This window comes from Bacteroides intestinalis (genome assembly GCF_003464595.1).
GTDB classification, from domain to species: Bacteria; Bacteroidota; Bacteroidia; order Bacteroidales; family Bacteroidaceae; genus Bacteroides; species Bacteroides intestinalis_A.
In genome coordinates this window covers 115344-230686 of record NZ_QRZF01000005.1, presented here as the reverse complement: position 1 = coordinate 230686, position 115343 = coordinate 115344, and the positions used below count along the sequence as shown (strand labels likewise).

Sequence of the window (115343 nt, the reverse complement as noted above, 5' to 3'; positions counted from 1 at the left end):
CATAGTCAAAGCCCTGTCTACTCCGTATTAGCTCCATGTCTATACACTTGGACTTGGTACGGACTTGGTATGGACTTGACACGGAGTTGGTATGGTGAAGAAGAGTAGTATCGGAAAGTATGGGTATAAAAAAAGGAGTACCGCTGTACTCCAACCTTTGTTAACCTTAAATCTAATACTATGAAAAAAATCACATTGCAAATATAAGTGCTCACCCTGTTTCCTCCAAATATTTGCTTCCGTTTGATATTCCTTTTATAATTCTTTCACGGATATTCACTGTTCTCGCACACGAACTGTCTTTTTGAGACAATATAGTGGATGATAGTGGCTAAATGATTATCAAATAGCATGAGACCTCTTTTATGTTGCAAAGTTGCAAATCTGTTTCATTCGTTTCACAGAAGCTTCCACCCCCTGAAAAGAGTCATAATAATTGTATTTCTTTCAATTTTTTAAATATACATTTGTCAAATACAAAGCAAAGTTATGAAGGTTCGCGTAGGTTTATATATATTCTTAATACTCTCTTTTTTGATATTAGGAAAAGCAGAGATGCGAGCTGAAAGATTAGCAGCGAACAAGGATATTTGCAACCCGACGGACCGAATGTTACAACCGGAAACCTGGAGCAAAATATACCAATGGGTAATGAATGATCCGCAGGTGCCGGATAAAGAAGAAGTGCTGGCGTTGATCCGGCGACACTTCGGGAACTTTGAAAAACTGATAAAGCTGTTGCGCTATTTGGATGGTGGAAAACCTTACGCTTATTTGTCGGAACATCAATTCCGGAAGGTAGAACGGATAGGGGAGATGAAAGTCAGTTTGCCGATAGCTGCATTAGCATTGCCTGTAGATGCTTTACCGGAGGGAAAAATAGAACTAATGACTTTTTCTCCGTATGTTGAGGCAGAAAGCAAGAGGGAAACCCCGCGTAGAACGGTGATTGCGTTGAAGAACAATATACTTTATGATTTAGCTTTGGCTCCGAATGTGGAGGTAGAATTGCCCGTAGGGCAGCGGTGGTCTTTGAATATGGAATATAAATGTCCTTGGTGGTCGAACAACAAGCGCGGCTTCTGTTACCAGCTTCTTTCGGGAGGTGCTGAGGTACGTTACTGGCTTGGAAATCGTAAGAATCGTGAACGGCTGACAGGACATTTTCTGGGAATATATGCTGAAGGGGGAGTGTACGACTTCCAGTTTGATAAGGATAAAGGATATCGGGGAAACTATTATGCAGCTTCTGGACTGACTTATGGTTACAGTCATCGACTGGCCCGGCACCTGGCTCTTGAATTCAGTCTGGGGATTGGCTATCTGGAAACAGAATACCGAAAATATACTACCTACGAAAGTGATTTGATATGGACAAGTAGCGGACGCTATCATTTTATAGGGCCTACGAAAGCCAAGGTTTCTTTGGTATGGCTCATTCAGGGAAGGAGGCGGTAGCTATGCGGTGTACAAAATGTGTGTTTCTTTTGCTTCTATTGGGGCTATCGGTACTTTTAGCGGGATGTGAGTTTAGAGATATACTGGACGATTATCCTGTCAGCGGAGTACAGATTAAGCTTAATTGGAAGGGGGTGACGGAGCAGTTACCCGAAGGAATGAGGGTGATCTTCTACCCGAAAAGCGAAGAAGGAAGAAAGGTGGAGAGCTATCTCTCGGTTGAGGGGGGAGTGGTGAAAGTACCACCGGGATATTATGACATGGTGATTTACAATTATAATACGGAGAGTGTGTTGATTCGTGGTGATGGGGCGTTTGAGACGATTGAGGCTTACACCGGACCGTGTACAGGGCTTAGTACCAGTGAAGCGATGGTGTGGTCACCGGACCCTTTGTATGTAGTAAGTGTGAAAGATATGAGAATAGAAAAGAGTGAGAAGATGCTTTTGATGGAGTTTCAGCCGAAACTGGTGGTCAAGAACTATTCTTTTGAAATAAAGGTGAAAGGATTGAAGAATGTGGCAAGCATTATCTGTAATGTAGACGGGATGAATGGTTCTTATTACATCAGTAATGGCTCATGTACAGCAAGTGTTGCCCCAATTTATGTAGAGGCCCGAAAAGGAGGTGATGTAATACGTGGTAGCTTTTCTGCTTTTTTTACGTCAGAATCAGCAGGTACACGTTCAGGCAGCGAGGTAACGATGAAATTACTACTTGTGAAAGTCGATAATACGGTTCAGGAAGTAAAGGTTGACATAACAGCTGCTGTAACTACTCCATCTCCTCCGCCTGCTCCTCCTGAAGAGGGAGGGGGAGATCCGGCAACGGATATTGAAATACCGATTGATGAAGAAATAGAAGTGGATGATGTGGAAGTTCCTCCCGATGGAGGCGGTGGTATGGGTGGTGATGTAGGAGATTGGGATGATGAGACGGATGTGGAATTACCTGTAAATTGAAAGTAAATAAATTAAAATATTAACTTATAAAACAAACGATTATGAAGAAGATTTTATTAACAGCAGTTGCTGCGTTGGCAATCGTAGGTTGCTCACAGAATGAAGAGATTGAGAAGGCTGGTGAAAAGGCGGAGATTAACTTTAGTAGTATAGTTGGGAAAAGTACAAGGGCAACAGAGGTAACCTTGGATAAATTAAAAACAAACGGATTTTATGTCTATGCCTATAATACAGGAGAGTTGGCTTTGGGTGCAGGAACTCTTGACAAATCTCTGATGGAGAATGAGAAAGTTTCATGGGATACCGGTAACTCTGTTTGGAAAAGTGCTACTTATTATTGGCCAAGTACTGGTAATGTTCAATTTTTTGCTTATGCCTCTACTAAGGCTTCAGCTGCGTTGACTGTTACTCCTACAGATAATTATCCTACTATAGCTAACTATACAGTTTCTGCTAAAGCAAGTGAACAAGAAGATTTACTGGTGGCTAAAGTTACAGGTACAAAGTCTACTAAAACTGTGACATTTGTCTTTTCTCATATTTTAACGCAAGTGAATTTTTCAATAAAAGCAGGTGATGCCACAGATAAATTGAATTATATAGTAACAGAACTCTCACTTCAAAATATTGGGAGTGTAGCTACATATAGTTATGATGAAACTTGGGGAAGTGCAACAAATCCGCTTACATATGCTTGTGCTTTAGATGAAACAGAAGCAAATAATACTGTTACTGGTAGTGATTCTGCTCCTCTAGGTACTGAAGCTCTAATGTTACTGCCTCAAACCTTAGGGAGTGATGCTAAAATAGTAGTTAAGTATAAAATTGTCGATGCAAAAGGTGTCGAGTATTATTCGACTCCTGAAGGGGGAAAGGAAATTTCATTATCTGGCATTGTGTGGAATGCCAATAATAGAATACGCTATACATTAACTCTAACCAATGGTGCAACTCCTATTGGATGGGATGTTGAAAAGATTAATGGATGGGATACAGAAGGTAATACAGATAAAAATACTCCTGCTGGCTAAATGTTAAATTGTATTTATGAACACTATTCATAAGATTGTATAAATAAAAAACTACGGGATTCTTCTCGTAGTTTTTTATTTATATGTCTTCTTTTTGAATGCAGGAACTAAGTATCCATATTTCTAAATAAAGTAATAAAAGAATTAGCCGGATAAGAGAGCTCAAAAACAGCATAAACAGCTTGGAATGCACAAAGAATGTACTACTTTTGTCTAAACTTATAATTTATCAAAGTTATAGAATGCATTAACGAAATGAAAAAGAATCTACTATTGTTATTACTATGCCTGTTTTGTTCAGTTAATCTCTGCAATGCAAAAGCAAAAAGTGCATTTACAGTTTTTCAATTAAACCTGTGGCATGGAGGTGCTAAAGTGCCTAATGGAGATCAAGGAATTATTGATGTATTGGATCAGATGGATGCAGATGTAGTTTTCCTATGTGAAGTCAGAGATGGAAAGCGGTTTATACCACACGTGATAGAGGAATTGAAGAAAAGGGGAAAGCATTATTATGGAGAGACTTTCGATCTGGCAATTGGTATTTTAAGTAAGTTCAAACCGGATAGCATGACTAAATGCTGCATTGTACCGGGTGATGAAAGTCGTGCTATGGTGAAAATGACAACCACAATCGAAGGGCAGCCGGTTTCTTTTTATTCCTGCCATTTAGATTATCGGAATTATGAATGTTATATGCCACGTGGATATAGTGGCACGAGCTGGAAAAAGATAGATAATCCTATAACAGATGAGTCCGAGGTCCTGAAAGCCAATCGTTTGTCATTCAGAGATGAGTCTATCCGTGCTTTCGTGGAAGAAGTGCAAACCGATATTAAACAAGGACGTCCGGTTATTATGGGAGGAGATTTCAACGAGCCTTCCCATTTGGACTGGCAGGCGGACACAAAAAATCTATGGGATCACAATGGGGCTGTCATTCATTGGGATTGTTCTATGATGCTTCATGAAGCTGGATTCAAGGATAGTTATCGTGAAAAATATCCTAATCCTGTTCGATATCCCGGCTTCACATTTCCCGCAGGAAATAAGCTTGCAGAAGAAGCTAAACTGGAAAAATTAGCTTGGGCACCCGAAGCCGATGAACGTGACCGGATTGATTTTATTTATTATTATCCGATGAACTCGATTCTTTCATTGAAAAATTGCATATTGGTAGGACCTTCCGAAACAGTTGTGAGAGGCATAATAACAGAAAATGATTCCAAAGATAAGTTCCTGACCCCCTCCTGTGTTTGGCCTACAGATCACAAAGGGAACCTTGCAACTTTCAAGATTCAGAAGGCTTCTTCGAAGTCGTTATAAGAGACTGCGCTTGCCATAGCATTATTGGATGATAGATTGAAGAATTATCCCCGAAGACTTTCCCTTTTGTAAAGTCTTTGGGGATTTTTTTGTTTCTTCCCATAATATTCTTATTTTTGCCGCACAATAACAAACAAAAAACATTCAATCTACAATGCAAACTTACTCTGCATGTGGTGCGGTCATATCGTGTCAGCAGTGCCCTAAGGCTGTGGCTAATGCTATCATTTATGCCTCTCATTCAAGAGGCTTCCACCTTCCTGCCCAAAAATGCGAAGAGAATATCATGATTTTTCTGTTAGAAGGAGAAGCTCTTGTCAACAGTCAGGAGTATGCAGGTACTGTGCTGCATGCCGGTGAGTTTATTCTTCAGGCTATCGGTTCAAAGTATGAGATTCTTGCTCTGACGGATGTGGAATGTGTTTGTTACCGCTTCAATCAGCCTGAATTGTTTTGCGAGGAACGCTATAAATATATAATGAAAAGTGTAACTCCTCCCCTCATATTCACGCCTTTGAAAATTACTAATGAATTGAATTTCTTTCTGAGTGCTTCAAAAGCTTATTTGGTAGAAGAGAAGATTTGCCGGGAATTGCTTTCTCTTAAACGGAAAGAACTTGCTTTTATTCTGGGACAATATTATTCTGATTATGATCTCTCTATGTTGGTGCATTCACTGTCCAGATATACGTCCAGCTTTGAGTATTTTGTTTTACAAAACCATATGAAGGTGAAGACTGTGGAAGAATTAGCCCAATTAGGTGGTTACACTACTACCACCTTCCGGCGCATTTTCAACTCTGTGTTCCATAAACCTGTTTATGAGTGGATGATGGAGAAACGCAGAGAGAGCATAGCTTATGAACTTCGGTATACGGATGCCACTATCTCCGAAATCTGCTATAAATATGGTTTCGAATCTTTACCTCATTTCTCTAACTACTGTAAGAAGTATTTTGGTTCTTCCCCTCGCGGGCTTCGTTCGGTGCAATCTGTTGCTACTGAGGAGACGCAGACTTTTTGCGGAGAGGCTGGTTAAAACGGTATTTCACAGAGACGATGAAGTAACTGCCTATCTGTTGCGTATGGCTCTCGTAAAAGCCATCTGCCATAGTGCTGCGGTAATAACTCTTTTGTTGGCTGAGTATATCCACCCAGTTGGCTGATACTTCGGCTTGCTTCTTTTTCAGGAAACGCCATGTGATACTTGCGTTCCATACAAATTGGTCGTCTTCCCCCTTCTTTATGTTCGTACCGTTTCGGAAAGAATAATTCGCATCGGTTCTCAGCTGTATACTTTTTGGTAAATCGGCAAAGGCGTTTATTCCGAAAGCATAATTACGGGTGTAAGTATCTGTTTCCAGAAGCGAGTTGGCAGAATGTTGAAAATTCCATCTTCCGTTCAGGTCGAAGTTTCCCCATTTAGGCTGATAGGATAGGCGGAGATCAGTGTTTATCCCGGTGTTGTGAGTGGTGCTACGCTCCGGTTGTTCGGTCTGGTTTTCGTTGATGAGGCTGACATCTTGCGCAAAAGAGCCTCCGGCATTGGCATTCAGGCTAAAACTTTTGATGCGCTTCTGATATCGAAGTACACCGTTCATGTTCCAGTTACCGTTGATATTGACCGGATAGGTTTCACGCCCGCCTGTCTGCTGGTTGTAGGTCACTGCGCGGGTCTGGCTGTTGATTCTGTTGTTCCAGTTCAGTGTGGCAAAGATGCCTTGCTTCGTATTCTGTGCTTCCAGTCGGACGGATTGATTGTAAGTAGGCTTCAGATTGGGATTGCTTCGCGTAATGTTGAGCGGGTCGCTGATGTTGGTGGGGGCGATCAGATCGTATAATGACGGTTGCGAGGTATTTCCATAATAGTGCAGGATGACCCTGTTTTTCTTTTTCTGCCATGAGACGAACAACATAGGCTGGAAACCGACAGAGCGAAGGGTGGTATCTGCTTTATGTAAACCTGTTTTTTGGTTCAGGCTACGGCGTTCGGGTTTTACGGACATCCCGGCATTGACATTCCAGGTGGTGTCGGAGTAGTTAAGAAACAGATTGATTCCGTGTTGCAGGGTACTGCTATGGCTTCGGTTACTCAGACTGTCGATGTAACTCGTCTCATATCCTTCGGGCAGATAGCCGGGCTGCACCTCCGCTTCTTCCATAAAGCCGGACAGGTCGTATGTATTGCGGTCATTTTTCTGCTTGCTATAATTGAAATTATATGAGATCTGTGAGCGTAGTTTCTTGGTGAAAGGATGGGTGAACATTACCCCGATGCCTTGTGAACGGTTGGGCGACAGGTTCGATGAGTACTGGTTGCGGTAGAGTATGGAGTCGTTTCCGGCACTGTTTTTCAGTTGATAATAGGTCGTTGACGATACGGAGAAGTTGTTATTGTCATTTTTACTATCATTGTATTGAGCTGTCAGTCCAACGGAAGTTCCTTTTTTATTGATCCGGCGCATGATATTTGCGTGGAAGGAAGACCGGTGTTGATTGCCTCTCGTCAGCGACCCCATAGAAATATCATTGATTTTTTGATCATCGGGTACTTCACTGATGGTACTGAAAGGGTCCAGGATATCCAGATGAGGGTTTTCATTGAATGTACCCTGGCGGTTATTATTGGCACTATTATTACGGGTGAGATTGAAATTACCGTAGATATTAACAAAGGTCATGCTATCTACCTGCCAGTTTAAGCCCAATGTCGCATTCATATTACGGCTGCCGTTCGTATTGTCGCCGGCAGAGTATTGGTATTTGTTTCCGCTTGTCAGGTATTGTTCATTGTAGGATGTGGATACGTTGCCTTGGTTATTGTGGTGATAGGACATATTCCCGTTGAGAGTCAGTTTTTTATTGTACTTTTGGGTAAAGTTCAATGCAACGTTCTCCTGTATGTTGTCTTTATAGCTGGTTCTCATGTTGAGATTACCGGAATTGGCAATGACGGAGAGGTTGTTTCCGTTATTCTTGAAGTAGTTACCTTGCAGGTTGAAGTCCTTTTTGTTGTTATTGCCATATCCGGCTTGTCCAGATAAAAGAAGGGTTCCGTTGAATTCTGCTTTGGTCTGCAAGTCGAGTACATAGTTTTCCTTTCCGGTACTGACGCCTGTCAGCTTTTCCAGTTTGCTCTTCTTATCGTATACTTTTATCTTGCTGATTAACTCTACAGGGAGGTTCTCCAGTGCCATTTTGTTGTCGCCCGCAAAGAAGGCTTCACCGTTTACGTTGATTTCATTGATAGGCAGTCCATTGTACTTCAGGGTTTTGGTTTCACTGTCATATTCCATTCCGGGAATACGTTTCACCAGAGCCTCCAGATAGGAGCCTTCCGGTGTTTTATAAGCTGCTGCATTGATGACGGTGGTATCTCCCACCTGGTCTATTTCGCGTATTGGAGCTTTAACAGTCACTTCTCCCAATTCGATGCCTTCCTCCAGCAGGATGCTGCCCAGATTAATGGTTGAAGCATTGCCATCCAGTTTTCGGAAGACAGATTGCATGCCCGTATAAGAAGCTTTGAGTAGATATTGTGTTCCTTTCTGAGTAGTAAACTGAAGGTTGAAGTGTCCGTCCGTATCGCTTGCAGCTCCTTTTATGAAAGTGGAATCTTTTCCTCCCAAAATAACAATGCTTGCGTAAGGTAAGGGTTCTTCCCCTTTTTGGGTATCTGACGCCGTGCACACTTTTCCCTTGACTGTTCTTGTTTTTTGAGCGAATAGAATAGTCGGGATTAGTAAGAATAGCAATAATATCCAGGTTTTGTGCACGTTCATCTTAAGTCTTTTATAGCAGTCACAAAATTAGGGAGTTTTCGTTTGTATACAATACTTTGATAAAGAAAATTTAAAATATCGCTTTTGTCTTTGTTAGCTAACGTGCGGAAATGATATGTACATAATGTCTAATGAATGCTTATTACAGTGAGAACTGTTTCTCGCTTAATTGAGAAAACTTTCTCACTATGTTGAGAGCTATTGCTCAACAAAGAGAGAAAAAGTTCTCACCCTATTGAGAATAAACAGAAAGTGTAGTTCCCTGATAATGGTTGCATAATAGGAGAGGCTTTCAGCCTTATAAAGTCCGCGTTCGTCCGTCTTCATCCGCGTCGTCCGCGTACCCATATTATTATTTATCAACCCACTTCTTTTCCACACGTTACAGAAAATAAAAAAAAGATTGAATATTTTTTGAATAAAACCTCTCCTTTTTTATAGATTATATTACTTTTGCTAGCATATTAGTCTTGCAATGAAAACCGACAAACTAAAATATGCTTTCGCCTTCATTCTCTTGCTATGTGCTTTTTTATGTGGGATCAATTTTAAACGATGGTATACTGCCAACCATCGGATAGAAAGAATAATTTCTCTTATGTATTCTTCCTCTCCTTATTATGATTGCTATGGAAATTTTGAAGAGCTTCTGAGGCAGGAGTTCAGAAAGCAGGGAATAGAGCCGATATTTGATAAATTTTATCTGGATTTCAACACAGTAGCCCCGGAAGAAGGGATAAAAAACATGGAGGCGTATCTTGAGATTATTAAAGATAAGCCGGTGGCACTGATTCTTACTGTGGGCGACCAGGCTGCATCTGCCTTATTTACCACCCGTCACCGCCTGCTTTCCTCTGTCCCTGTAGTAGCTTGCAATGTACATTTTCCCGATGAAAAACTTATAAAGGAATATGAGCGCAGGAAAGTTTATGTGTTGCGTGATGCACCGGACTTTCAACGTAATATCGATTTTATAAAATCTTTACGGCCACAGGTCGGGATAGATGTTATTTATAATATTGATCTGACTCCTCTTGGGCGCAAATCGTTTGATCTGTTAACCCGGTTTGCCGATAGAAAGGAAATGCGGCTATTGGGTTGTGGGTCTGCTTTCTCTGCAGAGCCTGAATATAAGGAATTACAGGAAATGGTTGAACATTATAATTTGATGCCTGCAAGAGCGGGTAGCCATGTTGGTAAAGATGAGATAACCATAAGCCTTTGTCCTTTCCGTTATACCAAAGGAACCTCTTTGCTTGTCGACATGGAGAAATCAAAGAGTGGGCAGGAGAAAGAGGTTTTCCTGCTGGATAAATTTGATCAGATGTCGCTCCCGATAACTAAAGCTTTGAATATTCCCTCTTTCAGTTGTATCCGTCAGGGATTTGGGGAGGATGCCAAAATTGTGGGTGGTTATATGGCTACTGATGAGATTTCTGCACGTACTGCGGCCGATTTTTCTGTTCGCCTGATGAATAAAGAGAAGATCGGTATGCCGAAAATCAGGGATATGGAAAAGGAATATGTACTGGATTGGACTTACTTTTCAGCCTATGCAGACTTTGATGTGGAAAATGTACCTGAAGATGTGCGTATTATCAATTACTCATTTTATGATCGGTATCGGAATGAGCTTTATTTTCTGACTGGATTGTTTATCCTTGCTTTTATTCTGGTATTGGTCAGTTGGTTGCGCATCCGTCGACGTTCGCGTGAGGAACGAAAGAACCTGGAGATGCTTGAGGAAATTCATAAGCGGTTGACGCTTTCCATGGATGGAGGACGAGTTGCCCTTTGGGATATTCAGGGGGATAATATTGAATTTGATGAGAATTATACTCGTTTGGTGGGAATGGAACAGAGGACGTTTGTGCGAACCGATTTCTTGAAATATGCATATCCTGATGATGTATCTCTACTGAATTCATTGTACGAAACATTGCATCAATCTACGGACATGCATGTTCGGCGTGTACGCTTCTCTTTCAGTGAAGAAAATTATCGCTGGTATGAACTACGGTGTCGCAGCCTGAAAGATGCCAAGGGGAGGATAATGCTGGCAGGTGTTATGCAGGATATTCAGCTACAGGTGGAGCGTGAAGAACAACTCATTCAGGCTAAGCAGATGGCCGAAAATGCTGAATTGAAGCAATCTTTTCTGAATAATATGAGCCATGAAATCCGTACTCCGCTGAATGCTATTGTCGGATTTACTAATTTATTGGTAGGCGAAGGTGGCGATGAGATTGAACCGGAAGAGAAGAAAGCTATGCTTGAGATTATCAACCGTAATAATGAACTGCTTTTGAAACTAGTCAATGACGTAGTGGAAATATCGCGTCTGGATTCCGGTAATCTGGATCTCGAAATAAAAGAATGGAATATGACGACGGTTGTGAAAGAGATTTATATGGCTTATCAGGCACTAATCAAACCCTCGTTGCAGTTTCATCTTGTTCTGGATGAAAGTCTTTCCTTGCCCGTCAGGATAGATCGTATGCGTTTTATTCAGGTTATTTCCAATTTCCTGAATAATGCGGATAAGTTTACCCGTAGTGGTTCGGTGACATTGGGATGTAGTGTGGATAAGGAGCATCGGAAAGTTAGTGTCTATGTGCAGGATACGGGAAAAGGAATTGATGAGAAGGAACTTATGATGATCTTTGACCGTTTTTATAAAACCGATGAGTTTGAACAGGGAAGCGGACTTGGACTTTCTATTTGTAAAGTCATTATTGAACGGCTGTGCGGGCATATAGAGGTGCAATCTGAAGTAGGAAAGGGGAGCCGCTTTACAGTTATCCTATCGTTAATGGATATCATTTGAAATCTCTGAAAGTATTTATTGTTAGATGATATAAAAACTCCTCTGTCGGTTTCCCGGCAGAGGAGTTCTGGTGATATTAATCAAATGTAGAAAGGGCTGATTAGTCTTTCAGTTTTGCGATGATAAAGTCGCGGTTCAAACGAGCGATGTTGCTGATAGAAATGTTCTTCGGACATTCAGCTTCGCAAGCGCGAGTGTTGGTACAGTTACCGAATCCGAGTTCGTCCATCTTGCTCAACATAGCTTTTGCACGGCGCAATGCCTCCGGTTTACCTTGCGGCAGCAAGTTCAACTGGCTAACTTTTGCGGAAACGAACAACATAGCAGAACCATTCTTACATGCAGCTACACAAGCACCGCAACCGATACAAGCAGCAGCATCCATAGCTTCGTCAGCAATCTGCTTCGGAATCAGGATAGCGTTGGCATCCTGAGGAGAACCTGTACGCACACTTACATAACCACCTGCTTGCATGATCTTGTCATAAGCTGTGCGGTCTACCATCAAGTCCTTGATAACCGGGAAACCGGCAGAACGCCAAGGTTCAACAGTGATAGTGTCGCCATCATTGAAACGGCGCATGTAAATCTGGCAGGTAGTAGCACCCGTTGCAGGACCGTGGGGATGTCCGTTGATGTAGAGCGAACACATACCGCAGATACCTTCGCGGCAGTCATGATCGAATACAACCGGTTCATTACCTTCAGAAATCAGTTGCTCATTCAAGATATCCAGCATTTCAAGGAATGAAGTGTCACCGGGGATATCTTTCATTTGGTATGTTTCAAAAGCGCCTTTTGCCTTTGGGCCTTTCTGACGCCATACTTTCAGTGTGAAACTTATATTTTTATCCATTTTCTTTGATTTTTAAGTTGACGAGTTGACAAGGCTTCAGTTAACAAGGGAGAATGTTCCGCTTATTAATAAGTGATGACAACATACGTATGATTTCATTGTTTAAGCTGTTAAGTTCTTCAAAGCTTTGAGTAGATAAGTAATGTATGTCATTACAAATAATGAGTTGGGTCTCTAACTCAGAAGCTGAACCTAAAGATATATATAAAAACTGAATAAGCTCTTTATCATGCCCTCTTCCATATCCTTCTGCTATATTTGAAGGTATAGAAACAGCAGCTCTGCGCATTTGCGAAGTAATGCCGTAGATTTCCTCTTTAGGAAATACTTGAGTTATTTGATATAAGTCCTTTACAAGTTTCATACTCTTTTGCCAAACAATTAAATCTTTATGATTTCTCATGCCTTGTTCCCTTGTTAACTCGTCCCCTGGTTAACTAATTATGATTTATAGTTACGAGTTTGTACCTTGATTGCTTCGTAAACCAACGGTTCTTTCAGCAACTCAGGAGCTTTTTCGTCGGAGCCTTGATATTCCCAGCAAGCAACGTAGAAGAAGTTTTCATCATCACGTTTTGCTTCGCCTTCCTCAGTCTGGTATTCTTCACGGAAGTGACCACCGCAGCTTTCGTTACGGTTTAGAGCATCGTATGCAACCAATTCACCCATGATAATGAAGTCGTACAAGCGGATAGCCTTATCCAACTCTACATTCATGCCTTCCTTATCTCCCGGAATGAAGAGGTCTTTTTCGAATTCCTTGCGGATTTCTTTCAGTTTGGCAATACCGGTCTTCAGACCTTCTGCTGTACGGCCCATACCTACATATTCCCACATTACGTGGCCCAGTTCCTTGTGGATAGAGTCTACAGACTTCTTACCCTTGATGTTCATCATCCAGTTGATTTTATCCTGGATTGCTTTCTCTGCTACTGCAAATTCAGGCAGGTCGGTAGAGAAGCGGGGAACTGTGATCTGGTCAGCCAGATAGTTCTGAATAGTGTAAGGCAATACATAGTAACCGTCAGCCAGACCCTGCATCAATGCGGAAGCACCGAGGCGGTTTGCACCGTGGTCAGAGAAGTTACATTCGCCGATAGCGAACAGACCCTTGATAGAAGTCATCAGTTCGTAGTCAACCCAGATACCACCCATTGTATAGTGGATAGCCGGATAAATCATCATCGGATTATAATATTTCACACCGGCAATTTCTTTTGCCAGTTCGCCCGGATTCACGTCAGTGATTTCTTCGTACATATCGAAGAGGTTACCATAACGTTGAAGAACGATATCAAGACCCAAACGGCTGATAGCCTCAGAGAAGTCGAGGAATACTGCCAAGCCTGTATTGTTCACACCGAAACCTGCATCGCAACGCTCTTTTGCAGCACGGCTGGCAACGTCACGCGGAACCAAGTTTCCGAATGCCGGATAGCGGCGTTCCAAGTAATAGTCACGGTCTTCTTCAGGGATATCGCTTCCCTTGATTTCACCCTTCTGAAGTTTCACTGCATCTTCTTTCTTCTTCGGAACCCAGATGCGGCCGTCATTACGCAGAGACTCTGACATCAAAGTCAACTTAGACTGCTTGTCGCCGTGAACAGGAATACAAGTGGGGTGAATCTGTACCATAGCCGGATTAGCCATCCAAGCACCCTTACGGTAGCAAGAAACAGCAGCTGTACAGTTACAAGTCATTGCATTGGTAGACAGGAAGTATGCGTTTCCGTAACCACCGGTAGCGATTACTACTGCGTGTGCAGCGAAACGTTCCAGTTTACCGGTAACGAGGTTCTTAGCAATGATACCGCGGGCACGTCCGTCGATAAGAACAACGTCCTGCATTTCATAGCGGGTATACAGTTTTACAGTACCTACGTTTACCTGGCGGCTCAATGCTGAATAAGCACCCAGCAATAACTGCTGTCCGGTTTGACCGCGGGCATAGAACGTACGTGATACCTGAGCACCACCGAAAGAACGGTTATCCAGCAGACCGCCGTATTCGCGGGCGAAAGGAACACCTTGTGCCACACACTGGTCGATAATGCTATTGGAAACCTCAGCCAAACGGTAAACGTTAGCTTCGCGGGCACGGTAGTCACCGCCCTTTACTGTATCGTAGAACAAACGGTAAACTGAGTCACCGTCGTTTTGGTAATTCTTTGCAGCGTTGATACCACCCTGTGCAGCGATGGAGTGTGCACGTCGGGGAGAGTCTTGAATACAGAAGTTGAATACTCTGAAACCCATTTCACCGAGTGAAGCGGCAGCAGAAGCACCTGCTAAACCTGTACCTACTACGATGATATCCAAGCGACGCTTGTTAGCTGGGTTCACTAATTTCTGGTGAGCTTTATAGTTGGTCCATTTCTCTGCTACTGGTCCTTCCGGAATTTTTGAATCTATCTTAGTCATAATGCTATTACATTTTAATCGTTTACAATTTACAAATTAGCAAGCACCGCCGCACAATGATTTTGCGAAGAATACGACAACTACCAAGGCGAAACATACAACGACGATAGTAGAGTAGATGTTGGAGATACATTTCCAACGGTTAATCCATACCTTGTTGTTCCAGCCCAGAGACTGCATAGAGCTCCAGAAACCGTGAGTCAGGTGGAACCACAGTGCGCCCAGCCAAATGAGGTAAAGCACTACGTATACCGGATTGCCAAATGTGTTTTCAATGTGATGAACACCATTGGCTGCATATGCCAGTGTGGCAGCATCGGTTTGCATACCCATGTTGTGCATCAACTCGGGAAGTTGCATTTTTGCCCAGAAGTTTACCAGGTGCAGGCCCAGACCTACGATTACAATAAGACCCAGTACGAGCATGTTCTGAGAAGCCCATTCTACTGTTTTGGGTTTATCAACTACGGCATAACGTTCTGTACCGCGCGCTTTGCGGTTCTGCATTGTCAGCCAGAAAGCGTAGATGATGTGAATGATGAAAAGGGCAGCCAGACCTACCGTAGCCACCAAGGCATACCAGTTTGCTCCCAGGAACTCACAAACCATGTTGTATCCCTCTGCCGAGATTAATGCAACCAGGTTCATCGCCATGTGAAACGTCAGAAACAGGACAAGGGCGATACCGGTAACGCTCATCACCACTTTCCTTCCTACAGATGAATTACTTAACCACATAAATGATTGAATTTAAATTATTTAATAGTTAGAAAATTTGCTTTTTACTTAGGGTCTTACTCTAATTTCCCGCAAAAATAGAAGAAAAACATTGATTAAACAAGGAATTAAAGAAATAATTCCGTAATTAGGAGAATAGACAGAAGTTGACAAGTCAGTCAGGGAACAAGGTGACGAGAAAAGGGTTACCCTTCCTCGTCACCTTGTTCCCTTGCTGAGTCGTCACTTTTTTCTTTTATAATAGTGATTTTCTCTCCACTGGCAGCGCGTTTCCGTAGTGAACGGGGGGTATCCCCAAAGGAGTCCTTACAGAAATGAGCGAAGTGTGATAGGGAATCAAAACCATAGCGTGCGCTAATTACAGAGATACGTTGCTTGGTGAATTGCAGATCGTTCAGAATACCTTCACGCTTCTTGTCCAGTATCCATTCGTACACCGGAACATTATACATATTTTTAAACAAACGACGAAAGGTAGTGGTGGTATATCCTCCTAAATGGGCAAATTCTTCCACATTCTTCACTTTGTCGTAGTTTTGCATAATGAAATAATGGAAACTTTCCGTATAAGTACTGATAGGATAGAAAAAAGTACTTATCTGGCGTAGTGGATAATAACAGGTTAGAATGTAAACCAGTTCCTGGCGCTTGATATCGAGATATTTCCCACAAGCGGAAGGTTGTTCTTTAAAATAGTCGGCGATATCATGTAGCAGTCGTTCCAGTTTTGCGTTAGCCAGCAACGGCGTGTAAATCAGTGGAGCTTCGGAACGTTCCAGGATCTCTTTATAGCGGTCTTCGCATAAAAGTGGAAGTTCCGTGAACCAATAGGCGATGTATTCCACTTCAGTCAGTGCCAATAACTCCATTTTTGAGCCGATGGCTTGTAATACACACTGTCTGCTTAGGAGCGTAGTGCCCGGATATTCGTTACTATTAATCAGCAATTCACCCTTTAACATAAAGATCATGCAGTTCTGGGTGCACTTCTCCGCTGAGAAATGCTGCCCCTGGGGATGTTGGCGAAGTACCAATGTCCCATCAGAAATTTTCGGGCATAGAGTGCAATCTACCTGCCGTGTGCAAAGAGTGTCTTTTGTCATGAAATATAGGACGAATTACTAAAATTATGGCAACAAAGATAGAATTTTTTTGTGAATACTCTAACAAAATCACCTATCTTTGCTGCAAACTATAAGAAAGACTGCATGAAGAGAACTATTTTTTTTGTATTTTTTGCATCATTAGTTGTACTCAGTATTTCTGCACAAAATTGGGACATCAATACCTTGCATAAAATAAACAGTTGGGATGGTAAGTTTATTCGCAATTATAATAAAATAATTTCTCGTACTGAACCTTATATTGCCGTTGGAGTTCCTGTGGCGATGGCACTGGCTGCATGGGTGAAAAAAGACCGTGAATTATTAAAGGATGCTGTGTATGTAGGTACCAGTGTTGCCGGTGCTTTTGTGGTGACCTACGGCTTGAAATATCTTATAGACCGTGAACGTCCGTTCGATCGTTATCCCGACCGGGTTCATGCTTATAGTCATGAGACCAGTCCTTCTTTCCCATCCGGACATACGGCAACAGCCTTTGCATTGGCAACTTCGCTTTGCGTGAAGTATCCGAAATGGTATGTGATAGGTCCTTCGGCTTTATGGGCTTGTTCTGTCGGGATGTCCCGTATGAATGAGGGCGTGCACTATCCGTCCGATGTACTGGCAGGTGCAGTCATCGGAGCGGGATGTGCGGTAGTAAATATCTATGTGAACCGCTGGTTGAATAAGTGGTTATTCGGTAATTAAAGCGGTAGTTTCTTCTCGTAAATCTTTTCGTTCAGTACTTTTAGTGCCTGTTGAACACTGTTGTTCGTGGTGTTTATCACCTGGAAGTATTCGTTCATATCCCAGAGGTCACGGGCAATCAGAGCCTTCAACTGTGTTTTTATCAGCGGAAGCGATTTATTGTATTGTTCTTCATTGAACTCGATCTTCTCTTTATCGGCAGCAGCGCGTATGTCTGCAAGCATCTGCTCGTCTATCTCAAACTTATTGTTGAAAGTATCGAACTTCTTGTACTGTTCCTGTAATTCTTTCCGGTGGCTTTCGATGTATTTCGTGGTTGCTTTGATAACAACGCCTTTGGCAACCAAATTCCGGTGATAATCGGTGTATTGAGTGGTATCAATGGGTACGAAATAGTCGGGCATGATACCACCGCCACCATAAACGGTACGTTTCAGTTTCTTTGTAGAATTCTTCAGTGAATCGGGGAAATGGATGCTGTCAGCATGCATCATCTCTCCACGGTTGAAGCGCTCTATCAGATCCATATTGTATTTCTCCTGGGTATCCTCGCCTTGAAGTCTGGGATTGTCCAGATTAGCTGTATGGTCATACGGTTTTTGAATGCAACGTCCGGAAGGGGTATAGTAACGGGCGATAGTCAGGCGTATCATGGAACCGTCGGGCAGGTCGATGGGGCGCTGTACCAAGCCTTTACCGAAAGTACGGCGGCCCACAACAACTCCTCTGTCCCAGTCCTGTATGGCACCGGTAACGATTTCACTGGCAGAAGCAGAGTATTCATCTACCAATACAACGAGGCGACCGTTTTTGAAGTTACCTGTACCTTTGGCATAGAAGTTACTGCGCTGGGCGGCTCTTCCTTCGGTATATACAATCAATTCTTTCTGTTGCAAGAACTCATTGGCAAGATCGATGGCAGCGTTCAAGTATCCGCCTCCATTACCTTGCAGGTCGAGTATCAAGTCCTTCATTCCCTGTTTCTGTAACTCTTTAAGAGCTGCCGTAAACTCTTCGGCGGTAGTGGCTCCGAAGCGGTTGATGCGTATATAGCCTGTCTTGGGTTGTATCATGTAAGATGCATCCAGGCTGAGAATAGGAATTTTATCCCGTTTTACGGTGAAATATAAAGGATCATCTACTCCGCGGCGGACGATGGTGAGTTTAACTTCCGAGTCTTTGGGACCGCGTAAGCGCGTCATGATATCTTCTGTGGACATCTTAACACCTGCAATGGCACTGTCGTTTACAGCTACAATACGGTCTCCTGCCAGTATGCCTACTTTTTCAGACGGTCCGTTGCTCACGGGCTGTATAATCAGCAAAGTATCTTCTATCATCTGAAATTGAACACCAATACCTTCGAAATTACCTTGCAGAGGCTCGTTCATTTTCTTCACTTCCTCGGCATTGTTGTATGTGGAGTGCGGATCGAGCTGTGCCAACATACGGATAATGGCTTCTTCCACCAGTTTGTTTTCGTCTACCGAGTCTACATACAGGTTGGCTATAGCAAATTCTGCCATTTGTAACTTGCGGATTGTTGCCGCATTACCCGTATTTTGTGCCTGCATGGAAGCCATGCTACCACATATACATATTATAAAGATAAGGAGTTTCTTCATTATTCTTTTTACTAATCACTAATCATTAAATTCACTAATCACTAAATCTCCATTCCTTCGGGAATGAACTGGCTGATGTCCTTGCCGAATTGTAACAACTCACGGACAGTGGTCGAACTGATACACGTCAGCTCGGGCTCGGTAAAGAGCAGGATCGTTTCAATACCTGCCAGTTTGCGGTTGATATCTGCAATGGTTTCTTCGTATTCAAAGTCTTTCACGGTGCGGATGCCGCGGATGATAAACTGTGCATCTACCTGTTGTGCAAAATCAATCGTCAGGCAATCATAAGAGTATACTTTGATGCGGGGTTCGTTCCGGTAGAAGTTCTGTATCATTGCCACGCGTTTCTCGATAGGGAAATAGGTATTCTTATTTTCATTAATACCAATTCCAATGATGACTTCATCCATAAAAGTCAGTGCGCGGGTCACTATCGAGGAATGCCCGATAGTGAAAGGGTCGAATGTTCCCGGAAAGATTGCTCTTCTCATGATGCCAAATCTTCTTCTATAACCAGATTATTAATAATAAAGTTTTGTCGTTCCATGGTATTTTTACCCATATAGAACTCCAACAGTTCCTTTACCAGGTCCGTCTTACGCAGGCTTACCTGCTCCAAACGCATATCTTTGCCAATGAAGTGCTGGAATTCATCGGGTGAGATTTCTCCTAAACCTTTAAACCGGGTGATTTCAGGATTCGGTCCCAGCTCTGCAACTGCTTTCTGACGTTCTTCTTCCGTATAACAGTAAAGGGTTTTCTTCTTATTACGTACACGGAACAGCGGAGTCTGCAAGATATATACATGGCCCTTCTTTATCAGATCAGGGAAGAATTGCAGGAAGAAGGTTATAAGTAGCAGACGGATGTGCATGCCATCCACATCGGCATCGGTAGCAGCAATCACCTTGTTGTAGCGTAATCCCTCGATGCCATCTTCTATATTCAAGGCAGCCTGTAGCAGGTTGAACTCTTCGTTTTCATATACCACCTTTTTAGTCAACCCGTAAGAGTTCAACGGCTTACCACGCAAGCTAAATACTGCTTGTGTGTTTACGTCACGGCTTTTCGTGATAGAACCACTTGCTGAGTCACCCTCGGTAATGAAAATGCATGATTCGGTCTCCTGGTCTTTTCCCTTGCCGTCGTTGAGGTGATAGCGGCAGTCGCGCAACTTACGGTTGTGCAGGTTGGCCTTCTTGGCACGTTCACGAGCCAGCTTGGTAACACCGGCAATCGCTTTGCGTTCCTTTTCAGAGTCCTGTATCTTTTGCAGCATGACTTCTGCAACCAACGGGTTTTTGTGGAGATAATTATCCACTTCCGTCTTGATGAAGTCTCCTACATATTTATTTACGCTCACACCACCCGGAGACATGGAAGGCGAACCGAGTTTGGTTTTTGTCTGTCCCTCGAATTGAGGTTCTTCCACGTTAATGGCAATGGCGGCAACGATACCGTTACGGATATCGGCGTACTCCTGGTTTTTGTTATAAAATTCCTTGATGGTGCGGGCAATATGTTCTTTGAGCGCACTTTGGTGTGTACCACCTTGCGTTGTATGCTGTCCATTGACGAAAGAGTAATATTCTTCGCCGTATTGGTTGGTATGTGTGAAGGCTATTTCAATATCTTCCCCTTTCAGGTGGATGATGTTGTATAACCCCTGTGCGGTCATGTTGTCGTTCAGCAAATCTTCCAGACCGTGGCGTGAAATGATGCGCTGGCCATTGTAAATAATTGAAAGTCCTGTATTCAGATACGTATAATTACGCAATAGCATTTCCACAAAATTAGCCTGGAAGGAATAGTTCAGGAATAATGTACTATCCGGTTCGAAGAAGATATAAGTTCCGCTTTCTTCGTTGCAGGCTTCTGTGACATCGCTCTGAAGAATACCTTTTTCGAAAATGGCGATGCGGACTTTGCCTTCACGATAACTGCGTACCTCGAAACGGTTGCTAAGTGCATTTACGGCCTTGATACCTACACCGTTCAGTCCGACGCTCTTTTTAAAAGCCTTGCTGTCGTACTTACCACCGGTATTGAGTTTGCTTACTGCCTCAATCAGCTTTCCTTGCGGAATCCCCCGACCGTAGTCGCGTACGCTGACACGCAGATTCTCCTCAATGTTTATCTCGATCCGTTTACCCGCACCCATTTTGAATTCATCGATGCTGTTGTCCATTACCTCTTTTAGCAATACATAAATACCGTCGTCGTTTTGCGTACCGTCGCCCAAACGACCGATATACATACCCGAACGGACACGGATGTGCTCCATATCGTCAAGATGACGAATGTTGTCTTCCGTATATTCTACATTGCCTTCGGGCATCAGTCCGTTGATTTCTTCCATAAACTCTTATTTAGTTGACGAGGTCTGCAGTTGACAAGTTGACGAGGGAAAGAGTCTGCTTTATAATGGTGCAAATATAGTGCAACCCCTTGTTTCCTTGTTAACTTGTCTCCTTGTCCCCTTTTTATTTAATTTCCTTAATATACGCCCTGCGCCGTTTATGCTGCTCTGTTTTAAAGTACTCCCATTGGGCTTGTACCTTGCCGTTCATCTCCAGCTCAGGGTTGCTCTCTGCAAATATAAAACCTAATTTTTGATAAACCGGAATTAAATCGGAAAATAACAATGCGTTAACACCCTTGTTCTGGTACTCCGGCTTCACTGCAACGAGCAATAAATCCAACATTTTGGCACGGCGTTTCATGAAGAGAGCCTTCAGCAGATAATACCATCCGAAGGGCAATAACCGTCCGTGTGCTTTTTGCAAAGCTTCGGACAAGGATGGCATGGAAATACCTACGCAAATCAGTTGGTCGTCGGCATCCGTGATAAGTGTCACCATACGCAGGTCTACAATAGGAAGGTACATCTTCACGTATTGGTCGATCTGTCGTTGTGACAAGGCGGAATATCCGAACAGGGGTTTATAAGCTTCGTTCATCAGTTCAAAGATGGCCTGACCGTAATCTTGGGCAATCTTTTTCGCAGATGTATATTTTTTGATTTTGAGATTATACTTACGTTGAATGAGGTCGGAGATACGTTTGTGTTTGTCCGGTATGGCATCCGGAATATAAATTTTAAATTCTACCCAGTCGGCATCTTTTTCAAAGCCCATGCGCTCCATGTGTTGCGGGTAGTAAGGGTAGTTATAGATGGTAGCCATTGTGCTGAGTTGATCGAAACCTTCGACAAGCATGCCTTCCGCATCGAAGTCTGTGAAACCCAAGGGGCCTTGTATATGAGTCATTCCTCGCTCTTTACCCCATTCTTCGACCGTGCGGATCAATGCGTCGGAAACTTCGGGGTCATCGATGAAATCGATCCAGCCGAAGCGGACATTCTTTTTATCCCAGGTCTGGTTGGCTTTATGATTGATAATGGCAGCTACACGTCCTACGATCTGATTGTCTTTGTAAGCTAAAAAATACTCTGCTTCGCAGAATTCAAACGCCGCATTCTTCTTTTTGTTGAAGGTGTTGAGCATGTCGTCGTAAAGATCAGGGACGGAGTAAGGATTGCCTTTGTATAGCCGGTAATTGAAGCGGATGAACCGTTTCAATTCTTTCATTGTGGAAGCTTTTTTGATTGTTATTGCCATAATTTTATGTCTAATGAGGGGACAAAGATACATGATAATCTTTAAAATACCACTTTAAACATTATAAATAAGTACAACAGTATAAGCTATATAACAAAGTATCAGTATGCTGCCCTCAATGCGGGTAATGGTCCGTTTGGCAAAGAAAAGCCCGAAAATCCAAAGCAGAATACTTGAACCTACCAGTACCAGCAGGTCCAGATTAGTGATGCCTGCCAGATGTAGGGGTGTAATGGAAGCACTACATCCCAGTACAAAGAAAATGTTGAAAAGATTGCTTCCGATTACATTACCGATAGCAATTTCAGGATTCTTTTTGAGAGCAGCTACGATGGAGGTAGCCAGTTCGGGTAGGGATGTACCACCTGCCACAAGCGTCAGTCCGATGACGGACTCGCTGACTCCCAGGCTGCGGGCAATACCTGTGGCACCGTCCACAAAGAAGTTACCGCCGATGATAAGCCCTGCCAGTCCACCTATTATATATAGGGCAGACCGCCACATGGGAAGTTGCTTGATTTCTTCGTCGGGTGCTTCCCCTTCTTTCTTTCCCTGAAAGGCGATTGCAAAAGTATATCCCAAAAAGATGATAAAGAAACAGAGCAATAGCAAGCCATCTGTAGTGCTGAGAATGTTTTCTGCATTATGGTCCAGCAATACATCATTGGCACAAATCAACAGCACGATGGAAGACAGGATGCAGAGAGGTATTTCTTTGCGTAATGTATTTTGGGAGATGACAATGGGGGCGAAGAGTGCTGTACAGCCCACAATCATCAAGGTATTAAAGATGTTGCTACCTACCACATTACCGATGGCAATGTCTGCACTGCCTTTCAGGGCGGAAGATATGCTGACCGTCAGTTCCGGAGCGGATGTTCCGAAAGCCACAATAGTAAGTCCGATAACGATGGACGGTATATGGAAACGTTTGGCTATGGATGCAGCTCCGTCCGTGAGTCCATTAGCGCCTAAAAGAATGAGGAGAAGTCCCCCAATCAGAAAAAGAATATCCATGAGAATGCTGGTTTTTGTGCAAATATAATTAATTCCTTTTATGATAAGTGAAAAACATTCCGTATGTTTGATGCGTTAAACAATTTATAATTTTAAGTAACCTGATTAAGGACTTTTAATATGAAGGGAATTCGTGCGTTGTGTCTTTGGCTGTTGTTGCTGCCTGTGGGCGGAGCATCTGCCCAGTTGGTGGAAAAAGTTCGGGATATTCTGGGTGAAGATAGTTCAGCAGTAACTACTACCTCGTTGAAGGCGGATAGCGACTCGATATATCTGTTGAAGGCGCGGCAGGACTTGGAGGTGGCGAGACTGAATGAAGCCAATCTCAGGATGGAGATAGAGCAGATGAAGCTGAAATATGATGCAGCAGACTCTTTGAAGCTGGCCAAACAGCGGTTACGTATTGATTCGCTCAGAAGAATGACTCCGGGTGTTCCTGTGGTTGTGGAAGGTGACACCTTATATTACCTGTTTGCCAAGCGTGGCGGTCACACTCCCCAGCAGCGTGCCGAAATGAATGCGGCGGCAATTACGGAACTGGGTAAGCAATTTAATTTGCAGCCGGACTCGGTTTATACGGAAAGTAGTGATATTGTTACCGACCTGATGTACGGGAATAAAGTCCTTGCTTCATTTATTGATCAGGATGGTCTGTGGGAAGGCTGTTCACGCGACCAGTTGGCGGCTGCCAAGCGGAAAGTGATAGTGGACAAGCTGAAGGTCATGAAGGATGAGCATAGTTTGTGGCAGCTTGGTAAGCGTATTCTTTATTTTATTCTTGTAATTGTAGGCCAATTCCTGTTGTTTAAGCTCACTATCTGGCTGTTCAATAAGCTGAAAGCACGTATTCAGCGTCTGAAAGATACTAAACTAAAACCTATTTCTATTCAGGATTATGAGTTACTGGACACGCAGAAGCAGGTAAACCTGCTTGTCTTCCTGGCAAGTCTGCTGCGCTATGCCGTCATGCTGCTTCAGTTGATTCTGACGGTGCCATTACTTTTTGCTATATTCCCTCAAACCAAAGATCTCGCTTATAAGTTGTTCTCGTATATCTGGGATCCGATAAAAAGTATCTTCCTGGGTATAGTGGAATATATTCCCAACTTGTTTACCATCTTTGTGATATGGCTTGCCGTGAAATATCTGGTGCGGTTGGTTCGTTATCTTGCCAGTGAAATACAGTCGGAGCGGTTGAAGATAGGCGGCTTTTATGCCGACTGGGCTATGCCAACGTTCCACATAGTGCGTTTCCTGCTTTATGCATTTATGATTGCTATGATTTATCCCTACCTGCCGGGCTCCAAATCGGGTGTCTTCCAGGGAATATCAGTCTTTGTCGGATTGATTGTTTCGTTGGGATCGAGTACGGTAATCGGGAATATCATTGCAGGACTGGTTATCACGTATATGCGTCCGTTTAAGTTGGGTGACCGTATTAAGCTGAATGATACGACGGGAAATGTGATTGAGAAGACACCGTTGGTGACGCGTATCCGTACGCCGAAGAATGAGGTAGTTACGATTCCTAATGCCTTTATTATGTCTTCGCATACGGTGAATTTCAGTCAGTCGGCACGCGATTATGGGTTGATTATTCATTCGGAAGTAAGTGTCGGATATGATATTCCCTGGCGGAAGACGCATCAACTTTTGGTTGAAGCGGCACTGAATACTCCCGGAGTAGTGGATGATCCGCGTCCGTTTGTGTTGGAAACATCACTTCAGGATTATTATCCGGTCTATCAGGTGAATGCATACATTAAAGATGCCAATCAGTTGGCACAGGTTTATTCTGATTTGCATCAGAATATTCAGGATCGGTTTAATGAAGAAGGTATAGAAATCATGTCGCCCCACTACATTGCTACGCGAGATGGTAGTGAGACGACAATACCTAAGGATGATCTTCGGGGGAAGAAATAATTTATATTAGTACTTTAATAATCAGTATGAAAATGAATTAATTTATCATTTTCAGTAGTCTATTTGTTCTAATTTATTGATATCGAAAGCGGTTTTTGTAAACGGCTGATTATAAGGCATGTTTTAATGATGGTATTTCAGTCGTATACTTAACCTATTTAAGTATACGACTGAAATACGTTAAGTATACGACTGATATACCCTAAATATGCGACAGAATTCACCAATATTTTATTTTGTAAATATTTACTATCTATAATAGGGGCATTTATGAGTAACCCCATCAGATCAACTTTTACCGTGCCATTACTATTTCTGAATAAGGATAGTTGTCAGGAACCCGTTGCCAGTCCTTCTTTACTAAGTCGTAAGCGTAAATCAGTCTGCCGCCTCGGTTAGTGTCAAACAATACATAGATTTTCATCGTCTCTGTATCTTGGGCAAGCATGGTTACTGAACGTGCCGAATTGGGGAATGTGGCGAAAGGCTCTTCCAAGCTCATCGTTGCCTGGTTCCAAAGACACAGATCTGTCTGGCCATCATCGGCTCTTACTACGGCATATCCACCGGTTCGTACGTATTTGGTAGTTCCGGTATCTTTTCCTGAGATTATTGTCCAGAAGGGAATGAGTGCGGTAGCCTCTATCGGTTCGCCGGTATATACTTTTCTACTGCTCTGGTTCAAGTTCAGTACGACGGGTGTGAAACTGTTGTTGCCGTTATCAGCCGAGAGCAGTATATAACTGCCACCCTGTACGCCAGGATAGCGTGTCAGAGCTTCGGGTTTTATCTCTGCAGGTAGTTCGTAGCGGTAATTCAGAGTTTGGTCTATGTCGCGGGTATAGGGCCATGATCCGATGGATGCCAGCATCATTTCATTGGCAGATATTTGTCTTACGGCTATTATGGAGCTTTGACCGTTGCAGAGAGTCAATATATTCTCGAGTCCCATATCTTGCCAGAAACGCATGGAGAGATCGTAGCTGAATACGCGGCGTACTCCGTCTTTAGTCTGTATTCCGCAGAGGTTCTGACTCTCAGGAACATTTGCTACGCAGGAGAAATCTTTCTGGTCTTCTGTCAGTTTCACGATGTTTGTGGGAGTATCTGTGAAGTTTACATGCTCGATACAGTTATCATAACTCGTGCTGGAATGAGAGTTGACAATGCCGTAGAGTTGGAATTCTTTGGGCGCTTCACCGCTGGTAACAGCAATCTCACCAAGCGTCATGATGCCATCGGAACGGCGCAGGCGTACCTTGGTGGTTGAAGCAGGATAGTGGCCGGGCGCCAGGAAAGTGATGCTTGTAGCGGTCTGCTCTACCATAACAGGTGCTACTCCAAGGGCAGATCCCTGATATTTCAAGGCAGGTTCATCGGGGAGTGGCCAATAGATTTCGAACATAATGTCATCATCGGGTTGGAAACCTTGTGCTTTGATTGTGACCGGATCACCGGGCTTGAAGCTGGCTTGTGTGGGCATTACGATGTCGGTAACCAGAATCGGTTCTTTGTCTTCATCTTTGGCGCATGCGGCAAACAATAGGCAAAGTAGCAGAAAGAGAGATAAGTTCTTCATAGCGTTTGTATTTTTGATGCGACAAATGTAGTGCTTTCTACTGATATTCTTCCTTCTTTTGTCTGATATTATACTTCCACTCAAATCTATAGAAAGAAAATAGCTCTCGAAATTGACTCCTTTCCACTGTTTCTTTTCCTAAAAATAAATATTATGAATAATAAATGCAACTTTGTCCTTGATTATTTGGATACATTTATTGTATTTTATATCTTTGTGAGACAAAACGAGAACCTACTATTTTTTTACAAACATAAACCAAATGATGAGAGTTAATCAATTACTTGGAATGGGTGCGTGTTTCGCTATGCTCGCACTGGCAGGATGCATGGATAAAGATGTTTATGATCCTGGTAAGGATCCGACCGTATTAAAGCCGGAAAGTGAATACTTCGATTTTACCACAACTACCAATGTGGCGTTCGAGGTCAACTATGGAGAGATTGGCAGTAACGCCTTAATAGAGATCTTTACAGAAGATCCAATCTCTTACAATGAAACAGGCTCGTTCGTTATTCAGGGTGAACCAGTTTATAAGATATTTGCGGATGCAAAAGGACGTTTCGTTGGCGATGTGGAATTGCCTACGGCTGCTAAAGTTGTGTATGTTTTCTCGCCTACCTGGGGTGTGCCCATGTGTGTGGAAGCGGATGTGGAGAATGGAAAGGTGACGGTGAACGAGACAGACGCTACTTCGCGGGCGGCAGCTGCTACACGGGCGGAGTCAGAACTGAGGTTGGTTACAGTCAATAGTGCACAGAAAGTATATTCCTTGGTGGAGATTGACAATGAATATGGAAAGCCTAAAGATATCAATGGCCTGATTGACAAGAAGGGGGGTGATCTCGGTCAGTCGTTTATCAACAACGTACAGAAGGCATTGTGGAAAGGTAAAAGTACTAAACCCGGTAATCTGGATAATAGAAATTATGTGAGAGATACTGAGCGTGTTAATACTACTATTGCAGAGACTTATCAGGATGAACACGGTCAAACCGTAACCGTGACAGATGCCGAACTGTTCTTCACTTTTTTAACTGAATCCGGCTGGAATCAGAACGTAGTGGGATACTATTATTATAAGACCAATGAATGTCCTGATACTCCCAGTGGAGTGACGAAAATCGTTATCTTCCCGAATGCTTCGATTACAGGTAATGTACCTTATTCAAAAAAACACGCAGGGCAACAATCAGGTGGTTATTATGATTATGGTAAAAAGAATGCTCCTTTGGAAACGAACCAGAGGGTACAGCTTCTTTTTCAAGATAATGAAGGTCACCTTTCCACCAAGTTTCCTGCAGGGTATACCATCGGTTATTTTATTATTGCCAACGGCTTTAAATGTGGTGAAGATGATCTTGACGATGCCATAAATACAAAAAAGAGTTTTGTTTACTCCAATAAAGAATGGAATAAGAATTATGAAGGTCAGCAAGCCCGCTTTATTTCTCTTACAGCAGAGGGTGGTACTGTGGTTTATGGCGTAGAAGACGGTGGAGACACCAGCTATGAAGATGTCCTCTTCTGCATTGACGCTAATCCGAATGAAGCTATTTTTGATCCCGACCGTCCCGTCATAGATCCGGATCCGGATGAACCGGAAGTCTCTGAAACCGAGAACACTTATTTGTCTTTTGCCTATGAGGATATCTGGCCTTCGGGAGGCGACTATGACCTGAATGATGTTATCATAGAATACCATCGTTCTATTACCTTCAATAAAGACAATTACGTGAGTGAGGTGAAAGAAACCTACGAACCTGTACAAAGGGATGATGCTGCTACCAACAGGAATGCGTTTGCCGTACAGTATGCTACAGATCAACGTGGCGAAATCGTTTTGCCGTCCGGTGCTGTGGATGAAACACAAACGAATTCTATTATTCTCTTCTCCAATGCTATGGATGTGATAAATCAGAAGTTTGTGATTACCCGTACATTTGCTGCTGGTGCCATGAAGAAGGATGCCTTAAAAGTTGGAAACTCGGTATTGAATCCTTATATCATTGTGAACTATGAGGGGGCTGGAAAAGACAATCGTACTGAAGTGCATTTGCCAAAGTCTAAAGCTACTAACTTGGCAAATTCTGATCAGATAGGTAAAGAGGCAGATGCTTACTATGTAAATAAGGATGGGAAACACCCGTTTGCCATTTCGATACCCGGTACTTTCACTCCTGTCACGGAGACAGTAATGATAGATAAAGAATATCCTGATTTTGAGAAATGGGTAGAATCGGATGGTAAAGAATATACAGATTGGTATAAGAATTATCAGAAGTCTGCCAATTGATATTTTTCCATTGGAAAAGTAAAAAGGAAAAGATAAATAAGAGGGTGTTTACTCAACTGCCAGGTTAATGAGCAAGAGTGAACACCCTTTTATTTTTGTGAAAAACTTACTGTGAGTTGCGTGTTACGGTATGCAGTATGTTTCCTTTTTTGTCGATCATTCGTAGCGTCAGCGTTTTTTTGTCCGCAGATATTACGGAGAAACCCGGTTCAGGACTGCAGAATACGGTTCCTTCTGTCGGTTTCACCTTGCGGGCAAGGGAGCCGGCTGAGTTGACAACGTAATCGATATTGCTTCCCGGTATGCGGATATGTTGGAAGTTATGAATGTGCCCGCAGATATACATGTCTACTTTGTGCTTACGGAGTATCGGGTCGAGTCGCTTCTGCATATCCAGGCGTTCGCTGTCGTCTTTTGAAGTCTCTGCATAGATGGGGTGGTGTCCGGCTACGATAATCCAGTCTTCTTTGGCATTGGTCAGCACTGAATCAATCCAGGAGAGTTGTTTTTGCAAGTCTTGTTTGCACGCGTCGGGATAAGTGGCGGAGTTATTGCGGTATTTGTCCATCATGGGTGCTGTGTCTATCCAGACGATACGGATAGTGATTCCTTTGTCCTCGAATGCTTTTGTATAGTAGCGGGCGGGCATGGTCCAGCGGCGACTGATGTTGGTGTAATCTAATACTGCTTGTGTGTTACCACGATACTCGTGATTGCCAAGTACGGGAAACCAGTCAATCATCAGTTCCGGGTGGGAGTAGATGAGTTCATAGTTTGTCATCCACAGCGGATCATTTACGCTGCGTACACCCTCGAAATGGTGTATATCTCCGGTAGCAACTACGAATTCGGGGCCTATTTCCTCAGCCATGGTTCCCATCAACTCGGCTATGGGCTTCTGGTCGTAGTAACCATTACGACCGAGGTCATTGGCTACATAGAAATTGAATTTCTTGTCGAATATGGAATAATCCGCTATCTGTGCGGTTGCCCAGTTGCTGAAGAGGATAACTAAAAGGAGAAATAATACTTTTTTCATTATGATGTTTTTTTGATTGTTACTTAAGTGGTTTACCGGTTTTTGCGCCAAAAGGAAACTTTGCTTCGGTGCTATGCCGGTTAGAAATTGATTTTCACGCCTGCATTTACCTTAATGCCGTAATGTTCGCTTTGCATTGTACGGTCCTTAGTGCCTTGGTAGTAACGTAAAGGTTGGTTCAGCAGGTTGTTTGCTTCGGCATAAAAGGTTGTTTTCAGTTTCTTGCCGAAGGTATAGCTGGCATTGGCATCCATATAGTTCACAGCATCGTAGTAACGGTCATAGAACTTTTCCGAGCCCATTTCGTCGATGAATGCGGATGCATAGTTGTAAGAAAGGCGGATACTCAGACCTGACTTTTCGAAGAAGAGAGAGGCATTGGCTGTGTGCTCCGGAGATCCCGGGAGGCGCAGACCGCTTTCATTCTCGCGTCCTTCGAAGTTGAAGTTATCTACCCGGGAGTAAGAATAGGTGTATGTTCCGTAGAAACCGATGCATTTCAATGACGGGGCGATGAAACTGAAATCGCGCTGGTAAGCTACTTCCACACCCAGCAGATCGGCATTGCCGGAGTTGCGCGGCTGACTGAATTTGGTATAAGTAGTTCCATTATAATTATAATTGCGCAAAGTCTGGTCTACAATGAAGTCGTTGATCTTCTTGTAGAAGACACCGGCACTGACGAGGCCGATACTTTTGAAATAGTATTCACCACTCAGGTCGAAGTTGTAGGAAAGTGTCGGTTTCAATCCCGGATTACCGAGAGAAATTTCGTTGTCACTGCGTTTAATTGTGATGTTAGGTGCCAGGGCGGAATACTTGGGACGTGCAATAGTGTTAGTGAATGAAGCACGTACCTTGAAGTCATCGTTTACATCATACTTTACCAGAACGGAGGGAAGTACATTCAGGTAACTGTCAGATTCGTAGGGTGTACGGGTTGTCTTTTCTTCGTCTGCATCAAACTGGCTGCCGGAATATTTCACATGTGTATTTTCCAGACGTAGTCCGAGCATCATATCCCATTTCTTGCCAAGTTTCTGGTCGAAACGGAGATAGCCTGCTGCAACGGTTTCTTTAGCATTAAAATTGGTGGCGAGTTCCTCTTGCACTTGATCCTTTTCGAACAGACTTGTATTATTCAGGTCAAGTTCTCCCAAATACTCTTTGCTAACGAAGCTACCTACTTTATATTGATCTCCCGGAATGTAACCATCACGGTTCTGGTCAACTGCAGCAGCCAGGCTGGCTTTGTCGAAACCTTTTTCATCCAGTGGGGTATATTCGTAGAAGTCAATCTCCTTGTCCTTAGTCTTATGCACTACTTTGGCACCAAAGCGCAGGTGATTTCCAAATTCCCCTTTTGTCAGTGGCAGGCTGAAGTCGAGTTTGAACTTAAAGTCTTTCTCCTGAATGTCTTCTTGTTGTTCGGTCACTTCTTTTAGACTGAAATCATCATTCAGATACATCGTTGAACCTTCTTGTGGAGTAAGCAGTGGTTTACGTTCATTGCTCAGGTCCATATTGAACTTCTGTTTCTTCAACTGATAGTCGATGTAACGTTCGTTGGGACGTTCTTCGCTGGCTTTGGCATAGTTGACACTCCATCTTGTATCCAGTTTGCCCAAAAGGTGCTCACCGCCGAGGGTAAAGTCCATGGTGCGTTGGCGTTCCAAGCGTGCGTTGCGATTATCAGGCGTACCACCTTTGGTTTGCACGCGCATGGTACCTTTGTTATTGATAGAACAGTATTCGTTACCGTTGTCATCCTCTTCCAGATTGATACCTTTTACGGTGAGACGATAACGGTTTTCCCAGTCATTGCGGTTATTGAAGATACCTTTGAAGGTGAGTTTGTGGTTTTCGTTAATGTCCCAGTCGAGGGCGGCGGAATAACTTTGACGCTCGCGGGTAACGTAGTATTGACGAACCTGATAGTCGGTGATGCAGAGTTCTCCGGTTTCTACATCCTTGTCCCATACGAACTCAACATCATCCGAACCGGAAGGCGAGTTCTGGTAAGAAGCGGAAAGCATGATTCCCAGTTTGTCGTTGAAGAAACGGTCGCCGTAAGTAAATCCTAAATTCAACTGTGCTTTATCGCTAATCCAGTTGTAACCTGTTCCGGCAGTGGCACTGATGAAACGCTTATAAGGAGAATTCTTGGTTACTAAATTGATGGAACCGCCGATAGCATCGGCATCCATATCCGGGGTAACGACTTTATTTACTTCAATGGTCTGTATCATATCCGCAGGAATCAGGTCGAGCTGTACATTACGTGTGTCGCCTTCAGCAGAAGGAACCCGGTTGCCGTTGATGGTAACGGAACTCATATCTGCACTTGTTCCACGTACTTGTCCGAAGCGGGCTTCGCCCTGGTCATACTGTACATTGATACCTGAAATACGTTTCAGTGCATCTCCAATGTTAGAGTCCGGAAATTTACCTACCTGATCGGCAGAAACCACATTCTTGATACCGAGACTGTTTTTCTGTGAATTAATAGCGCGACGTTGTCCCTGGAAGGCTCCACCTACTACTACTTCCTGAAGTTCAACTCCTTCGTTCAACATAACGTCTTTCTCTAAAGTACGTCCTTCGGGAATCGTTATTTTCAATTCTACAGGTGAGTAGCCTACATAACTTACTTTTACGGTGTAAGTTCCCGGTTCCAGATTAGGGAAAGTGTAGAAGCCGTTGACGTCGCTTGTCACCCCGGCATGTAATTTTTCAATGTAGATGGAGGCACCCGGAAGGGTTTGTTTCGAAGCATCAATGATGCGACCGCGTACAGTGCCTTGTTTTACTACGTTTGTTTTCTCGTCAGCTCTTGTCAGATTACTGACTGTTGTAAATAAGAATAAGAGCGCAAATACTCTAAAAATGTGTTTCATACTTGTTATGATACGTTAATGAATTTGCCGCAAAAGTAGAGACATTGCGTTTCATACTTTTTGCGGCAAATTGAAGAAATGGTAACAAATATGATACATTTCGGTTACGCTATTCTATCGCAACACTATTTTTGTTAATCTGGTAGTTGATAATCTAAGAACAAGATTTTTGCATTTGGGACAGTTATTATCTGTAATGACAATAATCTATATCTACAAAACCATCTTCTCTTTTATCATTAAAACAATAGATTCCTATCCGGTCACCACGGTAGTTTCCCCATGTCAATTGGTACATCTCACCAAAAGGCAGAAAATTATCACCATCTAGACTATAGTAGTATTGGGACTTGCCATCCATGCCCCATTCTGTTCTGAACCAGACAAACTTGGAACGAATATGAATTCCTTTCGTTATATTGCCATTCTTTCTGTATTCAAGATAACAACTATCTCCTTCTTTCACTACACCAATGGCCGAGTGTTGGGAAGAGAAGTGGCAGAGTCCATTCTTCTGGCCATCCTGCATATTGGAAATATCCATTTTTATAGTTACATCGTTATTCTGTTTTCTAAAGGTGCGTTGCGTGAGTGTATTGCCTGCTTTTAATAAATTATTAGTATCCAAAGGTCGATAGGCTTTCAGACGCAACCAGCCTGGACGTTCAGTAAGGGAAAAGTAATCTTTTCTTGGTTGATAATTCCATTGCCACTGCGGAGCAAGACGGTCCTCATCGAAATCATCACTACGTTTGATATATAATTTCTCAGTATGTTTAAAAGGAATCTTTCCATCCCATTTCATTGTACCGATATTCTGAGGAAGCACTTCACCTAGTATGGGCCAATCCTCTACCCATGTAACAGGTAACAGACTGACAATTCGCCCGCTCCAATCTCCTGTTCCATGATGGGTAAGAAAATACCAGTTATTATCCTTTCCCAGAATAATGCCTCCCTGATTCGGTTCCATGGCTTCACAACTGGGTAATGCCAATTGTTTTTCTTCCTTATAGGGTCCTGCCAATTTTCTGGAACGTTTTGCCATGACGTAGCGTCCTACTCCTGGCTTATGTTCGCTGAAAATCAGATAATACCAGCCGTTCACCTTAATCAGTTTACTGGCTTCCCTGCCACTACCCGAATTAATGAGTTTCGCAGATTTTCGATCAATGCTTTTCCCATCCTCGGACATCTTAAATAGATAAGTCTTATATCCGTCGGCAAAATGAGTGCCGACAAAGTAAGCTTTCCCATTCTCATCCCACATTGCAGTGCAATCATCCCAACCGGGTTCGGGAAGCAACGGTGTCAGCGGCTCCCATGGGCCTTCGGCACGTGAAGCAGATGTCATAAAGTAGCCTTCGTCGGGGGTGCCGAAGAATAGATAAAAACGTCCGTTATAATGCCGGAGCGTTCCTGCCCATACACCCCGACCATAACGGTTCATACGGGTCCAGTGCAAATCTTCACTTATTTGTGTCAGATCATCTATTATATTTCCACAGATTTCCCAGTTTACAAGGTCTTTGGAATGCAGAAGCGTCATTCCCGGGGAGAATTGAAATGTGGAGGATATGGCATAATAGTCTTCATCTACTCTGATGCAGTCAATATCGCTGTAATCTGATGGAATGATGGGGTTCATGTAAGTTCCGTCTCCCTGATCACCCCAGCTTTTCCAGTTGCCCCACTCTATGGATTGCTGCCCCGACAGGTAAATGCTAAAGCAGGTACAAAAAAGTATTGATACCAGATATCTCATAATAATTTCCCATTTAGATTAATAAATATTCCATTCCCAGATTCCCGCGATTCCTTTTAAAATCTTTATTCGGAGATAGCGGTATTTCTTATTCGGAGTGTCAATGTGTGGTGACTGCATTTTTATATCTTCATGTCCTCCACAGACTTGCCATACCTTTCCATCGCTAGATCCTTCAAGCAGATAGGCGTGTCCGGCTGTGGGACGTACAAAGTAGACTTCACTGTGATGTACCTTTTTAGCTATTCCTAAATCTGCAATAATCCAACTCTCATTATCTTGGTCGGTAGCCATCCAACGGGAGCCATTGGCACTGTCTATTGCAAAAGCCGGGACGAAATACTCGGTACGGCGGCATGAAGGGTCTTTCATCGGCTTGATGTGTAGAGGAACTTCTGTACTGGATGCGTAGATAGTATCTATCTTTATTTTTTTCTCCTGTTTTACTTTCCGCAAAGCACCCACTCCATTCAGAGTAAGTCGGACGGGGCGGATTGTGCCGTCTTCATTGAACTCCAGACGGTTTACATACGTCTGCCGGTTTGTGCTGCGCCGACCAAATTCCAGATAAGCGAAATAGTAATCATCCGTCCCATCTGGATGAAAGACACAGCCATGCCCCGGGCCAAAAACGCCCTCTTCATAGTCAGTTGTAGAGACTATATCCTGTTCCGGGTATTCAAAGGGGCCCATAGGAGAAACTTTACTCATTACATAGGCGTATTGATATTTTTCATCTCCTCCAATGGTATATAGGTAATAGTATATGCCTTTTCTTTTAAAGAAGATAGGGCCTTCGGAATATTCTTTCCGGGGAGTAGTAATAATTTGTGTAACCGAGTCTACGGTGATCATATCTTTGCCCAGTTTAGCCACATGACGGCGTCCCCAAAATACATAAGCCTGACCGTCATCGTCAATGAAAACCTCGGCATCGATGCCACCGGGATCTTTTGTCTGCAATAAAGTAGAAGATGTGAAAGGCTTGTGGAACTCATCTTTTCCGCGAGCCAGCTTAAACGGGCCCTCGGGGTTATCAGAAACAGCCGGATACATATATCCATTGATGGTGGGATATATATAATACTTGCCATTGGCAAAGACGGCTTTACTTGGAGCCCAATATTTTTCTTTCATAGCAGAAGGGAAACAAGTACCTTCAAAGCTCCAGTGAACAAAATCCTTTGACTTCCACACAACAGGTGGCCCTGAAGTTTCTAATCCCTGACCATATCCGTCGGTAGTGGCATAACAGTAAAACATACCGTTGATTTCTTGAATACTTGCATCTGCAATCATATCAGGTATCAGAGCATTACCGAAAGGATTGCTTACTTCTGTCTGTGCTGTTATTGGTCCTGAAATCAGAATGCCAAGCACTAAGCTAATAAAAATATTTATTTTCATAATATTGCAATAATTTCTGGTTAGATCAACTTTAAGAAAAGGCAAAGTAAAGTCTTCCCTATCAATCAGAAGGTATAAAAACAAGTTATAAAAGGGATAAAAAACTTTCATAGCACGATTAAATACCCGGATGAAAGGATTTGAATATTGTTATTCGTATAGATAAAACATTCGTTCCATTAATTTCCATTTTTCAGCCGAAGTACTTTCTGCGACACACTCTTGGAATTTGGATACATAATTTTCCCACTCTGCTTGTCTGGGTAAGTGAGATAATTTATCCATGGCAGTTTTCCAATCAAAATCGAGTGGTGTTTCTACAATCATGAATAGCCTTGACCCTGCTATATATATTTCCATTTCTAAAATGCCTACTGAACGAATGCCTTCCCTTATTTCCGGCCAAGCTTCTGCTTGGCTGTGACATTTCTTGTACATTGCAATTAAATCAGGATTATTTTTTAAATCCATGGTCTGGCAATATCTCTTCACGGGACAATAATATTCTTTTATTTTGTATCCTTTATCTTTCATAATCTTGTTACATTAAGAAAACCCTTATACTAAATTAAGTATCCGGATTTTTTCCGGATACTTAACCATACCTATTAATAACTTAGTTATCTGTAAATTTGAAAACTAATTGTATCCTGTGTTCTGTTTGAGGTTTTTGTTGACATTCAAATCATTCTGTGGTATTGGGAAATAGCGATTGTGAGATGACCATGTACGCTTCTCAAACTGATAATACATATTCTCATCAACAGGAGAAGCAGCAGTTCCGCTCCCTCGGTAATTACGGGCATTGGGATCATCTGATAGTTTAACTCCTGTAAATGTATGATTTAATTCTTTTTCTGCAATTTCCCAACGTAATACATCATAATAACGTAAACCTTCAAAAGCTAATTCAACACGTCTTTCTTTGCGGATAGCTTCGCGCACGAGTTCTTGTGTCGGTACATCTGCTTTTTTTATATCTGTCAGTTTTACGCGATTACGAATATCATTAATGGTAAGGTCTAGAATATTCTGATCTATGGCACTTGGTTGAGATTCATTCAATGCTTCCAGATAACTTAAAAGTACCTCAGCATAGCGCATAATCGGAGTATAGGTAGGCGTAGAACCTAAATTATTAATAATAGAAGGATCGCATCCTTTCTTAGGACAATATCCGTTGAATAAGGTGAATTTATTATAGCTATCCGCTGTATTGGCACCTTTAAAACAGTCATATATGATATCATTATATTTAGTTCCGGAATAGCTTCCTAACGGTGGCAAGAATATAGAAGCGTACAGACGTAAATCACGATTGACATAAGGGTCATTTTCGTCATAAACTTCCGAAGTTTTGATATCCTTTCCATCTATACAGAAGTATTCTTTTACCAATTCATTGTAAGGTGAAAACTGATGCCATCCTCCATAAGCTGCTTCGGGATACAGATATTGATAACGTGAGTTCGTATACATATCTTTCACTCCCATAATGCAAAATATCATTTCAGGACTATACTCACCACCTATTTGAAAGAGTTTATCGTAGCTTTCTTCACCATTCCTACGGTCTAATTCGTATATCTCCGAATCAATCACCTCTTTTAATATCTTAGCTGCATCATCCCATCTCTCCTGAGCAAGGTAAAGACGGCTTAAAAGTGTTTTTGCAGCACCACGCGTAAAACGGCCATATTCCTCCGATGGATATTCTGGCGGTAATATATCAATGGCATCTTTAAGGTCATTTTCTACTTGAGTATATACATCTGCTTGAGAAGTTTGTGAAATGGAGTTTGCCTCTTCTACTGATAAAGTCGTCAATGGCATAGGAACATCTTTATAATAAAAAGCCAGATTAAATAGGAAATAAGCACGGAGGCATTTTACTTCAGAAGACCAGGCTACCTTTTTGACATCATCCATTGGGCAGTTCCCAATGTTATCCAGAAAAGTATTATACTTTGCTATCTGAGTATAAGCATTTGCCCAAAACCAGTAGAGATTGCTATTAGTAGCTACTGTGTTGGAACTGGCCATTAGAGTGGAAAAGTTTTCTTTTTCAGTACCATTACCTCCGGCGAAATCTAAGTAAAGTAAGCCTTGGGGAGTAGCAAAGTCGTCATGTGACCACCCCGTTTGAAAGCGATAACATCCTGTTAGTGCCAACATTGCGTCACCTTCACCGGTCCAGAAACTTCCATCGGAAATAGCTGAAGGAGGTTCTTTATCTAATAAATCAGTACAACTCATTGTACCGAATGATAGTGCCAAAGTTAATAAGCAGGCTTTTGTAATGCCTGATGTATGATATATCTTTTTCATATTATTCTGTATTGAATGGTTAACTTAGAACTTGAGATTAAATCCAAATGAATAAATGCTATTGATAGGATAATACGATGGGGCATCTCCTGTGCCTATTTCATTCTCGGGGTCCCACCCTTTATAGAAACTGTTGAAAGAGCAGAGGTTCTGGCCACTTATATAAACGCGCACATTCTCCAATCCGACTTTCTTTGTCCATACTTTAGGTAGAGTATATCCTATTTGCACATTCTTTAAACGCAGAAAACTGGCATTACGTACCCAATAATCAGATGTTTGGAGGTTTGTATTATTCATGTTTAAAGTTTCCAGGCGAGGATATTCAGCCCATTTATCAGGGTTTGCTTCTGTCCAGCAATTGTCTGCCTGCCATCTCTGTATTTGTCCTCCATTATAGAATGCATAGGCCATGTAAGAACCTATCAGACGCTTATGACCCCCTAAGCCTTGTAGTAAAGCTGAGAAATCGAAACCTTTATAAGAGGCAGATAGATTTAAGCCATAATAGAACTTCGGGGTTGTGCTTCCTAATACAGTACGGTCATATTGTGCATCTACTTTGCCATCGGGTACACCATTGGGTCCGCTGATATCTTTGTATTTCACATATCCCGGTTTCAAGTTCGATTTGCCGACTAATTGTTCAGGGGCTGCATCTATTTCTGCTTGGTCTACAAATAAACCATCTGTTTCATATCCATAGATAATGCCGATAGGTTGCCCAACAATACGGTTGTTGTTGATTTCTTCTGTGGCACCATTGGCCAACTTCTCAACGGCATTTTTTACCCAAGTAAAATTGGGAGAAATACTGAAACGGAAGCTATTTCCGATTCGTCCATTATAAGTTAAATTCACTTCGATACCTTTATTCGATACAGCTCCGACATTGGATTGTCCTACTGAACGTCCCATGATGCTGGATACTTCTACTGGTGCCAGAATATCTGAAGTATATTTATAAAAGTAATCTACCGTACCGCTAAATGCACCGTTGAATAAACTAAAATCCAGTCCAATATCAGTAATAGCTGTTTTCTCCCATGTGATTTCAGGGTTATTGTAAACTGACATGTAAGCACCTGATTGCAATGCCGCAGGATTACCGAAAGGATAATCATGTCCCAGATTATATGTTTGTTGGTAAGGATATACACCAATATTTTGATTTCCCAATACACCATAAGATGCGCGTAGCTTCAGAATATCAAAAATATTGGATAAACCGGAATTTTTCCAGAAATCTTCTTCCGAAACTCTCCATCCTGCGGATACTGATGGGAAAAGTCCCCAACGGTGTCCGTCTGCAAAGCGTGAAGAACCGTCATAGCGTAAATTTGCTTCCAACAAATAACGGTCTTTAAATGAATAGTTGATACGTCCGAAGAAGGATAGTAATGCGTATTCTTCTAAAGAACTGTTATTGGTGGCTGTTGATTTATCTCCTGATCCCAATTCATAGAGATAATTATTGGGGAATGTATTTCTATAGCCTTCCAAACCTCTGTTGGCGGATTGTTCTACTGATGTACCGGCTAATAGCTTAAAACTATGATTCTTTATTTGCTTCTCATAGGTGGCTAATGCCTCAAAAGTGGTATATGTATTGTTAGCCGTCCATACATTCAATGTAGCCGGACCTACTGTTTTAGTTTCATCAAAATAGGTATCTGCACGATATGCTTTATCATACTTGGTCCAATAATTAACTCCGGCTTTTCCTATAAATGAGAGTCCTTCTACAGGGGTATCCCATTTCAACTGTCCGGAAGCGCTAATGTTTCGATTGATGTTCTGTATAAAGGATTCGCTGGCCAGCCATGCTTCCGGACTATAATTGTCCTGGTAACCGAAACTTCCGTCTGTTTTCTTTCCCGCATAAATAGGGCCTTGACGCACCGTATATCCTATCATACCGTCAATGCTTTGAGGTTCGCCATTAGGCGCATTGTATTTATTGTTGTAGGCGTTGATGTTTAAGTTCAAGGTAAGTCCTTTTGCTATTTCACTTTTCATCGAGAATAGGGCTGTCATACGTTCATTTGAAGTTCTGGCTGTCATACCTTCCTGATTGCGATATCCCACTGACAGATTATAACTTGTAGTGGCATTACCTCCTTGTATGCTTATGTTATGTTGATGTTGGAATCCTGATCCTGACTCCAGTAACCATTTTAGATGGTTGACATTCGGGTAATTGTCCGGGTCTGATCCGTCCCGGAATTTTTGTATCTGTTCGGGGAGATAGGCATCTTGTCTTCCCATATTATGCATGGCCATATTATAATACTCTGCATATTCCCATGATGGAAGAAAATCCGGTAGTTCCGTCGGGCGTTGCCAACCGAATGAGTTACTATAGGAAATTGTAGTCTTGCCTTGCACCCCTTTCTTTGTTTCAATTAAGATAACACCATTAGCTGCACGGTTACCATAGATAGAAGCTGAAGCAGCATCTTTCAGGAAAGAGATGCTTTGAATATCATTAGGATCTACGTCATCAATACTGCCTGATAGCCCATCAATCAGAACTAACGGGTCTGTTCCGGCATTTGAGAAAGTACCTGTACCACGTATTTTTACTGTAGCCCCTGTTCCCGGTCGGCCGGAAGTTTGCAGTACACTTAATCCTGGTGCTAAACCTGCCAATGCTTGAGCTGTACTCATAACAGGTTTATTGGCCAGTTCGTCTGCTGTGATCGAAGACACTGATCCGGTCAGGTTTACTTTCTTCTGGGTGCCATATCCCACAACTACGACTTCTTCCAGCCTTTTTGTATCTTCTTCCATTATGATACGTAATTGCTGGTTACCTGTTAACTTGATCTCTTGAGGAGTATAACCTACGTAACTGATACGAAGGATATCACCAGTTTTAGCTAACAACATGAATTTACCATCTAAATCAGAAATAGTACCATGTGTAGTGCCTTTTACTTGAATGCTGACACCTATTAGCGGTTCACCGGATGAATCGGTTATTAGCCCGTTGATATTACTCTGAGTCTGTGCCCAAGTGGCGCCAGACAAACAACAAATCAATAAAATCAGTCTGATTTTCATTGACTGTAAAAGTCCATACGTTAATTGGTTTTTCATAAATTCTTAATTGATTATTGTTTTTTTAAGGTATAGTTGAGGCTTATCGACTTAAAAAAGCCGATAAACCAATCTTTTTATTTAGTGTGAGTTATTTCTTTATTTTGAATACAGGAGCAATCTTATTAATCTGTTTATCAGGCATATTTATAAGTAATCCTTTGTCTGTACGTGTGAATGGAACTTTGCCATAACCTAATAATTCCACTCTGCTAATTTTACCAGGGAATAATTTACTTTCATCAGACAATGACTTGATGAGTATTTGCTTTTCTGTTGGCCAAGCCAGAACTGTAGCGTATAAGTCCTTCTTAGTCTGTGTGAAGCGAATTTCCTGTGCCGTCGCTTTGCTATATGATCCTTCATTGAATCCTTGTGCATTAATTTTGATATCTGCTTCAGTGATCGGCCCTTCACCGAATATTTCCCAAGGACGAGTATCCAGGATGGCTTCTTTGTTAATGTTCATCCAGTCGCCAAATTCATTTAATATTTTCTCCTCCTTTTCATCAAAGGTACCATCAGCTCGTAATGGAACACTGAGCAGCAGATTACCATTTTTACTTACGATGTCAACTAATAGTTTTACAACATCTGCTGCGGATTTATACCAGTTATTCTCATAAATAGATGTATTGTAATGCCATCCTCCAATGCATGAGCAAGATTGCCATGGTTGCTCCATAATCTCATTGGGTGCCCCGCGCTCTACATCCCAGACTATAGCTTTGCGCTGGTTTTCATCCAATATCTTACTCAGCATGACAGCCTCCAGTTTTCCTTTATGAGTGGCCATATTATGATTGTAGAAGTGAGCTGCGATCTTCAATCCTGCATCGCTGATAGGGTAGAATGGAACTACTGTTACATCAAAATAGATGAGATCAGGATTGTAACGATTGATAGCATCTACCGTGCGGTCATAAAAATTAGTACAATATTCTTGAGTTGGTAAAGATGCTCCGTTTCCCCAGGCCCATTGGCTATGTATCATACCGTCTACCCAACTTCCTTTACTCATCGGATGGTTTTGTGCATACAGCTCCTGCGGATCGTATCCTTCCCACCACTTACCTTTGCCATCAGCTTTTGTCAGTGTACCGTCGTAAGGAACACCGGCTTTGGGGCCGTTTCTATCATAACGTTGAGAGGGCTCGTACCAAGTCCAGGCATGGTCGGCATGGAAACTGATACCGAATGGAAGTTCATACTTTCGTGCAGCTTGTTCCCATTCTGCCAGAATATCGCGTTTAGGTCCCATATTCTTTGAGTTCCAAGCCTGATATTTGCTGTCCCAAAGATCGAAATTATCGTGATGGTTGCCTAAAGCGAAGAAATACTGTGCACCTATCTTCTTATAGAAAGCAACCAGTGCGTCCGGGTTCCATTTTTCAGCTTTAAATAAAGGAATGATGTCTTTGAAACCCACTTCAGAGGGATGCCCATAGTGTTCTACATGATACTTATACTCCGCTGATCCTTCCAGATACATGGAACGTGCCATCCAGTCGCCCGAACCTTCCACACACTGTGGTCCCCAATGTGCCCAGATCCCGAACTTGGCATTTCTAAACCATTCGGGAACTTGATAAGTCTCCAGTGAACTCCATGTAGGTTGGAATTTACCTTTCATCATGGGTTCGTTTTTTTCCGATACCGGAACCTGATAGTTTTGAGCAGATAATGTTCCTATCGAAAGAGCTAAAGATGCTAATAAAATTTTGGTTCTCATAGGTATTAATTTTGTTTCTATTGTACATTGCAAAGATATGGATTAATTAGTAGCTTTGATAGGATTAAAAAGTGCTTGTATTGGAATATATCGATGATTTTGTTAGAAAACACCTTTCATGGTAGGATAATAACGATTTTTATATAGAGAATATCGATAACCGTTTTGAAGACTTAATAAAATCGCTTACCTTTATCAAGTTACTAAATACTATATACTATGGCTTCATTGGTTGATAAATTGCACCCTTTGGTGCTGAATGTCGGTTTGGCTGTACACAATGCAGATTGGAACTGGAAAAACGTCAATAGTCCGTTCACGCGCCTGTACTATATAACAGAAGGTACTGCTCAGATACAACTATCGGGAGGTATACAGATTCTGAAACCAAATTATTTGTATTTCATTCCGGCTTTTACTATACATAGCTATATATGCAATTCTTATTTCTGCCATTACTACCTGCATATTTATGAAGAGCATCAATCAGATACAAATTTATTGGATGAGTGGGAATTTCCGGTAGAGATACCTGCCGGTGATTTGGACCTTGCGTTGTTTCAACGCCTGTGTGCGATAAATCCTCATATGAGTTTGCCTAAATCGGACCCTTCTACTTATGATAATAACTCAACGTTGGTGGAGAATCTTCTGAAGAACAAGCAGCGTGCATTATGTGATAAGGTTGAATCACGTGGTATTGTATATCAGTTACTGGCACATTTCCTAAAGCGTGCGCAAGTTAAAGTGGAGACAAAAGACGATCGAATAGAGAAAGCTATTCTTTATATACGTAAACATATCTATGAGGCTATAGACCTGACAACTCTATCTGAGAATTCATGTTTGTCAAAAGATCATTTTATTCGTTTATTCAAAAAAGAAACTGGTGTGACCCCTTCAAAATATATCAATCAGAAGAAAATAGAAAAGGCACAACTCATTCTGGTAACAGATGAGATGTCTGTAAAGAACGTGGCTTTTTCTCTTTCTTTTGATGACTATTCCTACTTTAACCGTTTATTCAAAAAGGTAACGGGACTTACCCCGCAGGAGTATCGGAACTCCTACCATTAATCCGGTTCCGATTCACCATACTTCAACATATACTCTTTAGGGGACATACCAAACTGTTCCTTAAAGGAGTTGGAGAAATGCGACAAATTATTGAACCCAACGGAATAGGCTATATCCGATATATTCATCTTTTTGTTCTTTAGGAGCTTGGCTGCCTGCTGGATGCGAATGCTTCGGATGAAATCTCTGGTACTGAGATTAGTCAGCTCTTTTAATTTCCGGTAGAGATGTACCCGGCTCAGCCCAACGTTTTTAGCTAACATTTCTACATCCAATGTAGGTTCTGCCAGATTATCATTAATGATCTTCATGATTTTCTCCATCAGAATTTCATCCGTAGGTTTTATATTCAGAACTTCCAGTTTTTCTTCCTGCTGCTGCATACCGCTGAATTTATTCCTGAGCAATTTTCGATTGGTGATAAGATTGCTGATAGTCTTTCTAAGGATTTCAACATTGAACGGTTTTACCATATACGCATCGGCACCGATATCCATACCTTCCGCATAATCTTCCAGTTTACCTTTTGCTGTAAGCAGGATGACCGGCACATGATTGATATTTATATTTTGTTTTATCTTTTTGCATAAAGTAATACCGTCCATTTCCGGCATCATAATGTCACTAATAACCAGATCGGGTTTGGTAGAAAGAATTGTATTGAATGCCTCTTTACCGTTATTACAGGTTGTTATCTTGTAGAGATCCTGTAATTGTTCAACCAGATAATTCTGAATTTCCTTTTCGTCTTCTACAATCAGTAGATTGAATTTGGTTTTAGGCTTGCTTGTTGCTTTTTCCATGTCTGCTATTTCTGTCTCAAATTCCAATCTTTCTTTAGTAGATAACAGATGAGTTTTTTCTTCTATATGGGGTAAACTCTCCAGTTCACTTGCTTCCAGATGTGAATTCCCTAACGGCATGCGCACGGTGAAGCGGCTTCCTTTACTATCTGTGCGATTCTCTGCAGTAATAGTACCATGATGAAGAGATACTAGGGAGTGTGTCAGGTGAAGACCTATTCCCGTACCGAGGTTGTTATATGCCGAACCATTATTAATCTGATAGAAACGGTCGAAGATACGCTCTATCTTGTCCTCTTTCAAACCGATGCCTGTATCTTCTATTATGATCTCGAAATACTCTTTGAGTGCCCCATTAACATTACTGTTGCCTTGTTTCAGCGTAATATTGATTTCTCCATTATTAGGGGTATATTTGAATGCATTTGATAACAGATTCATCAATATCTTGTCGAAGTTATTCATATCTATCCAGACTTTTAATGAAGGGGCTTCATGGATGAATGTCAGATGAATGTTCTTTTGTTTGGCGATGTACTCGAATGTCAGGATTAAGTCTTCGATGAAACCTACGATATCTGTTTCTCTGAATTTCATGAACATCTGTCCCTTATCTATTTTCCGCATGTCCATTAACTGGTTTACCAGACGCAGAATGCGTTGGGAATTACGGTAAATCATCAAGTAGGTTTTGTTAAGTTCAGGGTTAAGGTTCTCTGATAGCAATTTTTCAATCGGATTGATGATTAAAGTCATTGGTGTGCGTATCTCATGTGAGATATTTATGAAGAATTGTAATTTAGCTTCACTAATCTCTTCCTGATGCTTACGCTCTGTTGTTTCCTGTCGTTGACGGATACGGTTGAGGATGTATTTAATGATGCCCAACACAATAATTATAAATAGTATAGAATAAATAAGATAGGCCCAGCCGGACAAATACCAGGGTGGAGTAATAACGATATTTATGGTACGTATTTCCGATGTATTACCATGTTCTATGGCGCATACCTGGAAAGTGTATTTTCCATGTGGAAGTTTATTGTAAGTGACTCGATTATTTCCTGTTTCCGTTGTTTGCCATTCTTCTCCTAACTCCTTAATTCTATATTGGTATTTTATCTGCTGAGGGTTATCATATCTTAATGTGGAGAAAACAATGCAGAATGTGTTGTCCTGATGGCTGAGGCGGAAGATGTTAGCATCGATTACGGCGGTTGAAATAATAGGTTTATTACCCGATAAGGTATTCTTGTTAATAGGTTGATTAAAGATAAGGAAGTCTGTGATATAAACATCATTCTTTCTCGGTTGTTCTATAATCTGCTCTGGCATGAAATAAGTGATTCCATCGCTGCCTCCAAAGTATATCTTACCATTCTTCTCCTGAAAGAAGGCTCCGTGAGTAAATTCATTCCCTTGTAGTCCGTCACCTACATAGTAATTGATAAAGCATTCTCTTTTTCTTTCAAACTTACTTATGCCATTGTAAGTGCTAACCCATATATTTTGCTGGCTATCTTCACAAATTGCACAAATAATGTTATTGGGAAGCCCGTCTTCTATGGTATATCTTTGTACCTCTTGTGTCTTATTGTCTATGCAATACAGCCCACTGGATGTACCTGCCCAGATATTTCCTTCTTTATCTTCGAGGAGACTATAACCTGTGCTACGTGGTATAACCTGGTTAGTCCTACTAAAACTGTCTTGCTTGGGGGCATAATATGATATTCCCTGATAACCGCCTATCCATATTAATCCTTTACGATCTGCAAGAAGGATGTTTACCCAGTTATTACTCAGCTCATTTGGCTGTTGTCCTACCCCTTCTTGGCGCGGGACATTGTGTTGCCGGAGTTCTTTTGTATCCAAATTGTAAGTATATAAGCCACTCCCCAATGTAGCAATATACAGATTGCGTTGTCCGTCTTCAATAACATTCATAATCTTTTCGTGCAGAAGCTGGGTAATGTAATTGCATTCACCTGTCTTTTTATTGAGCATAGCCAAACCTTTGGCGTATGCCCCTAACCAGATATTGCCATCTGAATCCTGGAAAATACTTGTAATTGTATTCGATATGGAACTAGATGTATCTCCGGGATAATAATGTCTGACCTGTTTATAATTGGTATCTAACTCAAAGATACCTTCGTTGTCTGCTCCTATCCACAAGTGGTTATCTTTGTCTTTGAAGATGGACATGATGCATCCTGTACCTATCGGATTATTGTGGAGTAGCTTATGCCCAATGTATTCAAATCGCTCCCTGTGTGCAGGTAGGAAAACAATACCTTTTTGGAATATTCCCAGCCATAAGTTTTTATCTTTGTCTTGCAATATGCTATGTACCTTTGCCGTGCCCAGGTTGAATGGCGCGGTATTAACTGGATAATCTTCAATTTGGTGGGTTGCAGGATTGTAGACTTTTATACCTTTTCCATCTGTACCTATCAATAGTTTTCCTTCTGTAAAGGCCAGATGTTTGATAGGCAGATTTTGCTTATTCTCATATGGAATTGGCTGAAATACCTTCTTTTCCCAGTCGTATAAACATAATCCTTTGGTTAGTGTTCCGATAAAGAGATTTCCGTTTTGATCTTCTTTGATGGCCGATATGTTGTTATCTGGAATATCGGGATATTTGAAGTGTTGTATCTCTTCAGATTTTGGGTTAAAGCAAAGGAGCCCTTGTGTTTCTGATATAAACCAGAGATTCCTTCGTGTATCTTCGTAGATAGAACTAAAACTCTTTAAATGGAGTTTCCGGTTGATTTCATCAATAGGTTCTATTCCTTTTTGTGTGAGGTTTATACGAAAAATAGTATCTCCGGTGGTGATTCCCCAGACTTCACCATTATGTAATTCCATGATATTTGTTACATGACGTCCTTCTTTTCCTTCTATTTTTATTAGTTCAAAATCGTCTGTTTCTGGGTGGTATAGCATCAATCCTCCCAGACATCTTATCCATAGATTTCGGTAGCTGTCTTCGAAAACACCTCTTACATGATTATTAATCAGGGAAGTTGAATCATTGTCTATGTGTTTATAATGAGTAAAGTGAGTACCATCGAACTTGTTCAGTCCGAATTCGGTAGATATCCAGATAAAACCTCTTTGGTCTTGATATAGCTGATTGATGAGGCTACTACTGAGTTGACCGTTGGTAGAGTAATAGATTCCCGTTTGTGCTGTCGCTTTTAGCGGAACTACCGGTAACAATAGTATAATGATGATGTACTTGATTATTTTACTGTTCATAGTGTTAGATGAATGAGATATGCAATACAAACTTAGTATAAAAATTGCTGATTTACAAGTGCCTCCAAATAGTCTGATTTCTGTAAAAGTATTGTTTCTCTGCTTGTTTTCCGATGAGAATGTAACCCATATATAAGGTTTTGTAACGTAGCGAAAAGTTATGTACTCTTCATATTATATTTGTGTAACCTCATGACAGCGGTTTCATTTCTTTATAATCTACATTTGCCATATCTGAAAAAGGAATACATGTAATACCTTAAATAATAGGATTGTTTAACTTTTAATTTCGATAATATGAAGACATGAAAAAGCAATTTTACGACCCCACTCGACTTAAATCAACAATTTGTATCACTAATTTAATTAATGGTTTTATGAAAAGCACCAATCATTATTTTAAGCCTTTAGGGCTATTATTATTGTTATGCCTGATACCACTATGTGCGTTCTCACAGAATGTTACAGTGAAGGGCATTGTGAAAGACGCACTCGGTGAATCTGTTATCGGTGCCAGTGTTGTAGAAAAAGGAACTACCAATGGTATTATTACCGGTTTGGATGGAGATTTTACGTTACAGGTAAAAAAGGATGCTGTGCTTGTTATTTCCTTTATAGGATATGTGACACAGGAAATAAAGGCAGGAACTGCCCCATTGAACATTACCTTGCAGGAAGATTCAAAAACTTTGGAAGAAGTAGTTGTCATCGGTTACGGTACGGCAAAGCGTTCTGATGTTACCGGTTCTATTTCTTCTATGCGTGGCGATGACCTTCGGGCAGTACAGACGGGTAACATTTCATCCGCTTTGCAAGGACGTGTTGCCGGTGTAGATATGTCGCAAACCTCTTCAAGACCGGGTGCTTCCATGCAGATACGTGTGCGTGGTACGCGTTCGCTCAATGCCAGTAACGACCCGTTGGTAGTATTGGATGGCATTCCATTTGCCGGTTCGTTATCTGATATTAATCCGAATGACATCAAGAGTCTCGATATTCTGAAAGATGCTTCGTCTACAGCCATTTATGGTTCGCGCGGTGCTAACGGTGTAATTATGGTAACCACTCATAAAGGTTATACTGAACAGAAAGCGCAAATAAGTTATAATGGATATTTTGGTATTAAAGATGCTCAGGAATATCCGATGATGAATGGAAAGGAATTTGCAGCTCTTCGTAAAGCTGCCGGTAAATATACTAACGGTATCGATGAATCGGATGATATGGATACTAACTGGCAGGATTTATTCTATCAGACAGGTATTGTTTCCAGTCACGATGTAAGCGTTTCGGGTGGTGGTAAGGCAAACAACTACAGTTTCGGCTTGGGTTACTATCATGAAGAAGGTGTGGTACCTACACAACAGTATAACCGTCTTTCTTTGCGTGGTTCTCTCGATCAGGAAGTAGGCAAATATATTAAAGTGGGCTTTGTAACTAACAATACCTATAATGTTACCGAGGGTGGAAATATAGGATTGTACGGAACACTGAGTTTATCCCCTCTTGTGAATCCGAAAAATGAAGATGGTACTTGGAAAAGAACCGTCAAGATGGCTACCGACGAACAGTATATTTACCCCAAAGAAGTTCTTGAAGGGATAGAAGACCTTTGGGTTCAGGAAGATAAGGCATTCGGTTCTTATAATAATGTATATGGCGAGGTGAAAATTCCCGGTATAGAAGGTTTAAAGTACCGTGCCAATCTTGGTTTGAACTTTCGTATGAGTAACGGTGGTTCTTTTAAAGGGCAAGGAATCAATGAAGTGAATCCTAATACAACATCTTCTGCTTCCATCAGTAATTCGTTGACTACTAACTGGACGATTGAAAACCTGGTGACTTATGACCGCACCTTTGCCAAAAAACATCGGGTGAATGCAGTAGCCATGTATTCTGCCGAGCAAACTACCTATAATAAATCGGCTGTTTCAGCAAGAGACATTCCTGCCGGTTATTTCCAATACTATAATTTGGGACATGCTAACGGTGAAATTACAGTGAATCCGAGTAATCAGGCTTATCAGCAAACGGGTCTGATGTCATGGATGGGACGTGCTATGTATTCGTATGATGATAAGTATATGGCAAGTGTCACATTTCGTGCTGATGCTTCCTCTCGTTTGGCTCCAGGGCACAAATGGCATACGTATCCAGCCATCTCTCTTGGATGGAACATTGCTAAAGAAGCTTTTTGGAAAGATTTACTTCCCATAGTAGACCAGCTGAAATTGCGTGTAGGATATGGAGAAACTTCCAATCAGTCTGTTGATCCGTATAAAACTCTCGGTCTTCTTTCTACCCGTCCGTATAATTTCGGTCCTGATACTTATGCAACCGGCTATTATGTATCGGAACTTCCTAACACTAACTTGGGGTGGGAATATTCCACTACTTACAACTACGGTCTGGACTTCTCATTCTTGAATCACCGCATTTATGGTACGTTCGAGTACTATGTACAAGATACTAAAGATGTATTACTTAGTGTAAACTTACCTTCTACTGCCGGTGTAGGCAGTTATATGGCAAACATCGGGTCTACGCAAAATAAGGGTTTCGAACTCTCGCTTAACGGTGTAATCCTGGAAAATGTGAATGGCTGGAGTTGGGATATGGGTGTCAATATCTATGCTAACCGCAATAAGCTGAAATCACTAGCTTCGGGTGCTGACCGAGATGAGACTAATTGGTGGTTTAAGGGGCATCCCATTGATGTAATTTATGATTATGAGAAAATCGGACTTTGGCAGGAAAATGAAAAAGAACTGATGGATATTCTGGAACCGGGTGGCAATGCAGGTATGATTAAGGTAAAATATACCGGTGAATACGATGCCAATGGTAAACCTACCCGTAGTATCGGTCCCGATGACAGGCAGATCATTTCATTGGAACCAAAATTCCAGGGTGGCTTCAATACTCGCGTGGCATACAAAGACTTTGACCTGAGCATAGTAGGTGCATTCAAGAGTGGCGGTACCCTTATCAGTACACTTTATTCATCATCAGGTTATCTAAACATGATGACAGGACGACGTGGCAATGTAAAGGTCGATTACTGGACACCGGAAAATACGGGAGCCAAATATCCGAAACCGGGTGGAATAGAACAGAGTGATAATCCGAAGTATGGCAGTACACTGGGCTATTTTGATGCTTCTTATCTGAAGATACGTACTATTACACTGGGATACAATGTTCCTAAGGATTGGCTAAACCGCTTTGGTATAAATAGTCTCCGGGTTTATGCTACAGTACAAAATCCGTTTGTCTTCTTCTCGCCCTACTATGATGAAAGCGGCTGTGACCCCGAACCTAACTCTTATGGTAACGAAAATCAGGCAGTAACTGGAAATCTTAAATCACGCTTACTGATTATAGGTACCAATTCGCCTTCAACGCGTAATTATCTGGTAGGTCTTAATTTAACATTCTAAACCCTCTAAAAAGATATAATATGAAAAAGTTATATACAAAACTCATCTTGGGTGCAGCACTATTCTCGCTCTCCCTGACAGGATGTTCCGATATATTGAATGAACAGCCACGTAGCAGTTATGACCCTACTTTCTTCAAAACCGAGACAGGTGTGATGGGTGGATTGACAGCTATGTATGCCCATTTGCGCCAATTCTACGGACAGTATTATTATGCTGCTTGCCAGATGCCCACCGATGAATATACGTTTGCGTGGAGTGCCGACAATAACTTCAAGGATATTGACTTGACGGAAGGTGTGGGCAATTATGCTGCGAATACAGTACGTTCGGATGCATTGTGGAATGCTGCATTTCCTAATATCAATACTGCAAGCGGTGTGATAGAAAATGGCGCTGAAGCCGGAGTATCGGATGCGCTAATTGCCGAAGCTCGCTTCTTCCGCGCTTTTGACTATTTCCAACTGGTGCAGACTTTTGGTGGAGTACCTTTGGATTTAGGTTCGGGTGAGTTGAAGTTCAATACTACTCCTATGCGTTATTCCATACGTAACACAGTTCCTGAGGTATATACAAAAGCCGTATTCCCTGACCTGAAGTTGGCGATAGAACTTTTACCCGAAACAGGACGTGTAACGGGAGGTGCAACCAAAACTCTGGCACGCCTTATGTTGGCAAAAGCATATCTTACTTATGGTTGGTGGCTTGAAAGCACTATTCCTACCTATCCCGAATGTCCGAGAACTGATCCTGACGGTCATGATAAAGCATGGTATTTCCAGCAGGCATATAATTTGGCCGTAGAGGGTATTGAAAACCCCGGTCCGTTTAAACTGCTTGATTATTACTATGATGTACATCTTGGTTCCAACGACCGCAATGCTGAAGTACTGCTTTATGCTGATCATACGGAGAGTAGCGAATTCTATGACGGACAAAGTCATTCTTATTTTGGTGGTGGTGCCCCGGGTAATCAGATCGTATGGTTTGCTACATGGAATTATACATTGATCCGGAGTACCCAGAAATTATCAGACGGTACATCAAAAGAGGTAGAGTCCGTGCAACGTGAAGCCGCTCAGGCTTATGGTCGTCCATGGAGTTGTATGGCTCCTCCGATTGGCGTATTCCAGAATACTTTTGCCGATAAAACTAATGACTCACGTTACGACGGTACTTTCGTAACTACTTTCCGTGGAAACTGGACAAAAGGCAGTGTGAGTGATAATACGTTGTACAATGCCAATGGTCTGGCAGTACATCCGGGTGATGCTATCCTGACATTCCTTGATGAAGACCCGGCAAATGAAGGGGATATCAATTATGATTCCAGTGCAGCCAAAGCCAGTGCTGTTGCAGCAGGTGTGATGAATGGAAGAAGTGATTATGTTATTGCTCCCAGCCACATTAGCCGTGGCAGGTATCCGAATCTCTGGAAACTGGGTACTTATCGCACCAACAATGGTGACGGACTTGGTGAACCTAATGGGGGTATTACCCGTCCTGTCAACATCGCCTACTTCTCCGAATTGTTCTTTGTTGCAGCCGAGGCAGCTGTGAAAGGTGCTACAACGAAAACTGTTACCGGAACATATGCCAATGATGGAAGTGCAAGGGGGTTGATTAATATTATCCGTGCTCGTGCCGGTAAGTGGCGTTGGGATAATAATGGTAACGTAGCCAAGCAAGAGGATAATAGTGCGACAATGATCAGTCTTACACCAGCTACCATAGATATTAATTATATTCTTGATGAACGCAGCCGTGAATACTTCGGTGAAGGTATGCGTTGGTTGGATTTAGTTCGTACGCAGAAGTTGATAGAATATGCTACTACTTATGAGATAGGTAGCGGAACGAATGATGGTAAACCTATCGGAACAATGAGTGTACCCGGTAGCCACCAAAAACACACTTATACTCGTAATATAAAATCAAATCATTATTTGCGTCCTATTCCTACCGGGCAGCTAAATGCTTTGGAAATGACAGTAGAGGAAAAGGCTGCTTATCAGAATCCGGGATATTGATGGGTATTAGATAGATCATAACCTGTGAAGGTTGCTTGTAAAATGCCGCTTCTCGTACTTACGGAAAGCGGCATTTCTTTACTTAGATGTCTGTATCGATTTCTATGATATAATTTTCTTCAATCCCTTCTACAGTCATATATACTTTCATCTTTCCGGCTTTCCGGGTAGACTGTACAACTACCAGTGCTTTTCCGAAGTAAGTATTCAACTCATTGCCGGCGAATGACTTTTGCCGACGCAAGTCCCCGTTGTCTATCCCGAGGAATTTACCGTCTCCTTCTATCTTTACCGTCACTTTACGATCATCTGTCTGCACCGGATTTCCATCTGAATCTATCAGATTGATAGTGATATGTGAAAGATCTTGTCCGTCAGCCTTTATCTTTGTGCGGTCGGCGTTGATAATAGCGTTGGCTGCATTCTTAGACGTTACCAATTGATAGTGTGCTACTTCTTTGTCACCGTTATAACCTTTAGCCTCCAGTTTACCCGGATTATAAGGTAAATACCATACAATGGTGTTATTGGTAAAGTTGGCTGTTTCCTGTTTTCCCATTAGTTTATCATCCAGATACAGTTCTATACTTTCGCAGTTGGTGGTAGTACGTATCTCCATAACCATTCCCCGATATGATTGTGGGAAATTCCAATGTGCAGCCATTTTAGGCCATTGCCACAGGTCTCTGCCGTGATCAATGTTGAGTGACGGATCTACTACAGCTATCCTAACCATTGGCTCAGGATTCCACATGGCGCGATGATAAGCTGCACGTGGTTTCTCGAACATGCAGATATCAAATAAACCATTAGGCCAACCTTTACTGGGCCATCCCGCCTCACCCAGATAATCTACACCAGACCAGATGAAACCTCCTGCCACGAAATCATTTTCTGCTACTATCTGCCAGGGATTTAGGGGCGTATAACTACGTATTCTGCCTTCTTCACCTCTGAAGTAAGGCAACTCCTCTGAGATTAGGAATATTCTTTCCGGATACTTACGGCGGTCAGATAACATACGTGCTTCCAGATAGTTGTAGCCTATTACATCGGTCACTCCGGCAAAAGCTTCCTGATGTCCGTTCTGGGCAGCCAGCGTAGCCGGACGGCTTGGTTCGAGTTTATGTACAAAGTCTTGTAGCATACGAGCACGCTCCACTCCGGTATTGCTGCTATCCCATGCTTCCTGTACCTCATTGCCAATACTCCAAAGGATGATGCTGGGATGATTTCGATCACGTACTATCATGTCCGTCATATCTTTTTGCCACCATTCATCGAAATATTTTTCATAATAACCTGATTTCCATTTGTCAAAAGCTTCGTCTATAACTACAAAGCCCATGCGGTCACACATATCGAGAAACTCGGGTGAAGGTTGGTTATGGGCGCAGCGGATGGCATTGCAACCGTATTCTTTCAATATTTCGAGGCGACGTTCGTAGGAACGATCTGGTACGGCAGTTCCCAGACTTCCGGCATCCTGGTGCAAGCACATACCTTTTAACTTCACATGTTTATCATTGAGGAAAAAGCCCTCGTCTTTGTCGAAGCGGAAGGTGCGGATGCCAAACGGGGTAGTATAGACGTCAGTTACTTTACTACCGATTTTCACGGTGGTTTCCATCTGGTACATATTGGGTTCTTCGATACTCCAACGTTGAGGAGAAGACAATGAAAAATTCTGTGTCAGGTCTGCTGTGGTTCCGGCATTTATCACGATTTGGGAACTGTTACTTTTCGTAACCTGTCTGCCGGTTGCATCAAATACACGTTGCAGAACTGTTATTGTTTGTTCCTTTTCTGTTTTATTGGAAAGAGTTGTCACGATATGTATTTCCGCTTTCTCATTATTGATTTCAGGTATTGTAATGTAGGTACCATAAGTCGCCACATGCACAGGATTCACAGCCTGAAGCCAGACGTGACGATAGATACCAGCTCCCGAGTACCAGCGTGGTCTTCCGCCTGTCGTATTTACTCTTACAGCAATGGTATTCTCCTTATCGTAATGGATGTAAGGTGTCATATCGTATTCGATACTGCAGAAGCCATAAGGACGGTATCCTAAGTGTTGTCCGTTTATGTATACATCACTTTGCTGGAATATACCATCGAAGAGGATGGATACGTGGCGTCCCTGATAGGAAGAAGGAACTTTGAATGTTTTGCGGTACCAGCCGATCCCTTCCGGAAGATAGGCTGCGGAACCGCCTGCCTTTATATCGAATTCTTGCTTGATGTTCCAGTCGTGTGGCAACTGGATATCTTCCCAACTGGCATCTGCATAATCAGGTTTTGCATATTCAGGATTATCACTTAAGGTGAATTTCCAGTCAAAATCAAAACAGTCTTTGATGTGTACCTGCTTCTGTGCAACGATATGAGTTGTCCAGATGAGCAGGGCAAGCATTAATAATTTCTTTTTCATGGTTCTTGTTATTAATTTAATGATTACTACTTCTATTGGACAAAAATAATGATTTTGAAGCAAGGAGCTTTGCAAGTACGTTTCTGTATCATTTCTTGGTGTTACAATTTGAAAAGGATTGGTTACATAAACTTTTCCTGATATTACATTGACTTGAGAGAGGGCTTATTACTTTGTTCTATGAAACAAAAAGAAGAATCTGCTTCCTTTTCATACACAGGGAAAGCAGATTCTTCTTTTCTATCAGGATAACAGAGACTGGGTCTCTTTGCATTACTTATGTACCGAGAATTTATAGATGCATTGGCTTTGGTACTTTTCTCCCGGTCTTAACACTGCCGACGGCCATTCCGGCTTATTAGGCGTATCGGGATATTTATCCGTCTCCAGGCAAACTGCTGCACGGAAGTTATAAACAATGCCTTTCTTACCGGTCAGAGTACCATCCAGGAAGTTTCCGCAATATACCTGTATGCCAGGTTCATTGGTATAAACATCCAGAACGATACCGGTTTTGGGTGATTCAAGAGTAGCACATACCTTAGTTACATCTCCTTGAGTGTTCAGTACCCAGTTATGGTCTATTCCGTTTCCATTCTTCAGCTGTTCAAACTCCTGATTGATATTTGCACCGATTGCTGTAGGCTTTCTGAAATCCATGGGAGTTCCTTCTACCGTTGCAATCTCGCCTGTTGTCATGAAAGTGCTGTCTACCGGGGTATAGTTATCGGCGTTCAGTGTCAACAGATAGGCAGAGTTGTCAGTTGTGGGATCACCATCCAGATTGAAGTAAGAATGATTGGTCATATTGACAATAGTCGGCTTATCCGTTTCGGCTTCATATTGAATATCGATGGCGTTATCATCCGTCAACTTCATAGTAACCGTACATTGTAGATTGCCGGGAAATCCTTCTTCTCCGTCCTTTGCCAGATAAGTCAGTTGTACCTCTTGATCGTTCTTTTGTACCCCTTTGTATACACGGTACTGGAAACCTTTCGGCCCACCATGCAGACAATGGCCATAGTTATTTTGTGGCAACTGGTACTCCACACCGTCCAGTGTGAAGCGTCCTTGGTTGATGCGGTTGGCATATCGTCCAATGCTTGCTCCGAAGTCAGACGGATATTTGATATAGTCCTGTATAGAATCGAATCCCAAAACCACATCCTTCATGTTACCATCTTTATCGGGAACCATGACCGATACAATACGGCCTCCGAAATTAGTGATACAAACTTCCATGTTGTTCTTGTTCTTCAACACAAACAGGTCTGTCTTTTCACCATTGACTTCTGTCTGGAAATCGCTTCGCTTCAATCCGGATTCAGTCAGTTCTTCTTTTGTTGTTGCGGTACATCCAATCATCAGGATGGCACATACCAAAATCATCAGTTTATTCATATTCTATTAATTAGATTGCTTTTTGTAACGGAAGAAATCAACATCCACATATCCACCAGCAGCCTTCGTGGCATAATTGAATATAGCGAATTTATTACCAGTGAAGTGCGCCATACTGAATATCATGTGGAATTTGTCGCCTATCGGAGTCCAATTAGTGTCATCCAGACTGTAGGAGAACTGAGCGTAGTCTGTAGTAAAATCACACTCCATTTTCAGAAAGACAATATCCTGATTCAGTTCACGCCGTGCTTTTTCTACATTGCGGTCGGTCATCACCAGATACTTTTTCCCATACTCTTTCACAACAGAGAGGATTCCCGGTTCAGAACAGAATGCTGCCAATCCTGCATGGTCACCATCGTTCATGAAGGTGAGGTCTAAGGAGATGACACCACTACATTTGGGACCCTCCGTACGTTGCGTCAGTGTGTTGCGGGCTTCGAAGAGGTTCTTTACCACCTTTCCGGTTTTCAGTCTCAGATAGCCCGGGCGTTCGGTGAGGGTCCATAGCAAATTATCCGGATTATGATTCCATTGCCAGGTCAGTCCCAGCTTGGGAGCCTCGTCGAAGTTGTCGCTGACTACCAGTTCCGTCTTTTCATCATGTCCTTGTACGGGTACTTTCATAACCGGAGGCACTTTGCCATTTTCGTCCCCCAGCATGGGCCAACCATTTTCCCAGCGGCAAGGCATCAGCACAGGCACACGGCCTACGGCTTCGTGGTCCTGGAACAACATAGCATACCATTCACCTGCTTCTGTATCGATGAAGCATCCTTGTGCTACACCGTGATTAGCATATCCGAGGTCGTCCGAAAGGATTGTTTTCATCTCGTAAGGTCCGGCCACTTTGTCGGAACGGAAGCAGAGTTGTGTGCGTATGCCGCCTTCCGGCCACCAAATAAGAGTGAGGTAATATTTACCGTCGAATTTATAAAAGTGTGTACCTTCGAGCAAGCCTCTCGGTTCGCCGGGGATGACTTCTACTTGTAGGCCGTTAGGATTGATTCCAGACAAATCCTTATTGAATTCAATAATGCGGATGTGGCGTGCACCATAAGCCAGATAAATGCGTCCATCGTCGTCGAACAACATGGAAGCATCGTGCAGATACTCATCAATCACAAGCTTCTGCTCCCATTTTCCTGCCGGATCTTTTGCTGTATAAATGTAGGATTTGTTTCCTGTACCGAAGAATACATAGAAAAGCCCGTTGTGATAGCGTAAGGAAGCAGCCCATTGTCCGCGGCTGTAGATATTACCGCCTTCCAGATCATTGTATGGGCTCTCTTTGAGTTCATCAAACACATAGCTGATGATTTTCCAGTTAACCATGTCTTTGGAGTGCATGATAGGCGCTCCGGGTGACATGTGTGCGGTAGTGCTAATCATATAGTAATCACTACCTACGCGTATAACGTCAACATCCGGTACATCAGCATAGATGACCGGATTGGTGAAAGTTGTTTCTTCCTCAGCTGCTTGCTTGCCGGCATTCGTACAGCCGGCAAGGAGAAACAGCACAAGGCAACTTATCCATAAAGATGCTTTGTTCATTATTGTTTGTTGATTTCAGAGTTTCAGTTTAATCATTTAACCTTTGTCCCTGACGGTTTTTTCAACCGCATCGTCTTTGGATAAGGTGTACCTAATACAGGGTAATCGTCAGCTTTCCATTCTATCTTCTGAGCACGGGGAGATCTTGTATCGCCCATACCCGGAGGATCTACCTGAGTGTCGCGAGCATGATACAGGATATACCATTCTTTGCCATCAGGTGATTTGAAGAAGCTGTTGTGTCCTGTACCATATACTCCATTTTCAGGAGACTGGCGGAACAGAGGCTGGGGAGCTTTCTTCCAGGATGCCGGATCCAACAAGTCTGCATTCGTATCTGCTGTCAGCATGCCCAAGGCATAATACGGAGTCCATACACCGCTTGCCGAATAAGCAACGTGAATATATTTACCCTTTGGGCTCTTCAACGGTTGAGGCCCTTCATTCACAAATACTTTGTGTGGAGGATTCCAACCGGTTTCGTTAATGTAGTGGCGTTCCCATTCCAGTTCCGGTTTAGAGATCAGGACTCTTTCGGAACCTAGTGTCCAGGGATTCTTCATCTCGGCAATGTAGATACATTGAGTTTCGGTATCCACACGACGGGTTTGCCAACCGGACCAAACCATGTATAACTTGCCTTTGTTTTCGAATACTGATCCATCAATAGCCCAGTTGTTATCTTTATCTGTACTGATGCGGCCTTTCATCACGAACTCTCCCTTGAACGGATCTTTGTTTGTATTTTCCAGTACATACATCTGGTGATTGTCGGAGTTACCGTCATCGGCTGCATAATAGATGTACCACTTTCCATCAATATTGTGAATCTCGGGTGCCCACAGATTATGCTTATTAGACGGGTCTGTCGGAATCCAGATTGTTTTCTTCTCTGCATTACGAATGTCGGTTACATCCTGCGTCTTCCACAACACAAGGCTGTCGACCATTGTATGCATGTAATAGTAGGAACCATCGTGCCAGATAGCCCAGGGATCCGGACCATAATTGCATAACGGATTGGTATAAGTGCCTTCCAGATCTTCAGGATTCTTACTGAAGATACTGTGAATAAGTTTCGTATCAAACTTAGGAGTACGGTCATAGTAATAAATACCGTTTTGTTCCTGTTCTACATCCGTCAGCTGAGTATAGCAATATCCCCAAACTTGATCTTTCAATTCAAGAATGCCATTCATCTGACCTTCCAGACGTTCCAGGAATTCCTTTTCAGTCTTCGGCGGTGTGCCGTAACCCCATGATTGTGTGCTTGAGTTAGTCTTATCTTGGTCTTTCACCCATTTAATACCCCCTACTTCATCAATCAGATATGGCATTTTTCCATCATATACGGGGAAGTCATATACTGCATTCTGGCGTAAACCGTTGAAACCAATATTGGCTGCAGGTACTCCAATCTTATAGTTGGGAGCCTGGAAGAATTTACCATCTTTGTAGATGATATCTTTCAGCTTGGCAGGATCCTGTTCATAGTTGTGTACAGTCCATATATCTGTCTTGATGTGGCAACCACCGCTGGCATAGTTCACCGGGCGGGTAGGGTCGAGTGACTTCGTCAGATTGTATAAATCGGTCGTAAAACGTGGGTACTGAACCAAATCAGGCCACCATTCTTCATTCATCGGTGTCCAGATCAATAGAGAAGGATGGTTCCGGTCACGAAGTACCAGTTCCGACCATTCAACCAGGAAATTGCGTGCCACCTCTATGTTATTGGCATCCATACCCCAGCTTGGAGCCTCTCCCCAAGTGATGTAACCCAGTTTATCCGCCCAATAATAGAAGCGTTCTTCGAATGCCTTCTGATGCAGGCGTGCTCCGTTGAAGCCGGCAGCCATTGATAACTCGATGTCGCGTTTCAATGCTTCATCGGTAGGAGCTGTCCAGATGCCATCGGGATAGAAACCCTGATCCAGTACCAGACGTTGATAGTAAGGTTTGTTATTCAGATAAATCTTATTTCCTTCAATATGCACTTTGCGCATACCTATGTAGGATGATACTTCATCGATAACCTTTCCTGCCGGATCGATCATCTGATAAGTAATGTCGTATAGGAAAGGTGATTCCGGTGACCAGAGTTTGGCTTTCTTTACCGGAAGTACGGCTACAGAACTGTTAGTACCTTTCACTGTGGCAGCAGCAACGATTTTATTACCATCTTTCAATGTAATTTTCAGCTTGTTGTTACTATCACTGTAGAATGTAGGCCATACGACCAATTGTTCCTGATCGACGTCTGCAACGGCTTGTACGGATTTTAAGCCGGAAGGATTGACTGCTTCCATCCATACAGTCTGCCAGATACCTGTAGTACGGGTATAGTTACAGCCGTAAGAACCAAATTGCAGGCTCTGCTTACCGGCACTTTGCATGCCCGAACGCAAGTCACTGGATGCACGTACTACCAGGTGGTGTACCTTACCCGGAGTCACCAACTTGGTGATATCGATGCTGAAAGAAGAACTACCACCGAAGTGGCGTCCTGCCAAAGCTCCGTCAATGTAAATCTCCGAATTGTAGTAGACTGCTCCGAAATTCAGCAATACATTCTTGCCGCTCCAATCCTGCGGAATACTTATCTCCCGGTGATACCAGATATGATTGATAAAGTCCTTATGTCCTACACCGGATAAACTACTTTCCGGACAGAAAGGTACTGTTATCTTTCCTGAGAAGGAAGTAGCTTTGTGATACTCCTGCTCCATACCCGAATTGGCAAAATCGAATGTGTAATCCCATTCACCGTTCAAATTCACCCATGCCGTCCGTTCAAACTGAGGGCGGGGATATTCCTTGCGCGGAACATCTGCGGCATTTGTCTGAAATGCCATGCCGGCAGCCAATACGGCTGCAATCAAGATTTTCTTTAATTCCATAATTATTATTATTTTATGTATGTTACGTTAGGACCTAAGTAAGAGCGCTTCATTCCACCGAAGTCGATGACTACTTTCTGGATAATCATACCCGGGTCGGCACAAATTAGCTTCAGGGTGTGTTTGCCGGGCTTGTCGACATTTACATTGATAGTGCTGATGGCACTGTTACGGAACACATTCAGTCTCCATTGGCTGGAGTATTCTTTAGCCGAAGTAGTCATCCATTGTACCATGCCGTCATCAATCATGATACCGTAACGGGTATCGTGTTTGGAGTCGATAGGGAACAAGGGTAGGGCATAAACATGTACGGTTGCATTGCCACCATTGAATGTATAGAAGTCATATTCGGCTTTAGGGCTCTTGTTAGTGAACCACATATTGGGCACATTCTGGGTAGCTTCTCCCAATTGGACACAATCGTTTTCGTATCCCAATCCCTTGATAGTTCTGATTTTTATACCGCTATTTTCCACTTTCCGGTGGAATTTACCGGCATTGATAGAAACACATCCGTTGTCTTCTACATACATTCCTTTCAGTTCTTCAACTGTGGGGCTTGCCGGATTGAAGACGGGGACGAATACTTTCTTTGTCTGATTACCGGAAGTCAACTCGATAACACCTACAACATCGTCACCTTGAGGTACCTTATTCCAATCCACGGATACTGTGATTCTATCCTGTAAGTTTACTTTGCCCGTAGTGCGGTTTAGCTTAATCCAATTATCCTGAGTCGTAGCTTTCCAGTTGAAAGGTTTACTGCCTCTATTGTACAGTTCTATAAATGAGTTGTTCTTGGTATACGGATTCACACAGGGTAGCGCGTGTACTGCCCCCATGCCATACGTGCAATCCTGTCCCGGAATGAATATCTGCATATCAGCTTCTCCTGCAACGGTGATATTCTCTATAGGAGGCATGTTCTGGTAAGTTCCTGTCCAGCCCGGAGTAATGGACATCATATGATTCCATTTGCCGTTCAGCAGAGAGTTGAACTGATCTGTATAGTAATCCAGACTGTCCTGGTAAGATTTTACCTGATCGGCAAGCATATTGGTTGCTGCGCGTCCTTGGCGTGCATACCAGCGGTTTTGCTGGGCCACCAGCATCTTCTTATTCATCAGTGCAGCACCTTTCACCGGATAGTGAACCAGTTCGTAGTAAGCAGCCTTGTATTCTTTGGGCAGCGTTTTCCATATCTTTTCGCTCTTATCGGCAATGCGGTCATACTCTTCCATACGATTTTCCGCTTCGTTGTAATTAATGAAAGAGAAGTCTGTATCGATGATCCGTTCGCGGTCATGGTGGTTGTTCCATTCGTATCCCCATCCCATAGACTCCGGTTTGTGCTGGAATGCCAGGAGATAGTAAGTCTCGAAGATATCGCTCAGTTCATTCTCATATTTAGAACCGAAGATACTTGCAAGAAATTCAGCTTCATATGTGTAAGTCTTCTCAAAATTGAAGCTTTCCACGTCCCATGCCATATCCAGGAAGAACTTCATGCCAAGTTCGCCGGGTTTGATATCACCTACATTCAGTAACCAGTAACGGGTAGCACCTGTGTCGTAAGCTTTACGCATCTCTTCATAAATAAGTGTGGGAGTAGTGGTATTGATCCATAAATAATCATGGGGTTCTCCACAGTAAGAGATATGGTAATAAACGCCCGAACCGCCTTTGCGCTTCTGTTCGTTTTTGTTGCTTAGTCTTTTCAGATAACCATAGTTGTCATCCGGCCAAACCAGGGTTACATAATCGGGCACTTTCAGTCCCTTTTCATAGATATCCATCACTTCTTTGTAAGGTACGAATAGTTGTGGAATGGAATCGATGTCCTGATTGATATGTTTGGCCAGTATATTCCGTTGGTCATTCAGCACTTCTTCCATCAGTTTTACCTCGTTATCCTTGGTTACTCCCACTAAACCGCTGTCGTGAATACCACGCATGGCCAGAGTATAGAAATTCTCATAAGGGCCATTTTCTGATATACGTTTATCCAGCACCTTATTAATGCCATCTTTATTGGTTATGTAGTTCCAGTCTCCCATAGAGTCTTTGAACCATTCTGTTACATTGTTGAAAAGTAAAGGCTCACAGTGGGAGGAAGTCATTACGATACCATAGCTGTCGGCCACCACCTTATTTTCGGGATATTTATTGAAAGCACCGGAACCCGGATGCATGGCAGGAGCCAGCATATTGCCTTTCATACGAAGAATCAGTTCACAGACTTTGGCATAAGTTTTCGGACCAATGTCACCGAGTTCCGGTTCAAAGGTCTTGGCAGCCCAGGGAGTGATACCCCAACCTTCATCATTGATGAATATACCACGATACTTGATAGAAGGTGCCTTGGAAATATATTCCGATGTCTCCAGATATAAAGCTTTTTGCTTCTTAGTAGGTACGTCAGACCACCAGTATAATGGAGATACTCCCATTGCTTCGGACAGGGCGAATGTGCCGTAAGCGGTTCCGCGCCGGTCGCAACCTGCGATGATTAAAGCTCTGTCCACTCCTTTGAAAGGTTTATCCAGGACTTTGATAACATACTGTTCCCATCCGTTTTCAATGGAGGAAACATTCAGCTTGTTTTTCTTCACCAGTTCATCTATGAACTTATTGTGTCCCAGTGTGCCGATGATAACCGCTTCTTTTCCCTGGACGGATTTAGAAGTGGATACCGTGCCTTTTACCCCTGTCACGCGTTCGATATCTTCGGCGAACAGATGTGCCACCTTGTTTACCACTTCATAATCGGCAGCATCGATCTGGATATTGCAGCTCTTTCCGTTGACATGCAATGGAAAGTCTGCGGTCGATTTTTGCCGGTCGGTTATCTTTATTTGTGCGAATGCGTTGCAGGCATACGCAAGCAGAAAAAGAAGAAATAGTTTTTTCATAATAGTGCTTTTGTATATCATTCTTTTGATTCTTTACTTTTTATCGGTGAATTTGAAATAAACCGTATAGTGCTGGCCATAATTGCGGAAGAGAGGGCTGAGTATGACATCTTCCGGCTGTCCTATACCTACTGTCCGGAAAGTCAGCGGTTTGCCGTCAACCGGCTGGATGCATCGGTCTATTTTCTTGAAATCTCCAATCAATGCAGGCACTTCGGGATTCTTAGCCGGGTCCTCGGTCTTACCCAATTCGGCAGCCAGTACAATCGGACCATATAAGATGGCACCCATTTCCTTTGTGTCGGGCATGTATTCTATATGCAGTGACATGGGCATTTCCATTGTGATTACATCTCCCTTAGACCAGTTACGGTTTATACGGATATAGCTGCCGGGTACTTTCTTTACATGCTGTTTCTTGCCATTGACTTTAACGGTCACACCGTCGATGGCCCAGGAAGGATAGCGAAGCATGACCGGCATTTGCACTCCTGTTTCCGGAGCCGAGTCAATGATGATCTGTGTAGAAGCCTCATCCGGATACTTCGTCTCCTGACGGATGGTCAGTTCTTTCTCCTTCCAGTTCAGTACGGAAGCAATGAATAAGTTGATATAAAGCCCGTTTTGATCGGCCGTTTTATAGTAAATAGCTTCACCGTATTTGGCATGGTTCTCGTATCCGGTACCTACGCAACAGGTGTTGTCGCGGAAAGGATAATGGAACTTCTTGCAACTTCCGGGATGGAGAGTATGATAATACGTGACGCCACCTGTTTCCGGGTTTTGTGAAGAGAGAATATGATTGTAAAGCGCACGTTCATAGTAGTCTGCGTAAGTAGGTAAAGCATCCCAGGTGAACAGGTGGCGTGTCAGTTTCAGCATATTGTAGGTATTGCAGGTTTCTGTGGTATTTTCACTCAGCTGGTCGGACAAGATACCGGGTTTACTGAATATCTCTTTATCACTGTTTCCACCTGTCACATAAGTATGGTCCTTGACTACAGCTTCCCAGAAGAAGTTGGCAATCGTAGCACTTCGTGAGTTTCCGGTCAGTTCGTAACCGCGTGCTTCACCGATGACCTTCGGAACCTGGGTATTTACATGAATACCGGCTAAACTGTCTTTCCGAGCTGCCAGAGGATCCAGTATGCTGTTATGATAAAATAGGGTAGCCAATTCCTTGTGCTTGGGGTTTCCTGTGATAGCATATACATTGTATAGCGTTTCAGGCATTCCGCCAAACTCACTGTTCAGCATGCCCTGGAGTTGTGCCTCATTCAAAGGCTTAAGTTTGTTGTATGCCCAGTCGCACATTCCCAAAAGCACGTCCATAGCCTGTTGGTTGCCGCAGAGGCAGTATTGGTCGAGCAGTCCGGCATATACTTTATGCAAGGTATAGAAGGGGGCCCACACTATTTCTTCTTTAATTGCCCGGTCGATAAAGTACTCCGGGAAAGCACTCAGATAACCGCTTTTGCCTAGCGTCTGTTGGCATTCGGCCAGTCCTTTTACTAACTCTGCTCCTTTGGTACGGTATTGTTCATCACCGGTAGATGCATACATGATGCTGAGAGCACTGAGAAGATGCCCGGTAGTATGTCCGCGCACCTCACAATCCAAAGACTCCCAACCTCCTAAAGATTGCGCTCCTGTAGCCAGTCCGGCAGTGACGCGGAAGGTGTGCAGGAAGCGGTTTACATCGGCTTCTTTCAGCCAGCGCTGGTCAACTTCCATAGCACGTTTGAAAGGACCGTCCAATAAACGGACGTCGGAATAGTTGAAAGACAAAGCCTTTAAAGGAACATTGACTTTCACTTTTGTCATTTCTTCAATCTGGCCGGGATACTGGGCATGTATTGCAACAGGCATTAAGGTTAATGCAGTCCAGGCAGTCAGGGTTAACAGTTTTATTTTCATCAGTTTATTGTTAATTATCAGGTTGTTAATAGAACTTTATTTCTTATGTGGGCGTATTCTGGAAAGTTTTACCGTAAACAGGATGAGGTACAAGTAATAAATAATCAGGCAACTCAGTGCTGCCGATGTACCGATAGTCAGTGCATCCGTTCCAAAGCTCTGCTGAAGTGCTCCCATCAACGGAGGTAAAATAGCTCCGCCTATGGCAAATGTGCAGATGATGCCGGAAGCCCGTTTCGTATGTTCTCCCAAATCTTCGGAAGCCAGGTTAAAGATGCTTCCCCACATGATGGAGTTGCAGAAGCCGCAGAGCAGCATCAGGATGATGGATGCTTCATTGTTTATCAGCAAGGAGACGATCAGGAAAAGCATAGCCATACCTGAACAGAAGACCATAGCCGTGCGCACTTTTATTTTCCTCAACAGGATGGAGCCGAATAACCGCCCTACCATCAATCCGCCCCAATAGATAGACAAAACGCCTGTACCTTTCAATTCGTAACCCAGCAGATTGACTGAGTCTATGCCTAAGGCTCTCATTCTATCGGGCAGGAAACTTGGGATACCGATTTCTACACCCATGTAGACGAATATGGCGATGGCACCGAATATGAGGTGCGGATATTTATAGGGGCTACTGCTGCTGTGTGCCTTATCAGCCGGTTCTTCCTTAATTTCGGGCAGATGCAGGAAATAGAGTAGCAGGCAAAGAATAAAAGCGATCCCTGCAATAATTAAAAACGGCATTTGCACATTTGTAGCATCCGGGCGTGATTCAACGGGGGCTGTTTCGCTGATGGTCTCGGCAGATATAAGCATGGTTACAAATATGGGAGCGGCAACAGTGGCTGCAGAGTTGAAGAAGCCTACCAGGTTGAGGCGGCTGGCTGCCTCGTTGGGCGAACCTAAGGCCAGAACATAAGGATTCAGTACGATTTGTAACAGTGCTATGCCCGATGCCACAAGGAACATGGAGATCAGGAATGGTACGTATCCCATGCTTACTGCCGGATAAGTCAGGATAAACCCTACGCCTACCACAAACAGCGATAGTACGGCTGAAGCCTTGTACCCCAGCTTATTCAGCAGATAGGATAAGGGTATGGAGAATAAATAAGCTCCGAAGAACGCGGTATTCACTAATTGCTTCTCAGAGAAAGAAAGCATCCACTTGCTGGAAGATAGAAAATCAATCAGCGAATTGTTCATTGTTGTGATGAAGCCTACCATGAAAAACAGGATAGACATAATCACCATTGGAAATAAAAAGTTGTTTTTTTCTTTATTTTTATTCATAACATTAAGCATTAAATGAAGAATATCCGACTCCTCTTTTGTACTCAGCCTGTTTTTAACTTAGATTACTTCCTACCTTCTCCTTATCTATATGCAAGGAGTAGGTAAGGAGTAGGTAGGGAGTAGGTAAGGAGTAAGTACGTACCTGTTATCTCTTTTGCAGCATTCTGAATCCAAATAAGCCTCCCGCATGACAGTCAGGATGTGATTGGAAGCGTACAGTTATCTTTTCTTTCCCTTGGGTAAAGGAGAGTGGAATTGCATACTCTTCTTCAAAAACCTTCGGACCGTGCGTGCCCTGCAAGTTGATTGTTTTAAATTTCTTGCCGTCTATCAGGATGTCGAAATTGCGTTTATCCTTGTCTGCTCCCCAATAGGAACAGAGCATTTGCATTTCTTTGGTCGGGTCTACTTTTACAGTGAAGGAGAACCAACCATTGAAGGCGTCACGGTATTTATTTCCGCTGACATCGCCTGTTTTCGAATTTTCCGCTTGCAGGTCATGGTCTCTTTCGGGTTGCATTTCACCGATGCGGAGGTGATCCGTAGTCCGGGCTTCCAGTTCTTTCTGTTTTTCGATCAGAGCCTGATATTCTTTTTCTTTCTTTGTCCATTCTTGTGTAGAGAACTTGTCGAAATAAACTGCATGCTTCTGACCGTGGATGGCATAGAAAGGCATCAACGGGAGCTGGGCGTTGGCAGTAGTGTTGGCAGTGAAAGCCAGAGGCTTGCCCGGGACGGGCTGGATGGCACTGATGATTGACTCTGCGTCAGAGGCGAAACAGGGAATTTCATATGCCTGTAAATCTTCTGTTCCTAAGGGTGCGGCAAGCAATACAGGACCGTAGAAGATACCCATTCTGTTGGGGTTGTCGGGCATGGATACGGTGTAGAGTTCCATCGGGATGTCCAGTATTAATTCGGTATCTTTTCCCCATTCACCGTTCAGGGTGAAGTAAGAGCCGGGAGTGCCGGTTACTGTTTCTTCCTTGCCGTTCAGGCTTGCTTTGATTCCCTGTGTTGCCCAACGGGGATAACGGATGTGTAAAGGAAACCTTTGGGATTTTCCCTCAAATGTGATACGTACCTGGTGATCTGCCGGGAATTGTGTTTCCAGTTTTACCTTCATACCTTTTTCTCTCCAGTTCAGGGAAGTCGGGATAAATAGATTGATGAATAATCCATCATCTTGAGTAGACTGGAAGAAGACGCTTTCAGCATACTTTACATGGTTTTCGATGCCACTGGCTACACAACACCAGAAGGAGTCGAAACGAGTGCTGAATTCTTTCTTTGTACCGGATTCCAGGGGAACACTGTAACAAACCATACCATCATCAGGATTTTGTGAAGCGAGTATATGGTTGTACAAGGCACGTTCATAATAGTCCATATAGGCGGCTTGCGGGTCCCAGGTAAATAAATGCTTGGTGAGTTTCAGCATATTGTAGGTGTTACAGGTTTCCGAGGTGAACGGACTCAAGCGGTCGTTCAGGCAGTCCGGTTTGCCTAAATGCTCATAATTGCTATTACCACCGTTTACGTAGCTGTGATGGTTGACAATGCGATCCCAGTAGAAAGTGGCTATGGTTTGCATGTCTTTATCACCGGTCAGTTCGTACAGGCGGGCTTCTCCTATAATTTTGGGTACCTGTGTGTTGGAGTGCTTGCCTTCCAGTTCATCCCGTTGTTCTTTCAAAGGGTCGAGGATGGCTTTGTGGTAGAACTGACGAGCCAGTTTCAGATAGTTTTCGTTGCCTGTTATGGCGTACATGTCGGCAAACGATTCGTTCATTCCTCCGAATTCGCATGCCAGCATTTTCTGGAAAGATTCTTCAGACAGACTTCCGAAACTGTTGACAGCCCAGTCAGATAGTTTGACAGCTACTTCTTTGGCCTGGTTATTGTTGCCGTAACGGTAGGCATCGATGAGCCCTGCCCATAGTTTGTGCAACGTGTACCAGGGCACCCAGCCACCATTCAGGTCGAATCCTTGCGAACGGATATCACCGGAAGATACTTCTGCCCAGATTTTATCTTCATTGGGTATGCCACCTACATAGCCTGTCTTACGGGCATCCTGGCATTCTGCCAACTCTTTTATGATATAATCTACCCGTTCCTTGTAGCGTTCGTCACCACTGGCGGCATACATCATGGCACATGCTGAGAGGTAGTGTCCAAGCGTGTGTCCGGAGACTCCCAGACTTTCCCAGCCACCGTATATTTCTCCTTTGGGCGTCAGACCCGCATTGAGACGGAAGCGATGCAGTAAACGGTCGGCACTTAAATCCAGCAGCCATTCACCGTTTTTGTCCATGGCATGTTTGAAAGGACTTCCCGGTAGTAACCTCAGATCGGAGAGAGGAAACGGTTGGGCTTCCATAGAGACTTTGTCGGCAACCACTGTTTTCTCAGATTCTGACTGGCAGGCTGAAGAAAGAATGGTTAGTGATAAAAGAAGTAGCAGCGATATATTTTTCATTTCCGGTATAAGATTTTTCCGTTCGAAGGAACGGGTTATGTTTTTTATTGACGGTTGTACTCGTTCAAGGCTTGGTAGAAGGCATCTATATTCTCCATCGGCACTTCGGGCGGAACATCGCAGCCTGATGATAATATGAAATTCTTCCATTTCCCTGTCTTCTGTAACAGTTCAAGTGTTTCTTTTTTGACTTTCTCGGGTGTTGCCATCTTGAATATGCCTACAGGATCGATGTTTCCCATCACCAGAATATCTTCGGGACATTCCTGTAGTACCTGTACCATGTCTATCTTATTGCCAAAGTGAAGTCCGGCTGCCTTGGTTTCAACCATGGCGGCGGTGCAATGGCCGGTATTTCCGCAATTGTGAAGCACAATCATGAAGTTATCATCTTGCAATTCTTCGACAATGCGGCTGATGTAAGTCGAAGAGAATGAAGAGCAATCTTCATTGGAGACTAATCCGGCTGCCGGTTCGGCAATGATGACTCCGTTTACTCCAGTCTCTTTCATGGCACGCAGATAATTGGTAATGAACTCTGTGCATTTTTCGAGCAGAAGCCGTATACTGTCGGGCTCCATATAGAGGGCCATCATCATTTCCGACATATCGTACAATCGTCCTGCCAAAGAGAAAGGGCCGATACATCCACCGAATACAGGTTTGTCAGTGATATTCTCTGCTGCCAATCTGTTGGCTTTCAGGTATTCGGGCATACGTCCGGACTGGATGGAAGGTACCGGAAGGGCAACGATGGAAGCATGATCGTGGACTAATCTGCCTACGACATTCGGCACTTCATTTTCGGCAAATACAATTTCCGAACCGAAACATTCTGCTTCAACCGTCAGGTCCATGATAACAGTGGATGCAGCTGCCGGATAGACTTCATTCAATTTGCAGATAGCTTCGGCGTGTGTTTCTCCGTTGGTAACAGCTTGTTTTACGGTCTTACCACAGAGTTCGATGCCGGGGTGCGTCATGATGGGGATAGCTATTCTTTCGGGAGTAGCTATTACGCTGTGGCACCATTCTTTCATATTTTTCATATCTTGTTTTCCTTTCTTTTATAACATTGTTTATTGTTGCATATTTCACAACGATAAGGCTGGGGGCGCAACTCTCTGCCTAAGCCTATGAATCCGCTGATGGACTTGACCGGGGACATGAGGAATGAATCCGACAAGGTTATTCCGCAAGGTTCCGGCGGGAAGAATGAGAATAACTTTTGCTGTTCCCGGATGTTCCATCCGCAGTATCCCGGACTATAGGGAAGCGTATGGAAGAGCTCGCTAACGGTTTCTAATTCTTTAGCGAGCGAGATTCCACAAGCTTCGGCAATGACACTTCCGATGGAATCGGCAATGTATTCTTTTATAATGTTATCTTGCGCTTTGAGAGTATGCAGGTAGGCGTCATACTCTTTTCCCGCCGTTGCAACAAACAAGCATACTTGTGTCATTCCTTGCAGATAAGAACCGATAATGCCTCCTGTGGTAAACTCGGTACCCTCGATTTCCATTTTCTGCCGGGATATCTGTCTGGCTTCCTGTATCCGGTACATATACCGGGGGAGGCATAGGGGTACTATTTCGGAGTATGTTTCAGCTATGAGTTCACACACATAGCTGTCGGGAACATTTCCCCGGTACCCCATAGCCAGATAGATATCTTTTTCGGAGATTTCTAAGTCTTGTATTCTTATCTGCCTTTGTTCTAGCATTTTCCCAAAATTCTTTTAGCTAAAATGACTGCGCCGTTGGCGTTGGAACTATATCCGTCTGCTCCGATCTGCATGGCAAATTCTTCACTTACAGGAGCGCCTCCTACCAGTACTTTCACTTTTTGGCGCAAACCTTCATTGGCCAAGGTATCGATCACCTCTTTCATATAACTCATAGTGGTAGTCAGCAGAGCTGATAAGCATACGATCTGAGGATTATACTTTCGTACGGCATCAACGAATTGTGAGTCGGAGATGTCTACACCTAAGTTAATGACTTCAAAGCCACAGCCTTCGAGCATAGATGCTACCAGATTCTTTCCGATGTCGTGCAGGTCACCTTTTACTGTTCCGATGACCAATGTTCCCAATGAAGCTCCTGATCCGTCTTTTAATCTTGGTTTCAGGATTTCAAGGCAACCTTTCATGGCACGTGCTGCCAGCAGCAGGTTCGGGACAAACGCTTTTCCCTGATCAAAACGTTCGCCTATTTCTTCCATTCCTTTGATAAGGTAGTTGTTGATTATTTCTTGTTCATCCACTCCTGCCTCAAGGGCTTCGTTGACAATGGCTTTTGCTTCTTCCAGTTTTCCGTTGACTATAGCCTCTTTTAAATTCATTAAATCGCTCATGGTATTATTGTTTTAATTGTTTCTGTGCAACTTCGATAAATGCTAATATATTCTCAAATGGCGTATCGCCTTCTACCGAGTGGGAAGGAGAGAAAATATAACCACCTTCTTTTCCCAGTTCGAGCAGTCGTTCCGATTCGGCAACTACTTCCTCACGGGTTCCGAATGGAAGTATCTTTTGCATGGATAATCCACCATGGAATGCGAGGCGTCCGCGGTAACGAGGCAAGATGTCGTATACATCCATCACTTCGGGTTGGAAAGGATTGAAAGAGTTCAGGCCGATGTCAACCAGGTCGTCGAACAGTTCGTCCACGTCACCGCAGCTATGTATCATTACATATTTTCCGGCAGCGCGTACATGACCGTACATGCGTTTCAGACGGGGATATATAAATTCTTTCCAGATGTCATATCCCATAATGAGACCTTTTTGCTGTCCCCAGTCGTCACCAAAATAAACGGCATCGATGTCATATTCAAGTGCCTTATCTACTTGTGCCAGGTTATAGTCGCAGATGGCGTCCAGCAGTTGGTGAACAAACTCAGGATTGATAATGAAGTCCATTAACAGGTTTTCCATGCCACGCATGGTCCATGCGCGTTCGTATAATGAGAAACCGATCTGGAAACAACGGAACATATCCGGTTTGGCTGCTATTTCCGATTCGATGTTTGCAAAGAAGCGGGGATCCAGCGGGTCGGGGAATGTATATCCCTCCAGGGTAGGTTCCGGTAGTACGATACTTTTTACGTCACCGATGTCTTTGTCGATGCTACGATCCCATACTACTTTAAATACATCTTGATACAGGTCATTGCCCAGGTATTCGAAGAAACCGATATCGCTACCTAACTGAAGAACATGGTTACCTAATACTACGTCCAGATCTTCTACACCGTAGTACTTTTGCAGTTGTTCTTTGGGCTCCTGCGTAAATTTGAAAGACCAAGGCACATAAGGAGGTTTTTGACCATCCAGCACCATTTTTATTACTTCTCTTTTGGTTTTACAGTTTTGCATAACTACATAAATTTAGTGATTAACAAATCTAACTCTGCCTGCTGCAAACATACTGAAGATTAGCCCAAAGCCTTGGCTATACAACACCAAAAAATGACACTTTTCACTCATTCTATATATTAATGAGAAGGGGCAGGCGGTGCTGAAAAGATACTATTTTGCCATTTTTAGCGTTTTTCGACCAGAATGGGCCTTTTGGCCTTTATTCTATGCTCTTCTTATGCCGGAATTGATTTTAATTTCTAAATTTGCATCAGTAGTTCGAGCTATATGAAAAACATATTCTTATGAGAAAGATTATACTAATATTATTCTTGGGGATATTCTGTTTGGGGAACCTTTGGGCACAACAGATTAAACATTATAACAATAATTCTGGCTTGTCACATAATACGGTAATGTGCTTGTTTCAGGACAGCAAAGGGTTTATCTGGGTGGGAACCAAGAACGGTCTGAACAGGTTCGATGGGCATGACTTTAAGGTCTACCAACGTGGTGACTCTATTAATGAACTTCGGAACAGTATGATATACTGTATCACTGAAGATAAGGACAAAACCTTGTGGATAGCCACGGATAAAGGGATTTCTCTTTATGATCCTTTTACGGAGACTTTCTCGAATTTCAATAAGCAAACAGATAAGCAGGAAAGGGTAGACGGATTTATCAATAAGATTTATATTGATAAGTCGGATAGGGTATGGATACTTGCCGGTGACGGACTATTCATTTACCAGCCATCGGAGGATAAACTTTATAATATGCATGATAGGTTTGCTCCTTACACAGCTTATGCTCCCCGGGCATTATTTTTGGATGAAGATGGAACCGCTTATCTTGCCTTTCCCGATATAGGGGTTATCAAATATGATATCGATGGGGATAAAACAACTTTTTTAGCGCGGAATGACAATACTCCTACCGCTATTTGTGCTTACAAGGAACAGTATATACTTCTGGGTACTCTGGACAAAGGATTGTTTCTTATTGATAAAGAGACCGGAGAATCTAAGAAACTCCGGATTGATGAGTCGCGAAATTCTGATATTTATGTGCGGCATATTGAAAAGATTTCAAAAGATGAGTATTGGGTAGGTGCGGAAAGTGGCATTTACGTCTTGAAAGGAGGTTCAGTTCAGCATATCACTTACGAAGCATATAATGATTTGTCTATTTCTGATAATGCCATTTATGCCCTTTTTAAAGATAGGGAAGGAGGTATTTGGGTTGGAAGTTACTTCGGCGGTGTGGACTATATTCCTAAGCAGTATTCTTATTTTGAGAACTTTTATCCCATTGCCTATAAAAACTCTATTAGCGGTTACAGGGTCAGGGAGTTTGTGAGTGACCGGAAGGGTAATTTGTGGATTGCCACGGAAGATAACGGGTTGAACTACTACGATACCCATACCGGGCTGTTTACACATATATCCGATAAGACTAAACCGATGAATATTTCTTTTACGAATATCCAATGTCTGAATCTGGTAGGTGATAAGTTATGGATCGGAACCTTTACTAAAGGAATAGATGTGCTGGATTTAAAAACAAACCATTGCAGGCATTACGAGAAGGATGGACGCCCAAATTCGATCCTCAATAATGATATATTTGCCATTTATACGGATAGCCGGAATACTACCTGGGTGAGTTCGACTACGGAACTTTATACGTATGTGCCCGAAATAGATGGTTTCAAGGTATTCATGCCTATGAATGGCATGTTCATCAGCGATATCCTGGAGGATAAGAACGGAGATATCTGGTTCACGACTTATAACCTCGGGGTAGTCAGGTATAATCCGGATACCAAGGAAATAAAGAGATTCCGCCATGATGTAAAGAATCCTAACAGCCTCTGTTACGACCGGATTACCTGTGTTTTTGAAGATAGTAAAAAGCGCCTGTGGTTTGCATCCGAGGATGGTGGATTCTGCCGTTATAATGAGACGGATGATACCTTTACGCGCATCACTACGAAGCAGGGACTTCCCAGCAATGTGGTGTACAAGATTCTGGAAGATGATCATCAGCATTTCTGGTTGAGTACCAGTAACGGGTTGGTGAACTTCAACCCTGAAACGATGAGTGTTGAGGCACTGTATAATCTTCCTAATGGATTGCGGAGTAAGCAGTTCAATTACAATTCCGGCATCAAGACTGAAGATGGAACACTGTATTTTGGCAGTATAGACGGTTTTGTAGCTTTCAATCCCAAGAACTTCCATCCGAATGAAAACAAGTATTCCGTTGTCCTGACAGGATTCTATATATTTAATCAGGAGGTTCAGGTAGGAACTTCCGATCATGTATTGGATAAGGCCATACCGTATGCAAATACGATTAACCTGAATTATGACCAGGCTACTTTCAGCTTCAGCTTCTCTGCATTGAATTATTCAACCGAAGGAAACGGGAAGTATGCTTATATGCTGGAGGGGATTGATAAGAAATGGAATTACGTGGACAATGTCTTTAGAATAGCGTATAACAGTATTCCTCCCGGTGATTATATACTTCATATCAAATACTCGAGGGATGGCCATGATTGGAGTGATACGAATACTGTAGTGAATATCAATATCATTCCTCCGCTGTGGCGGACCTCTTGGGCTTACGCACTGTATACCTTGCTGATTCTGGGTATGTCTTTCGGTGTCATCCGATTCTATGTACGGAAGAAGAAGAGGCAGGTAGATGAGAAAATGGCTCATCAGGAACAGCAGAAGAAAGAGGAAATATATAAGGCTAAAATAGACTTCTTTACGAATGTTGCGCATGAGATACGAACTCCGATAACATTGATTAAGGCGCCTCTCGATTATATTCTGACCTCCCATCCGGATGAGCATGAAACGAAAGAGAACCTGATAACAATGGAACGGAACACAGACCGGTTGTTGGTGTTGGTGAATCAGTTGCTGGATTTCCGTAAGATAGAGTCTAAAGCGTTTACATTGTCTCTGAAGATACGGAATATCAATGTATTGGTGGCTAATACATTCAATCGCTTCGTCCCGACAGGTAAGCGGAAGAAGCTGGAGATGATATTGGAATGTCCCGATCATGCAGTGATGGCACTGGTGGATGAAGAAGCGGTAACGAAGGTGTGCAGTAATCTGTTTAATAATGCTATTAAATATTCATCTACATACATTAAAGCTATACTGTCGGTGAGTGAGGATGGCCGCATTTTCCGGATTACTGTGAAGAATGACGGTACGCCCATTCCACCGGATATGCGGGAACGTATTTTCGAAGCTTTCTTCCAGATAAAAGGGGCTCATCCTACGCAACCGGGTTCGGGTATCGGACTTACGTTGGCATCTTCGTTGGTGCAGTTGCATAACGGACAGTTGTATCTGGATGAAGAGGCGGAAGATACTTCCTTTGTAGTGGAAATACCTACCAATGCATCGGCTGATGCTCAACAGGCCGAGGAAGATGTTTTGATTGAAGATGCAATCGCTGACGGAGAAAAAGTTTCGACTGTGGTGCTTGAAGATTCTTTTTCTGCTAAGGAAACCATACTGGTGGTTGAGGATAATGAAGAACTCCAATCTTTCCTGTCTGTCCAGTTGAGCAGATATTACAAGGTGCTCACTGCCAATAATGGAGAGGAGGCGATGGAGGTACTCAAGGGAGATATTGTAAACCTCATTGTTTCGGATATTATGATGCCGTTGAAGGATGGACTGGAACTGTGTAATGAGATTAAATCAAACCTTGAAACCTGTCATATCCCTATTATCCTGCTGACGGCTAAGACTACACTGAACAATAAGATCGAAGGGTTGAATAGTGGGGCGGATGCGTATATGGAGAAACCTTTTGCAATGCCTCATCTATTGGTTCAGATTAAAAATTTGCTGGAAAACAGAAGTAAACTCCGGCAGAACTTTGCTAATAGTCCGTATATTGCTACCAATAGTATGGCACAGAATAAAGCGGATGAGGACTTCCTGAATAAACTGACGGAAATTATCAGGCAGAACCTGGATGATGATACGTTTAATATTGATGATTTGGCACGGGAAGTGAATATGAGCCGTACCAGTCTGCACCGGAAATTAAAGGGGATTACGGAATTGACTCCCGGTGACTTTATTCGTATCATTCGCTTGAAAAAGGCTGCTGAGTTGTTGCTGGAAGGGGAGTACAGGATTAATGAAATCTGTATGATTGTGGGAATACGCTCGTTGTCGTACTTCTCAAAGAGCTTCCAAAAACAGTTTGGGGTGCTGCCGAAAGACTTTGCCAAGAGTCATGTGAAGCAGTGATAAAAGAAACGCAGGTCATTGAAAAAGAGAACTTTTCAATGACCTGCGTAGTTTAAAAACAATCTTTCTATCCTTATTTATTTGAAAACTTATTGTATTTCTAATGTTACGATACTTAATGGAGGCAGTTTCATACTGATATTGCCGTTACTTTCCTTTTTGAAGTCTTTATATTCTTTCATTGCAATCTTGTCGGGCTTATCGAAAGAGTTATAATCTGTGTATGAAGCGGACGTCAAAATCTCTCCTTTTATTTGTTTAGCATTGTAGCCGTTCAGAATGACATTGGCGGGTACTGCTTTCTTAGGGTTCAGGTTTACTACAGAAACATGGATCTTTCCGTTTTCATCCTTAGATGCCGAGACATTGACTCCCGGAATACTTTCATTACCATATTGATAGTCGTTGACGCTGACACTGGATTCTAACAGGTTGGCTTCCTGATGTACTTTATACATCTTGAATATATGATAGGTAGGAGTCAGCAACATCTTTTCCTTATCTGTCAGGATCAAGGCTTGCAGTACATTGATAGCTTGCGCCAGATTGGCCATGCGTACCCGGTTGGAATGATTATTGAAAATATTCAGGGTAGAGGCGGCAATAAGGGCATCGCGCATGGTGTTCTGCTGATACAGGAAGCCCGGATTGGTGCCTGGCTCTACATCTGTCCAGATACCCCATTCGTCTACGACTAATGCTATTTTTTCTTCCGGATCATATTTATTCATCATGGCAGAGTAGTTCTTCACTAAGGTTTCCATGTATAATGCATTTTTTACTCCGCCAAAGTATTCTTTCTCGTCAAACTGGGTAGAAGAGCCTTTCTGTCCCCAATTTCCCGTAGCGATGGTGTAGTAATGCAATGAAATGCCCCATAATGCATATGACGGTATTTTCTTCAGACATACTTCCATCCAGTTGTAATCGGCACTGTTGGGACCGGAGGCTATTTTCTTAATGGGGTGGTTGGAATAATTACGTGCATATTCCTGGAAGACACGATATTGCTCAGCGTAATATTCAGGAGTCATATTACCACCACATCCCCAGCTTTCATTTCCAATGCCGAAGAAACTTACTCCATAGGGCTCTTTATGGCCATTTTGTTCGCGGAGTTGTGTCAGGTGGGTTTTTCCACTGAAGTTGAGGTATTCAATCCAGTCGCGCAGGTCTTTAGGGGTTGAAGTACCCATATTGGCTGAAAGATAAGGTTCGCAGCCAAGTAACTTACAGAGTTTCATGAATTCATCTGTACCGAAACTGTTATCCTCGGTTACACCTCCCCAGTGACTGTTGAGTGTTACGGGACGTTTGGCTGGGTCTCCAATACCGTCACGCCATTGATATTCATCAGCGTAACAGCCACCGGGCCAACGGAGATTAGGTACGCTGATGTCGCGCAAAGCGTTGACAATATCCATGCGGATACGTCCGTCTTTGGGTACATTCATGTTGGGATCTACCCAGAAACCATCATAGATACAACGTCCCAGATGTTCGGCAAAATGCCCGTAAATGTGTTTACTGATGGTCTGTCGGGGCTGGTTTGCCTGAATGGTTATGACAGCCTGTTCACTTTGCGCCCACAAAGAGGTGGAGGCTGTTAACGCAAGGGTTAATAGAAATGTTTTCATGCGATTACTTGGTTGTTTTCTTGATTATTTCAATTTCTTTAGCTGAATACGGGGTATAATCTCCCTTGTAAATGTCATGTTGCCATACTCCGGTGTAAGGCAATTGTTCAGGACGGTGTCCCCAGCATAGATGGGTCTGCGTTTTTCCATTTACCAGTCCCCACATCATACTGCCTACATGTGCTTCTTTCAACATTGGAAGAATCTCCGGAATGGTGGAGTGGGCTACACGATTCATCCACTCGGTACAGATGGTAGGACGACCTAATTTAAGATGCTCTTTCATTACTTTTTCAGTTTCTTCTTTCGAAGCATAGCAGTGGAAAGTGATGATGTCTGAGTTTGATGCAAGGAAGTCATTTAGCTCTTTGTTTCCGTTCCAGAGTCCTGATGTGATGGGTTGCTTCGGATTCACTTCACGCGCCCATGTGAAGACTTTACGGAGGAGTGGCCAGCTTCTTTCCGGCATGGTAGTGTTGGTAGGCTCGTTGTATAAGTCCCATACAAAGATACGCGGGTCATTTTTGAAGTGGTTCATTACTTCCTTTACATACTTTTCCAGTTTACCGTGAGTCCGTTCATCTACTACCATTGAGTAACCGGGAGATGGAGACCAGGCCCAGGCGTACCAGCCTTCCAGCGGTTCGGGTTGTTTTCCTACTGTCGGGTCTGTATTGACACCGAAGGCACAATCATCAAAGAAAATAGGCATTACTTTTACACCGTACTTGTCACAGATACTTAGAAAACGGTCGAGTGTACGTATGAAGTATGCGGGGTCTTCTTCATATACCGCATATTGCATCACTACGCGCGCGCAATTCATACCTAAGCTCTTCATTAACTTCATTTCTTTTTCTATCACTTCGGGTGAGAAGGAAGTTTTATCCCACATGGCAGTGTAGTTGATGGCATTGGCGGGAATGTAGTTTACTCCGCAATACCAGGGATTCTCTTTGCCCCATTTCTGGGCTTGTTCTGTACTCCATACTTTGTTTTGAGCAGTAGCGGAGATGGCGGCAGTCAGTGCCACACAAATGCAGATTAATAATCGTCGCATATTCATGATATTATATATTTAAGTTCGATGCAAATGTAGGCGAAACTTTCCTTTTGGAATGATGCTAATTTTTCAGAAAACAACAGCATTCGACCAATCTGTAGGAAACAAGTGCTTTTTATCTATTTCTGATGGGTTTTGAGGGAAAGTTAACAAGTTGACAAGGGGACAAGGTTCCATGCGGCACAGAAGCATTGCGCAGCCCCTTGTTCCCTTGTCAACTCGTCAACTGGTTTCCTTCCTTTCTTTCCCATAAGCGCAATGATATTTTAATAATTTGTTGATGTTTATTGATTGTAGCAGGGCGTTTTGCAACTTCCTGGTTATTATCATGATATGCCAGATGATATTCAGTATACGACAGAACCCTATTCAGTATGGGACTGAATGCCATTCAGTATACGACTGAATTAGGTTCGGTATATGACTATTCTTTAAGTATGCATTGTTTGTAGATAATATATACTCTTTGGTTCGGTTCTTGCTTTAGTTCATAACGATGATCCTGTATGATACATATTTATATAATAAGGTATTTGTGAGATCAGTTGTATAAATAGGATACCTCAGTCATATTCTGAGATCCTATCATTATAACACATCTGATAATCAGTCATCTATAAAACACGCCTTCGACGTCAAGAAGTTGAGGCAAATGAGCAGTTTAAAATGATAAATTATTTCCTTTCTGAGCGGGTAATGAATTCAATGGGCACGCGGACGACGCGGATCTATATGCCTTGTTTCTATACCGAAATACACTAGCATGACCTCCGATTATCACTCTTTGAACAGAAACAGCATTTTTTTGGAAGAATAGAGCACTTTTGCTCTTTTCCCCTTTCTGGAGGCTGTTTGAGGCAATTTTGCAAATAGGCAAATTAGAGCAATTTTTTGGTACGCAAGGGATATCCTCTTATTTTATTTCCCGTTAGATTTGCATCATCAAAACGAATGTTACATTGTAATCGAAGTACTATTATGAAAACGCTAAAACTTCTTTTCCTGTTAAGTTGCTTACTCTATAGCTCTTTTGCTTTTTCACAAGAAGCAACTTTGTCATCCGGTGAAGTAACGCTGAATATTACCCGTCAGAAAGATAACACGTATGGTGTTACATTCTCTGCTTATGGCAAAGAATTTAATGCAGGTACAGAGCAGAATCCTGCTTTACTGATTGACGTCAAGATGAATACTTTCTATCCGACTTATACATCTTATACAAAGGATGGTGATAAAGTAGAGTTGACGGCACGCCTGACTACCACTCCCCGCACCACCCTCTTTGAAATAAATGATGTATATACTGCGAAGGGAAACGGTGAGTTTGAACTGAAACGCAACGTGAAAGTTGCTGAGTTGGGAGATAATCCTTATGATGAAGGCTTCTCTTCTTCTTTTGGCTTGCAGTTTGCACCGGAAGATGTATTGGCGAATAGCGAATACTTTATTCCTGCTGTTTGGTATAAAGGTAACTTTGAGAAAGATGGAAATATTCCTGCAGGCATTCCGGTTGCTACTGATTTGAGTTTTCTTTATAGAGAAGACCGTATTCCTCTTCCGGTGGTGATGATGCGTCAAAAAGAAAGTGGATTGACTTTCACTTTAGTACATAAAGATTCAAAATGTGAAACTGTACTGAACGATTCACGTGGTGTAACAGTCGATGCGGATTATCAGTTTGGTGGTGTGGGTGTTGTCAATTGGAAGAAGTCTGACTCTTTTGCTGCTGTAGTTACTTATCCGGGTTCTGATTTGCGTACCGGAGGAATGGGCAGACGTATGCATCCCATAACAAAAGGATTTGATAAGCATACTTATAATGTCTATTTCAAAATAGATAAAACTTCCGACTATGCTAATGCTGTAAATGAAGCTTGGGAACTGGCTTTCAATCTCTATAATCCAAAGATTTATGATGTTAATCTGAATTCTGCTTATCGGGGATTGATTGAAACTGTTAATCATTACTATCTGGACAGTTCAGTTGATAAGGATATAAAAGGTCCCGGATTCCCATGGAGTGTAAAATTGACAGATTTCTCTTTAGTCAGAGACACTTATGAAATCGGTTTTGTCGGTTCACAACCTATAGCTGGCTATGCATTGTTTCGTGCAGGTGTAGAAACCGGTAATGAAGAATATAAGGTAAGAGGAAACAATGTACTGAATTTATGGGCTTCTCAAGGATTGACAGACTTAGGACTCCCCAAAACACGTTATGCTGCACTATGGGGTACATGGGACAACTGGGCAAAGACTTCTATGCGTCAAGCTTGTAACGGAATGGCCGGATTACTGAATGCATGGTGTTATGCCAAACGTAATGGAATAGATATCCCTTCATGGCTGAATGCCTGTAAGAAGTTTGGTGAATTCCTGGTGACTAATCAGAACGCGGATGGTAGTTACTATCTGGAATATGACCCTTTCAGTGTTGTAGGTGGTAAACATCCGGCAGGTAATCAGAATAAATTTTTGACTATTTGCGCTGTTCGTTATCTGGTAGAGCTTTACATCGCCACCAATGATGAACGTTATAAAACAGCTGCTTTGAAAGCTGCAGAGTTTTCTTATGCTAATATTCATGAAAGATATCTCTATGTGGCTTGTGTGGTAGACAATCCGCAGACTATCGACAGTGAATCCGGTCAGCAAGCTATCAATGGTTTTCTTGCTATCTATGACCTTACAAAAGATCCGAAATGGTTGGCTGCTGCAGAGCAAGCTGCTACATATACTGAAAGCTGGAGCTATATGTTTGAAGTACCGGTAGAAAAGGATCAGACTGCAAAAACAGATTGGCCTAAAGATAGAAGTATTGTCGGACAACATATTATAGCTATCGGTCATTCAGCTACGGATTTAGGTTTTGCATGGTCCTCATTTGTGTACTATCGCCTGTATCTGTTGACGGGTAAAGAACACTACCTCCACGTTGCACGTATCAGTGCTCACAATACAAAACAGTCTATGAACCTGGGACAGGAACTTTATCCCGGACAACCTGAAGGCTTACAACAAGAAGCTTTCCAAGTAAGAGTAAGCAATGGTTCGGGGCGAAGAATGAATTCTATTATGGAAGCATTGACGTGGAACTTTGCTGCTCATTTGGATCCGATGATTCGTTTTAAGGATGCTTTTGGTACTTATGATCTGGAGGAAGTAGAAGCTATGCCGAAGTCCAAGGTAGAGGAGTTGAATAATAGATATTCGAAATATCAGTCTTCCGATTATGGGCAGGACCCGGAGACCGGAATCGAGACGATTGATGGAAATTCACTTTCGGCATATGTTTCAGGGGATCAGCTTTTTCTGGTAAATAAAGGTAAAGAAGATATTTCAAAGGTAGAGCTTACAGATTTGGCAGGAAGACGGTTATGGACCGAAGATATGAAGGTAACAGATGAGGAATACACATTCCCGATGCATGGAACGTTTTCAGGGTTTTATATTTTGAATGTGTGTTTAGTTTCAGGAGAACAAAAAGCATTTAAAGTTTATAAAAATAAATGAGTATTCACTTTTTAGGATCAAGAAAGGAGGGCGTTAAAAAAAACATTGAAACAAGCATGATACTAAAATATTCACATTAAGGTAAAATAATAAGTTTTCAGATAAGTTCTCATTTTTCGGTTTTCAATAATATACAGATAAACTAATTTATGTTTAATTTTAAATAATAACTTATGAAGCACTTTTTAAATGAGTTAATCTCGGCTGGTAATAGAAGGAAGAATTTCTTCTTGTTGCTAGTTGTTCTAGTGTCTTCCGCAATGCTTCAGGCACAAAATGTTGCTGTGTCGGGTATAGTGAAAGATGTTACAGGTGAACCTTTGCCTGGAGTAAACATTATGGAGAAAGGAACTACCAACGGTACGATTACTGATGTCGATGGTAAGTTTACACTTTCTGTTAAAGGAACTAATGCAGTTCTGACAGTTTCTTTTGTGGGTTATGCACCACAGGAGATCAGCGTAAAGGGAAAACGAAACCTGGACGTTACACTGAAGGAAGATACAGAATTGCTTGACGAAGTTGTGGTAGTGGGATATGCCACTCAGAAGAAAGCTACAGTGGCTGCTGCAGTAAGTTCGGTGAACAATAAAGATTTGGCCCGTTCTACATCAACGTCGGCTGCCAATGCTTTGGTAGGTAAGGTATCGGGTATTACGGCACGTCAGAAGTCAGGTCAACCGGGAACTTCGACTAACCTTGAGATTCGTAACATGGGTACTCCTCTCTATGTTATTGATGGTATTATGAAAGACGAGACTGCATTCAATGCACTGGATATCCACGATATTGAGAATGTATCTATTCTAAAGGATGGTGCCGCTGCTATTTATGGTGTGAAGGCTGCCAATGGTGTTGTGTTGATTACTACGAAAACCGGTAAAAAAGGTCAGAAGCCTCAGATAAACCTGAATGCTCACATGGGTTGGCAAGGATGGACAAAGTATCCCGAATTGTTGAACGCTTACCAGTGGAAATGGGGTAACTACATGAAGCAAGCCAATGATGGTAACCTGACAGGAGCTGATAACATTGCCAATGCCAAAGCTGATTTGGAGAAATGGAGAACTGGATATTATAATCCGGCTACAGGTGAAGATTATCGCGGTTATGATTGGAAAGATAACTTTGTGAGCAATTCTGCTCCTCAGTATTATGTAAATGCTAACATCAGCGGTGGTACGGAGAAAACCGATTACTATATCTCAGTAGGACATATTGATCAGGATGCCGTATTCAAGGAATATAACTATAACCGTACGAACTTGCAGGCCAACTTCAATATGCAATTGACTGATAAGTTAAAGGTTGGTTTTCAGACTTTGGGTAAGATAGAACAGAATGTCAATCCGGCACTTCCGGGTGGTGACGACTACTTCCAGATGCGTAACTCTATTTTCAACTTGATTCCGACCATGCGTCCTTATGCTAATGATAATCCGGATTATCTGAATTACATCAGCCCGACCCATGATGGTGCCCGTAATATGGCTGCTTATACAATTGACAATGCAGGTAAGCATCAGAAAGACTTCCGTACTATTCAGCTTAGTGCAAATTTGGAATATAAGACACCGCTTCCAGGACTGACTGCCAAAGGTTTGTTGTCCTATTATTACGAGACCCTTCATCAGACAGATAATGAGAAGAGTTGGAATGAATATAGGTATGACCCTGCCACACAGGAGTACAAAGTTGCATCTACAAAAACTGATACTTATCGTGGAGATGTAAGAAATCATAAAGTTGAAATGATGGGGCAGTTTACCTTGAATTACGATCATATTTTTGCCAAGGATCATCATGTGACAGCTGTCGCCGGTTTTGAATTCTTTAAAGAAGACCGGAAATATTTGACTGTGGCTCAGAGTCCAGTGGAAAATCCGTTTGTAGAAAATATTACAACGAATGCTAATAATACTGTAAGTAACTCAGTACGTACCATTACTACAGCCAGTTTCATCTTCCGTGCAGGTTATTCTTATAAAGAAAAGTATATCATTGATTTTGCCGGTCGTTATGATGCTTCCTGGCGTTTCCTTCCTGGTAATCAATGGGGCTTCTTCCCGTCAGTTTCCGGCGCATGGCGTCTGTCTGAAGAAGAATTTTACAAAGACTCTAAGGTGGCTGATTGGATTTCCAGCATTAAGTTGAGAGCTTCTTATGGTGAAATGGGTGATGACATGGCTAAAAACTTTAATAGTAGTTATCCGGATTTTGCCTACTTGCCCGGCTATGCATTTAACAATGGAGGAGCTATTATCAGCAGTAATCCTTTGGGTAATGGCCAAGATGCTTATACTACTGGTACTGCCTACAAAGGAATTCCTCAAACCGGACTTTCTTGGATGAAGATTTCCATGATGAATGTTGGTTTCGATATGGGTTTCCTGAACGATCGCTTGAAACTGGAAGTGGACTTCTTTAAGAGAAAAAGAAGTGGTATTCCTGCTACCCCGACTGATATTATCTACCCGTATGAGGCAGGTTATAGTGTACAGAGACAGAATCTGAACTCCGATCAGGTTAGTGGTATTGATGGTATGGTGAAATGGAATGATCGCGTTAATGACTTCAATTATTTTGTAGGTGTTAACTTGACTTTAGCTCGCCAGAAAACAATTAACAACTATGGTGAAGTCTTCTTGAACGGATGGGATCAATACCGTTGGGGACAGGCTAACCGTTGGTCTAATGTGAAGAATGGTGCTGTATGGATGTGGGAAACTATCGGTGTGTTCCAGACTCAGGAAGAAATTGATAACTATCCGGTGAATATTGATGGTGCTAACAACGTGAACCTGCGTCCGGGTGACTTGATTTTCAAGGATGTTAATGGTGATGGTTTGATTGATGACTACGATAAGCGTCCTTTGGGTTATGCAGCTACCGACTATGATTGGGATAGCGGTAATGCCAACAAGAACCCCTTGCTTTCAATGGGTATCAACTTGGGCTTCGAATATAAAGGGATTGACTTTGCAGCTGATTTTGCCGGTGGTTTCATGAATACATTTATCGGTGACTGGCATGTGAAGTATGGTATTGGTACTGACCAAATGGGATATGTATACAATGTAGTGGATTCTTGGCAGCACGAAGATATCTTCGATACGAAATCTCCATGGAAACGTGGTAAATTCCCCGCTGTTCGTAGCAACAATCCTTCTATCAGAGACTGGAATGACTTTTATGCAAAGGAAATCAACTATTTACGTCTGCGTAACTTAGTGGTAGGTTATACATTGCCGGTTAAGTGGACAAAGAAAGCTTTGATACAGAAGCTCAGAGTTTACTTTGAAGGTTCTAACCTGCTTTGCTGGGATAGCTTGAATGACTTTGGTTTCGACCCTGAAATCTCTTCTGTTACCGGATTCGACTATCCGCAACACAAAGTGTACACAGTTGGAGTAAACGTAACCTTTTAATTGAATGTAACATGAAAAAAAATAGATTATCAATAGCATTATTATCAGGCTTATTGCTTTTCTCTTCTTGCGACAGTTGGTTGGAACAAGAGGACAAGATGTCTTTTACCGAAAATCAGGCTTATACATCGGAAACCGGTATTAACAGTATTGCCGCCAATTTGTATGGTCGCATGAAGTACTGGCAAGATTTTGGTACCGATGGAGATTCATATGATCTTACTCGTTGGGATGAAGCATCTAATAACAGTCAGTATTGGGCTTTTGCAGGAAATGTAGGGACCGATTACAGAAACTTTTATGATTATGCTTTTATCCGTGAATTAAACCTTCATATCCGGAATTTGAATACGGTATCTACCGGTTCGATTCCCGCTGATAAGTTGAAGTATTTTCAAGCAGAAGCCCGTTATTTTAGAGCTTACAATTATTTCAAGATGGTGGTTCAGTATGGCGGTGTTCCTTTGGTTACTGAGGTAACAGAATATATGGAAGATCCCACGCCATTGGCTGTGCCCAGAAATAAGGAATCTGAAATTTACGACTTTATCATCAGTGAGATGGATGCAGTAAAAGACGATTTCGGAACTTCCCGCGTTAAAACTCGTGCCACCAAAGGTGCAGCTATGGCCCTGAAGTGCCGTGCAGCTCTGTACGCCGGAACTTTGGCATACAACTATGATAAAAGTGCTACCAAAACTTTGAACTTGTCAAGTGGTGCTACGGGTATTGAAAGAAGTAAGGCGGAAGGTTATCTGAAGGCTTGTATCGATGCTTGTGCCGAACTGGAAGCTATGGGCTATCAACTCTATCAGAAACAAGCTGATTTAGCAACCAACTATGCCGAAGCATTTATTGCTAAACCGGAAAATAATCCAGAACTGATTTTCTGTAAGGCCTATGATGGAGTGAATGTGAAGAATAACTTTACTACACGTGCTCTTACACGTAAATTAGTGCGTGCCTCGAATAATAAAGCAGGTTGCCAAGTTAATCCTGTTTTGAATTTGGTAAATGATTATGAAATGCTTAACACTCACGAAGCGAAAGAGATGGATGCTTATGTAGGTGATGAAGTAATCGAGGATATGAATGTGTATACATCTACTTACAAATACAATTTGTATAATAAGCCGGAAGATATCTTTGCAGGACGTGATCCTCGCTTGGCGGGTACGGTTTTGTATCCGGGAAGCTCATTCAGAGGTACTTCTGTTGATCTTCAGGCAGGTTTGGCTATTCCTACTGCTGATGGTTATCAGTTTGAAGTCGCACGTTCCATGCAGGAAGTTGATAGCCGGGTATACGAAGGTCAGAAAGTGACCGGAGAAGATGGACCTCTTCGTGGAGATGATGGTAGCAGTAACTGGTATATATCTCATTCTGGTTTCTTATTGAGAAAGTTTGTCGATACTGCCACTGGAAGTGAGATAAATGGTGTTAGTTCTGTTCCTTATGTAGTGTTCCGTTTCGGTGAAGCTTTGTTGAATGCTGCTGAGGCTGCTTTCTACCTGAATGAACTGGGAGTAGCCAGCTACAATGGCCGTTCTACTAAAACTATAGCATTAGATTATATCAATCGCATACGTCAGCGTGCAGGTGGCGATGTGTTCAAATTGACTGAGAACGAACTGACATTCAATCGTATTGTAAACGAAAGACGTGTAGAGTTGGCATTCGAAGATCATCGTTATGAAGACTTGAAGCGTTGGAGAGTTGCCGATGAAGTGTGGTACAACGACCAGGCCAATAAAACTGCTACTATTTACGTATTGTGGCCGTATAAGATTTATGCTCCGGGCACGCCCGAAGATGGTAAGTGGATTTATCGGAAAATGAAAGCTCAGAACAGAGCAAATAATGCTATTCTGTATTTCGACAACAAGATGTATTATAATGCATATCCGATGAACGAGGGTAACCCGAATATTGAGAAGAATCCTAATCATTAATTTACCAACTAAAGCTTAAAAACAATGAAACTAAAATCTATAATTGCAGCAGCATTTGTCGTATTAGGATTTACTATGACATCCTGCGAATATGATAATTACGATGCTCCGTCTTATGTTTTCAGCGGCCAGTTGAAGTGTGACGGTGAGAACTTCCCTTTCGACTCAAATAAAGGGTTATTAAGAGTCTTCCAGAGCGGTTATGGTAAAGTAGACGGTGGCGGTACGGGTATACGTGTCGACGATCAGGGACACTACCAGCAGCTCTTCTTCGATGCGGACTATAAAATGACATTAGTGAATGAAACATTGCCTTTCGAACTTCCTGATTTTGAATCACGGGGTGCAGGTAAAGGCTATGATTCTATCGCCTATCATTTTAACTCGAATGTTACAAGAGACTTTGAAGTGCGTCCGTACTACAAATTGAAGAATTTGAAAGCTGAATTGAAGAATGGCAATATCGTTGCTACTTTCAATATTGAGAAGATGACTAATACGGTGAAAGCAGCTCCGAAGATTGTAAAGACTCGTATCTGGCTGAGCACAAGTTCTTTGGTTAACAGTGGTATTAAGTGTACACGTAGCAGCGATGTGGAATACATCGATGATACTACGTTGCAGGTATATATCCCATTGTCCGAGTATCGCAAGAAGGAGAACTTCGTAGATAACTATCGTACTTATGCTTTCTATCGTGTAGCTATTGAGTTGGAGGGAATGAATCAGTATTTTCTCTTCTCAACGATACAGAAAATAGAAAACTTGCCGGTAGAGTAAACACTATGTTTTGATATAAAGACTCTGTCGGCATAAACCGGCAGAGTCTTTTCAACTTAAATTTATTGTATCCCTGATAATATCTGAAACATGAAATATCTATTTATACTCATCAGTTTCCTCTCGTCCATCCAGTTTTCTCTGGCAGCAGAAAAAGCATATGCATTGCAAAGTGGTGATGCCAGCCTGTCTGTAGCCAAAGATGGAAAACGCCTGAGCCTGCAAACTGGTAACGCCCATTATTTGAGTTTAAATGCTCCTTATGTAGTTACATTGGAAGTGAATGCGGAAACGCTGAACGGTTACTATTCTTCTGTAAAGGAAGAAAAAGAGTCGTTGGTTTGCATCGCAAAGTTAAAGTCATCTCATGGCACCGTATTTCATGTAAAAGATGTGTTTACCCCCGATACAGAGAATCATTTCCGTATGGATAGGGAGGTAACGATTGAAAAGATTGGAAAAGGAGACAACTACTTCAACTCTTATTTCGGATTGACTCTGCAACGTAAAACGCAGATTGAAGATTTTGAATTCTTTGTTCCGGGTATCTGGTACAGGAACAACCTGAGTCTTAGACGTGGTTCTCTTGCCAGTGACTACACCGATAATTACTTTTATTTCCGCGAAGACCGTTTACCCTTGCCATTGGTATCTGCCCGTGAGAAGGCTTCCGGATTAGCTATTGACATGGTACACCTGAATGCTGATCCTGAAACTTTCTATGGTGAAAATGGAGTAAACCGTATTGTGGATGAACGTATGCAATTCGGTAGCCTGGGTTTCACAGAAACCGATTCACACTCTATTCTTTTTGTCTTCCCGGGAATTGAGGGCGAAACCACCTATGTAGGCCGCTTCCCCGAACAGAAAAGAAAAGGCTTTGCCTATCGCAGTCATCCAGTGAAAGCCGGAGTGAAACATACATATAGTCTGACTTTCGGTTTCAACCAGACAAAAGATTTCCCCGAACTGGTGGAAACAGTATGGAAACAGGCGTGGAATAAATATACCCCTGTCGTACATAAAGTAGATGTAAAAGATGCTTATGAAGCCAGCATTGAGGTGCTTGATGCTTACCTGCTGAATCTGAATGGTGCACCGGGCTGGCCTTTCTCCATCTATCTGCCTAATGGAATAGCCCGTGCTTATAACTATCAAATGGGCTTTATCGGTTTCCAGATTTCAAATGCCTATTTCCTTTTGCGGAAAGGATTGGAAATTGACAATCAGGAATATGTACGCAAAGCATCGGAAGTTGTTGACTTCTGGGTGAATAACTCACAACAGGAAAGTGGCCTTGTAAGTCCCTGGGCAGATGCCTATGTAGATCGGAAAGCAACCTGGCGTGATTATGAAGCTTATATGCGTGTTGCTGCCGGTGGTATGGAAGGTATGATGGGTGCATGGAATACCATGAAAAAGCATGGAATTAATAAACCCGAATGGCTCTCCTATTGCAAAAAGTACGCTGATTGGCTGGTACGGAATCAGGAAAAGGACGGTAGCTTTTATCTCCGTTATGACTGGAGAACCGGAAAACCGACTCATGACAGTAAATATACAACTACTAATATCATCCGCTTCCTGATTGAACTCTACTCGGCTACCCAGGACAAACGCTATCTGGATACAGCCTTGAAAGCAGGTGAATTTAGTTATGACTTTATCCACCATGATTACCTTTATGTAGGTGGAGTTATTGACAATCCCAATGTAAAAGACCGTGAGTCCGGACAAATGGCTATTTATGCTTTTTTGGCACTTTATGACGTTACAGGTGATGCCAAGTGGAAGGAAGCCGCCATACAGGCTGCCCGCTATACGGAAACCTTTATGTTTGCTTATCATGTACCGATGGCTATTAACGATACTTTGACTGATTTTCCAAAAGATGTAAGTATTGTAGGGCAAACCCTGATTGCTACCGGACACTCTGCAATAGACAACGGACTGGCTTTCTCTTCCTTCCAGTACTATCGCTTATACCTCATGACGGGAGATACGCATTTCCTGGAAATGGCAAAGCTGATTCAAAACAATACTCTTTCCATTATGGATCTGGATGGAGACATGAGATACCGTTACAGAGGTTTACTTACAGAATGCTTCAACCCGCAATCCAATCGTGGACATAGTGTGCGTCAACAACTTCCGTGGAATCAAGCTTCCATCCTCGAACCTATGCACCGCTTTATGGATGCTTTCGGCGAGTGGGATATCGACGTGATAGAACAGTGGCCGAGGGAAAAGCGGCAAGAGATGATAGAGCGTTATGCGCGTACACAAGGTTTGGAAAAAGAATAAAAAAGGAACAAGCTATGAAATATTATATCGTAACAATGCTATTGTGGGTTGGTGTCATTCAGGTTTTTGCACAACAACCCCGTCTGAAACAAGTAGATGAATATTTGGCTGCTACCGGGCAAACCGTTGAACTGAAGGGTGCTCCCGAGAGGCAGTACGGGTTATTGAGTACCCTCTACAATAACCAGAAGAATTTGATGCTAAACTTGCCCGATCTGGAAGATTACGGTGCACGTGAGGTCATCCCTTTCGGCTTTCGACTAAGTACTGCTTCGGAGATAGAATTGGCGGGTCAAAATGAGAATATGGCAGAAAGTACTGTACGACCTTTTTATAGTAAAAGCATCTTTTCAGGAGTTTCTTATCAGTTCTGCGACAGCGTGATTTATGGCATTACCCTGTTTTATGATACTCAGGATAATGCTAAGCGTGCAGCAATAGAAAAGAACCTGGACAGACATTTTAAGAAAGCAGATTATGAACAGGGAGGTGCTGTGGTTTATTCCGATCCGGATTATGCTGTAAGACTACTGCCCGGTAAAGTGGAGCTCTATTCTTTATTCCATTTTCCGGTAGTTGAAACTTTCTATCCGGGAGTATCACACAAAGTGTGGTATGGACCTTATAACTATGAGGCGAACGGTGCATCGGTGATGCTCGCCTTCTATAATCAGGAAAGTAAAGAGAATAATATCCAGTCGGCCTTTAAGGTCAACTATAAATATCCTGCCGGAAAGCCTTTCAAGATGAATCTTATCCGGTTTATTCTGGACGACATTACGTATGAACTTCCTTTGGAGATAGAATATTCCGACGTAACAGATGGTGGTAAAGCAGTGGAGGAACGTGATACGCGCACCTTCGTGTTTCCTGAAGTACTGAAAGCGATAGACCGTTCGAAGACGGTTAAAGTGGAATTGGTAGGTGAAGGTGGACGGTTGCTTTATGAGATGCCTGCTTTTCAGCGTGCATCCGTTCATACTGCATACGAATATTTCCGTTGGAATGTGACCAATCCGATGGCTAAATACAGAGCCTGGTAACTAAATAGTCAATAACTCTAATATGATAAAATATGAAAATTAAGAATTGCTTTGTTGTGATGCTGGGAGTCGCAGCATTACTTTCTGTAACCTCATGTGGAAATACTAAAGTGAAAAAGGACGGATTGGCAGAGGTTGATTCTCTGGCAACTACGTATGTGAACCCTTTGTTCCAGAAAGGTCCTGATCCCTGGGCTCTGTTCCATGAAGGTACTTACTACTATATGCATACCGTGCAAGATAGTCTGGTACTCTGGAAGACTACAGACGTTACCGATGTGAAGAATGCTCCCCGGAAGACTGTCTGGATTCCTACCGATCCTTCTAATAAATACCATCTTTGGGCACCTGAAATCCATAATATCGATGGCAAATGGTATATCTATTATGCCGCCGATGATGGCAATACGGACAATCACCAGATGTATGTATTGGAGAATGTAAACAGAGATCCTTTTGATGGAGAGTTTGTAATGAAAGGCCGTATCAGTACGGACAAGGATAACAACTGGGCTATCGACGGTTCTGTATTCCAGAATAAAGGTGAATTGTATATGGTATGGTCCGGTTGGCAAACCCGCCGTGTGGATACCGAAACTCAGTGTATCTATATTGCCCGCATGGAGAACCCCTGGACACTGGGCTCCGAGAGAGTTCTGATTTCCAAACCGGAATTGGAGTGGGAAAGACATCATAAGAACGAGAACGGCTGGAATCCTTCTTACGATATCTTTGTAAATGAAGGTCCTCAACCCCTGTTGAGTCCTAAAGGTAAGTATGTTCATATAGCTTATTCCGCCAGTGGGGTATGGACTCCGTATTATGCTCTGGGTATGCTGACGGTAAGCACTGACAGTGATATGCTGGACCCGAAGTCATGGTCCAAATCCCAGCAACCTGTATTCAAACAGTCACCTGAGAACGGCGTATACGGTACAGGACACAACAGCTTCTTCCTCTCTCCCGATGGTACGGAATGGTATATCCTGTATCATGCACGCGATACACAGGTAGATCCTGAAGGTGCTGGAGATACCCGTTCACCACGTGCCCAGAAGTTTGTATGGCTCGAGAACGACTATCCCGATTTCGGAACTCCGCTTCCTACAACGGCCCGCCTGAATAAACCATCGGGAACAGTAGCAACCTCTGCAAAGTAACATCCATCCGATAAAAAGAAACCCTGATGATGAGAAACCGATTATTCTTTTGCTTCATACTCCTGATAGGCGTATCGTTTCTTGCGAAAGCCCAGGATAAGAAAGAAATCCGGAAAGCTGTGAAGCAGCATAACCGGGCAGTCTATCTGAAAGACGGGTGGATACGAGACCCGTATATTTACTTGTGTGAGGATGGTTTCTATTATCTGACTGGTACCACACCTACGTATGGAGATACCCGTGAAGCCGGAGATCCCTATAATCTGGGACTGGACCATGTTTCCCGGAAGATGGGTTTGAAACCAAGTATAGTCGGTTATCAGATTCGCGTATGGCGTAGCCCGGATCTTGCTGAATGGGAATATCTGGGCGAACCCTTTTCGTTGGAAAAGGGATACTGGGCCCGGCAATTCCCGGATGCTTTCCAGAATAAATCTAAGAAAAACTGGTTGCTTTGGGCTCCCGAGATGTACCGGGTAGATGGCAAATGGGTATTTGTACATACCTCACCCGAACCTGTAGGTAATGGCGCCAATCTTATTATTGCCGATCATGCGGATAAGAATGATTCTTTCGCTTTCCCTATGGGAGATGATATGAGAGATAAGCACGATCCTTCTCTTTTTCGTGATGACGATGGCACTTGGTATCTGACGTGGAGCAATACCGAGATTGCCCCTCTGAAACCGGATTTTCAGGGATTGGCAGCAAAGCCTGTACATATTGATCCTTCCGACCGCAGCATCGGGCACGAAGGTGCAACTATACGGAAGATAGGAAAGAAGTATGTACTTTTCGGTACGGCATGGTCTACGGATGATTCCCGTAAGGGATCTTATAATCTGTATTATTGCACAGCCGACCGGATAACCGGTCCTTACAGTGAACGTCGTTTTGCCGGCCGTTTCCTGGGACATGGAACTCCGTTCCAGGATAAGAAGGGCCAATGGTGGTGCACGGCATTCTTTAACGGGAATATCGCACCTGTATCCAAATTAGGCATTCAGAATCGCGATTTAAGTGAGACTGCTCAGACCATCAATGAGCAGGGGACTACGATTGTTCCTCTGGAAATAAAGACAGGGAAAGACGGGGATGTTTATATCCGCGCTATCGACCCTGCATATGCTGTGCCCGGACCGGATGAGGTGCAGAGGTTTCAGCCGTAACCCTTTGGCTCTTATGCCTTATTCCGCTGATGCAAAAGATGCCGTCTTTTGCATGAAGTCTCAGGGAGATCTTGCTGAAAGGAATAAGGGAAAGAGTTCTTGGGGAGTAATGTAGAGGTTTTGGGGTATTATATGTTTGGTATTGCAAGTGATAATTTATATTTTAGACGCCTGAATCTTACAATAACAGGCTTATGAGTTATCATTTACAGGAAAAAACCTGCAGATTATCATAAAATAATTTCAAAATATAGGCTTTATGAGAAAGAGTATTATTGCTTTAACCCCATTAATGATTGCTCCCCTCTGTTGGGCGCAAGAGAAGCCGAATGTCGTTATCTTTCTGGTAGACGACATGGGTTATTCCGACATCGGTTGTTATGGGGGTGAGATTATGACCCCGAATCTCGATAAGTTGGCATCTACCGGGGTTCGCTTTACCCAGTTCTATAATACATCCCGTTCTTGTCCGGCGCGTGCCAGTCTGATGACTGGACTTTATCAACACCAGGCAGGTATCGGTCAGATGTCCGAGGACCCGGGAACGTTTAAGAAAGAAACGCAACGGGATATCAATGATTGGGGTTCCGAAGGTTATCAGGGTTATCTGAATCGTAATTGTGTCACCATTGCCGAAGTGCTGAAAGAAAACGGTTATCATACCTATATGGCAGGTAAGTGGCACTTGGGTATGCACGGGCAAGAGAAATGGCCTTTGCAGAGAGGTTTCGAACGCTTCTATGGTATTCTGGCAGGCGCTGCCAGTTACTTACGTCCGGAAGGTGGACGTGGTCTGACGCTGGACAATGAACATCTGCCTGCACCTGAAGCCCCTTACTATACCACGGATGCTTTCACTGATCATGCCCTTCAGTTTGTTGGTGAACAGAAGGATGACAAACCGTTCTTCCTGTATCTGGCTTTCAATGCTCCGCATTGGCCCTTGCAGGCAAAAGAGGAAGACATTCAGAAGTTTACCAAACTTTACCGTTCCAAGGGTTGGGATAAGATACGCCAGGAGCGTTACAACCGGATGCAGAAGATGGGTATTATTGATAAGAACGTTGGTTTCGCCGAATGGGAAAACCGTTCCTGGGATGAACTGACGGAGAAAGAAAAGGATGAATCCGCCTATCGCATGGCTGTGTATGCAGCACAGGTACACTGTGTGGACTACAACGTAGGTAAGGTGATCGACTACTTGAAGAAAACCAAACAACTGGATAATACCTTAATCCTGTTCCTTGCAGACAATGGCGCTTGTGCCGAACCTTATCTGGAATTGGGAGGCGGCAAGCAGGAAGATATTAATAATCCTGCCTGCAATAATATGCCGTCCTATGGCAGAGCCTGGGCGCAAACTTCGAACACTCCATTCCGGAAATACAAATGCCGTTCCTATGAAGGTGGTATATCCACTCCTCTTATCTTCTCCTGGAACAAGAAACTGGGCAACCGGCATGGCAATTTGTGTACTACTCCGGGTTATCTGCCGGATATCATGCCTACTGTTCTGGAAGCAACAGGTGCTGCATATCCTGAAACCTATCATGGTGGAAATAAGATTCATCCTTTGGTAGGTACCAGTCTGTTCCCCGCCATTACGGAGAAAGTGCCTTCCCTGCATGAATATATGTATTGGGAGCATCAGGGCAATCGTGCCATCCGTTATGGTAACTGGAAAGCAATACGTGATGAAGCAGGTACGGAATGGGAGCTTTACGACATTGTGAAAGACCGTACGGAGAAAAATAATCTTGCTTCCCAGCATCCCGATGTACTGAAGAAGTTGCGGAATGAGTGGGAATACTGGGCGATAAAGCACAATGTACTGCCTAAACATCAGGACTCTCCGATGTTGTTTGCTGATACTACCCGTACAGGCTGGCCTTTCTCGAAAGATCCGCATGTGATTCCATTCCACGGAAAGTACCTGATGTATTACTCTGTACCTCCTAAGGGAAACTCGGGTTGGGGAATAGGTATAGCAGAGAGTACGGACCTGACGCAATGGAAGCCTATCGGTTCTTTGTCTCCGGCTGCCGACTATGAAGCTAAGGGCTTGTGTGCGCCGGGTGCACTGGTGCGTAACGATACGATCCATCTATTCTATCAAACGTATGGTAATGACAAGAAAGATGCGATCTGTCATGCATGGTCGGTGGATGGCGTGAACTTCACACGTAATGCTACCAATCCTATTTTTGCCCCTAAAGCGGGTGACTGGAATTGCGGACGGGCCATTGATGCGGAAGTCATATTTGCGAAAGGAAAGTATTTCCTTTATTATGCTACCCGTACACCCGACTATGTGAAACAGATTGTAGGTGTGGCTACTGCTCCTGCAGGTACGAATTTCAATCGGGAAACATGGACGGAGGCCTGTGACCGTGCCATCCTGGTTCCCGAATGGCCGTGGGAAGAAACTTGTATAGAGGCTCCTTCGGTAGTCGAGATGAATGGTACGCTATATATGTTCTATGCAGGGGCTTACAATAACCGTCCGCAGCAGATAGGACTGGCAACCAGTACAGATGGTATCCACTGGAGGAAAGTTTCGAATAAACCTTTCCTGGCGAATGGAGATCCGAGGGCCTGGAATTATTGTGAATCGGGGCATCCCCATATCTTCAAAGATAAAGACGGGCAGACCTACCTCTTCTATCAGGGCAATGAGGATTTTGGCAGAACCTGGTTCCTTTCACAACGAAAGATTATCTGGAGGGACGGTTTCCCTCAACTGAAATAACTATCTTTTTACCAAATCTCTGCAATTATATGGTAGGATGTTTTTAGGATTAGTTAATTAGTGAAGAAACAGTAGAATAGGATGTAAATCCTGAATCTACTGTTTCTTTTTTTTGGGGTTATGCTCTAAGTTTACTTTTCAGGGAAGATGATGCGGTAGTTTCCGCTCAGGTGCATGAAGGCGAAGAGGCGGAGCAGTCCGTCATAGTAAGCATCGAAGTATCCGTCTTCATACGGTTCGTGTTTTGCGTTCCACAACTTATCTACGAACTCACGGCTTTTCTCGTGAGTGCACATTAGTGAGGCGGCGGCAGAAGTGGCTATCAAGCCTAAAGAGTGTCTCAACGCCTTGTGTTCTCCGGCTTTGAGGGTATCTTTTACCTGCGTACCGTCTATGTTGTACTGGTCTACGAAGGTATCAATACCCTGACTGTAGAGAAAGTTCTGGATTTTATTGCCGTATTCCTGTTGCCACTCTTTGTCGGCACATGCCCAGGAGTAATCTAAAGCAATATTCATCGGTACACGCCAGGAGTCGAAGCGGAAAGCATCACCAATAATGCGGTTATTGCCCAGCAGGCTACCGTCATAGTTGTTGTAATCGGGGTTCAGACCGGTTACGGGGTGGATGCTTTTATGCAGGTATTCACGACTGCGTTCGGCACATTCACGCCAGAAGTCGGCTCTGCCATCATCGGCCCAGCGTGCCCATACTTCATAGAAAGCGGGTACGTGATAAGATGGATCGGTGAAGAGGCCACCCCGTATGTCGGGGACGAAGGTAATAAGCTTATGCTCTACGTTGATAAAAGGCATTACGCGGTCTGTACCATCTTTCTCCATGGAACAGTTCAGGATATTCCGGGCTTCGGCAAGGTAGTTGATACCGGTATCATTTCCCCAACGGTTGGAGGCGAAGATGAGGGCGGTTACATAGTAAAGCTCTCCGTCGGAGGCGGGGCCTTGGGAGTTACGGGTACCGTCCGTCTCGCAGCTCCAGGCGAAGTACCCTTTCAACGGACCGTCCTGGTGCTGCATGTACTTTGTGCCCCATCGCCAAAGGCGGTCGAAGATGTCTTTACGGTCGAACTGGACAGCAATCATTAATCCGTAAGACATACCTTCGGTACGGACATCATGGTTCTTGATGTCGCTGATGTATGCCATGGAATCACCTACTTCGAAGTAAACCTTGTCCGGACCGTAGAATACGCCGTCGAAGACGGATTGGAGTTTGGCATCGATATCTGCCTGTTTGTAACCCATCTCGGCGAAAAGATTCCGGTACTTTTGCGTTTCAAAGGCACCTTTATCCCAAGGCTTTGTAGGGTCTGCCTGGCTGCACGATGTACCGGCGATGAGGCAGAGGAGAAGATAGAATAAGTTCTTCATAGGAGTAACTTTAATAGAATCATTATTTGATAGTGACAGGAATGGATTTCAGCTGTTTCAATTCTGATGTACCGCCATACAGTATTTCATACTCACCTTCTATCGGTCGCATTGTATTGGTACCCGTATCGAACCATTCAAAGTTTTCTTTGCTCAGAGGTATGGTAACCTGATTCGTTGTTCCTTTAGCTATCGCTACGCGTTTGAAGGCACGGAGTGCATGCGACGGTCCTTCCTTATCACCCGGACGGCGCAGATATACCTGTACAACTTCTTCACCATCGTATTTACCCGTGTTGCTAACAGGGATGGTTAGAGTGACTTGTTCTCCGTCCTTGATTTCCGGTGTATTCAATGAAGCATTTCCATATTGGAAAGTCGTATAACTCAATCCATGTCCGAAGGGGAAGAGGGGAGCATCCGTCATATAACGGTAAGTGCGTCCTTTCATGGAGTAATCTTCGAAGTCCGGCAATTGGTTAGTGCTTTTATAGAAAGTCACCGGAAGACGTCCAGCCGGATTATAATCTCCGAATAGCACGTTTGCAATGGCTGTACCACCTGCCTGACCGGGATACCATGCCTGCAAGATGGCATCGCATGTTTTTGTTTCGGGAGTCAGAGCAATGGCAGAACCGGAGAAGTTGACAAATACAATCTTCTTCCCAGCTTTCTTTAGTTCGGCAAGCAGACGGCTTTGGATAGATGGAAGTTCGATGGTTTCGCGGTCGCCTCCCTTAAAACCGGGGATGTTGACGTGCATTTCTTCGCCTTCCACTGCAGGGGATATACCTCCGGCAAAAATGATGATATCTGCTTCTTTCACCTTATTTACAGTTTGTTTCAGGTCGACGGGAACTTCGCGTCCCATATCGAAATCGAGTGCGGCATCACGGTTGCGGAAAGCAAAATCAATCTTGATATGATATTCTTTTCCGGCTTCTGCCTGGAGGGTATGGACTTTGGTCTTATTCTTGAAGTTCATACCTGTGGCCACTTCCTTACCGTCAATGGAGAGTTTCGTTATACCTTGAGTCTGGAAGCGGAAGGCGATGTCTTCACTTTTAACAGGGCGGAATACTGATTCGTAGCTGGCGGAGAAATCTTGCAAGTTGATGCCGGCTGCAAAAGTAGTGGCACCGGTGGTGATGAAGTGGAAAGGAGTGCTGATATAGTTTGTCGCATCCGGTGTTCCTTCCTGTTTCGTATTGTTCCAGTATTGGGCACTGAAACCTTGTTTGCCATCCATGCTGCATTGCTGGAATAAGCTTTGTAAAGTGACGTCGGAGGTAAGGTCGCATCCGGGTTCATAGATGATCTGTGATTCGGGCAAGTACTCGCGGATACCTTCCAGTAGAGTAACGGTATGTCCGGGGAAGCCATTGTAGTTACCCCATTGCATTACGGAGTCATTGGCGTTGGGGCCTACGAGCGCTACTTTCATATTTTTGTTCAGAGGCAGTATATTTTGGTTATTTTGCAATAACACAAGACTTTCACGTGCCATGCGGAGTGCCAGTTCACGATGTTCCTTACTATCTACTACACTGTAAGGAATCTGTGTCCAGGATACTTGCGAGGGCTCGTCCATTTCGCCCAGCTCAAAGCGGGCTTTCATCAGGCGCTTCAGTGAGATATCTATTTGATTCTCGTCAATCAGGCCTTCTTTTACAGCTTCGGGCAGTGATCCGTAGCTATCTCCGCATTCTATATCTGTTCCGGAGAGTACGGCCTTGGCTGAGGCATGTTGTTTGTCGGGATCGGTTTCATGAGCACCCTTATTGTAGAAGTCGCTGATTGCCCAGCAATCCGACACTACTATTTCTTTGTATCCCCATTCATCGCGGAGGATTTGCATTAACAGGCGGTTACTTCCACAGCAGGGTTCACCTTCAAAACGGTTGTAGGCACACATCACTTCTTTGACATGGGCTTTTTGAACGAGGTCTTTAAATGCAGGCAGATAGGTTTCCCAAAGATCACGCGGGTCGATGTTCTCGGCATTGAAACTGTGACGGTTCCATTCCGGACCGGAGTGTACGGCATAGTGCTTGGCGCAGGCATGCAGCTTGTCATACTTCTCCCCTTCAGGACCTTGCAGTCCGCGTACGACTGCTACTCCCATCTGGCTGGTGAGGTAAGGGTCTTCTCCGTAGGTTTCTTGCCCCCGTCCCCAACGCGCGTCACGGAAGATGTTGATGTTGGGTGTCCACATGGTCAACCCCTGATAACGCTTCAATCCTCCTTCTTTGCTGAACTCGGTGGTTTTGGCGCGTGCTTCGTCCGAAACTGCGGTGAATACGTCGTAAAGTAATTCGTTGTTGAAAGAAGCTCCCATGCCGATGGCTTGCGGGAATACGGTTGCCAGTCCGGCGCGTCCTACGCCGTGTAGGGCTTCGTTCCACCAGTCATAGGCTTTTATGCCCAGTCGGGGAATGGCGGGAGATGTGTTTTGCATCAGGGCGGCTTTCTCTTCCAGTGTGAGTCGGCCTACCAGATCATTGGCACGCTCTTCCGGGCTTAGTGCCGGGTTCTTGTAGGGAGGTTGTGAACAGGAAAGGAAGCACAAGCAAAGACATCCGATTCCTGTGAGCAACTGAAGTTTCTTTTTCATGACAGTAGTGCGTTTTTATAGTTATTAATAGACTTCTGTTTCGTCATTGTGGATGACGATTACAAAAATAGGGAGAAAAGGGGATTTAAGGGGAGAATCGTATTTCAGATAGTTGAGCCTATGTTACAGATTTCCTTCGGATGTTACATCTTGTTTTGCTGAGGTTACATTCAACGAAAAAATGCCTGTTACGGGAAAGAAAGGAAGGAAACCAGTTAACTCGTCAACTTTCCCTCATACCCCGTCCAGAAGGGGCAATTCCGGCAACATATCGTATTAGTTCCTTATTTCTGTCTTCTCACACCGGATCAGGACTTTCTGTTCATTAATCAAGGTCGTAGCGAACAGATAAACTTCTCCGCCTTCGTTCAATTTGATACGTTTACGGAGTTCCGCTACTGAACTTGGAAAGTTACGAACCGTGATATTGGCTTTCTTCAGATCTCCTAATACGCTTTTTAGTTCTTTCTTATTCAATGTACATATACCTGTTATCCGGAAGCTTCTTCCGGGGAAGTTCTTTATCGGTTCACCGGAAGTATAGAGGTGACTGTTAGGATGCAGTTTCTTTACCTTATATATACAGGCTACATTGCGGAAAGCCCCTGCTTTGAGGATGGGCGCATTGGGCTCATACAGATACTTATCTAAAGTACCGGTATATTCATTGGGGCTTGATTGTTCCTGTTCGCGGGTGAAAGTGAAGAACTGTCCGGTTGGCTCTGTATTTCTCCCATCCTTCGTTTGCAGATTGATGCAATGGATGGGAATATTCTCTGCGGCAACAGTGTTGTGTCCTAAGATAAGTAAGAGTTCCTTGCATTCATTGTTTACAGAAATGATATGCGCTTCCTGTACGTGATTTAAATCCTGAATGGCCAGAGATAAGTCGAGCATAGGAGAGAGTTTCACCATGATGTGCTGTGCTTTTTCGAGCAGTAGGGGTTCCAGTTCGGCTACATTTGGTTCACAGTCGGCAATGGCAACGGTCTTACCGCCATGTCCGTTGCGACGGGCGGGGTCAATGAATATCCAGTCGACGGAAGACATTTCTTGCAGATGCCGGATGGCGTCTTTGTTTTCTATCCGGATATGGTTCAGAGCCAGTAGTTGAAAGTTGTGCGAAGCAATCTCACAAAGTGCTTCCTGTCGTTCCACATAGGTGACGTGATGGAATTTCGGAGAAAGAAAAGCACAGTCTATGCCGAACCCTCCGGTTAAGTCGGTCAGTGTGCCAGAGGAAGACTCCGGAATGATAGATGCTTTGTATCGTGCTGTAGCTTCCGAGGAACATTGTTCTAACGATAGGTGGCGGGGATATAGAATGCCTTCTTCTGCATACCAGGACGGTATTTTCTCTGCCGCCGCCTGTCTGCCTGCTATCTGTGTCAGTGCAACAGGCATATCCACACCGGGATACTTCGGTGCTTGCAGAGCCAGGTTGCGTACATTATCCTTGCAATGTTCGTGTATAAAACGAAGGGTTTCGTCATTCAATTCCATAAACCTTGTCGTTTAGTAGTTTCTTTGAAGCCATAATCCGAAGAAACGGTCGTAAATCTGATAAGCTCCTGCCTCTTGCGTGACGAAATCCTTTTCCAACAGTCCTTTTAATGCCGATTGCACGGAGCTGGAAGATGGCAATTTATATTTCTTGATGAATGCACCGGAGGTGATGGCACTTGCTTTCCCTTCTTTGGTTATGGCAATGAGCAATTCTTTTTGTTTTTCGGGCATTCGGAAAAGGGTTTCGGAATAGGTATATTGAAATGAACCTATGATTTGGCAGATGGCTTCCTCTACCATCGAAATATCGGCAATCTGATTGACGGGTGTCATGTCATAAAGGGTGTGCAGTACTTTCTGCATATACCAGGTAATGCCTTCAAAATATTGGTATATCTGTTCGATAGCTTCTTTGGATATAGTCTTATTTGCTTCTTTGAAATGTTTCTGAGCAAATTTGATGTATTCTTCTAAAGGAATGCTTTCCAGATGCATCATCGATACGCTCTGATAAAAGGGACGTGATGCTGTCAGGAATATATTACCCATAATGTGCCTCTGGCTTCCGGCAAAGATGAAATGGGCATTGTTGCAATGTTGCACATAAGTACGCAGGGTAGCTTCTACATTGTCTTCTGCATAATTGGTAATTTGCTGGAATTCGTCAATGGCTACGATACAGGGCTTGTTTGCCTGTTCCAGATAATGAAATATTTCATCCAATGTAGCATCCGGAGACTGGATGTCTCCCAGGCCTAAATTGAATGAAGGGTTACCATTAAAGTCGAATGTCAGACTGGCTTGCAGCGACTTCATACTTTCCCAAAAAGTTTGTATTGCTTTCTTGCCCGAGGATTTCAATGACTCAATAATTTCTTTACTAAGGGCAAACACAAACTCACGTAGAGATTTGGTCGCATATATGTCAACAAAGAATGTGTAATATATCTTTTGAATTTCTTTACTCTGGAAACAATGACGTATCAATCCTGTCTTACCCATTCTTCGCGTTGAGATTAACGCGATATTATTACCATTAGTCATTTGGCGGATAAGTATCTCGCTCTCCGCTTTCCTGTCACAGAAATAGGCGGGGGATATGTATCCGTTTATAATAAAAGGGTTTCGGATGATTGGCATGGCTTCTTTACTTTATGATGATTATGCAAAGATAATTATTATAAAGTAATAATGCAAAGAAAATAATAATGGCTTCACTTACAGTTGTATTTATGCTTCCCGAAGCATCGTCTCCATGATATCCAGATCAGAGTTGACTTCACCTTGCAGCAAATACTTGTCCCGCTTACGGACTACCTTTTCATAAATCTCCTTCGCACGCTCCGGCCGGTTCTCCCAATACAAGGCAAGTGCACACAGCAGGCGTTGTTTGGAGGACATCATGATCTTGTATCGCTGGATGTATCTCTTTGTCCTGTCTGTATAAAGTCGCTCCACTTCTTCTTGTCTGCGTTCGCCTATCAGTTCGAGGAACAAGAGTTCACACTCGATTTCTTTTACGTATAATCCTACAATTTCTTCTTTGTGTTGCTCTATCTCGCTGAAAAGGACCTGTGCTGTCTTGAACTCTTTCCGGTCGACGTAGCGCGAGATATAGAGTAATTTTACGGCAACCTGCATGATATTCTTGTAGTCTGTCACTTCATCGTTCGGGAACCATTCGTCCGGCATATCTTTCAGTCTCATGCCTTTCTGGACTTCAGCGTTGACGGACAGTTGCAGGGCCAGGTACTTCCGGGTATTTAGGTCGCGGTGCATCAATATCAGGTTGTAGGCATCGTTCGTGATGCCCGACATTTTCAATGGGATGCCGTTCATCAGCGCCAGGAAGAGACCGCAGATAAAGGAAAATAGGAGGAATAGATGCAGGGGTAACGGCAGTTCAGGGTACGAAATCCAAAGAATAAGTGCGATGATTCCCGTCAGCAGATTCATCAGTACCCCACCTGCATTGTACCAGAAGTAAGGCATTTGTTCATAAGGCTTATCCGGTGGGGAGAGCAGGCATTGGCCGCCCGTGCCGGAGATGGAGAAGCGTTTGAAGCGGAACTTTCCACCTTCTTTTATCAGGGTGAGGCTGCCCACACGGAAAGAGACGAATCGGTAGCCGGTAGCAAGCCCGAAAATCAGATGTCCGCCTTCGTGCAGGATGATTTGTACGAAGACAGCAAGTATGAGGCAGATCAACGACAGGATACAGGAGAGCAATAATCTGCTGAGTTGTACATTCCCCATGTTGCCGAAGAATTCACTGAGGGTGGTTTCCGTAAAGAATGTAATGCAAAGCACCACTGCACCGAAGCCGATGCATGCACCCATCAGGGTGGAGAGTATAAGTTTGAGAGCTTGTTTCATAGTTCTATAGATGAAGTTCTTACCCGGTTTGTCTGCACAAATATAAAGGAATATGGGAAACTTTAGGGTATAACCTTGTATTTTTGTTTGGCTTCCTGCCGGCTGCACCAGTTGAAATGCCACCATTCGCTGGACAAAGCGCGAAAGCCTGCGGTGCGCATGACGCTACGCAGCAGTAACCGGTTGGCCTGTTCCTGCTTGGTGATTTTTCCGCTTTGCACCAGGGCGGCTTCATGGGTGATATGTGCTTCTGGACCGAGGTGGTCTACCTTCGTACCCATCGGCAGGGGGCGGCCGGCGGCATCCAGTATGCTGATGTCTACTGCCAGGCCGTAGTTGTGCAGTCCGCCGCCGCGTGCGGGGTTGGAGACGTAGATGTTCTTGGAGGTGCCTTTCACCACGTTCCACATCTGCTGCTGAACGCTCATGGGGCGGGCGGCGTCGTATACGATGAGGCGGTAGGCGGGGTGGCGTTTCTTCAGTTCCTGCTGTGCGCGGAGCAGGCCTTTTAGGGCGTCGGGGTGCAGATAGGCTTCGTGCAGGTCTTCGTAGAGAACTTTCCCGGTGAAGTTGTCCGCGCGGGTGTACATCAGGTCTATGACGATGCTGCTGTCTGCTTCGGCGATGTTCACCAGTCCGATGCTCTCCAGATATCTTGCTGTTTCGCTTTTCTGGGCGGATGCGGGGATGAACCAGAGGGAGAGTAGAAAATAATATATGTACTTCATGCTTTTTGCTTTGCCTGCAAAGATAGGAATTTCCGTTGAATGAGTCGTTTGCTACGGATACATAGATTTTGTCTATCCGGTGATAGAATTTATCTGTTTGATGTGAACTTAAGAATCCTTACATTTGTTTCATATATTAGTTCTCTAAACAATAAATACCATGGAAAAGAAAAAACTCACATCTGCTAACGGGCGCCCGATCGCCGACAATCAAAACACTCAAACTGCAGGACAACGTGGTCCTATCATGATGCAAGACCCCTGGTTCCTGGAAAAACTTGCACACTTCGATCGTGAAGTGATCCCCGAAAGACGTATGCATGCCAAAGGTTCCGGCGCATATGGTACGTTCACCGTGACACATGACATCACAAAGTACACCCGTGCCGCCATTTTCAGTGAGGTGGGCAAGAAGACGGAGTGCTTCGTACGTTTCTCCACCGTGGCTGGTGAGAGGGGAGCGGCGGATGCTGAGCGTGATATCCGTGGTTTTGCCATGAAGTTCTATACGGAAGAAGGTAACTGGGATTTAGTGGGAAATAATACTCCTGTATTCTTCTTGCGTGACCCGTTGAAATTTCCCGATCTGAATCATGCCGTGAAACGTGACCCGCGCACTAATATGCGTAGCCCGAACAATAACTGGGACTTCTGGACCTTACTACCTGAGGCGTTGCATCAGGTGACCATCACCATGAGCCCTCGTGGTATTCCTTATTCTTATCGTCACATGCATGGTTTCGGTAGCCATACTTATAGTTTCTATAATGCTGCCAACGAACGTATTTGGGTGAAGTTCCATCTACGTACCCTGCAAGGCATCAAGAACCTGAGTGACCAGGAAGCCGAAGCTATCATTGCAAAGGATCGTGAATCGCATCAACGTGATTTGTACGAGAGCATCGAAAAGGGTGACTTCCCGAAATGGCAATTCCAAATTCAGCTGATGACGGAAGAACAGGCAGACGAATATCGCATTAACCCCTTTGACCTTACGAAAGTATGGCCGCACAAAGATTTTCCGTTGCAGGACGTAGGTATCCTGGAGCTGAATCGTAATCCGGAGAATTACTTCGCTGAGGTAGAACAGGCTGCTTTCAATCCGCAGAATATTGTGGAAGGTATCGGTTTCTCTCCCGATAAGATGTTGCAGGGACGTCTCTTCTCCTACGGTGATGCACAGCGCTACCGCCTTGGAGTGAATGCGGAACAGATTCCGGTGAATAAACCCCGCTGTCCGTTCCATGCTTACCACCGCGATGGTGCTATGCGTGTGGATGGCAACTACGGAGGCGCCAAGAGTTACGAGCCCAACAGCTACGGCGAATGGCAGGATTCTCCCGAAAAGAAAGAACCGCCTTTGAAAGTTCATGGTGACGTTTATAACTATAACGAACGTGAGTATGATGACGATTACTTCAGCCAGCCGGGTGATCTTTTCCGCCTGATGTCTTCGGAGGATCAGCAACTGACGTGCGAAAATACTGCCCGTGCCATGGGTGATGCCGAACTCTTTATAAAGCAACGCCACGTGCGTAATTGCTATAAAGCGGATCCGGCTTATGGTACAGGGGTAGCTAAAGCCTTAGGCATAGATTTGGATGCTGCTTTGAAAGAAACTCGATAACCATAGAAAATATTGAACCCCTCCGAAGTAAGCCAATTCTTCGGAGGGGTTTTTCATACTCAATATTCATCACTCAGCGAAACGATCTTTAATTGCTTCTCGAGTACGTTCTGCGGTAAACCGGTGTGGATTTTTACTTTTACAGAACTTCCGGGAAGTATATCGAAATAGTTATCGCTGAACGAACTGTTTACATCTCCGGTCGCAATGAATACGGCACGAGCAAAGTTATCACTATTGAGCGTCACTTCAAAACCGTCTTCGATGGGCTGTATACTCTTCGTAATCATGGCGTGCGGATAGTTGACTTCTTTTTGTTTTACCAGGAAGTAGTTATTGGCATAGTCGTTCTTTCCTTTATCCGTCGACAAGACAGCATGAATAAAGACATCTTCCTTGCGTGCCCCGTTCAGCGCTTCTTCCAGTGGAATGGAGAAGAGTGTTCGGCTACTGTTAGCATCTATTTTTACATTACGATTATACTGGTTCAGAACTTCACCTGTCAGCTTTATAACACTTACTTCAAGTTTCCCGCTACAGGATTTGAGACGGTCGGAGACCACCTGGACTTTCAATATCCCTGACTCATCAGCTATGGGAGATACAAGGATATCCCGGTAAGCCTTGCGGGTAAAGTAATGTTGTGCCTTCCAGCGACCATAATAGTCGCGGCTTGCCCAAGAGGCTACCGGCCAACAATCGTTATGCTGCCAGAAGAGCGTACCCATGCAATAAGGCATATCCCGGCGGTGCGCTTCGATGGCTGTTTTGATCGCATCGCCTTGCAGCACATGATTCATATAAAGAAAAGCCTCGAAGTCTCTCGACTTGCGGTATTCATTCAGCAGATAAGTTTCAATCAGTTCATTGGCATGGGCTCCACCGCGCTGATGAGACATCATAACTTCCGAGTAGATATTCCAATCTTCCTCACATGGAGCATAGCGTTTCACCGATTCGAACTCCGGGAAAGACTGAAAGCCATATTCACTGAAGAAACGGCTCCGTTCCTTATTGTACATCTCAATCGGCTTCTTGCCGTGCCATACTTCCCAATAATGTCGGTCACCATTGTGGTCGTCACTGCCGCCATCATAGCGGGCAAAGGGGGAAGAAGGCCAATAAAAGCTTTCAGGAGCATATTCTTTGACTACTTGGGGAAGGGTGACATTGTATTGGTCGTTGAACTGCTTCCAGATGATCTGTTCGTATTCAGGATTCTGTTTTTTATATCGTTTCTGCCAGCCCCAATTGAACCAGGCATCGTTGCATTCGTTATTGCCGCACCAAAGGGCAATACAGGCATGGTTGCGGAGTCGCTTTACATTGTCAATAGCTTCCTGACGGATATTTTCCAAAAGTTCCCCTTCAGCCGGATAAAGACTGCATGCAAACATGAAATCTTGCCAGACAAGGATGCCGTAGCGGTCACAAAGTTCATAGAATACATCTTCTTCATAGATACCGCCTCCCCAGATGCGGAGCATATTCATGTGGACATTAGCTGCATCGAGGATAGTCTTTTCATACTGTTCCCGCGTGACACGTGGCAGGAAGTTATCCTGTGGAATGTAATTAGCGCCTTTGGCAAAGACAGGAACTCCGTTCAGTTCTACATAAAAAGTCTTTCCATCCTTATCCGGTTGGTTAATAATCTTAAGCGAGCGCAGGCCGACTTTCTTAGTTTCAGTATCAGCCGTACGATTGTCGATGGTGAGGTCCGTGCGGAAATCGTACAAATGGGCTTTGCCCAGCCCGTTGCTCCACCACAGTTTCGGGTTCCGGATGGAGAAAGGCAACGACACCTTGTTCATCCCCTTCTTGAGCGAAACGACTTGTCCCGCCAGGACTTTGCCGGAAGAAGCTTCGGTAATGCTGATATTGGCCTTTTCTATCTCTTTGTCCGCAAGGATTTCTATTTCTCCGAGAATGGTTGCATGGTTTTTGTTCACTTCCTGTTGGCGGATGAAGACATCATTGAGTTTCGCATCGTCCCAAGCCTCCACGTACACAGGGCGCCATATACCGGAAGTAACCAAGCGTGGCCCCCAGTCCCAACCGTAATGATAGCCTGCCTTCCGGGCAAATACGCTGACTTTCTTATTGAATACCCCGCCGTTTTCAGACTGGTCGTTGCTTGCTTCATATTGGTAGGGGAGAGCATCCCATTTGGGAATATCTACTTTGATGGGAGAATGGAAATAGATTTTCAATATGTTTTCGCCAGGTTCCAGATTTGGCTTTATGTTTGTTCTCCATTCGCGAAACATATTGTTGGCTTCCAGTATCTTCTTATTGTTCAGATATACGTCTGCATACGTATCCAGTCCTTTGAAGACGAGTTCAATGTTTTGTTTTTCCATCATTTCGGGAGTGAGCCGGAAAGTAGTCTGGTAAATCCAGTCTTCCTTATCAATCCATTGCATGCTGCGTTCGTTGAGGCGGAAGAAAGGGTCTTCAATAATTTTGTTGTCCATCAGGTCGGTATGTACCACACCGGGCACGGTGGCAGGATACCAGTTGTTCAGTCTGGCTTGTTTAAACTTCCAACCCTCGTTCAGCTCCCTCCGCAGGGGGACGGCTATGAGGAGGGCACTGCACAGGAGAGTTGAGGTCAGCATTGACGCTCGTTTCAGGTTTAAATTCGGCTTTTTCATATGTATAAGATGTTTGTCAGCCCAAAGATAATAATAATAGGCGCGGAATCTGCAGATTTCGCGCCTAAATCAGTATACCTTTACTCTATAATTTCCTTAGAGATGTGGAATGATTGTAATATAAATACCCGTAATAATAGCCGAAGTGATAACCCCGGAGATATTTGCCCCCAAGGCATCCCCCAGAATAAACGAGTCAGGATTATCCTTACTAACCAACTTTTGAGCTACCTTTGCCGTAGTAGGCACACAACTGACAGCTGCGATTCCGATTACCGGATTATAATTTCCTTTCTTAATGAAGTACATGATGTATCCTCCCATAATACCACCGATACCCGAAAGCAACAGTGCCACTATACCTAATACTAGCAATTTCAGAATCTTCGGATCGAGCAGCAAGTGCGCATCGCAAAGCACGCCCAGCAATACGCCCAACATAAATGTAGAGCCATAAAGCAGCGGGCCGCTGACGAAATCATAAATATGCTTCATGCCCGATTCGCGTACCGCCACTCCCAGGAAGAGAGAGAAGAACAACGGCGAAGCCACCGGAAACAAGAAGCACAACACCGCACACAGCACAGCCGAGAATGCCAGTTTCACCTTGGCATCGTAGTTCTTGGGAGCTTTCTTCGAAGTCATCTTGATGGCACGCAGGCGTTTTGGAACCAATAACTTCACCAGATACGGGTAGCCGCCATACGTCAGTCCCAGATACAGATAAGCTACCACTGTGATAGGTACAAATAAATGTTTGGCCAGCGCCAGCGATGTAAACAGCACCATAGGCCCGTCTGCACCTCCCACCATGGCCACGGAGGCACTTTCTTGCAATGTCAGTCCAAGGGCGGAAGCTACGGGTATAGTCAGGAAAGTTCCCAGTTCCGCACACAGCGCCAGGAAAAGGCTGACAAAAGGCTTCTGCAACAGAAAGCCCACATCCAGCAGCGTGCCTATCCCCATAAACACAAAGCAAGCTATCAATCCGTTGCTGAACGTCAGTGTATAGACAGGTTGCAAAAAGTCTATCTGCATCGTATTCATCAGGTCGTCCGTATCCGAAAGCATCGGATCGAGAAAGAGGTTGCCTAATGTGCCGTCCGGTATGAAAAGTGTTCCACAATTGATGGCAACCATACCCAGCCCCATCGGAATCATTACCATAGGCTCAAGTACTCCTTTCCAACCCAGATATATGAGTAACAAACCTAAAAGGATTAAAAACACACGGGCTGATGCAAGCAGATAGCCACTTTCCATCATTGTTCCAAAACCTTGGAATAGGGTCGCGAAATCTATATTTTCCATACTATTTTTTATTTGGTCTTACCGGTAGATTTTCCGGACTGTTTCTTGTTCTTATGATATAACATCTCTTCTTGTTGCTTCAGATACATCATGTGCGTATCTTCGGGATAGTAGTAATCCATCAGGTTAGCGTTGGAAACTCCGGCGCTTACTCCATGATAATATCCACGGTAGTCGGTAAGTTCACGGTTGACTCCGCGGCTGAACTCTTCGCGTTTATCGTTGTAGAGTCCATCTTCTTCCATGGGGATATCCCGTATCATGAGTTCTACCTTCTGGCGCAACTTGCGCAGGCGTCGCAGGCGAAGAAGTTCTTTCTGGTGCGAACTGTAAAAATCGAATGAGTCGGCAGCAACGGCAATCATTTTGATGATGAAAGCCACGAAGAAGCCGATCACGAACGTAAGCCCCATCATTTCGAGGGTGGCTATTAATAAATCGAGCATAGGATTTGCATTAATTTAGATGTGAATAAACAATAGGTTGGCCAAAGACATGCCAATGGCATACCTCCGGTAAAGGGGGGAGTAACAAGTAGAGTGATGGTTTAAATCAGAATATGCTTCAACTCGTAGACGTAATATCCGTAAGAATAACGGATAGCGCTGGGAGTGAAAGAGAGGCTGGCATTTTGTTCCACCGGTAAATGGGTGGAGAATATACGTTGCATCTGTCCTACAGACGGATGGATCTTAAGTTTTAGTAATTTCGATGGAGCATTAGCTTGATTATAAAAGTTCTCCTGAAAGAGGATACCGTTGATTTTACGTTCATTGTTTTCATCATTAAAGAACGGGCGGTGAGCAATGGTTGAGTAACAATCTGCTGACATTGAAATGAAACATCCTGTTTGTGTAGGGGTGACGGAAGTATCTGTCGAGGCTTCGGTAATCATCCGAAGTGCCGGCTGTTCCTCTTGCAGAATGACAGACATTCCTAATGAGAGGCATATGAACAGGAATATATAGTGCAGATGTTTCATCATAGCGTCCGCAAACATAACAAATATCTTTGTGTAATGTTGTCTCTCTTTCAAGAAAATTTTGTTAAATAGAGAACCGTTCCTTTGCGCATGTTCTGCAAATGTGTATATTTGGAATAATATATCTAAATATATTGTAAACCACAATAATTCAAATTCCTATGAGCAGTAATATATTTCTGATTATCGCCGTGGTCACAACTGGTATTTTTGTGATACAGTTCATTCTTTCCATTTTCTTCGGAGACATTGATGCGGATACAGACGTGGATGCCGACATCAGCAGCGTGGTGTCTTTTAAGGGACTGACACATTTCGGTATCGGTTTTGGATGGTACATGTATCTGATTGGAAATACTGACATTCAGAGTTATTCCATTGCCATTTTGATTGGTCTGTTTTTCGTTTTCGCTGTGTGGTTTCTTTATAAAAAAGCCTATCAGTTACAGCAGGTGAATAAGACGGAAAAGACGGAAAAATTAGTAGGCCGTGAATGTACCATCTACTTTGGGCAAGGAGATGGCAGATTTACTGTACAGGCAAGTCGCGACGGAGCTATGCGTGAGATAGATGTAGTATCTGAAACGAACAAGACTTATCAGACAGGTGATAAAACTA

General features: G+C 43.3%; 69 protein-coding genes and 1 pseudogene (1 of these 70 only partly in view). 25 read left to right on the top strand and 45 right to left on the bottom strand.

The window, feature by feature from the left end; all coding sequences use genetic code 11:
- The first annotated feature begins 489 nt into the window (after positions 1–489).
- The 5 genes from DWW10_RS09335 (at position 490) to DWW10_RS09315 (ending at position 5816) form a co-directional block, all read left to right on the top strand.
- On the top strand, positions 490–1458 hold the full coding sequence (locus tag DWW10_RS09335) for a DUF3575 domain-containing protein (RefSeq protein WP_022393060.1): 969 nt from the start codon (positions 490–492) through the stop codon (positions 1456–1458).
- A gap of 2 nt (positions 1459–1460) precedes the next feature.
- Positions 1461–2420, top strand: coding sequence for a DUF5119 domain-containing protein (locus DWW10_RS09330; RefSeq protein WP_259320454.1), 960 nt, complete (start codon positions 1461–1463; stop codon positions 2418–2420).
- Between the two features lie 41 nt (positions 2421–2461).
- A complete protein-coding gene (locus tag DWW10_RS09325; RefSeq protein ID WP_022393058.1) occupies positions 2462–3451 on the top strand; it encodes a fimbrillin family protein in 990 nt (329 codons plus the stop codon).
- 255 nt (positions 3452–3706) lie between these two features.
- Complete coding sequence (locus DWW10_RS09320) at positions 3707–4777, top strand: endonuclease/exonuclease/phosphatase family protein (protein ID WP_022393057.1); 1071 nt, start codon at positions 3707–3709, stop codon at positions 4775–4777.
- Positions 4778–4931: 154 nt separating this feature from the next.
- Positions 4932–5816 (top strand): helix-turn-helix domain-containing protein, encoded by an 885-nt coding sequence (locus tag DWW10_RS09315; protein ID WP_022393056.1) that lies wholly within the window; start codon positions 4932–4934, stop codon positions 5814–5816.
- Here DWW10_RS09315 and DWW10_RS09310 read toward each other — a convergent pair.
- The gene (locus DWW10_RS09310) at positions 5776–8559 is read right to left on the bottom strand and encodes a TonB-dependent receptor (RefSeq protein ID WP_022393055.1); all 2784 of its coding nucleotides are present in this window, start codon (positions 8557–8559) and stop codon (positions 5776–5778) included. The genes DWW10_RS09315 and DWW10_RS09310 overlap by 41 nt on opposite strands.
- A 475-nt stretch (positions 8560–9034) precedes the next feature.
- Between DWW10_RS09310 and DWW10_RS09305 the strand changes: the two genes are divergently transcribed.
- Positions 9035–11386, top strand: coding sequence for a sensor histidine kinase (locus DWW10_RS09305; RefSeq protein ID WP_118420784.1), 2352 nt, complete (start codon positions 9035–9037; stop codon positions 11384–11386).
- Between the two features lie 100 nt (positions 11387–11486).
- Here DWW10_RS09305 and DWW10_RS09300 read toward each other — a convergent pair whose 3' ends face one another.
- The 5 genes from DWW10_RS09300 to DWW10_RS09280 form a co-directional block, all read right to left on the bottom strand.
- A complete protein-coding gene (locus DWW10_RS09300) occupies positions 11487–12242 on the bottom strand; it encodes a succinate dehydrogenase/fumarate reductase iron-sulfur subunit (RefSeq protein WP_007660901.1) in 756 nt (251 codons plus the stop codon).
- A 40-nt stretch (positions 12243–12282) separates the two neighbouring features.
- Entirely contained in the window at positions 12283–12645 is a 363-nt protein-coding gene (locus tag DWW10_RS09295) for a four helix bundle protein (protein ID WP_022208624.1), read from the bottom strand.
- 38 nt (positions 12646–12683) lie between these two features.
- The gene (locus tag DWW10_RS09290; RefSeq protein ID WP_022393053.1) at positions 12684–14663 is read right to left on the bottom strand and encodes a fumarate reductase/succinate dehydrogenase flavoprotein subunit; all 1980 of its coding nucleotides are present in this window, start codon (positions 14661–14663) and stop codon (positions 12684–12686) included.
- A 36-nt stretch (positions 14664–14699) separates the two neighbouring features.
- Positions 14700–15401, bottom strand: a complete 702-nt coding sequence (locus DWW10_RS09285; protein ID WP_007660895.1) for a succinate dehydrogenase/fumarate reductase cytochrome b subunit — start codon at positions 15399–15401, stop codon at positions 14700–14702.
- A 185-nt stretch (positions 15402–15586) separates the two neighbouring features.
- Complete coding sequence (locus DWW10_RS09280) at positions 15587–16504, bottom strand: helix-turn-helix domain-containing protein (protein ID WP_022393052.1); 918 nt, start codon at positions 16502–16504, stop codon at positions 15587–15589.
- 105 nt (positions 16505–16609) lie between these two features.
- On the opposite strand from DWW10_RS09280, the gene DWW10_RS09275 reads away from it, so the two are divergent.
- The gene (locus tag DWW10_RS09275; protein WP_118216316.1) at positions 16610–17212 is read left to right on the top strand and encodes a phosphatase PAP2 family protein; all 603 of its coding nucleotides are present in this window, start codon (positions 16610–16612) and stop codon (positions 17210–17212) included.
- Here DWW10_RS09275 and DWW10_RS09270 read toward each other — a convergent pair.
- The 5 genes from DWW10_RS09270 to DWW10_RS09250 form a co-directional block, all read right to left on the bottom strand.
- Complete coding sequence (locus DWW10_RS09270; protein WP_022393050.1) at positions 17209–18837, bottom strand: S41 family peptidase; 1629 nt, start codon at positions 18835–18837, stop codon at positions 17209–17211. The genes DWW10_RS09275 and DWW10_RS09270 overlap by 4 nt on opposite strands.
- A 41-nt stretch (positions 18838–18878) precedes the next feature.
- A complete protein-coding gene (gene coaD / locus DWW10_RS09265) occupies positions 18879–19331 on the bottom strand; it encodes a pantetheine-phosphate adenylyltransferase (RefSeq protein WP_022393049.1) in 453 nt (150 codons plus the stop codon).
- On the bottom strand, positions 19328–21199 hold the full coding sequence (locus tag DWW10_RS09260; RefSeq protein WP_022393048.1) for a DNA topoisomerase IV subunit B: 1872 nt from the start codon (positions 21197–21199) through the stop codon (positions 19328–19330). Before DWW10_RS09260 ends, coaD begins: the two co-directional genes overlap by 4 nt.
- A 124-nt stretch (positions 21200–21323) precedes the next feature.
- Entirely contained in the window at positions 21324–22460 is a 1137-nt protein-coding gene (locus tag DWW10_RS09255) for an N-acetyltransferase (RefSeq protein ID WP_118420785.1), read from the bottom strand.
- Between the two features lie 54 nt (positions 22461–22514).
- Entirely contained in the window at positions 22515–23477 is a 963-nt protein-coding gene (locus DWW10_RS09250; protein ID WP_022393046.1) for a calcium/sodium antiporter, read from the bottom strand.
- 120 nt (positions 23478–23597) lie between these two features.
- On the opposite strand from DWW10_RS09250, the gene DWW10_RS09245 reads away from it, so the two are divergent.
- Complete coding sequence (locus tag DWW10_RS09245; RefSeq protein ID WP_022393045.1) at positions 23598–25403, top strand: mechanosensitive ion channel family protein; 1806 nt, start codon at positions 23598–23600, stop codon at positions 25401–25403.
- Positions 25404–25698: 295 nt separating this feature from the next.
- Here the strand turns inward: DWW10_RS09245 and DWW10_RS09240 are convergent, their stop codons facing one another.
- Positions 25699–26982 (bottom strand): WD40-like domain containing protein, encoded by a 1284-nt coding sequence (locus tag DWW10_RS09240; RefSeq protein WP_022393044.1) that lies wholly within the window; start codon positions 26980–26982, stop codon positions 25699–25701.
- Between the two features lie 262 nt (positions 26983–27244).
- Between DWW10_RS09240 and DWW10_RS09235 the strand changes: the two genes are divergently transcribed.
- The gene (locus DWW10_RS09235) at positions 27245–29278 is read left to right on the top strand and encodes an LruC domain-containing protein (protein WP_118420786.1); all 2034 of its coding nucleotides are present in this window, start codon (positions 27245–27247) and stop codon (positions 29276–29278) included.
- A gap of 106 nt (positions 29279–29384) precedes the next feature.
- Here the strand turns inward: DWW10_RS09235 and DWW10_RS09230 are convergent, their stop codons facing one another.
- The 8 genes from DWW10_RS09230 to DWW10_RS09195 form a co-directional block, all read right to left on the bottom strand.
- Positions 29385–30317 carry a metallophosphoesterase gene (locus DWW10_RS09230; protein WP_022393042.1) on the bottom strand — a complete coding sequence of 311 codons (933 nt, stop codon included), beginning with the start codon at positions 30315–30317 and terminating at the stop codon, positions 29385–29387.
- An 80-nt stretch (positions 30318–30397) separates the two neighbouring features.
- Positions 30398–33214, bottom strand: coding sequence for a TonB-dependent receptor (locus DWW10_RS09225; RefSeq protein WP_022393041.1), 2817 nt, complete (start codon positions 33212–33214; stop codon positions 30398–30400).
- A gap of 187 nt (positions 33215–33401) precedes the next feature.
- On the bottom strand, positions 33402–34979 hold the full coding sequence (locus DWW10_RS09220; protein ID WP_022393040.1) for a glycoside hydrolase family 43 protein: 1578 nt from the start codon (positions 34977–34979) through the stop codon (positions 33402–33404).
- 18 nt (positions 34980–34997) lie between these two features.
- Complete coding sequence (locus DWW10_RS09215; RefSeq protein WP_118420787.1) at positions 34998–36386, bottom strand: family 43 glycosylhydrolase; 1389 nt, start codon at positions 36384–36386, stop codon at positions 34998–35000.
- A gap of 150 nt (positions 36387–36536) precedes the next feature.
- On the bottom strand, positions 36537–36920 hold the full coding sequence (locus DWW10_RS09210; RefSeq protein WP_022393038.1) for an L-rhamnose mutarotase: 384 nt from the start codon (positions 36918–36920) through the stop codon (positions 36537–36539).
- A 105-nt stretch (positions 36921–37025) separates the two neighbouring features.
- Positions 37026–38714 carry a RagB/SusD family nutrient uptake outer membrane protein gene (locus DWW10_RS09205; protein ID WP_022393037.1) on the bottom strand — a complete coding sequence of 563 codons (1689 nt, stop codon included), beginning with the start codon at positions 38712–38714 and terminating at the stop codon, positions 37026–37028.
- Between the two features lie 24 nt (positions 38715–38738).
- Positions 38739–41816 (bottom strand): SusC/RagA family TonB-linked outer membrane protein, encoded by a 3078-nt coding sequence (locus DWW10_RS09200; RefSeq protein ID WP_022393036.1) that lies wholly within the window; start codon positions 41814–41816, stop codon positions 38739–38741.
- Positions 41817–41907: 91 nt separating this feature from the next.
- On the bottom strand, positions 41908–43548 hold the full coding sequence (locus DWW10_RS09195) for an alpha-L-fucosidase (RefSeq protein WP_022393035.1): 1641 nt from the start codon (positions 43546–43548) through the stop codon (positions 41908–41910).
- 219 nt (positions 43549–43767) lie between these two features.
- On the opposite strand from DWW10_RS09195, the gene DWW10_RS09190 reads away from it, so the two are divergent.
- Complete coding sequence (locus tag DWW10_RS09190) at positions 43768–44625, top strand: helix-turn-helix domain-containing protein (protein ID WP_022393034.1); 858 nt, start codon at positions 43768–43770, stop codon at positions 44623–44625.
- Here the strand turns inward: DWW10_RS09190 and DWW10_RS09185 are convergent.
- Positions 44622–48695: a hybrid sensor histidine kinase/response regulator transcription factor gene (locus tag DWW10_RS09185; protein ID WP_022393033.1), complete on the bottom strand. Its 4074-nt coding sequence runs from the start codon at positions 48693–48695 to the stop codon at positions 44622–44624. The genes DWW10_RS09190 and DWW10_RS09185 overlap by 4 nt on opposite strands.
- Positions 48696–49072: 377 nt before the next feature.
- On the opposite strand from DWW10_RS09185, the gene DWW10_RS09180 reads away from it, so the two are divergent.
- Together DWW10_RS09180 and DWW10_RS09175 are read left to right on the top strand one after the other, a co-directional pair.
- Positions 49073–52135 carry a SusC/RagA family TonB-linked outer membrane protein gene (locus DWW10_RS09180; RefSeq protein WP_022393032.1) on the top strand — a complete coding sequence of 1021 codons (3063 nt, stop codon included), beginning with the start codon at positions 49073–49075 and terminating at the stop codon, positions 52133–52135.
- Positions 52136–52155: 20 nt separating this feature from the next.
- Positions 52156–54165, top strand: a complete 2010-nt coding sequence (locus DWW10_RS09175; protein ID WP_022393031.1) for a RagB/SusD family nutrient uptake outer membrane protein — start codon at positions 52156–52158, stop codon at positions 54163–54165.
- A gap of 82 nt (positions 54166–54247) precedes the next feature.
- Here the strand turns inward: DWW10_RS09175 and DWW10_RS09170 are convergent, their stop codons facing one another.
- The 12 genes from DWW10_RS09170 to DWW10_RS09115 all read right to left on the bottom strand — a co-directional run bounded on the left by DWW10_RS09170 (position 54248) and on the right by DWW10_RS09115 (position 74455).
- Positions 54248–56599, bottom strand: coding sequence for a glycoside hydrolase family 2 TIM barrel-domain containing protein (locus DWW10_RS09170; RefSeq protein WP_022393030.1), 2352 nt, complete (start codon positions 56597–56599; stop codon positions 54248–54250).
- A 273-nt stretch (positions 56600–56872) separates the two neighbouring features.
- Positions 56873–58003 carry an aldose epimerase family protein gene (locus tag DWW10_RS09165; RefSeq protein ID WP_022393029.1) on the bottom strand — a complete coding sequence of 377 codons (1131 nt, stop codon included), beginning with the start codon at positions 58001–58003 and terminating at the stop codon, positions 56873–56875.
- A 6-nt stretch (positions 58004–58009) separates the two neighbouring features.
- Positions 58010–59563 carry a glycoside hydrolase family 43 protein gene (locus DWW10_RS09160; protein WP_022393028.1) on the bottom strand — a complete coding sequence of 518 codons (1554 nt, stop codon included), beginning with the start codon at positions 59561–59563 and terminating at the stop codon, positions 58010–58012.
- Between the two features lie 32 nt (positions 59564–59595).
- Positions 59596–62463 (bottom strand): family 43 glycosylhydrolase, encoded by a 2868-nt coding sequence (locus tag DWW10_RS09155; RefSeq protein ID WP_118487027.1) that lies wholly within the window; start codon positions 62461–62463, stop codon positions 59596–59598.
- Between the two features lie 8 nt (positions 62464–62471).
- On the bottom strand, positions 62472–65378 hold the full coding sequence (locus DWW10_RS09150) for a glycosyl hydrolase 115 family protein (RefSeq protein ID WP_182021375.1): 2907 nt from the start codon (positions 65376–65378) through the stop codon (positions 62472–62474).
- A gap of 33 nt (positions 65379–65411) precedes the next feature.
- Positions 65412–67295 carry a glycoside hydrolase family 127 protein gene (locus DWW10_RS09145; protein ID WP_022393025.1) on the bottom strand — a complete coding sequence of 628 codons (1884 nt, stop codon included), beginning with the start codon at positions 67293–67295 and terminating at the stop codon, positions 65412–65414.
- 36 nt (positions 67296–67331) lie between these two features.
- Positions 67332–68591: a glucose/galactose MFS transporter gene (gluP, locus tag DWW10_RS09140; protein WP_022393024.1), complete on the bottom strand. Its 1260-nt coding sequence runs from the start codon at positions 68589–68591 to the stop codon at positions 67332–67334.
- A gap of 148 nt (positions 68592–68739) precedes the next feature.
- Positions 68740–71076, bottom strand: coding sequence for a glycoside hydrolase family 127 protein (locus DWW10_RS09135; protein WP_022393023.1), 2337 nt, complete (start codon positions 71074–71076; stop codon positions 68740–68742).
- 44 nt (positions 71077–71120) lie between these two features.
- Positions 71121–72125 (bottom strand): uroporphyrinogen decarboxylase family protein, encoded by a 1005-nt coding sequence (locus DWW10_RS09130; RefSeq protein WP_118420791.1) that lies wholly within the window; start codon positions 72123–72125, stop codon positions 71121–71123.
- Positions 72122–72799, bottom strand: a complete 678-nt coding sequence (locus tag DWW10_RS09125) for a vitamin B12 dependent-methionine synthase activation domain-containing protein (RefSeq protein ID WP_022393021.1) — start codon at positions 72797–72799, stop codon at positions 72122–72124. Before DWW10_RS09125 ends, DWW10_RS09130 begins: the two co-directional genes overlap by 4 nt.
- A complete protein-coding gene (locus DWW10_RS09120) occupies positions 72793–73431 on the bottom strand; it encodes a corrinoid protein (RefSeq protein ID WP_022393020.1) in 639 nt (212 codons plus the stop codon). Before DWW10_RS09120 ends, DWW10_RS09125 begins: the two co-directional genes overlap by 7 nt.
- A 4-nt stretch (positions 73432–73435) precedes the next feature.
- Positions 73436–74455 (bottom strand): uroporphyrinogen decarboxylase family protein, encoded by a 1020-nt coding sequence (locus DWW10_RS09115; protein WP_022393019.1) that lies wholly within the window; start codon positions 74453–74455, stop codon positions 73436–73438.
- 287 nt (positions 74456–74742) lie between these two features.
- On the opposite strand from DWW10_RS09115, the gene DWW10_RS09110 reads away from it, so the two are divergent.
- Positions 74743–78735, top strand: a complete 3993-nt coding sequence (locus DWW10_RS09110) for a hybrid sensor histidine kinase/response regulator transcription factor (protein ID WP_022393018.1) — start codon at positions 74743–74745, stop codon at positions 78733–78735.
- Between the two features lie 89 nt (positions 78736–78824).
- Here DWW10_RS09110 and DWW10_RS09105 read toward each other — a convergent pair whose 3' ends face one another.
- Positions 78825–80372, bottom strand: a complete 1548-nt coding sequence (locus DWW10_RS09105; protein ID WP_022393017.1) for an alpha-N-arabinofuranosidase — start codon at positions 80370–80372, stop codon at positions 78825–78827.
- Positions 80373–80376: 4 nt separating this feature from the next.
- The gene (locus tag DWW10_RS09100; RefSeq protein ID WP_259320453.1) at positions 80377–81432 is read right to left on the bottom strand and encodes a glycoside hydrolase family 2 TIM barrel-domain containing protein; all 1056 of its coding nucleotides are present in this window, start codon (positions 81430–81432) and stop codon (positions 80377–80379) included.
- A gap of 981 nt (positions 81433–82413) precedes the next feature.
- Here DWW10_RS09100 and DWW10_RS09095 point away from each other — a divergent pair.
- From DWW10_RS09095 to DWW10_RS26395, 10 genes and pseudogenes are all read left to right on the top strand, one after another.
- Entirely contained in the window at positions 82414–84948 is a 2535-nt protein-coding gene (locus tag DWW10_RS09095; protein ID WP_022393015.1) for a glycoside hydrolase family protein, read from the top strand.
- Between the two features lie 173 nt (positions 84949–85121).
- Positions 85122–88376 (top strand): SusC/RagA family TonB-linked outer membrane protein, encoded by a 3255-nt coding sequence (locus DWW10_RS09090; RefSeq protein ID WP_022393014.1) that lies wholly within the window; start codon positions 85122–85124, stop codon positions 88374–88376.
- Between the two features lie 11 nt (positions 88377–88387).
- Positions 88388–90328 (top strand): RagB/SusD family nutrient uptake outer membrane protein, encoded by a 1941-nt coding sequence (locus tag DWW10_RS09085; RefSeq protein ID WP_022393013.1) that lies wholly within the window; start codon positions 88388–88390, stop codon positions 90326–90328.
- A 24-nt stretch (positions 90329–90352) separates the two neighbouring features.
- A complete protein-coding gene (locus DWW10_RS09080) occupies positions 90353–91108 on the top strand; it encodes a DUF3823 domain-containing protein (protein WP_022393012.1) in 756 nt (251 codons plus the stop codon).
- Positions 91109–91198: 90 nt separating this feature from the next.
- Positions 91199–93412, top strand: a complete 2214-nt coding sequence (locus DWW10_RS09075) for a glycoside hydrolase family 76 protein (RefSeq protein ID WP_022393011.1) — start codon at positions 91199–91201, stop codon at positions 93410–93412.
- A gap of 14 nt (positions 93413–93426) precedes the next feature.
- Complete coding sequence (locus tag DWW10_RS09070; protein WP_022393010.1) at positions 93427–94455, top strand: hypothetical protein; 1029 nt, start codon at positions 93427–93429, stop codon at positions 94453–94455.
- Positions 94456–94487: 32 nt separating this feature from the next.
- Positions 94488–95615 carry a glycoside hydrolase family 43 protein gene (locus tag DWW10_RS09065; protein ID WP_022393009.1) on the top strand — a complete coding sequence of 376 codons (1128 nt, stop codon included), beginning with the start codon at positions 94488–94490 and terminating at the stop codon, positions 95613–95615.
- A gap of 26 nt (positions 95616–95641) precedes the next feature.
- On the top strand, positions 95642–96784 hold the full coding sequence (locus DWW10_RS09060; protein ID WP_118420792.1) for a family 43 glycosylhydrolase: 1143 nt from the start codon (positions 95642–95644) through the stop codon (positions 96782–96784).
- A gap of 292 nt (positions 96785–97076) precedes the next feature.
- Positions 97077–98627 (top strand): annotated as a pseudogene (locus DWW10_RS26400) (arylsulfatase); the annotation flags it as partial.
- Positions 98601–99533, top strand: a complete 933-nt coding sequence (locus tag DWW10_RS26395; protein WP_259320458.1) for a family 43 glycosylhydrolase — start codon at positions 98601–98603, stop codon at positions 99531–99533. The pseudogene DWW10_RS26400 and the gene DWW10_RS26395, both read left to right, overlap by 27 nt.
- 131 nt (positions 99534–99664) lie before the next feature.
- On the opposite strand, the gene DWW10_RS09045 is transcribed toward DWW10_RS26395, so the two are convergent.
- The 6 genes from DWW10_RS09045 to DWW10_RS09020 all read right to left on the bottom strand — a co-directional run bounded on the left by DWW10_RS09045 (position 99665) and on the right by DWW10_RS09020 (position 108148).
- Positions 99665–100924, bottom strand: a complete 1260-nt coding sequence (locus DWW10_RS09045) for a family 8 glycosyl hydrolase (protein WP_022393006.1) — start codon at positions 100922–100924, stop codon at positions 99665–99667.
- 22 nt (positions 100925–100946) lie between these two features.
- Entirely contained in the window at positions 100947–103538 is a 2592-nt protein-coding gene (gene xyl3A / locus DWW10_RS09040; RefSeq protein ID WP_118420793.1) for a xylan 1,4-beta-xylosidase, read from the bottom strand.
- A 276-nt stretch (positions 103539–103814) separates the two neighbouring features.
- Positions 103815–105041 carry a THUMP-like domain-containing protein gene (locus DWW10_RS09035; protein WP_022393004.1) on the bottom strand — a complete coding sequence of 409 codons (1227 nt, stop codon included), beginning with the start codon at positions 105039–105041 and terminating at the stop codon, positions 103815–103817.
- 12 nt (positions 105042–105053) lie between these two features.
- Positions 105054–106184: an AAA family ATPase gene (locus DWW10_RS09030; RefSeq protein ID WP_022393003.1), complete on the bottom strand. Its 1131-nt coding sequence runs from the start codon at positions 106182–106184 to the stop codon at positions 105054–105056.
- Between the two features lie 90 nt (positions 106185–106274).
- Positions 106275–107420: a zinc metalloprotease gene (locus DWW10_RS09025; RefSeq protein ID WP_022393002.1), complete on the bottom strand. Its 1146-nt coding sequence runs from the start codon at positions 107418–107420 to the stop codon at positions 106275–106277.
- Positions 107421–107482: 62 nt separating this feature from the next.
- Positions 107483–108148, bottom strand: coding sequence for a M15 family metallopeptidase (locus DWW10_RS09020; protein ID WP_022393001.1), 666 nt, complete (start codon positions 108146–108148; stop codon positions 107483–107485).
- Positions 108149–108308: 160 nt separating this feature from the next.
- Here DWW10_RS09020 and DWW10_RS09015 point away from each other — a divergent pair, with 160 nt between their 5' ends.
- A complete protein-coding gene (locus DWW10_RS09015) occupies positions 108309–109775 on the top strand; it encodes a catalase (protein ID WP_022393000.1) in 1467 nt (488 codons plus the stop codon).
- Positions 109776–109834: 59 nt separating this feature from the next.
- Here DWW10_RS09015 and DWW10_RS09010 read toward each other — a convergent pair whose 3' ends face one another.
- From DWW10_RS09010 to DWW10_RS08995, 4 genes are all read right to left on the bottom strand, one after another.
- On the bottom strand, positions 109835–112432 hold the full coding sequence (locus tag DWW10_RS09010; RefSeq protein WP_022392999.1) for a beta-mannosidase: 2598 nt from the start codon (positions 112430–112432) through the stop codon (positions 109835–109837).
- 96 nt (positions 112433–112528) lie between these two features.
- A complete protein-coding gene (locus DWW10_RS09005) occupies positions 112529–113743 on the bottom strand; it encodes a sodium ion-translocating decarboxylase subunit beta (protein ID WP_022392998.1) in 1215 nt (404 codons plus the stop codon).
- Between the two features lie 8 nt (positions 113744–113751).
- Entirely contained in the window at positions 113752–114189 is a 438-nt protein-coding gene (locus DWW10_RS09000; protein ID WP_022392997.1) for a hypothetical protein, read from the bottom strand.
- 101 nt (positions 114190–114290) lie between these two features.
- Positions 114291–114743, bottom strand: coding sequence for a hypothetical protein (locus DWW10_RS08995; RefSeq protein ID WP_022392996.1), 453 nt, complete (start codon positions 114741–114743; stop codon positions 114291–114293).
- 143 nt (positions 114744–114886) lie between these two features.
- Between DWW10_RS08995 and DWW10_RS08990 the strand changes: the two genes are divergently transcribed.
- Positions 114887–115343, top strand: partial view of a hypothetical protein gene (locus DWW10_RS08990; RefSeq protein WP_009130248.1) — the 5' portion only. Its footprint extends 41 nt past the window's final position; the window shows 457 of its 498 coding nt (coding positions 1–457); the start codon lies at positions 114887–114889; its stop codon lies off the right edge, out of view.

Bases quoted from the DNA above. Each gene is read 5' to 3' on its own strand.
- DWW10_RS09335 (WP_022393060.1), top strand. From the start codon at position 490: ATGAAGGTTCGCGTAGGTTTATATATATTCTTAATACTCTCTTTTTTG.
- DWW10_RS09330 (WP_259320454.1), top strand. From the start codon at position 1,461: ATGCGGTGTACAAAATGTGTGTTTCTTTTGCTTCTATTGGGGCTATCG.
- DWW10_RS09325 (WP_022393058.1), top strand. From the start codon at position 2,462: ATGAAGAAGATTTTATTAACAGCAGTTGCTGCGTTGGCAATCGTAGGT.
- DWW10_RS09320 (WP_022393057.1), top strand. From the start codon at position 3,707: ATGAAAAAGAATCTACTATTGTTATTACTATGCCTGTTTTGTTCAGTT.
- DWW10_RS09315 (WP_022393056.1), top strand. From the start codon at position 4,932: ATGCAAACTTACTCTGCATGTGGTGCGGTCATATCGTGTCAGCAGTGC.
- DWW10_RS09310 (WP_022393055.1), bottom strand. From the start codon at position 8,559: ATGAACGTGCACAAAACCTGGATATTATTGCTATTCTTACTAATCCCG.
- DWW10_RS09305 (WP_118420784.1), top strand. From the start codon at position 9,035: ATGAAAACCGACAAACTAAAATATGCTTTCGCCTTCATTCTCTTGCTA.
- DWW10_RS09300 (WP_007660901.1), bottom strand. From the start codon at position 12,242: ATGGATAAAAATATAAGTTTCACACTGAAAGTATGGCGTCAGAAAGGC.
- DWW10_RS09295 (WP_022208624.1), bottom strand. From the start codon at position 12,645: ATGAGAAATCATAAAGATTTAATTGTTTGGCAAAAGAGTATGAAACTT.
- DWW10_RS09290 (WP_022393053.1), bottom strand. From the start codon at position 14,663: ATGACTAAGATAGATTCAAAAATTCCGGAAGGACCAGTAGCAGAGAAA.
- DWW10_RS09285 (WP_007660895.1), bottom strand. From the start codon at position 15,401: ATGTGGTTAAGTAATTCATCTGTAGGAAGGAAAGTGGTGATGAGCGTT.
- DWW10_RS09280 (WP_022393052.1), bottom strand. From the start codon at position 16,504: ATGACAAAAGACACTCTTTGCACACGGCAGGTAGATTGCACTCTATGC.
- DWW10_RS09275 (WP_118216316.1), top strand. From the start codon at position 16,610: ATGAAGAGAACTATTTTTTTTGTATTTTTTGCATCATTAGTTGTACTC.
- DWW10_RS09270 (WP_022393050.1), bottom strand. From the start codon at position 18,837: ATGAAGAAACTCCTTATCTTTATAATATGTATATGTGGTAGCATGGCT.
- coaD (WP_022393049.1), bottom strand. From the start codon at position 19,331: ATGAGAAGAGCAATCTTTCCGGGAACATTCGACCCTTTCACTATCGGG.
- DWW10_RS09260 (WP_022393048.1), bottom strand. From the start codon at position 21,199: ATGGAAGAAATCAACGGACTGATGCCCGAAGGCAATGTAGAATATACG.
- DWW10_RS09255 (WP_118420785.1), bottom strand. From the start codon at position 22,460: ATGGCAATAACAATCAAAAAAGCTTCCACAATGAAAGAATTGAAACGG.
- DWW10_RS09250 (WP_022393046.1), bottom strand. From the start codon at position 23,477: ATGGATATTCTTTTTCTGATTGGGGGACTTCTCCTCATTCTTTTAGGC.
- DWW10_RS09245 (WP_022393045.1), top strand. From the start codon at position 23,598: ATGAAGGGAATTCGTGCGTTGTGTCTTTGGCTGTTGTTGCTGCCTGTG.
- DWW10_RS09240 (WP_022393044.1), bottom strand. From the start codon at position 26,982: ATGAAGAACTTATCTCTCTTTCTGCTACTTTGCCTATTGTTTGCCGCA.
- DWW10_RS09235 (WP_118420786.1), top strand. From the start codon at position 27,245: ATGATGAGAGTTAATCAATTACTTGGAATGGGTGCGTGTTTCGCTATG.
- DWW10_RS09230 (WP_022393042.1), bottom strand. From the start codon at position 30,317: ATGAAAAAAGTATTATTTCTCCTTTTAGTTATCCTCTTCAGCAACTGG.
- DWW10_RS09225 (WP_022393041.1), bottom strand. From the start codon at position 33,214: ATGAAACACATTTTTAGAGTATTTGCGCTCTTATTCTTATTTACAACA.
- DWW10_RS09220 (WP_022393040.1), bottom strand. From the start codon at position 34,979: ATGAGATATCTGGTATCAATACTTTTTTGTACCTGCTTTAGCATTTAC.
- DWW10_RS09215 (WP_118420787.1), bottom strand. From the start codon at position 36,386: ATGAAAATAAATATTTTTATTAGCTTAGTGCTTGGCATTCTGATTTCA.
- DWW10_RS09210 (WP_022393038.1), bottom strand. From the start codon at position 36,920: ATGAAAGATAAAGGATACAAAATAAAAGAATATTATTGTCCCGTGAAG.
- DWW10_RS09205 (WP_022393037.1), bottom strand. From the start codon at position 38,714: ATGAAAAAGATATATCATACATCAGGCATTACAAAAGCCTGCTTATTA.
- DWW10_RS09200 (WP_022393036.1), bottom strand. From the start codon at position 41,816: ATGAAAAACCAATTAACGTATGGACTTTTACAGTCAATGAAAATCAGA.
- DWW10_RS09195 (WP_022393035.1), bottom strand. From the start codon at position 43,548: ATGAGAACCAAAATTTTATTAGCATCTTTAGCTCTTTCGATAGGAACA.
- DWW10_RS09190 (WP_022393034.1), top strand. From the start codon at position 43,768: ATGGCTTCATTGGTTGATAAATTGCACCCTTTGGTGCTGAATGTCGGT.
- DWW10_RS09185 (WP_022393033.1), bottom strand. From the start codon at position 48,695: ATGAACAGTAAAATAATCAAGTACATCATCATTATACTATTGTTACCG.
- DWW10_RS09180 (WP_022393032.1), top strand. From the start codon at position 49,073: ATGAAAAGCACCAATCATTATTTTAAGCCTTTAGGGCTATTATTATTG.
- DWW10_RS09175 (WP_022393031.1), top strand. From the start codon at position 52,156: ATGAAAAAGTTATATACAAAACTCATCTTGGGTGCAGCACTATTCTCG.
- DWW10_RS09170 (WP_022393030.1), bottom strand. From the start codon at position 56,599: ATGAAAAAGAAATTATTAATGCTTGCCCTGCTCATCTGGACAACTCAT.
- DWW10_RS09165 (WP_022393029.1), bottom strand. From the start codon at position 58,003: ATGAATAAACTGATGATTTTGGTATGTGCCATCCTGATGATTGGATGT.
- DWW10_RS09160 (WP_022393028.1), bottom strand. From the start codon at position 59,563: ATGAACAAAGCATCTTTATGGATAAGTTGCCTTGTGCTGTTTCTCCTT.
- DWW10_RS09155 (WP_118487027.1), bottom strand. From the start codon at position 62,463: ATGGAATTAAAGAAAATCTTGATTGCAGCCGTATTGGCTGCCGGCATG.
- DWW10_RS09150 (WP_182021375.1), bottom strand. From the start codon at position 65,378: ATGAAAAAACTATTTCTTCTTTTTCTGCTTGCGTATGCCTGCAACGCA.
- DWW10_RS09145 (WP_022393025.1), bottom strand. From the start codon at position 67,295: ATGAAAATAAAACTGTTAACCCTGACTGCCTGGACTGCATTAACCTTA.
- gluP (WP_022393024.1), bottom strand. From the start codon at position 68,591: ATGAATAAAAATAAAGAAAAAAACAACTTTTTATTTCCAATGGTGATT.
- DWW10_RS09135 (WP_022393023.1), bottom strand. From the start codon at position 71,076: ATGAAAAATATATCGCTGCTACTTCTTTTATCACTAACCATTCTTTCT.
- DWW10_RS09130 (WP_118420791.1), bottom strand. From the start codon at position 72,125: ATGAAAAATATGAAAGAATGGTGCCACAGCGTAATAGCTACTCCCGAA.
- DWW10_RS09125 (WP_022393021.1), bottom strand. From the start codon at position 72,799: ATGCTAGAACAAAGGCAGATAAGAATACAAGACTTAGAAATCTCCGAA.
- DWW10_RS09120 (WP_022393020.1), bottom strand. From the start codon at position 73,431: ATGAGCGATTTAATGAATTTAAAAGAGGCTATAGTCAACGGAAAACTG.
- DWW10_RS09115 (WP_022393019.1), bottom strand. From the start codon at position 74,455: ATGCAAAACTGTAAAACCAAAAGAGAAGTAATAAAAATGGTGCTGGAT.
- DWW10_RS09110 (WP_022393018.1), top strand. From the start codon at position 74,743: ATGAGAAAGATTATACTAATATTATTCTTGGGGATATTCTGTTTGGGG.
- DWW10_RS09105 (WP_022393017.1), bottom strand. From the start codon at position 80,372: ATGAAAACATTTCTATTAACCCTTGCGTTAACAGCCTCCACCTCTTTG.
- DWW10_RS09100 (WP_259320453.1), bottom strand. From the start codon at position 81,432: ATGCGACGATTATTAATCTGCATTTGTGTGGCACTGACTGCCGCCATC.
- DWW10_RS09095 (WP_022393015.1), top strand. From the start codon at position 82,414: ATGAAAACGCTAAAACTTCTTTTCCTGTTAAGTTGCTTACTCTATAGC.
- DWW10_RS09090 (WP_022393014.1), top strand. From the start codon at position 85,122: ATGAAGCACTTTTTAAATGAGTTAATCTCGGCTGGTAATAGAAGGAAG.
- DWW10_RS09085 (WP_022393013.1), top strand. From the start codon at position 88,388: ATGAAAAAAAATAGATTATCAATAGCATTATTATCAGGCTTATTGCTT.
- DWW10_RS09080 (WP_022393012.1), top strand. From the start codon at position 90,353: ATGAAACTAAAATCTATAATTGCAGCAGCATTTGTCGTATTAGGATTT.
- DWW10_RS09075 (WP_022393011.1), top strand. From the start codon at position 91,199: ATGAAATATCTATTTATACTCATCAGTTTCCTCTCGTCCATCCAGTTT.
- DWW10_RS09070 (WP_022393010.1), top strand. From the start codon at position 93,427: ATGAAATATTATATCGTAACAATGCTATTGTGGGTTGGTGTCATTCAG.
- DWW10_RS09065 (WP_022393009.1), top strand. From the start codon at position 94,488: ATGAAAATTAAGAATTGCTTTGTTGTGATGCTGGGAGTCGCAGCATTA.
- DWW10_RS09060 (WP_118420792.1), top strand. From the start codon at position 95,642: ATGATGAGAAACCGATTATTCTTTTGCTTCATACTCCTGATAGGCGTA.
- DWW10_RS09045 (WP_022393006.1), bottom strand. From the start codon at position 100,924: ATGAAGAACTTATTCTATCTTCTCCTCTGCCTCATCGCCGGTACATCG.
- xyl3A (WP_118420793.1), bottom strand. From the start codon at position 103,538: ATGAAAAAGAAACTTCAGTTGCTCACAGGAATCGGATGTCTTTGCTTG.
- DWW10_RS09035 (WP_022393004.1), bottom strand. From the start codon at position 105,041: ATGGAATTGAATGACGAAACCCTTCGTTTTATACACGAACATTGCAAG.
- DWW10_RS09030 (WP_022393003.1), bottom strand. From the start codon at position 106,184: ATGCCAATCATCCGAAACCCTTTTATTATAAACGGATACATATCCCCC.
- DWW10_RS09025 (WP_022393002.1), bottom strand. From the start codon at position 107,420: ATGAAACAAGCTCTCAAACTTATACTCTCCACCCTGATGGGTGCATGC.
- DWW10_RS09020 (WP_022393001.1), bottom strand. From the start codon at position 108,148: ATGAAGTACATATATTATTTTCTACTCTCCCTCTGGTTCATCCCCGCA.
- DWW10_RS09015 (WP_022393000.1), top strand. From the start codon at position 108,309: ATGGAAAAGAAAAAACTCACATCTGCTAACGGGCGCCCGATCGCCGAC.
- DWW10_RS09010 (WP_022392999.1), bottom strand. From the start codon at position 112,432: ATGAAAAAGCCGAATTTAAACCTGAAACGAGCGTCAATGCTGACCTCA.
- DWW10_RS09005 (WP_022392998.1), bottom strand. From the start codon at position 113,743: ATGGAAAATATAGATTTCGCGACCCTATTCCAAGGTTTTGGAACAATG.
- DWW10_RS09000 (WP_022392997.1), bottom strand. From the start codon at position 114,189: ATGCTCGATTTATTAATAGCCACCCTCGAAATGATGGGGCTTACGTTC.
- DWW10_RS08995 (WP_022392996.1), bottom strand. From the start codon at position 114,743: ATGTTTGCGGACGCTATGATGAAACATCTGCACTATATATTCCTGTTC.